This is a genomic window from Pseudomonas sp. NPDC088322 (genome assembly GCF_044740745.1).
Lineage (GTDB): Bacteria > Pseudomonadota > Gammaproteobacteria > Pseudomonadales > Pseudomonadaceae > Aquipseudomonas > Aquipseudomonas shirazensis.
This window is the reverse complement of record NZ_JBIURK010000003.1, coordinates 1-111,962: the sequence shown is the minus strand read 5'-3', so window position 1 is coordinate 111,962 and position 111,962 is coordinate 1. Positions and strand designations below refer to the sequence as shown.

The 111,962-nt window shown below is 63.8% G+C and carries 102 protein-coding genes and 1 pseudogene (1 of these 103 running past the window's edge); 41 read left to right on the top strand and 62 right to left on the bottom strand.

All coding sequences use genetic code 11. The features are described 5' to 3' along the window. The 5 genes from ACIOAU_RS08155 to ACIOAU_RS08135 all read left to right on the top strand — a co-directional run. On the top strand, window positions 1-766 hold the 3' portion of the coding sequence (locus tag ACIOAU_RS08155) for an ABC transporter permease subunit (protein WP_101315985.1). Its footprint begins 149 nt before the window's first position; 766 of the gene's 915 nt are visible here — the last part of the coding sequence; its start codon lies beyond the left edge, outside the window; the stop codon is at window positions 764-766. 2 nt (window positions 767-768) lie between these two features. Next, window positions 769-2,058, top strand: coding sequence for a high-affinity branched-chain amino acid ABC transporter permease LivM (gene livM / locus ACIOAU_RS08150; protein WP_101315987.1), 1,290 nt, complete (start codon window positions 769-771; stop codon window positions 2,056-2,058). Then, on the top strand, window positions 2,055-2,930 hold the full coding sequence (locus ACIOAU_RS08145; protein WP_101315989.1) for an ATP-binding cassette domain-containing protein: 876 nt from the start codon (window positions 2,055-2,057) through the stop codon (window positions 2,928-2,930). Before livM ends, ACIOAU_RS08145 begins: the two co-directional genes overlap by 4 nt. Further along, window positions 2,927-3,643, top strand: a complete 717-nt coding sequence (locus ACIOAU_RS08140; RefSeq protein ID WP_103435867.1) for an ABC transporter ATP-binding protein — start codon at window positions 2,927-2,929, stop codon at window positions 3,641-3,643. Before ACIOAU_RS08145 ends, ACIOAU_RS08140 begins: the two co-directional genes overlap by 4 nt. A 710-nt stretch (window positions 3,644-4,353) precedes the next feature. Next, the gene (locus ACIOAU_RS08135; protein WP_103435868.1) at window positions 4,354-5,121 is read left to right on the top strand and encodes an SDR family oxidoreductase; all 768 of its coding nucleotides are present in this window, start codon (window positions 4,354-4,356) and stop codon (window positions 5,119-5,121) included. Between the two features lie 48 nt (window positions 5,122-5,169). Here the strand turns inward: ACIOAU_RS08135 and ACIOAU_RS08130 are convergent, their stop codons facing one another. The 3 genes from ACIOAU_RS08130 to ACIOAU_RS08120 all read right to left on the bottom strand — a co-directional run bounded on the left by ACIOAU_RS08130 (window position 5,170) and on the right by ACIOAU_RS08120 (window position 7,459). Beyond that, window positions 5,170-6,279, bottom strand: a complete 1,110-nt coding sequence (locus ACIOAU_RS08130) for an AGE family epimerase/isomerase (protein WP_401181258.1) — start codon at window positions 6,277-6,279, stop codon at window positions 5,170-5,172. 58 nt (window positions 6,280-6,337) lie between these two features. Beyond that, window positions 6,338-6,970: an HTH-type transcriptional repressor FabR gene (fabR, locus tag ACIOAU_RS08125; protein WP_101315997.1), complete on the bottom strand. Its 633-nt coding sequence runs from the start codon at window positions 6,968-6,970 to the stop codon at window positions 6,338-6,340. A 123-nt stretch (window positions 6,971-7,093) separates the two neighbouring features. Continuing rightward, window positions 7,094-7,459, bottom strand: a complete 366-nt coding sequence (locus ACIOAU_RS08120; RefSeq protein WP_220632997.1) for a hypothetical protein — start codon at window positions 7,457-7,459, stop codon at window positions 7,094-7,096. 328 nt (window positions 7,460-7,787) lie between these two features. On the opposite strand from ACIOAU_RS08120, the gene ACIOAU_RS08115 reads away from it, so the two are divergent. After that, on the top strand, window positions 7,788-9,851 hold the full coding sequence (locus ACIOAU_RS08115) for an AsmA family protein (protein ID WP_259074363.1): 2,064 nt from the start codon (window positions 7,788-7,790) through the stop codon (window positions 9,849-9,851). 60 nt (window positions 9,852-9,911) lie between these two features. Here the strand turns inward: ACIOAU_RS08115 and ACIOAU_RS08110 are convergent, their stop codons facing one another. Both ACIOAU_RS08110 and osmE read right to left on the bottom strand, forming a co-directional pair. Beyond that, window positions 9,912-10,442, bottom strand: a complete 531-nt coding sequence (locus ACIOAU_RS08110) for a bacterioferritin (RefSeq protein ID WP_101316002.1) — start codon at window positions 10,440-10,442, stop codon at window positions 9,912-9,914. Window positions 10,443-10,485: 43 nt separating this feature from the next. Further along, complete coding sequence (gene osmE / locus ACIOAU_RS08105) at window positions 10,486-10,827, bottom strand: osmotically-inducible lipoprotein OsmE (protein ID WP_150572865.1); 342 nt, start codon at window positions 10,825-10,827, stop codon at window positions 10,486-10,488. Window positions 10,828-10,950: 123 nt separating this feature from the next. Between osmE and ACIOAU_RS08100 the strand changes: the two genes are divergently transcribed. From ACIOAU_RS08100 to ACIOAU_RS08090, 3 genes are all read left to right on the top strand, one after another. After that, the gene (locus tag ACIOAU_RS08100; protein ID WP_101316006.1) at window positions 10,951-11,841 is read left to right on the top strand and encodes a triacylglycerol lipase; all 891 of its coding nucleotides are present in this window, start codon (window positions 10,951-10,953) and stop codon (window positions 11,839-11,841) included. Window positions 11,842-11,919: 78 nt separating this feature from the next. Further along, window positions 11,920-12,192, top strand: coding sequence for a PsiF family protein (locus tag ACIOAU_RS08095; RefSeq protein ID WP_101316008.1), 273 nt, complete (start codon window positions 11,920-11,922; stop codon window positions 12,190-12,192). Window positions 12,193-12,263: 71 nt separating this feature from the next. After that, a complete protein-coding gene (locus tag ACIOAU_RS08090; protein ID WP_101316010.1) occupies window positions 12,264-13,271 on the top strand; it encodes an AI-2E family transporter in 1,008 nt (335 codons plus the stop codon). Between the two features lie 51 nt (window positions 13,272-13,322). On the opposite strand, the gene ACIOAU_RS08085 is transcribed toward ACIOAU_RS08090, so the two are convergent. Beyond that, window positions 13,323-14,594, bottom strand: coding sequence for an Hsp70 family protein (locus tag ACIOAU_RS08085; protein ID WP_312388292.1), 1,272 nt, complete (start codon window positions 14,592-14,594; stop codon window positions 13,323-13,325). Between the two features lie 164 nt (window positions 14,595-14,758). Between ACIOAU_RS08085 and cbpA the strand changes: the two genes are divergently transcribed. Both cbpA and ACIOAU_RS08075 read left to right on the top strand, forming a co-directional pair. Continuing rightward, complete coding sequence (cbpA, locus tag ACIOAU_RS08080) at window positions 14,759-15,721, top strand: curved DNA-binding protein (protein ID WP_150571346.1); 963 nt, start codon at window positions 14,759-14,761, stop codon at window positions 15,719-15,721. 2 nt (window positions 15,722-15,723) lie between these two features. Then, complete coding sequence (locus tag ACIOAU_RS08075) at window positions 15,724-16,029, top strand: chaperone modulator CbpM (RefSeq protein WP_150571347.1); 306 nt, start codon at window positions 15,724-15,726, stop codon at window positions 16,027-16,029. A gap of 144 nt (window positions 16,030-16,173) precedes the next feature. Here ACIOAU_RS08075 and ACIOAU_RS08070 read toward each other — a convergent pair whose 3' ends face one another. The 17 genes from ACIOAU_RS08070 to cbiE form a co-directional block, all read right to left on the bottom strand. Then, entirely contained in the window at window positions 16,174-16,683 is a 510-nt protein-coding gene (locus ACIOAU_RS08070; RefSeq protein ID WP_150572861.1) for a GNAT family N-acetyltransferase, read from the bottom strand. Between the two features lie 31 nt (window positions 16,684-16,714). Then, the gene (gene urtE, locus ACIOAU_RS08065; protein WP_401181248.1) at window positions 16,715-17,413 is read right to left on the bottom strand and encodes an urea ABC transporter ATP-binding subunit UrtE; all 699 of its coding nucleotides are present in this window, start codon (window positions 17,411-17,413) and stop codon (window positions 16,715-16,717) included. A gap of 50 nt (window positions 17,414-17,463) precedes the next feature. After that, complete coding sequence (gene urtD, locus ACIOAU_RS08060) at window positions 17,464-18,321, bottom strand: urea ABC transporter ATP-binding protein UrtD (protein ID WP_150572859.1); 858 nt, start codon at window positions 18,319-18,321, stop codon at window positions 17,464-17,466. Continuing rightward, the gene (urtC, locus tag ACIOAU_RS08055; protein ID WP_312388293.1) at window positions 18,318-19,397 is read right to left on the bottom strand and encodes an urea ABC transporter permease subunit UrtC; all 1,080 of its coding nucleotides are present in this window, start codon (window positions 19,395-19,397) and stop codon (window positions 18,318-18,320) included. Before urtC ends, urtD begins: the two co-directional genes overlap by 4 nt. After that, window positions 19,397-20,884: an urea ABC transporter permease subunit UrtB gene (urtB, locus tag ACIOAU_RS08050; RefSeq protein WP_101316026.1), complete on the bottom strand. Its 1,488-nt coding sequence runs from the start codon at window positions 20,882-20,884 to the stop codon at window positions 19,397-19,399. Before urtB ends, urtC begins: the two co-directional genes overlap by 1 nt. 99 nt (window positions 20,885-20,983) lie before the next feature. Beyond that, window positions 20,984-22,249 carry an urea ABC transporter substrate-binding protein gene (gene urtA, locus ACIOAU_RS08045; RefSeq protein ID WP_181107323.1) on the bottom strand — a complete coding sequence of 422 codons (1,266 nt, stop codon included), beginning with the start codon at window positions 22,247-22,249 and terminating at the stop codon, window positions 20,984-20,986. 195 nt (window positions 22,250-22,444) lie between these two features. Beyond that, entirely contained in the window at window positions 22,445-23,848 is a 1,404-nt protein-coding gene (gene cycA / locus ACIOAU_RS08040) for a D-serine/D-alanine/glycine transporter (RefSeq protein WP_150571350.1), read from the bottom strand. A gap of 134 nt (window positions 23,849-23,982) precedes the next feature. After that, a complete protein-coding gene (locus ACIOAU_RS08035) occupies window positions 23,983-25,347 on the bottom strand; it encodes a PepSY-associated TM helix domain-containing protein (RefSeq protein WP_401181242.1) in 1,365 nt (454 codons plus the stop codon). Between the two features lie 49 nt (window positions 25,348-25,396). Next, window positions 25,397-27,460, bottom strand: coding sequence for a TonB-dependent copper receptor (locus tag ACIOAU_RS08030; RefSeq protein ID WP_401181240.1), 2,064 nt, complete (start codon window positions 27,458-27,460; stop codon window positions 25,397-25,399). A 66-nt stretch (window positions 27,461-27,526) separates the two neighbouring features. Then, complete coding sequence (locus ACIOAU_RS08025; protein ID WP_259075237.1) at window positions 27,527-27,979, bottom strand: DUF2946 domain-containing protein; 453 nt, start codon at window positions 27,977-27,979, stop codon at window positions 27,527-27,529. 25 nt (window positions 27,980-28,004) lie between these two features. Then, a complete protein-coding gene (locus tag ACIOAU_RS08020) occupies window positions 28,005-28,487 on the bottom strand; it encodes a copper chaperone PCu(A)C (protein ID WP_401181237.1) in 483 nt (160 codons plus the stop codon). Window positions 28,488-28,535: 48 nt separating this feature from the next. Beyond that, window positions 28,536-28,925 carry a DUF2946 domain-containing protein gene (locus tag ACIOAU_RS08015; RefSeq protein WP_181089637.1) on the bottom strand — a complete coding sequence of 130 codons (390 nt, stop codon included), beginning with the start codon at window positions 28,923-28,925 and terminating at the stop codon, window positions 28,536-28,538. 129 nt (window positions 28,926-29,054) lie between these two features. Then, on the bottom strand, window positions 29,055-29,906 hold the full coding sequence (locus ACIOAU_RS08010) for an SPFH domain-containing protein (protein ID WP_101316041.1): 852 nt from the start codon (window positions 29,904-29,906) through the stop codon (window positions 29,055-29,057). Window positions 29,907-29,931: 25 nt separating this feature from the next. Continuing rightward, window positions 29,932-30,369, bottom strand: a complete 438-nt coding sequence (locus ACIOAU_RS08005; RefSeq protein WP_150573858.1) for an NfeD family protein — start codon at window positions 30,367-30,369, stop codon at window positions 29,932-29,934. Between the two features lie 127 nt (window positions 30,370-30,496). After that, the gene (locus ACIOAU_RS08000) at window positions 30,497-31,216 is read right to left on the bottom strand and encodes a cobalt-precorrin-6A reductase (protein ID WP_101316045.1); all 720 of its coding nucleotides are present in this window, start codon (window positions 31,214-31,216) and stop codon (window positions 30,497-30,499) included. Further along, window positions 31,213-32,307 (bottom strand): cobalt-precorrin-5B (C(1))-methyltransferase, encoded by a 1,095-nt coding sequence (locus ACIOAU_RS07995; protein WP_150571355.1) that lies wholly within the window; start codon window positions 32,305-32,307, stop codon window positions 31,213-31,215. Before ACIOAU_RS07995 ends, ACIOAU_RS08000 begins: the two co-directional genes overlap by 4 nt. Beyond that, window positions 32,300-33,511: a precorrin-6y C5,15-methyltransferase (decarboxylating) subunit CbiE gene (gene cbiE, locus ACIOAU_RS07990; RefSeq protein ID WP_101316049.1), complete on the bottom strand. Its 1,212-nt coding sequence runs from the start codon at window positions 33,509-33,511 to the stop codon at window positions 32,300-32,302. Before cbiE ends, ACIOAU_RS07995 begins: the two co-directional genes overlap by 8 nt. 131 nt (window positions 33,512-33,642) lie before the next feature. Here cbiE and cobG point away from each other — a divergent pair, with 131 nt between their 5' ends. The 7 genes from cobG to ACIOAU_RS07955 all read left to right on the top strand — a co-directional run bounded on the left by cobG (window position 33,643) and on the right by ACIOAU_RS07955 (window position 40,169). Further along, window positions 33,643-34,974 (top strand): precorrin-3B synthase, encoded by a 1,332-nt coding sequence (gene cobG / locus ACIOAU_RS07985; protein ID WP_401181230.1) that lies wholly within the window; start codon window positions 33,643-33,645, stop codon window positions 34,972-34,974. Then, window positions 34,967-35,593 (top strand): precorrin-8X methylmutase, encoded by a 627-nt coding sequence (locus tag ACIOAU_RS07980; protein WP_401181227.1) that lies wholly within the window; start codon window positions 34,967-34,969, stop codon window positions 35,591-35,593. Before cobG ends, ACIOAU_RS07980 begins: the two co-directional genes overlap by 8 nt. Continuing rightward, window positions 35,590-36,324, top strand: coding sequence for a precorrin-2 C(20)-methyltransferase (locus ACIOAU_RS07975; protein WP_401181224.1), 735 nt, complete (start codon window positions 35,590-35,592; stop codon window positions 36,322-36,324). Before ACIOAU_RS07980 ends, ACIOAU_RS07975 begins: the two co-directional genes overlap by 4 nt. Beyond that, a complete protein-coding gene (gene cobJ / locus ACIOAU_RS07970) occupies window positions 36,312-38,018 on the top strand; it encodes a precorrin-3B C(17)-methyltransferase (protein ID WP_101316057.1) in 1,707 nt (568 codons plus the stop codon). Before ACIOAU_RS07975 ends, cobJ begins: the two co-directional genes overlap by 13 nt. Window positions 38,019-38,112: 94 nt before the next feature. Continuing rightward, complete coding sequence (locus ACIOAU_RS07965) at window positions 38,113-38,802, top strand: hypothetical protein (RefSeq protein ID WP_259074332.1); 690 nt, start codon at window positions 38,113-38,115, stop codon at window positions 38,800-38,802. A gap of 60 nt (window positions 38,803-38,862) precedes the next feature. After that, entirely contained in the window at window positions 38,863-39,546 is a 684-nt protein-coding gene (locus ACIOAU_RS07960) for a hypothetical protein (protein ID WP_401181220.1), read from the top strand. Then, window positions 39,546-40,169 (top strand): hypothetical protein, encoded by a 624-nt coding sequence (locus ACIOAU_RS07955; protein ID WP_401181217.1) that lies wholly within the window; start codon window positions 39,546-39,548, stop codon window positions 40,167-40,169. The genes ACIOAU_RS07960 and ACIOAU_RS07955 overlap by 1 nt, the downstream gene beginning before the upstream one ends. On the opposite strand, the gene ACIOAU_RS07950 is transcribed toward ACIOAU_RS07955, so the two are convergent. From ACIOAU_RS07950 to ACIOAU_RS07885, 14 genes are all read right to left on the bottom strand, one after another. Further along, window positions 40,166-40,762, bottom strand: coding sequence for a MarC family protein (locus tag ACIOAU_RS07950; RefSeq protein WP_101316065.1), 597 nt, complete (start codon window positions 40,760-40,762; stop codon window positions 40,166-40,168). The two genes, ACIOAU_RS07955 and ACIOAU_RS07950, sit on opposite strands and share 4 nt — an antisense overlap. Window positions 40,763-40,857: 95 nt before the next feature. Next, window positions 40,858-43,635, bottom strand: coding sequence for a hybrid sensor histidine kinase/response regulator (locus ACIOAU_RS07945; protein WP_188035254.1), 2,778 nt, complete (start codon window positions 43,633-43,635; stop codon window positions 40,858-40,860). A gap of 139 nt (window positions 43,636-43,774) precedes the next feature. Next, window positions 43,775-45,067 carry a phosphoribosylamine--glycine ligase gene (gene purD, locus ACIOAU_RS07940; protein ID WP_401181213.1) on the bottom strand — a complete coding sequence of 431 codons (1,293 nt, stop codon included), beginning with the start codon at window positions 45,065-45,067 and terminating at the stop codon, window positions 43,775-43,777. Between the two features lie 109 nt (window positions 45,068-45,176). Then, on the bottom strand, window positions 45,177-46,784 hold the full coding sequence (gene purH / locus ACIOAU_RS07935; RefSeq protein ID WP_150573670.1) for a bifunctional phosphoribosylaminoimidazolecarboxamide formyltransferase/IMP cyclohydrolase: 1,608 nt from the start codon (window positions 46,782-46,784) through the stop codon (window positions 45,177-45,179). 79 nt (window positions 46,785-46,863) lie between these two features. After that, window positions 46,864-47,184 carry a DNA-binding transcriptional regulator Fis gene (gene fis / locus ACIOAU_RS07930; RefSeq protein ID WP_101316071.1) on the bottom strand — a complete coding sequence of 107 codons (321 nt, stop codon included), beginning with the start codon at window positions 47,182-47,184 and terminating at the stop codon, window positions 46,864-46,866. After that, the gene (dusB, locus tag ACIOAU_RS07925; protein WP_101316073.1) at window positions 47,181-48,194 is read right to left on the bottom strand and encodes a tRNA dihydrouridine synthase DusB; all 1,014 of its coding nucleotides are present in this window, start codon (window positions 48,192-48,194) and stop codon (window positions 47,181-47,183) included. Before dusB ends, fis begins: the two co-directional genes overlap by 4 nt. 173 nt (window positions 48,195-48,367) lie before the next feature. Then, window positions 48,368-49,729 (bottom strand): DUF3426 domain-containing protein, encoded by a 1,362-nt coding sequence (locus ACIOAU_RS07920; protein ID WP_401181209.1) that lies wholly within the window; start codon window positions 49,727-49,729, stop codon window positions 48,368-48,370. A gap of 28 nt (window positions 49,730-49,757) precedes the next feature. Next, window positions 49,758-50,651 (bottom strand): 50S ribosomal protein L11 methyltransferase, encoded by an 894-nt coding sequence (gene prmA, locus ACIOAU_RS07915; RefSeq protein WP_103435904.1) that lies wholly within the window; start codon window positions 50,649-50,651, stop codon window positions 49,758-49,760. 165 nt (window positions 50,652-50,816) lie between these two features. Beyond that, on the bottom strand, window positions 50,817-52,172 hold the full coding sequence (accC, locus tag ACIOAU_RS07910) for an acetyl-CoA carboxylase biotin carboxylase subunit (protein ID WP_101316079.1): 1,356 nt from the start codon (window positions 52,170-52,172) through the stop codon (window positions 50,817-50,819). A 17-nt stretch (window positions 52,173-52,189) separates the two neighbouring features. Continuing rightward, entirely contained in the window at window positions 52,190-52,648 is a 459-nt protein-coding gene (gene accB / locus ACIOAU_RS07905; protein WP_103435906.1) for an acetyl-CoA carboxylase biotin carboxyl carrier protein, read from the bottom strand. Between the two features lie 100 nt (window positions 52,649-52,748). After that, complete coding sequence (aroQ, locus tag ACIOAU_RS07900) at window positions 52,749-53,201, bottom strand: type II 3-dehydroquinate dehydratase (RefSeq protein ID WP_101316084.1); 453 nt, start codon at window positions 53,199-53,201, stop codon at window positions 52,749-52,751. A gap of 178 nt (window positions 53,202-53,379) precedes the next feature. Then, the gene (locus tag ACIOAU_RS07895) at window positions 53,380-55,149 is read right to left on the bottom strand and encodes a protein-disulfide reductase DsbD (RefSeq protein WP_401181204.1); all 1,770 of its coding nucleotides are present in this window, start codon (window positions 55,147-55,149) and stop codon (window positions 53,380-53,382) included. A gap of 78 nt (window positions 55,150-55,227) precedes the next feature. After that, a complete protein-coding gene (locus tag ACIOAU_RS07890) occupies window positions 55,228-56,007 on the bottom strand; it encodes a methyl-accepting chemotaxis protein (protein WP_401181838.1) in 780 nt (259 codons plus the stop codon). 1,313 nt (window positions 56,008-57,320) lie between these two features. Further along, a complete protein-coding gene (locus ACIOAU_RS07885; RefSeq protein ID WP_101316090.1) occupies window positions 57,321-58,658 on the bottom strand; it encodes a diguanylate cyclase in 1,338 nt (445 codons plus the stop codon). A gap of 245 nt (window positions 58,659-58,903) precedes the next feature. Between ACIOAU_RS07885 and ACIOAU_RS07880 the strand changes: the two genes are divergently transcribed. From ACIOAU_RS07880 to speA, 4 genes are all read left to right on the top strand, one after another. Next, on the top strand, window positions 58,904-59,971 hold the full coding sequence (locus tag ACIOAU_RS07880; protein WP_101316092.1) for a DUF2333 family protein: 1,068 nt from the start codon (window positions 58,904-58,906) through the stop codon (window positions 59,969-59,971). Between the two features lie 2 nt (window positions 59,972-59,973). Continuing rightward, window positions 59,974-60,510: an NUDIX hydrolase gene (locus ACIOAU_RS07875; RefSeq protein ID WP_101316094.1), complete on the top strand. Its 537-nt coding sequence runs from the start codon at window positions 59,974-59,976 to the stop codon at window positions 60,508-60,510. Window positions 60,511-60,723: 213 nt separating this feature from the next. Beyond that, window positions 60,724-61,095, top strand: a complete 372-nt coding sequence (locus tag ACIOAU_RS07870; RefSeq protein WP_101316096.1) for a translation initiation factor Sui1 — start codon at window positions 60,724-60,726, stop codon at window positions 61,093-61,095. 151 nt (window positions 61,096-61,246) lie between these two features. After that, window positions 61,247-63,160: an arginine decarboxylase gene (gene speA / locus ACIOAU_RS07865; RefSeq protein WP_101316098.1), complete on the top strand. Its 1,914-nt coding sequence runs from the start codon at window positions 61,247-61,249 to the stop codon at window positions 63,158-63,160. A gap of 219 nt (window positions 63,161-63,379) precedes the next feature. Here speA and ACIOAU_RS07860 read toward each other — a convergent pair whose 3' ends face one another. Then, a complete protein-coding gene (locus ACIOAU_RS07860) occupies window positions 63,380-64,717 on the bottom strand; it encodes an MATE family efflux transporter (protein WP_401181198.1) in 1,338 nt (445 codons plus the stop codon). Window positions 64,718-64,895: 178 nt separating this feature from the next. Here ACIOAU_RS07860 and ACIOAU_RS07855 point away from each other — a divergent pair, with 178 nt between their 5' ends. Continuing rightward, entirely contained in the window at window positions 64,896-69,797 is a 4,902-nt protein-coding gene (locus ACIOAU_RS07855; protein ID WP_401181196.1) for an alpha-2-macroglobulin family protein, read from the top strand. 162 nt (window positions 69,798-69,959) lie between these two features. On the opposite strand, the gene ACIOAU_RS07850 is transcribed toward ACIOAU_RS07855, so the two are convergent. Continuing rightward, window positions 69,960-70,253, bottom strand: a complete 294-nt coding sequence (locus tag ACIOAU_RS07850) for a hypothetical protein (protein WP_101316104.1) — start codon at window positions 70,251-70,253, stop codon at window positions 69,960-69,962. A 59-nt stretch (window positions 70,254-70,312) separates the two neighbouring features. On the opposite strand from ACIOAU_RS07850, the gene pbpC reads away from it, so the two are divergent. Then, a complete protein-coding gene (gene pbpC / locus ACIOAU_RS07845) occupies window positions 70,313-72,673 on the top strand; it encodes a peptidoglycan glycosyltransferase PbpC (protein ID WP_401181193.1) in 2,361 nt (786 codons plus the stop codon). A gap of 50 nt (window positions 72,674-72,723) precedes the next feature. Here pbpC and ACIOAU_RS07840 read toward each other — a convergent pair whose 3' ends face one another. Both ACIOAU_RS07840 and ACIOAU_RS07835 read right to left on the bottom strand, forming a co-directional pair. Continuing rightward, window positions 72,724-73,131, bottom strand: coding sequence for a response regulator (locus ACIOAU_RS07840; protein WP_101316108.1), 408 nt, complete (start codon window positions 73,129-73,131; stop codon window positions 72,724-72,726). A 52-nt stretch (window positions 73,132-73,183) separates the two neighbouring features. Further along, on the bottom strand, window positions 73,184-73,366 hold the full coding sequence (locus tag ACIOAU_RS07835; RefSeq protein WP_101316110.1) for a Flp family type IVb pilin: 183 nt from the start codon (window positions 73,364-73,366) through the stop codon (window positions 73,184-73,186). A gap of 286 nt (window positions 73,367-73,652) precedes the next feature. Here ACIOAU_RS07835 and cpaB point away from each other — a divergent pair, with 286 nt between their 5' ends. From cpaB to ACIOAU_RS07795, 8 genes are read left to right on the top strand one after another with little or no spacing between them, the layout of a single operon-like run. Further along, entirely contained in the window at window positions 73,653-74,588 is a 936-nt protein-coding gene (gene cpaB, locus ACIOAU_RS07830) for a Flp pilus assembly protein CpaB (protein WP_188035262.1), read from the top strand. Window positions 74,589-74,606: 18 nt separating this feature from the next. Next, window positions 74,607-75,839 carry a type II and III secretion system protein family protein gene (locus ACIOAU_RS07825; protein WP_188035263.1) on the top strand — a complete coding sequence of 411 codons (1,233 nt, stop codon included), beginning with the start codon at window positions 74,607-74,609 and terminating at the stop codon, window positions 75,837-75,839. After that, window positions 75,836-77,026, top strand: a complete 1,191-nt coding sequence (locus tag ACIOAU_RS07820) for a pilus assembly protein (RefSeq protein ID WP_101316116.1) — start codon at window positions 75,836-75,838, stop codon at window positions 77,024-77,026. Before ACIOAU_RS07825 ends, ACIOAU_RS07820 begins: the two co-directional genes overlap by 4 nt. Then, window positions 77,023-78,279 carry a CpaF family protein gene (locus tag ACIOAU_RS07815; protein ID WP_401181188.1) on the top strand — a complete coding sequence of 419 codons (1,257 nt, stop codon included), beginning with the start codon at window positions 77,023-77,025 and terminating at the stop codon, window positions 78,277-78,279. The genes ACIOAU_RS07820 and ACIOAU_RS07815 overlap by 4 nt, the downstream gene beginning before the upstream one ends. Next, window positions 78,276-79,157 (top strand): type II secretion system F family protein, encoded by an 882-nt coding sequence (locus ACIOAU_RS07810; protein ID WP_401181186.1) that lies wholly within the window; start codon window positions 78,276-78,278, stop codon window positions 79,155-79,157. The genes ACIOAU_RS07815 and ACIOAU_RS07810 overlap by 4 nt, the downstream gene beginning before the upstream one ends. Further along, window positions 79,154-80,047, top strand: coding sequence for a type II secretion system F family protein (locus ACIOAU_RS07805; protein ID WP_188035266.1), 894 nt, complete (start codon window positions 79,154-79,156; stop codon window positions 80,045-80,047). Before ACIOAU_RS07810 ends, ACIOAU_RS07805 begins: the two co-directional genes overlap by 4 nt. A gap of 11 nt (window positions 80,048-80,058) precedes the next feature. Next, window positions 80,059-80,730 (top strand): tetratricopeptide repeat protein, encoded by a 672-nt coding sequence (locus tag ACIOAU_RS07800; RefSeq protein ID WP_401181182.1) that lies wholly within the window; start codon window positions 80,059-80,061, stop codon window positions 80,728-80,730. 49 nt (window positions 80,731-80,779) lie between these two features. Continuing rightward, window positions 80,780-81,040 carry a DUF3613 domain-containing protein gene (locus ACIOAU_RS07795; protein ID WP_401181179.1) on the top strand — a complete coding sequence of 87 codons (261 nt, stop codon included), beginning with the start codon at window positions 80,780-80,782 and terminating at the stop codon, window positions 81,038-81,040. On the opposite strand, the gene ACIOAU_RS07790 is transcribed toward ACIOAU_RS07795, so the two are convergent. Then, entirely contained in the window at window positions 81,037-81,834 is a 798-nt protein-coding gene (locus ACIOAU_RS07790) for a response regulator transcription factor (RefSeq protein WP_150573720.1), read from the bottom strand. The genes ACIOAU_RS07795 and ACIOAU_RS07790 overlap by 4 nt on opposite strands. A gap of 97 nt (window positions 81,835-81,931) precedes the next feature. Next, window positions 81,932-82,402 carry a prepilin peptidase gene (locus tag ACIOAU_RS07785; RefSeq protein ID WP_103435924.1) on the bottom strand — a complete coding sequence of 157 codons (471 nt, stop codon included), beginning with the start codon at window positions 82,400-82,402 and terminating at the stop codon, window positions 81,932-81,934. Between the two features lie 75 nt (window positions 82,403-82,477). Here ACIOAU_RS07785 and ACIOAU_RS07780 point away from each other — a divergent pair, with 75 nt between their 5' ends. Both ACIOAU_RS07780 and ACIOAU_RS07775 read left to right on the top strand, forming a co-directional pair. Further along, on the top strand, window positions 82,478-82,921 hold the full coding sequence (locus ACIOAU_RS07780) for a TadE/TadG family type IV pilus assembly protein (RefSeq protein ID WP_181089662.1): 444 nt from the start codon (window positions 82,478-82,480) through the stop codon (window positions 82,919-82,921). Then, window positions 82,918-85,554, top strand: a complete 2,637-nt coding sequence (locus ACIOAU_RS07775) for an ATP-binding protein (protein ID WP_401181175.1) — start codon at window positions 82,918-82,920, stop codon at window positions 85,552-85,554. The genes ACIOAU_RS07780 and ACIOAU_RS07775 overlap by 4 nt, the downstream gene beginning before the upstream one ends. Here the strand turns inward: ACIOAU_RS07775 and ACIOAU_RS07770 are convergent. The 7 genes from ACIOAU_RS07770 to ACIOAU_RS07740 all read right to left on the bottom strand — a co-directional run bounded on the left by ACIOAU_RS07770 (window position 85,539) and on the right by ACIOAU_RS07740 (window position 92,190). Then, a complete protein-coding gene (locus ACIOAU_RS07770) occupies window positions 85,539-87,488 on the bottom strand; it encodes a pilus assembly protein TadG-related protein (protein WP_401181172.1) in 1,950 nt (649 codons plus the stop codon). The two genes, ACIOAU_RS07775 and ACIOAU_RS07770, sit on opposite strands and share 16 nt — an antisense overlap. A 126-nt stretch (window positions 87,489-87,614) precedes the next feature. Next, window positions 87,615-88,184, bottom strand: a complete 570-nt coding sequence (locus ACIOAU_RS07765) for a DUF4136 domain-containing protein (protein ID WP_401181169.1) — start codon at window positions 88,182-88,184, stop codon at window positions 87,615-87,617. Between the two features lie 20 nt (window positions 88,185-88,204). Continuing rightward, entirely contained in the window at window positions 88,205-88,837 is a 633-nt protein-coding gene (locus ACIOAU_RS07760) for a DUF4136 domain-containing protein (RefSeq protein ID WP_401181166.1), read from the bottom strand. Window positions 88,838-88,859: 22 nt separating this feature from the next. Then, window positions 88,860-89,609: a methyltransferase domain-containing protein gene (locus ACIOAU_RS07755; protein WP_401181164.1), complete on the bottom strand. Its 750-nt coding sequence runs from the start codon at window positions 89,607-89,609 to the stop codon at window positions 88,860-88,862. Further along, window positions 89,606-89,911: a MazG-like family protein gene (locus tag ACIOAU_RS07750; protein WP_401181161.1), complete on the bottom strand. Its 306-nt coding sequence runs from the start codon at window positions 89,909-89,911 to the stop codon at window positions 89,606-89,608. The genes ACIOAU_RS07755 and ACIOAU_RS07750 overlap by 4 nt, the downstream gene beginning before the upstream one ends. Window positions 89,912-89,971: 60 nt before the next feature. After that, the gene (locus ACIOAU_RS07745) at window positions 89,972-90,835 is read right to left on the bottom strand and encodes a MaoC/PaaZ C-terminal domain-containing protein (protein ID WP_188035269.1); all 864 of its coding nucleotides are present in this window, start codon (window positions 90,833-90,835) and stop codon (window positions 89,972-89,974) included. A 2-nt stretch (window positions 90,836-90,837) separates the two neighbouring features. Continuing rightward, window positions 90,838-92,190, bottom strand: a complete 1,353-nt coding sequence (locus ACIOAU_RS07740; RefSeq protein ID WP_101316142.1) for a 3-oxoacyl-ACP reductase — start codon at window positions 92,188-92,190, stop codon at window positions 90,838-90,840. 117 nt (window positions 92,191-92,307) lie between these two features. Between ACIOAU_RS07740 and ACIOAU_RS07735 the strand changes: the two genes are divergently transcribed. Beyond that, a complete protein-coding gene (locus ACIOAU_RS07735; RefSeq protein ID WP_401181158.1) occupies window positions 92,308-93,585 on the top strand; it encodes an acetyl-CoA C-acetyltransferase in 1,278 nt (425 codons plus the stop codon). 64 nt (window positions 93,586-93,649) lie between these two features. Further along, the gene (locus ACIOAU_RS07730) at window positions 93,650-94,441 is read left to right on the top strand and encodes a helix-turn-helix transcriptional regulator (protein WP_259074269.1); all 792 of its coding nucleotides are present in this window, start codon (window positions 93,650-93,652) and stop codon (window positions 94,439-94,441) included. Between the two features lie 35 nt (window positions 94,442-94,476). Here ACIOAU_RS07730 and ACIOAU_RS07725 read toward each other — a convergent pair whose 3' ends face one another. The 5 genes and pseudogenes from ACIOAU_RS07725 to ACIOAU_RS07705 form a co-directional block, all read right to left on the bottom strand. Next, window positions 94,477-95,205, bottom strand: a complete 729-nt coding sequence (locus ACIOAU_RS07725; RefSeq protein ID WP_401181835.1) for a methyl-accepting chemotaxis protein — start codon at window positions 95,203-95,205, stop codon at window positions 94,477-94,479. A gap of 129 nt (window positions 95,206-95,334) precedes the next feature. Continuing rightward, window positions 95,335-96,222, bottom strand: a pseudogene (locus tag ACIOAU_RS07720) (cache domain-containing protein); the annotation flags it as partial. A gap of 376 nt (window positions 96,223-96,598) precedes the next feature. Further along, on the bottom strand, window positions 96,599-97,003 hold the full coding sequence (gene cueR, locus ACIOAU_RS07715) for a Cu(I)-responsive transcriptional regulator (RefSeq protein ID WP_101316150.1): 405 nt from the start codon (window positions 97,001-97,003) through the stop codon (window positions 96,599-96,601). Then, entirely contained in the window at window positions 97,000-99,198 is a 2,199-nt protein-coding gene (locus ACIOAU_RS07710) for a cation-translocating P-type ATPase (RefSeq protein WP_150571470.1), read from the bottom strand. The genes cueR and ACIOAU_RS07710 overlap by 4 nt, the downstream gene beginning before the upstream one ends. Before the next feature lie 52 nt (window positions 99,199-99,250). Beyond that, a complete protein-coding gene (locus tag ACIOAU_RS07705) occupies window positions 99,251-99,637 on the bottom strand; it encodes a hypothetical protein (RefSeq protein WP_101316154.1) in 387 nt (128 codons plus the stop codon). A gap of 145 nt (window positions 99,638-99,782) precedes the next feature. On the opposite strand from ACIOAU_RS07705, the gene ACIOAU_RS07700 reads away from it, so the two are divergent. Beyond that, a complete protein-coding gene (locus ACIOAU_RS07700) occupies window positions 99,783-99,980 on the top strand; it encodes a heavy-metal-associated domain-containing protein (protein ID WP_150573641.1) in 198 nt (65 codons plus the stop codon). Window positions 99,981-100,131: 151 nt separating this feature from the next. After that, window positions 100,132-101,313 carry a multidrug effflux MFS transporter gene (locus tag ACIOAU_RS07695; RefSeq protein WP_101316158.1) on the top strand — a complete coding sequence of 394 codons (1,182 nt, stop codon included), beginning with the start codon at window positions 100,132-100,134 and terminating at the stop codon, window positions 101,311-101,313. Here ACIOAU_RS07695 and ACIOAU_RS07690 read toward each other — a convergent pair. After that, on the bottom strand, window positions 101,264-101,461 hold the full coding sequence (locus ACIOAU_RS07690; RefSeq protein WP_101316160.1) for a hypothetical protein: 198 nt from the start codon (window positions 101,459-101,461) through the stop codon (window positions 101,264-101,266). The genes ACIOAU_RS07695 and ACIOAU_RS07690 overlap by 50 nt on opposite strands. Window positions 101,462-101,982: 521 nt before the next feature. On the opposite strand from ACIOAU_RS07690, the gene ACIOAU_RS07685 reads away from it, so the two are divergent. After that, window positions 101,983-102,699 (top strand): helix-turn-helix transcriptional regulator, encoded by a 717-nt coding sequence (locus ACIOAU_RS07685; RefSeq protein ID WP_101316162.1) that lies wholly within the window; start codon window positions 101,983-101,985, stop codon window positions 102,697-102,699. Between the two features lie 21 nt (window positions 102,700-102,720). On the opposite strand, the gene ACIOAU_RS07680 is transcribed toward ACIOAU_RS07685, so the two are convergent. The 6 genes from ACIOAU_RS07680 to ACIOAU_RS07655 form a co-directional block, all read right to left on the bottom strand. Then, on the bottom strand, window positions 102,721-103,668 hold the full coding sequence (locus tag ACIOAU_RS07680; protein ID WP_103435940.1) for an adenosine deaminase: 948 nt from the start codon (window positions 103,666-103,668) through the stop codon (window positions 102,721-102,723). An 80-nt stretch (window positions 103,669-103,748) separates the two neighbouring features. Continuing rightward, complete coding sequence (locus ACIOAU_RS07675) at window positions 103,749-105,104, bottom strand: 8-oxoguanine deaminase (RefSeq protein ID WP_401181149.1); 1,356 nt, start codon at window positions 105,102-105,104, stop codon at window positions 103,749-103,751. 120 nt (window positions 105,105-105,224) lie between these two features. Further along, on the bottom strand, window positions 105,225-105,911 hold the full coding sequence (locus ACIOAU_RS07670; RefSeq protein WP_103435941.1) for an SDR family oxidoreductase: 687 nt from the start codon (window positions 105,909-105,911) through the stop codon (window positions 105,225-105,227). A gap of 424 nt (window positions 105,912-106,335) precedes the next feature. Continuing rightward, a complete protein-coding gene (locus tag ACIOAU_RS07665) occupies window positions 106,336-106,917 on the bottom strand; it encodes a YigZ family protein (RefSeq protein ID WP_101316170.1) in 582 nt (193 codons plus the stop codon). 9 nt (window positions 106,918-106,926) lie between these two features. After that, complete coding sequence (locus ACIOAU_RS07660) at window positions 106,927-107,589, bottom strand: TetR/AcrR family transcriptional regulator (RefSeq protein ID WP_101316172.1); 663 nt, start codon at window positions 107,587-107,589, stop codon at window positions 106,927-106,929. Window positions 107,590-107,661: 72 nt separating this feature from the next. Continuing rightward, window positions 107,662-108,579: a LysR family transcriptional regulator gene (locus ACIOAU_RS07655; RefSeq protein WP_101316174.1), complete on the bottom strand. Its 918-nt coding sequence runs from the start codon at window positions 108,577-108,579 to the stop codon at window positions 107,662-107,664. Between the two features lie 119 nt (window positions 108,580-108,698). Between ACIOAU_RS07655 and ACIOAU_RS07650 the strand changes: the two genes are divergently transcribed. Both ACIOAU_RS07650 and ACIOAU_RS07645 read left to right on the top strand, forming a co-directional pair. Next, on the top strand, window positions 108,699-110,045 hold the full coding sequence (locus ACIOAU_RS07650) for an aspartate aminotransferase family protein (protein ID WP_103435945.1): 1,347 nt from the start codon (window positions 108,699-108,701) through the stop codon (window positions 110,043-110,045). Between the two features lie 69 nt (window positions 110,046-110,114). Next, window positions 110,115-111,608 (top strand): CoA-acylating methylmalonate-semialdehyde dehydrogenase, encoded by a 1,494-nt coding sequence (locus ACIOAU_RS07645; RefSeq protein ID WP_101316178.1) that lies wholly within the window; start codon window positions 110,115-110,117, stop codon window positions 111,606-111,608. Window positions 111,609-111,962: the final 354 nt, after the last annotated feature.

Sequence of the window (111,962 nt, the reverse complement as noted above, 5' to 3'; positions counted from 1 at the left end):
GGCGGCAATCAGCCTGGCATTGCTGGCTTATTTCGGTGTCGAATCCTTCCCGCTGCTGATGCTCGGCACGCTGCTGTTCACCGTGGTGGTGACCGGTGTGTACGGCTTCACCATCGAACGTATCGCGTACAAACCCCTGCGTAACTCCACCCGCCTGGCGCCGCTGATCAGCGCTATCGGCATCTCGCTGATCCTGCAGAACTATGCGCAGATCAGCCAGGGCGCTCGCCAGCAAGGCGTGCCGACCCTGCTCGAAGGCGCGCTGCGGGTCGAGGTTGGTAGCGGCTTCGTGCAACTGACCTACACCAAGATCTTCATTCTGATTGCTGCCTTTGCCGGCATGGCCCTGCTCACCTATGTGATCAAGTACACCAAACTTGGGCGGATGTGCCGCGCCACCCAGCAAGACCGCAAGATGGCCTCGATTCTGGGTATCAACACCGACCGAGTGATCTCCTACGTATTCGTCATCGGTGCGGTCATGGCCGCCCTGGCTGGCGTGTTGATCACCATGAACTACGGCACCTTCGACTTCTATGCCGGCTTCATCATCGGCATCAAGGCGTTCACCGCCGCGGTGCTCGGCGGCATCGGTTCGCTGCCTGGAGCCATGTTGGGCGGGATCATCCTGGGCATCTCCGAATCACTCTTCGCCGGCCTGATCAACTCCGACTACAAGGACGTGTTCAGTTTCTCGCTGCTGGTGTTGATCCTTATCTTCCGGCCACAAGGCCTGTTGGGCCGCCCGCTCGTGGCTAAGGTGTGAACATGTCTGCTGCCAATTCTGCTTCTTCCGGTTTTGATATCAAACGCAGCCTGATCGAGACCATCGTCGCCGGCCTGCTTGCCCTGATCGTGTTCGGCCCGGTGGTCGGCGTGGTGCTCGATGGCTATACCTTCAACGCCGAGCCCGCCCGTGTGGCCTGGCTGGTCGGCGCGGTGATGGTCGGGCGCTTCGTGCTCAGCCTGTTCTTCCAGAGCGGCACCGGCCAGCGCATGCTGCAGGGCTTCGACAGTGGTGGCTCGGGCGTGCATGTGCTGGCGCCGGACTACAAGTCGCGGCTGCGCTACATCATTCCGGCGCTGATCGTGATCGCCATCGTGTTCCCGATCTTCGCCAACAAGTACCTGCTGACGGTGGTGATTCTCGGCCTGATCTACGTGTTGCTGGGCCTTGGCCTGAACATCGTAGTCGGCCTGGCCGGCTTGCTCGACCTTGGCTACGTGGCGTTCTATGCCATCGGCGCCTACGGCCTGGCGCTTGGTTACCAGTACCTCGGCCTGGGCTTCTGGACGGTGTTGCCGCTGGCCGCCATTGCAGCGGCACTGGCCGGCTGCATATTGGGCTTTCCGGTATTGCGCATGCACGGCGACTACCTGGCGATCGTGACCCTGGGCTTTGGCGAGATCATCCGCCTGGTGCTGAACAACTGGCTGTCCTTCACCGGCGGGCCGAACGGTATGCCGGCGCCATCACCGACCTTCTTCGGCCTGGAGTTTGGCCGCCGGGCCAAGGACGGCGGGGTGCCGTTCCATGAGTTCTTTGGTCTGGACTACAACCCCAACGTGAAATTCCTGTTCATCTACATCGTGCTGTTCCTGGTCGTGCTGGCGGTGCTGTACATCAAACATCGGCTGACCCGGATGCCGGTTGGCCGCGCCTGGGAAGCGCTGCGCGAAGACGAGATCGCCTGCCGCTCGATGGGGCTTAACCACGTGCTGGTGAAACTCTCGGCATTCACCCTGGGCGCTTCTACCGCGGGCCTGGCGGGGGTGTTCTTTGCCACTTACCAAGGCTTCGTCAACCCGTCCTCGTTCACCTTCTTCGAGTCGGCGTTGATCCTCGCCATCGTGGTGCTGGGCGGCATGGGCTCGACCGTTGGCGTGGTGATTGCGGCGTTCGTGTTGACCGTGGCACCCGAGCTGCTGCGCAGCTTCTCGGAATACCGCGTGCTGCTGTTCGGGGTACTGATGGTGCTGATGATGATCTGGCGACCGCGTGGGCTGATCCGGATCAGCCGCACCGGGGTAGTCCCGCGTAAAGGAGTGGCGCCATGAGCGACGAAGTCATTCTCTCGGTCGAACACCTGATGATGCAGTTTGGCGGCATCAAGGCATTGAGCGACGTCAGCCTGCAGGTCAGGCGCAACCAGATCTTTGCCTTGATCGGCCCCAACGGCGCCGGCAAGACCACCGTGTTCAACTGCCTGACCGGCTTTTACAAGGCCAGCGGCGGGCGCATCCAGCTCAACCTGCGCGGAAACCAGACCGACGTGATCCAGTTGCTGGGCGAGCGCTTCCAGCCCAGCGACTTCGTGTCGCCGGCGCGTTTTGCCAGTCGCGTGTACTACAAGATGTTCGGCGGCACCCACCTGGTCAACCGCGCCGGGCTGGCGCGGACCTTCCAGAACATTCGCCTGTTCAAGGAAATGTCCGTGGTGGAGAACCTGCTGGTGGCGCAGCACATGTGGGTCAACCGCAATCTGCTCGCCGGCGTGCTCAACACCAAGAGCTACCGCAAAGCTGAAAGCGATGCGCTGGACCACGCTTTCTACTGGCTCGAAGTGGTCGACCTGGTCGACTGTGCCAACCGCCTGGCTGGCGAATTATCGTACGGCCAGCAGCGCCGCCTGGAGATCGCCCGGGCCATGTGTACCCGGCCCAAGATCATCTGTCTGGACGAACCGGCCGCCGGCCTCAACCCGCAGGAAACCGAAGCACTGAGCCGGATGATCCGCGTGCTGCGCGACGAGCACGACATCACCGTCGTGCTGATCGAGCATGACATGGGCATGGTCATGAGCATCTCCGACCATATCGTCGTGCTCGACCACGGTACGGTGATCGCGCAAGGCGCGCCGCAGGAAATTCGCCACAACCCGACGGTGATCGCCGCCTACCTGGGTGCAGATGAAGAGGAACTGGTATGAGTGCACCCATTCTCGAGCTGAAGGAGCTGGACGTGTTCTACGGGCCGATCCAGGCCCTGAAAAAGGTCTCGATGCACATCAACGAGGGCGAGACGGTCAGCCTGATCGGCGCCAACGGTGCCGGCAAGTCGACGTTGCTGATGTCGATCTTTGGCCAGCCACGGGCAGCATCCGGGCAAATCCTTTATCGCGGCACCGACATCACCCGCAAATCGCCGCACTTCATCGCTTCCAACGGCATTGCCCAATCGCCGGAAGGGCGCCGGGTGTTCCCCGACATGACCGTCGAGGAGAACCTGATGATGGGCACCATCCCCATCGGCGACAAGCACGCCAGCGAAGACATGCAGCGTATGTACGAGCTGTTTCCGCGGCTCAAGGAGCGCCGCAGCCAGCGGGCCATGACCATGTCTGGCGGCGAGCAGCAGATGCTGGCAATCGCCCGCGCGCTGATGAGCCGGCCCAAACTGCTGCTGCTCGATGAGCCATCGTTGGGCCTGGCGCCGATAGTGGTCAAGCAGATCTTTGCCACCCTGCGCGAGCTGGCCCAGAGCGGCATGACCATCTTTCTGGTGGAGCAGAACGCCAACCATGCCTTGAAGCTGTCGGACCGCGCCTATGTGATGGTCAACGGCGAGATCCGCATGACCGGCACCGGCCAGGAGCTGTTGGTCAACGAGGATGTGCGCAACGCCTATCTTGGCGGCCATTGATGGTCAGGGGCCGCCATGCGGCCCCTTCTTTCAGCAAATGTGGACAACTTGTCGCACACCATTGATTTCGCTTCTTCGAATCCCTCGCCAAGCCCTTGTTTGCATAGGTAGAAACTTGTCCACGGATCGTGTGGAACTGCCTGTGGACAACATGGTGGCACTCTGTTGCAGCCCTTTGTAATCAAGGCTTGTAGAGGTTTGATCATATTTTGATCAATGCCCTTTGGATACCTGTAACGGCGCCCTGATTAGCCCTGCAGCGGATGGGTTTCGCGCCTGATCAGTCTGTGGATAACTCTGTGCAAAAGCCTTGGACAGACTGCTGCAAGTGGCAGCTAGCATGGCTTTGCTCGACTTAACCTTTATAGGGTGCACGCTGACCCTGTAGGAGCGGCCTTGTGTCGCGAAAGGGCTGCGTAGCGGCCCCACGATTTAGGCAACGCCGCAGAACTGCTGGGGCCGCTACGCGACCCTTTCGCGACACAAGGCCGCTCCTACAGAGACCGCGTCTAAGCTGGTTGCAAGTTGCCCCCAATCGGTGGGGAAAGCCCTGTGGATAACATGCGCATAGCCTGCACCGGGCCTTATACGGCAAGGCTTTGCGCAATGTGTACGTTTTTTGACCAGTCGCTTAAACGGCTTGCTGGCTGGGCCGGCCACGGGCATGCTTCAAGGCCTGCCGACGACACCCCATTGCGAAGGAGAACAGCATGACGTCTACCGTATTCATCACGGGCGCCACTTCCGGTTTCGGCGAGGCCACCGCCCGCCTTTTTGCTGACGCAGGCTGGAAGCTGGTCCTGACCGGCCGACGTAAAGAACGCCTGGATGCGCTGTGCGCCGAGTTGTCGGCCAAGACCGACGTGCATGGCATCGTGGTCGACGTGCGCGACCGCGCGGCAATGGAGCAGGCCATCGCCAACCTGCCGCCGGCGTTCGACAAGCTGCGCGGGCTGGTCAACAACGCAGGCCTGGCACTGGGTGCAGACCCTGCGCAGAAGTGCGACCTGGACGACTGGGACACCATGGTCGATACCAACATCAAGGGCCTGATGTACACCACTCGCCTGCTCCTGCCGCGGCTGATCGCTCATGGTCGTGGCGCGTCGATCCTCAACGTGGGTTCGGTGGCGGGTAACTATCCATACCCTGGCAGCCACGTCTATGGCGGCACCAAGGCGTTTGTCGGTCAGTTCTCGCTGAGCTTGCGCTGCGACCTGCGTGGCACTGGCGTGCGGGTCAGCAACATCGAGCCAGGCCTGTGCGAAAGCGAGTTTTCGCTGGTGCGCTTCGGTGGCGATCAGTCCAAGTACGATGCAACCTACGCTGGCGCCGAAGCGATCCAGCCGCAGGACATCGCCGAGACCATCTTCTGGATTCTCAACCAGCCGGCGCACATCAACATCAACAGCCTTGAGTTGATGCCGGTGAGTCAGGATTGGGCTGGGTTCTCGATCGATCGCTCGCCCAAAGGCTGAGCGCAGCAACGGGGCCGGCCTGCGGCCCCTTGGTGCGACGCGTAACCGTCAGGCCAGCGCGTCCAGCCCTTGCAGGCAGGTCGCCAGGTGATAGGGCGTGGTCGACGGCATGTCGTGCCGGCTGACCGCGCCGGTGGCGTCCAGGCATTCGCGCCAGCCGCCTGCATGCAGGAACTTGTCCTCCAGCGAGCGTAGCTGTTGCAACAGCTGCTGCTCACTGCCCGGGCGCAATGCCAACGCGCGCAGGTATTCTGCCTTGGCCCAGATACGCTGGGTTGGGTCGAGCACCTTGCCATTGATATCCAGGCTGGCGAGTACCGCCGCATCGATCACGCCATGGCGCTCGGCGTAGTCAAAGCCACGGGCGATCGACCCATGCAGCGCGCTGCTGTTGAGCAGCGGCGATGTTTCGAGCAGGTAGAACCACTCGAACTGATGACCAGGTTCGAACCAGTTATCCACAGCGCCGCGCGGTTTTTCCAGCATCAGACCGTGCTCGGGCTCGATGAAGTGCGTTTGCAGCGCCTCACACAGTTGCAGCAACGCTTGCTGCACGTCCTGATCGTCGCGTACTGCGAGGGTTTGCAGGAAGGCCTCGGCCAGGTGCATCTGCGGGTTTTGCAGCGATCCGCTGCCCAGGTCGGCCCAGTCTTCGCCCAGGTTTGCTTCATACAGGCCATCGTCGCGCGCGAAGCGTTCGGCTACCACTTCCAGCGCTGCGTTCAGTGTGGCTTCGACCAGCCCCTCCTGCACCTTGCCCCAGTAATGCGCGCAGGCGAACACGATGAACGCATGGGTGTACAGGTCCTTGCGCCGGTCCAGCGGCTTGCCGGCGGCGTCTACGCTGTAGAACCAGCCGCCGTGCTCGGCATCGTGGAAGTGGCGCTGCAGCGAACGGAACAATGCTGCGGCGCGCTCGGCGGCGCCGGCTTGCTCGATACGGCTGCTGAACAGGTACAACTGACGCGCGACGGCCATCGCCCGGTAGCGCTGCACGGGCAGTGGCTGGTGCTGTTCATCGAGGGCTTCGAAGGGCAGGGCCAGTTCGTCGTTCCAGCCTGGGCCTTGCCACAGTGGCACGATGCGTTCAGCGAAGTGCTGACGGAAACGCGCCAGGCGGGTGCTCAGCTCGGGCAGGGTAGGGCGGGGGTCGGACATGGCAACGCTCGTCGCAATCGGGCAGGGCGCCATGATAGCAGCTAGCGGCCAGGCGCCGTCAGCCAGGGGTGCTCAAACCCTGCCAGTGGCGTGCACCGACAAAGATGAAACGCAGCTGCTGGGTGATCTTCTCCTGCGCGCTGAGCGGCTGGGCGGTGTGCGGGTCCGGGCTGTCGATCAGCTCGGGCAAGGTGGCGAACACGGTCTTGACCACCAGGTCGGCCATCACTTCCAAGGCTGCCGCATCAAGGTGCTTCCAGCGCGGCATCAGGCCGAGGTCAGTGGCAAGGTCGGAACTGATGTGCTGGCGCAGGCGAGCGATTGCCTGGCGCACCGGCTGCGAGCCGCCGTATTGCTCGCGGGCGAGAAACAGGAACTGAGTGCGGTGCGCGGCGACCATGTCGAGAAATATGCGTACCGAGGCATCGGTGATGCCACCCATTTCAAATTCGTTTTGCCGCACCAGGCGGATCGCGTGGCGGAAGGTCGCGTCGACTTCTTCGACCAGGGCCAGCCCGAGCGCGTCCATGTCGGGGAAGTGCCGATAGAAACCGGTGGGCACGATGCCGGCGGTCTTGGCCACTTCACGCAGGCTGATGCTGCCAAAGCCACGGCCGCTCTCCATCAACTGGCAGGCAGCGTCCAGCAAGGCTTGACGGGTCTGGAGCTTCTGTTCGGCGCGAGGCAGCATGGGGCAGGCTTCTGTGGCTGTACGACGGGGTTATTCTGGATAAAAAAACAAAGCCCGGTCAATGGACCGGGCTTGGAGGGTAGCAGGCGCAATATCGAGGATCGACCTTTTCTGCCATGGCAATCAGCTCACACGGCTGAGTTCAAGCAGACGATCCGAGCCACCTTCGGCTACTCGGCCACTGCGCTCGATCAGACGGTCCGAGCCACCTTCGGCAACACGGCCACTGCGCTCGATCAGGCGGTCCGAGCCACCTTCAGCGACGCGGCCACTGCGTTCGATCAGGCGATCAGAGCCACCTTCGGCGACACGGCCACTGCGTTCGATCAGACGATCCGAGCCACCTTCGGCAAGGGTGTTCAAAGGCTGCACGGCGGCCGCGTCGCTGGAGCGCGACTCGGCGGTCAGGTGCTGCTCCTGACCAGGCAAGGCGAAGGCACTGGTGGCTGCGATGGACAGGGCAAGGCTAAGCAGTAATTGGCGTTTCATGATCAGGGCGCTCCTCTGGAGGGCTGGAAAGTGGGTACGAAGCCAATGCTACCCGCCGCACCGCCAGAGAAAAGTTCATAAGGATAATGGTAACAATCGACAGGATTGATACTGTTGCAGCAGCGGCTCTAGCCCAGGCATTTCGGCTCCGCGCGCATGCCACTGAGCAGCTTGGTAACCAGTCAATCTCACGGCAAAGCTGATGAGGTCGTCAGAAAATTCTTGGCTAGAATGCGCCATGGATTAAACCCAGCGGCTTTTCATCAGTCCCACTTATTAAGTGTCACCGTCGTGGCGCCATGAGCCATGCAGTCAGGAGAATCACGCAATGACGCGCCCCGCCAGAATCATCACCTGGACCCTCGCCACACTGATCACCTTGCTGGCGATCCTGGTGGTGGTGATCGCCACCTTCGACTGGAACCGCGCCAAGCCGCTGCTCAACGAGAAAGTCTCAGCCGCCTTGCAGCGACCGTTCGCCATCAACGGCAACCTCGCCGTCAAATGGCGCACCGAGCCTGAAGAAGGCGGCTGGCGCGCCTGGGTGCCGTGGCCGCACTTCATTGCCGAGGACCTGACCCTGGGCAACCCGGAGTGGCTCAAACAGCCGCAGATGGTCGGCCTGGAGAAGGTCGAATTTCGTCTGTCACCGCTGCCGCTGATCTTTCAGCACATTGTCATCCCGCGCATCAACCTGACCAAACCCAATGCCAGCCTGACCCGCCTGGCCGATGGCCGCGCCAACTGGACGTTCGATTTCGGGCCAAAGGATGAAAACGCCGAACCGTCGAAATGGGTGCTGGATATCGGCGCCATCGGTTTTGATCAGGGCAATGTCAGCTACAACGACCAGATCCTCAAGGCTGACATGAAGGTGCAGATCGACCCGCTGGGCAAGCCAATCCCATTCAGCGAGATCGTCGGCAAGGCCCGTGCCGAGAAGAGCGCCGGCGCCCAGGACTACGCCTTTGGCCTCAAGGCCAGCGGCCGCTACAAGGATCAGCCGGTGTCCGGCACTGGCAAGATCGGTGGCCTGCTGGCGCTGCAGGACGCCAGCCAGCCGTTCCCGTTGCAGGCCGACGTGCGTATTGCCGACACCCATGTGGTGGTCGCCGGCACCCTGACCGACCCGCGTAACCTGGGCGCGCTGGACCTGCGCCTGAAGCTGTCCGGCGCTAGCCTGGGCAACCTCTACCCGCTGACTGGCGTGACCCTGCCGGACACACCTGCGTACTCCACCGACGGCCATCTGCTGGCCAACCTGCACGCTGCCGAGGGTGCGCGGTTCAGCTATGAAGGTTTCAACGGCAAGATCGGCGACAGCGACATTCATGGCGATCTGGCCTTTGTCGCGAGCAAGCCGCGGCCCAAACTGAGCGGCAAGCTGGTCTCCAATCAGCTGCTGTTCAAGGACCTTGCGCCGTTGATCGGCGCTGACTCCAACGCCGAGCAAAAGGCCCGTGGCGGTGCCAGCAAGCAGCCAGGCGACAAAGTGCTGCCGGTCGAAGAGTTTCGGACCGAGCGCTGGCGGGCAATGGATGCCGACGTCAGCTTCAGCGGCAAGCGCATCGTGCACAGCTCCAAGCTGCCGTTCAACGACCTGGCCGTGCACCTGATCCTCGATGACGGCCTGTTGCGCCTGCAGCCGCTGCGCTTTGGCGTAGCCGGGGGCAATCTCGCCGCCAACATCCGCCTGGATGGCCGTAACGTGCCGATGCAGGGCCGGGCCCGGCTGACCGCGCGTGGCTTCAAGCTCAAGGAACTGTTCCCAGGCTTTGCGCCGATGCAGACCAGCTTTGGCCAGCTCAACGGCGATGCCGATATCAGCGGCCGTGGCAATTCGGTTGCGGCGCTGCTCGGCACCGCCAACGGCGACATGCGCATGCTGATCAACGATGGCGCGATCAGCCGTGAGCTGATGGAACTGGCCGGCCTCAACGTCGGTAACTATGTGGTCGGCAAATTATTCGGCGACAAGGATGTGCAGATCAACTGCGCGGCCGCCGATGTCGGCATCAAGGACGGCCTGGCGAGCACGCGCGTGTTTGTCTTCGATACCGAGAACGCGATCATCTATGTCGATGGCACGGTCAACTTCGCCAGTGAACAGCTCGACCTGAAGGTCACCCCGGAGTCCAAGGGCCTGCGCCTGTTCTCGCTGCGCTCGCCGCTGTATGTGCGCGGCAAGTTCGTCAAACCCAGCGCCGGTGTGCAAGCGCTGCCGCTGGCCCTGCGCGGTGCCGGCATGGTTGCCCTGGGCGTTGCAATTGGCCCGGCAGCAGGGCTGCTGGCGCTGATTGCACCGGGTGACGGCGAGCAGAATCAATGCACGCCATTGCTTGAGCAAATGAAAGCCGGCAAGGCGCCGGCTGAGGTCAAGACGAAGAAGTAAGGCAGGTTCGTTATCGGCCTCTGCACCGCAGGTTGCGGGCAGAGGCCAGAGGCTAGCGAATCACAGACCCTTGAGCAGGTCGGCCATGTCGTCGGCGTGCTCTTCTTCCTGGGCCAGGATGTCTTCGAAGATGCGCCGGGTGGTCGGGTCGCTCTCGCCGATGTACTGGATGATCTCGCGGTAGCTGTCGACAGCGATGCGTTCAGCCACCAGGTCTTCCAGCACCATCTCCTTGAGCGAGTTGCCCGCGACGTACTGCGCGTGGGAGTTCTTGCTCAGGTTGTCCGGGTTGAAGTCCGGCTCGCCGCCCAGCTGGACAATACGCTCGGCCAATTTGTCGGCGTGTTCGGCTTCCTGGGTGGCGTGCTCAAGAAACTCGTCAGCTGCTGCTGCCGCCTTGATCCCGCTGGCCATGAAGTAGTGGCGCTTGTAGCGCAGTACGCAGACCAGCTCGGTTGCCAGCGACTCGTTGAGCAGCTGGATGATCTTCTCGCGGTCGGCGCTATAGCCTTCGGTCACGGCGCCGTCTTCAACGTGCTGGCGGGCGCGTTCGCGCAAGGTGTGTTTATCGGTCAGTTCAACGTTGCTCATGCTTATCTCCGAGATATCAGGGTTGTCAGGGCTTCAGGAAGACTCACGCGCCAGTTGCGGCTTTCGTGTCTTCTTCTCGTTGTTTGCAGGTCTTGAAGCCTTTGGCATCGACGTGGCCGGTGGCATCGAAGCGCACGTAGTAGGGCTGTTGATGGCCATCACGGTTGAGGATGTAGTCGTTGCAGGTGCCGCCGTTGGGCAGGTCAATGACCATCGACGGGCTGCCACCGATGGCGATTACCTTCTGCATGGTCATGCCGTTCTCGACCTGCTTGACCAGCGGCTCGTCACGGTAGGTAACGTAGTCCACCGGGTTTTCCGGACGGCTGCCGCAGGCGGCCAGGGTTGCGCTGGCCAGAAGGATTGCCAAAGTCTGTTTGTACATGGTCCCGCTCCTTGCTCAGGGTGTGTGCAGGATTGGAACCGCAGCGCGGCTCAGGAGTTCGATTGTGGCTGTCATCTACCCCGCGTTAGTGTTGGCGCACGGCCAAACCCGAGGAGAACGGCAATGAAACAGGATCTGGCGACGCGATACCCGGTGGTGCTGGTGCCGGGCATGCTCGGTTTTGTCCGGCTGCTGGTTTATCCCTACTGGTTCGGCATCGTGTCGGCGCTGCGCCGCGGCGGTGCCAAGGTCTATCCGGTGCAGGTGTCGCCGCTGCATTCCAGCGAGGTGCGTGGCGAGCAGCTGTTGGCGATCATCGAAGACATCTGCCAGCGCAGCGGCGCCGCCAAGGTCAACCTGATCGGCCACAGCCAGGGCGCACTCAGCGCGCGCTATGCCGCTGCCAAGCGGCCAGACCGGGTTGCCTCGGTGACGTCGGTGGCCGGGCCCAATCACGGCTCGGAGCTGGCCGACCACCTCGAACGCACGGCGCCCGGGCACTCGCTTAAAGGGCGTGTGCTGCGCGTCGTGTTGCACGGCCTGGCGCGGTTGATGGGCTGGCTGGAAACAGGCTGGCGCCGTGAGCGGCTGCCGATCGACGTGCACGCGTCGCATCAGTCGCTGACCTGCGCGGGTGTGGCGCTGTTCAACCAGGCTTATCCACAGGGCCTGCCGCAGGAATGGGGCGGCGAGGGCGCCTATGAGGTCAATGGCGTACGCTACTACTCGTGGTCGGGCACGCTGCAGCCAGGCTTGACCGACCAGGGCCGCAACCGCTTTGACGGCAGCAACCGCTTTTGTCGCCTGTTCGCCCGCAGCTTCGTCCGCGAGAAAGGCCAGTGCGACGGCATGGTCGGGCGCAACAGTTCGCACCTGGGCCAGGTGCTGGGCGATGACCACCCGCTGGATCATCTGGACATCGTCAACCAGTCACTTGGTGCGGTGGGCAAGGGGGCTGAGCCGGTGCGGCTGTTTACCGAGCACGCCGCGCGCTTGAAAGCCGCGGGGCTCTGATGGCGCTGGCACGCGGAAATAGTTGGCTACACTCAGGCTTGGATCCGTGCATTGGGCGCGGAACAAGGAGACCACTCCATGAAGCGACTGCAAGCGCCATTGCTGGTATTGGGCATGTTGATCTGCGCGCAGGGCTTTGCCGCCACCGCCCAGCAGGAAAAGATGAAGAGCTGCAACGCCGACGCCACTGCGCAGACCCTCAAGGGTGATGAGCGCAAGGCATTCATGAGCAAGTGCCTGAAGGTCACCCAGCAGGAGAAAATGACCCGCTGCAACGCCACCGCCACCGAGAAGACCCTCAAGGGTGACGAGCGCAAAGCATTCATGAGTACCTGCCTGAAGAAGAAATGAGCTGTATCTATGTTTGCGCGCCGAAGGCTGGCAGACTGCGATTCTTTTCCGCTGTCTGCCCCTGAGGCTGTATGACTTTCACCCCTCGCCAGGTCACCCTGGCCAGCTGGATCATCGTCTTTGCCGGCCTGTTGCTGGCCCTGCCACTGAAGTTGTTGCCAAGCCTGCTCGCCGGCCTGCTGGTGTTCGAACTGGTCAATATGCTTACCCCGCGGCTACAGCCGATCATTGCCGGGCAGCGCGCGCGCTGGCTGGCGGTGGCGTTGCTGGGCACGCTGGTGGTGATCAGCCTGACGTTGCTGATTGCGGGCGCGTTCAGCTTCTTGCTGCATGAAGCGGAGAACCCTGGCGCCTCGCTGGACAAGTTCATGCTGCTGGTGGAGCAGGCGCGTAGCCAGTTGCCACCGTTCATCGAAGGCTACCTGCCGGCCAGTGCGGCCGAGTTCAAGGTGGCGATTGGCGAATGGCTGAGGAGCCACCTCGGTGAATTGCAGCTGGTTGGCAAGGGCATGGCGCACATGTTCGTCACCCTGCTGATCGGGATGATCCTCGGTGCCATCGTTGCCTTGCAGCGCATCCCCGATATCTCCCGGCGCAAGCCACTGGCAGCGGCGATGTTCGAACGGCTGGCGCTGCTGGTGCAGGCGTTTCGCAATATCGTCTTCGCCCAGATCAAGATCTCGCTGCTCAACACCTTCTTCACCGGGATCTTCCTCGCAGTGGTGCTGCCGCTGTTCGGCGTACACCTGCCGCTGACCAAGACCCTGATCGTGCTGACCTTCCTGCTCGGCCTGCTGCCGGTGATCGGCAACCTGATGTCGAACACGCTGATCACCATTGTCGGCTTGTCGCTGTCGATCTGGGTGGCGTTGGCGGCGTTGGGCTATCTGATCGTGATCCACAAGGTCGAGTACTTCCTCAACGCGCGGATCGTCGGCGGCCAGATCAGGGCCAAGTCGTGGGAGTTGCTGCTGGCGATGCTGGTTTTCGAGGCAGCATTCGGCTTGCCGGGTGTGGTGGCCGGGCCGATCTATTATGCGTATCTGAAGAGTGAGCTGCGCCGCGCCGAGCTGGTGTGAGGGGCAGGCCTGACAGCACGCGCTAACGTGCTGCCAGGCTTGCGCTGAGGCTTACAGCGCGCCGTAACGCTTGCGCGCTTCGATCGCCAGGCCGCTGCCGATGCTGCCGAAGATATTGCCTTCGACGTGGCGGGCATTGGGCAGCATCGCCGCGACGCTGTTGCGCAGCGCCGGGATGCCGCTGGAGCCGCCGGTGAAGAACACCGTGTCGACCTGGCCCTCAGTGACGCCAGCCTTGTTCAGCAATTCGCTGACGCTGCCGCGGACCCGTTGCAGCAGGCCGCCAATGGCGTCTTCGAACAACGCGCGGGTCAGCTCGACGGTCAGTTCCGGTTCGACCCGGCGCATGTCGATCTGGCGGCTGGGCTGGTCGGTCAGCTCGATCTTGCTGGCCTCGATCTCCATCGCCAGCCAGTGCCCGGCACGCTGCTCGATCAGCTTGAACAGACGATCGATGCCCAGCGCGTCTTCGATGTCATAGCGCATGTTGCCCAGCGCCAGCTGTGATTTCTGCGAATACACGGCGTTGATGGTGTGCCAGGTGGCCAGGTTCAAGTGGTAGCTGGTCGGCATCAGCGCACCGCTCTTCATCTTGCTGCCGTAGCCGAACAGCGGCATCACGCCTTGCAGGCTCAACTGCTTGTCGAAGTCGGTACCGCCAATGTGCACACCGCCGGTGGCGAGAATGTCACTCTGGCGCTCGGCCAGATGGTGGCGATCGGGCGACAGGCGAATCAGGGTGAAGTCGGAGGTACCACCGCCGATATCGACGATCAGTACCAGCTCTTCGCGGCTGATGCCGGACTCGTAGTCGAACGCTGCCGCGATCGGCTCGTACTGGAACGACACGTCCTTGAAGCCGATCTTGCGCGCTACGTCGGCGAGGGTGTCTTCGGCTTCCTGGTCGGCCGCCGGGTCATCGTCGACGAAGAATACCGGGCGGCCCAGCACGACTTGCTCGAAGCTGCGGTCGGCGTCAGCTTCGGCGCGTTTTTTCAGCTCGCCGATGAACATCCCGAGCAGGTCCTTGAACGGCAGGGCAGTGCCGAGCACGCTGGTGTCATGCTTGATCAGCTTGGAACCGAGCAGGCTTTTGAGCGAGCGCATCAAGCGCCCTTCGTAGCCTTCGAGGTATTCGTGCAGGGCCAGGCGGCCGTACACCGGGCGACGCTCTTCGATATTGAAGAACACCACCGAGGGCAAGGTGATCTTGCCTTGCTCGAGGGCGATCAGCGACTCGGCACCAGGGCGGTGCCAGCCGACCGTGGAGTTGGAGGTGCCAAAATCGATGCCCAGGGCACGGGCCGGGGATACGTCGGACATGGACAATTTACTTCCGGAGGCAAAACGGCCGCGCAGTTTATGCCCTTTGCCAGCAGAATCAAGACCAGTCGTCTGCTCCACGGCAACCCCAAACCGCCCTTGAAAGGCTATGCTTGGTCCCTATCTTCAGATGCAACACGCAAATTCACACTGGTGATCCATAGATGGACTTCAAAGACTATTACAAGATACTCGGCGTAGAGCCCACCGCGGACGACAAGGCGATCAAGGCCGCGTACCGCAAGCTGGCCCGCAAGTATCACCCCGATGTCAGCAAGGAGCGCGATGCCGAGGACAAGTTCAAAGAGGCCAACGAGGCCTACGAAGTGCTTGGTGACGCGCAGAAACGCGCTGAATTCGACGAGATCCGCAAGTATGGCGGCCAGCACGGCCGGCCGTTCCAGGCCCCGCCCGGCTGGCAGGGTCGCGGCGCTGGCGCGGACAATGGTTTCGAAGGCGGCGACTTCTCCGACTTCTTCAGCTCGATCTTTGGCGCACGTGGCGGCAGCCCGTTCGGACGCGGACAGCAGCAACAGCAACGCAGTGCGGGCAGACGAGGGCAGGACGTGGAACTGGAGCTGGCGGTTTTCCTTGAGGAGACCCTGAACAAAGAGTCCAAGCAGATCAGCTTCCAGATCCCGCAGACCAACGCCGCCGGGCAGCGCACCGGGTTCACCACCAAGACCCTCAACGTCAAGATCCCGGCCGGGGTCACCGACGGCGAGCGCATCCGCCTCAAGGGCCAGGGTGCGCCAGGGGTTGGCGGTGGTGCCAATGGCGACCTGTTCCTGACCATTCGCATGGCGCCGCATCCGCTGTTCGATGTCGAAGGCCATGACCTGATCATCACCGTGCCGCTGGCGCCGTGGGAAGCCGCGCTGGGCACCAAGGTCGCGGTACCGACCCTGACCGGCAAGATCAACCTGACCATCCGCCCCGACAGCCAGAGCGGCCAGCGCCTGCGCGTCAAAGGCATGGGCTTGAGCAACAAGCAGGGCGAGCGCGGTGATCTGTACGCGCAATTGAAGGTGGTCATGCCGACCCAGTCGGACGACACCACCCGTGAACTGTGGGCCAAGCTTGCCGAGAAGGCCGCGTTCAACCCGAGGACTCAATGGAGTAGTTGATCATGAGCAGCACCCTGATCGTTCAACTGGACATGCGCACCCTCTGCCAGGAAGCCAATATCACGGCTGACTGGGTGATCGAAATCGTCGAGCACGGCATTGTTCAACCATCGGGGCGAACGCCGGAAGACTGGCTGTTCGACGACCGCGCGCCGGTAACGCTCAAGCGCGCGGTCAAGCTGCATCAGGAGCTGGAACTGGAGTGGGAAGGCGTGGCGCTGGCGCTGGAGTTGCTGGAAGAAGTGCAGCACCTGCGCAGCGAGAACACCATGCTGCGCCAGCGTTTGGGGCGGTTTACCCAGATGTGATCCGCCGCAGAACTATCGGCTGGCGCGTGGCCTGTAGGAGCGGCCTTGTGTCGCGAAAGGCCCGCAAAGCGGGCCCGGCGATGTCAGCGGCGGAGCTGAAATTTTGGCGCCGCTGCGCGACCCTTTCGCGACACAAGGCCGCTCCTACAGGTGCGCGGGGTTCAGGATCAGCTGCATGAAGGTCAGATCCAGCCAGCGACCAAACTTGATGCCGACCTGCGGCATCTGCCCGGTCACAACGAACCCCAGCCGCTCATGCAACCGCACCGACGCTGCATTGCCGCTCTCGATCGCAGCAACCATCACATGCTTGCCGCAGCCGCGCGCACGCTCGATCAGTGCCGCCATCAGCAACGGCCCCAGGCCCTTGCCGCGTTGATCATCGCGCACATACACCGAATGCTCGACGGTGTGCCGAAAACCCTCGAACGGGCGCCAGTCGCCAAACGATGCATAGCCCAGCACGCCGCTGTCATCGGCTACCACCAGAATCGGATAGCCCTGCTCAGCCCGCGCCGCAAACCAGGCCTGGCGGTTGGCCAGGTCCACCGGGGTCTCGTTCCAGATCGCCGTGGTATTGCGCACGGCATCGTTGTAGATGGCGAGAATGCCCGGCACATCGGCAGCCTGGGCATCGCGAATCGGGTAGCTCATGACAACGTCTCGCAGAAGGATTGCCTGCAGATTAAATGGTTACCAACCCGCGCACACCTTCGGCCTGCATGTTTTCGCCACGGCCTTGCTGGATGATCTCGCCGCGGGCCATCACCAGGTACTGATCGGCCAGCTCCTCGGCAAAATCATAGAACTGCTCGACCAGCAAAATGGCCATGTCGCCGCGGTCGGCCAGCTTGCGGATCACCGCGCCGATTTCCTTGATCACCGACGGCTGGATGCCTTCGGTAGGCTCGTCGAGGATCAGCAAGCGTGGCCGGCTGGCCAGGGCACGACCGATGGCCAGCTGCTGTTGCTGGCCGCCGGACAAGTCACCGCCACGGCGCTGCTTCATCTGCTCGAGCACCGGGAACAGTTCGTAGATAAACGCCGGCACCTCCCGCGCCCCGCGGGCCGGGAAACGTGACAGGCCCATCAGCAGGTTTTCTTCAACGGTCAGCCGGGCAAAGATCTCCCGCCCTTGTGGCACATAAGCGATGCCGGCATGCACCCGCTGCTGCGGCTTGAGCGTGGTGATCGGCTGGTCTTCCCAGTGCACGCTGCCTTCCCGCGCCGGCACCAGCCCCATCAAACAGCGCAGCAAGGTAGTCTTGCCGACCCCATTGCGCCCGAGCAGACAGGTCACTTCACCGATCTTGGCCTCGAATGACAGGCCACGCAGGATATGGCTGCCGCCGTAGTACTGATGCAGGGTATCGATTTTCAGCATGTGCAAATCCTTGAGCGCAACGGTTGGCGCGGTCTGTTGGCAAACAACGATCAGCGGCCCAGGTAAACCTCGATCACCCGCTCATCCGCCTGCACCTGCTCCAGCGAGCCTTCGGCCAGCACGCTGCCTTGGTGCAGCACGGTGACGTGGTCGGCGATGCTGCCGACAAAACCCATGTCGTGCTCCACCACCATCAGCGAATGGCTGCGCGCGAGGCCCTTGAACAGCTCGGCAGTGAATTCGGTTTCGGCGTCGGTCATGCCTGCCACCGGCTCATCGAGCAGCAACAGTTGCGGCTCCTGGACCAACAGCATGCCGATTTCCAGAAACTGTTTTTGCCCGTGCGACAGCAGCCCGGCCTGGCGCTGGGCCAAGGGCAGCAGGCGCAACTGGGTCAACACTGAGTCGATGCGCTCGCGCTGCTCGGATGACAGCCGCGAGGCCAGGCTAGCCCATACCGACTTGTCGGTCTTGAGCGCCAGTTCGAGGTTTTCACAGACGGTCAGCGCCTCGAACACCGTCGGCTTCTGGAACTTGCGACCTATGCCGGCCTGGGCGATCTGGTATTCGCTCATGCGGGTCAGGTCGAGGGTGTCGCCGAAAAACGCCGTGCCGGTGTCCGGGCGGGTCTTGCCGGTGATCACGTCCATCATGGTGGTCTTGCCGGCACCATTGGGGCCGATGATGCAGCGCAGCTCGCCAACCCCGATGTACAGGTTCAGCGCATTGAGCGCCTTGAAACCATCGAAGCTGACGCTGATGTCTTCCAGGCTCAGCACCGTGCCGTGGCGCACATCCAGGCCTATGCCGCGGCGCTGGCCGAGGCCGATCGCATCGCGCCCGGCGCCGATCTGGTCGAATACCGGTTCGAGCATGAATTCCGGGTGTACCGGTGGGATGCCTCTCATGGCTGGTTCCTTTTCTTCAACAGGCCGACCACGCCTTTGGGCAGGTACAGGGTGACGATGATGAACAGCGCGCCGAGGAAGAACAGCCAGAACTCCGGGAAGGCCACGGTGAACCAGCTCTTCATGCCATTGACCAGGCCCGCTCCGAGCAGTGGCCCGATCAACGTGCCGCGTCCGCCCAGTGCTACCCATACGGCAGCCTCGATGGAGTTGGTCGGCGACATTTCACTGGGGTTGATGATGCCCACCTGCGGTACGTACAACGCCCCGGCCAGGCCGCACAGCACGGCGCTGAGCACCCACACCAGCAGCTTGAAACCGCGCGGGTCATAGCCGCAGAACATCAGCCGGTTTTCCGCATCACGCAGTGCCGTCAGCAGGCGGCCGAACTTGCTCTGGGTCAGCCGCCAGCACAGGTACAGGCTGGCCAGCAGCAGGCCGACGGTGAGCAGGAACAACACCGCCCGGGTGCCTTGCGCGGCGACGTCGAAGCCGGCAATGGTGCGGAAGTTGGTGAAGCCGTTGTTGCCGCCAAAGCCGGTTTCGTTCCGGAAGAACAGCAGCATGCCGGCAAAGGTCAGTGCCTGGGTCATGATCGAGAAGTACACGCCCTTGATCCGTGAGCGGAAGGCGAACCAACCGAACACCAGCGCGAGCAGGCCCGGCGCCAACACTACCAGGCACAGCGCCCAGGCCAAGTGCTGGGTGCCGGTCCAGAACCAGGGCAGCTCGGTCCACGACAGAAAGGTCATGAACGCCGGCAGGCCGTCACCCGCCGCCTGGCGCATCAGGTACATGCCCATGGCGTAGCCGCCGAGGGCGAAGAACAATCCATGCCCCAGCGAAAGCATGCCGGCATAGCCCCACACCAGGTCCAGCGCCAGCGCGACAATGGCGTAACAAAGGATCTTGCCGACCAGCGTCAGGGTGTAGGCCGAGACCTGCAACGAGTGCTCTGCGGGTAGCAGCGACAACAGCGGCAAGGCCAGCAAAAGCAGGACAACAACGATGCCGATGGCCAGCGACAGGCGCGGCCCGGCCTTTTGTGCGGCGGTTACAAGCAGTGGCTGGTTCATCAGTCGATTACCCGTCCCTTGAGAGCGAACAAGCCTTGCGGGCGCTTCTGAATGAACAGGATGATCAGCGCAAGGATAAGGATCTTGCCCAGCACCGCACCGATCTGCGGCTCGAGCAGTTTGTTGGCGATGCCCAGGCCGAACGCGGCCCACAGCGTGCCGGCAAGCTGGCCGACGCCACCGAGTACCACCACCAGGAACGAGTCGATGATGTAGCTCTGGCCAAGGTCCGGGCCGACGTTGCCGACCTGGCTCAGGGCCACCCCGCCAAGGCCGGCGATGCCCGAGCCAAGGCCGAAGGCGAGCATGTCGACGCGGCCGGTGGAAACCCCGCAGCAGGCAGCCATGTTGCGGTTCTGGGTGACCGCGCGCACGTTCAGCCCCAGCCGAGTGCGGTTGAGCAGCAGCCAGGTGAGCAGCACCACCGCCAGGGCAAAGCCGATGATCACCATGCGGTTGTAGGGCAGTACCAGATTCGGCAGCACTTGAATCCCGCCGGACAGCCACGCCGGGTTGGCTACCTCGACGTTCTGCGCGCCGAACAGCAGGCGGATCGCCTGGATCAGGATCAGGCTGATGCCCCAGGTCGCCAGCAGGGTTTCCAGTGGGCGACCGTACAGATGACGGATCACTGTGCGCTCCAGCGCCATACCGACCCCGGCACTGACGGCGAACGCCACCGGCAGGGCGATCAGCGGGTAGAACTCGATGGCGCCTGGCGCGTAGCGCTGCAGCAGTACCTGGACCATGTAGGTGCTGTAGGCGCCGAGCATGAGCATCTCGCCGTGGGCCATGTTGATCACCCCAAGCAAGCCGAAGGTGATCGCCAGGCCCAGTGCTGCCAGCAGCAGGATCGAGCCCAGCGACAGGCCGCTGAAGGCCTGCCCGAGCAGTTCACCGATCAGCAGCTTGCGCTTGACCTGGGCCAGGCTGGTTTCGGCGGCGGTGCGCACGGCGGCGTCGGTCTCGACACCGGGCTGCAACAGCGCTTCAAGACGGGTGCGGGCCAAAGGGTCGCCGGTTTCGCCGAGCAGACGCACGGCGGCCAGGCGTACCGAGGGCTCGCTGGCGACCAGTTGCAGGTTGGCCAGGGCCAGGCCCAGAGCGGCATGCACCGCTGGGTCTGACTCATTGGCGAAGCGCCGGTCGAGAAACGCCACCTGTGCCGGCTGGGCGCTGCGTTGCAGTTCGCCAGCCGCGGCCAGCCGCACGCGGGCGTCATCGCTGAGCAACTGATGGCTGGCCAGGGCATTGTCGATCAGGCCGCGCAGACGGTTGTTCAGGCGCAGCTTGCGCGTGTCGCCGTCGGCGATCCGGCCTTGTTTCAGCGCGGTCAGCAGCGCCAGCCGCGCAGGCTCTGGCTGGGCTGCCCAGTCCTGCAGCAGGCGGGCCTGGTCTGCGGGCTTGGCAGCGTAGAAGAGGTCGCCCTCGCTGGCCTGGGTTGCCAGCGGCAGCAGCAGGAGCAGGGCGAGCAGGAATCTGAGCATTGGTTGATCCTGTTGTGTCAGGGGGAGGCGAGGGCTGCGCGCTCGATCGCGACACAAGGCCGCTCCTACAGGAAAGGGCCGCAGAGCGGCCCCCGTCACTTAGTTACCCTTCACCGCATAATCCGGACGCTTGTCGTTGCCAGGAATGAACGGGCTCCACGGTTGCGCACGCAGGGGCTGCTCGGTCTCCCAGACCACACTGAACTGACCGTCATCCTGGATCTCGCCGATCATTACCGGCTTGTGCAGGTGGTGGTTGGTCTTGTCCATGGTCAGGGTGTAGCCCGACGGCGCGGCAAAGGTCTGTCCGGCCAGCGCTTCGCGGACCTTGTCGACATCGGTGGACTTGGCCTTATCAACCGCCTGCGCCCACATATTGATACCGACATAGGTGGCTTCCATCGGGTCGTTGGTCACCGCCTTGTCGGCGCCCGGCAGATTTTTTGCCTTGGCGTAGGCCTTCCAGTCCGCGACGAACTTCTGGTTGACCGGGTTATCCACCGACTCGAAGTAGTTCCACGCCGCCAGGTGGCCGACCAGCGGCTTGGTGTCGATACCGCGCAGCTCCTCTTCGCCCACCGAGAACGCCACTACCGGTACGTCGGTGGCCTTCAGGCCCTGGTTGGCCAGTTCTTTGTAGAACGGCACGTTGGAGTCGCCGTTGACGGTGGAGATCACCGCAGTCTTGCCGCCGGCAGAGAACTTCTTGATGTTGGCGACAATGGTCTGATAATCAGCGTGGCCGAACGGCGTGTACACCTCTTCTATGTCCTTGTCGGCCACACCTTTGCTGTGCAGGAAGGCCCGCAGAATCTTGTTGGTGGTGCGCGGGTAGACATAGTCGGTGCCGAGCAGGAAGAAGCGCTTGGCGCTGCCGCCGTCTTCGCTCATCACGTATTCCACCGCCGGGATCGCTTGCTGGTTAGGCGCCGCGCCGGTGTAGAAGACGTTTGGCGACATCTCTTCACCTTCGTACTGCACCGGGTAGAACAGCAGCCCATTGAGCTCCTCGAACACCGGCAGCACCGACTTGCGCGACACCGACGTCCAGCAGCCGAACACCACCGCGACCTTGTCCTGGGTCAGCAACTGGCGGCTTTTCTCTGCGAACAGCGGCCAGTTGGAAGCCGGGTCGACCACCACCGCTTCGAGCATCTTGCCATTGACCCCGCCCTTGGCGTTGATCTGGTCGATGGTCATCAACGCCATGTCCTTGAGCGAGGTCTCGGAAATGGCCATGGTCCCCGACAGCGAATGCAGGATGCCGACCTTGATGGTCTCGGCGGCCTGGATACTCCAGCTCAGGCCCATCGCCGCAATCGATGCGCTAAGGGTAAAGGCCTTGATCAGACTGCGACGCTTCATGTGCTCTCTCCGCTGAGTTTTTTATGCTGTTGGCGACTCTGCAGGAGACATTGCAAGCGCTGTGCCCGCTTTTCGGACACGGCCAAAGCCCCGGTTTTCGGGGCTTTGCGGGGGAAGGGTGGGGTTGCTGGGTCCAGCTTGGTGCTGGCGCCCGAGGCGTGCACGGTATTGGGGCCGCTGGGCGGCCCCAAGCAGTCAGCGGTCCATTGCGGCCCGCGGCTGGCGCTTGCTGCGCACGAACTGGTAGGTCACTGCCAGCAGCAGGAACCAGATCGGCGTCACTACCAGCGCCGAGCGGGTGTCGGCCTCAAGGCTGAGCAGCACCAGAATCGCGGCGAAGAACACCAGGCACACGTAGCACATGAAGCGCCCGCCGGGCATCTTGTAGATCGAGCTTTGATGCAGCGCCGGGCGCTGGCTGCGGTACTTCAGGTACGACAGCAGGATCAGCGTCCAGACGAACATGAACAGCACCGCCGACACCGTGGTCACCAGGGTGAAGGCTTCGATCACGTTCGGCACCAGGTAGATCAACACCGCGCCCAGCAGCAGGCAGGCGCAGGAGAAGAACAGGCCGTTGGCCGGGACCGCGCGGCGCGAGAGCTTCTCGAAGGCCTTCGGTGCATCGCCTTCCTGGGCCAGGCCGAACAGCATGCGGCTGGTGGAGAACACGCCGCTGTTGGCCGACGAGGCGGCCGAGGTCAGCACCACGAAGTTGATGATGCTGGCCGCAGCAGGCAGGCCGGCGAGGACGAACAGCTCGACGAACGGGCTCTTGCCCGGCACCACGTCGCGCCACGGCGTCACTGCCATGATCGCGATCAGGGCCAGCACGTAGAAGACGATGATGCGGATCGGGATCGAGTTGATTGCCCGCGGCAGGGTGCGCTCCGGGTCTTTCGCTTCGGCGGCGGTGGTGCCGACCAGCTCGATACCGACAAAGGCGAACACGGCGATCTGGAAACCGGCGAAGAAGCCCATCAGGCCATGGGGGAACATGCCGTCATCGTTCCACAGGTTGGCCAGCTGCGCAGTGCTGCCAGTGGGCGACTGGAAGCCGGTGATGACCATATACAGGCCGGTGGCGACCAGGCCGAGGATGGCGACGATCTTGATCAGGGCGAACCAGAATTCCATCTCGCCGAACATCTTCACCGTCACCAGGTTCAGTGACAGCAGCAGCGCCACGCAGCTCAGCGCCGGGATCCACTGCGGCAGGTCAGGGAACCAGAACTGGGTGTAGGCGGCGATCGCGACCACGTCGGCGATACCGGTGACGACCCAGCAGAACCAGTAGGTCCAGCCGGTGAAGTAACCGGCCCAGGGCCCGAGCAGGTCGGCCGAGAAGTCGATGAAGGACTTGTAGTTGAGGTTCGACAGCAGCAGCTCGCCCATCGCCCGCATGACGAAGAACAGCATGAAGCCGATGATCATGTAGACGAAGATGATCGACGGGCCAGCAAGGCTGATGGTCTTGCCCGAACCCATGAACAGGCCGGTGCCGATGGCGCCACCGATGGCGATAAGCTGAATGTGGCGGTTGCTCAGGTTGCGTTGCAGATGCTGATCATCTGGCTCGGGGGTGGAGGTCACGGTCATTGGCTGCATTCCATTATTGGTTCAGTCTTTTTTTGCTAGCCGAGTAGGCTAACACGCCCGTTCCAGATCGGGGCGTGACAGATCGACACGAGTTTTGCGTGGCAGCCTGGGGCCGCAAAGCGGCCCCGGCTCTCTCAAGCCCGAACCACCATCCGCCGCCTCACCACGCAACGATCAACCACCCACATCACCAGCATTGACACCCCCACCAACGGAAACGCGACGCCCAAGACCAGCATCACCACTGTCGCCGTCTTCCAGCGCGGCAAATCATGGCGCAGCGGCGGCACCCCCAGGCCACCCTCAGGCCGGCGCTTCCACCACATCACCAGACCGCTCACCGAACCGAGCAGAATCATCAGGCACACCAGCAAGATCACGATCTGGTTGAACGCGCCAAACATCTTGCCCTCATGCAGCATCACGCCCAGCTCAGTCGCGCGGGCGACCGGGCTGTAGTCCTGCCAGCGCACATCGGCCAGCACCTGGCCGGTGTACTGGTCGACATGCAGGGTCGCGTCGTTGCGGGGATCATCAGCAAACACCGCAATGGTATACACGCCGTCGGCGGTGGTCGGCAGGGTGATGCTGTAGCCGGGCTCGACCTGGCGGCTGCTGGCAATGTCCTCGACCTGCTGCAAGCTGACCTGCGGCGCCGCTGGCTTGCTCGACATCATGTGGTGCCCGGCGTGTTCGGCATGGGCGCCGGACTGCGGCATCGGCGTGTTCTCCATCGCCCAGGGCACGGTCTGCCGATGCGCCTGGTTGAGCACCCGCGCCTGCTGGTCCGACTTGGGCACGTCATTCCACATCGCCGCCGGGAAGCGGTTCCACAGATCGGCATACTGCTTGCCCCACATGCCAGTCCAGGTCATGCCGCTGAGCAGCATCAGCAGCAACAGCGCCGATCCCCAGAAGCCGCTGACCGCATGCAGGTCGCGCCACAGCAGCCTGCCGCGCGAGGCAAAGCGCGGCCAGAGCACGCCGGCACTGCTGCGCCCGCGCGGCCACCACAGGTACAGCCCCGACACCACCAGCACAATGCCCCAGCCAGCGGCCAGTTCCACCAGCCGGTCGCCGACGGTGCCGACCATCAGCTCGCCATGCAGGGCACGGGCGATGGCCTGCAAGTTCTGCTTGGCGTCCTGCTCGCCGAGCACCTTGGCGTTGTACGGATCGACGAACACGTTCAGCTCACGGCCGCCGTCATGCACCACGAATTGCGTGCTGCGCTCGCTGTTCAGCGGCGGCAGGTACTGGCCGACGTGGCCCTGTGGATAAGCCTGCTGAACCTGCGCCAGCAGCGCGTCGGCGTTTTGGCGATGGTGGCCGCCTTCGACCACCATCAGCTCGCGGTACATCAGCGGGTCGAGCTGTGGCTTGAACAGGTAGATGATCCCGGTGAGTGCCAGCAGAATCATGAATGGCGCAACGAACAGCCCGGCATAGAAGTGCCAGCGCCAGGCCAGGTTATAGAAGGAAATACGCGGTCCGCCCATGGAACCTCCCATCAGAGGGGCGCGGTCATGGCCGCGCCCGTTGTAATTGTCAGAAGCTGAGATCGACTTTGGTCCAGAAGGTCCGGCCAGGTTCAGGCACCGGCTGCGGATCGTTCGCCGGGTAACCAAAACCGGCGTTGCCGGCCAGGTTCAGGTGCTCGGCGTAAGCCTTGTCGAACAGGTTGTCGACGCCGGCGCTGAGCTTGAGATTGCGCGTGACCTTGTAGGCGCCGTTGAGCGAGAACACGCCAAAGCCTGCGCTTTTTTCATAGTCCTTGCCGACCACATTGCCCTGATTTTCAGCGACGCGGTTCTGCGCCGAGACCAGCCGCCACAATGCCCCGGTGCTCCAGTTATCCTGGCTGTAGGTCAGGCCCAGGCGGCTTTCCAGTGGCGGCATCTGCGGCAGTGCCTTGCCGTCGCTGCTGTTTTTGCCCCAAGCGTATGCCAGGGTCGCATCGGCCTTCCAGTTTTCCGACAGCTTGTACGCCGCGCCCAGCTCGCCGCCCATGATCCGCGCATCGATGTTCTGCGCCTGGGTGGTGCTCATGCCCATCATGCCGGTCTGGTAGTCGAACAAAATGTAGTCGCTGATCTGCCCGACATAGCCCGAGGCCCAGGCTTGCAGGCGCTCGTCACGGTACTGGATGCCGAAGTCGAGCTGGGTGGTTTTCTCCGGTTTGATCGCGTCGAAGGCGTTGCGCGCACCGGCCGGGCCGTCGGCCGAGAACAGCTCCCAGTAATCCGGGAAGCGTTGCGCATGGCCAAGGCCGATGTAGGTGGTGGCCGACAGCGCGCTGAGGTCATGCTCATAGCGGACAAAGCCGCTGGGCAGGGTATCGGCGCGAGTGTTGCCGGCGGTGGCCTGGTCGCTGCGCAGATCGCGCGCCGAAGCGCGGTCAAGGCGGGCACCGCTGATCAATCGGTCTTCGCCGCTCGCGTACCAGGTCAGCTCGGCGAACACACCGTAGTTGTGGAACTCGGCATCCTTGCTCCACGGCTGGCCACGGTGCGCGTCGACGCCCATGCCGCTGCGCTGGCGGTGCTCGCTGCTTTGCGCATCGATACCGTTGATCAATTGCACATCGGCCCAACGCCAGGTGGCCTTGATCCGCGCGCCGAGGGTGCGCCGGTCGACGTTGGCGACCATCGGCATGCCCATCATGCCGCTGCCGGATGGGGTGCGCAGGCTGTAGTTGTCCATCACGTGGTCGGCGTAGTTGTAGTAGACCTGCGCCTCGATCTTGTCGAGCACCTCGCCGAGGTTGGATTTTTCGAAGCGCAGGCCCAGGCTTTCGCGCTTGAACTGCGAGCCGTCCATGCCGCGCCCGGCGTACCGGGCTTCGCCGTCACCTTTGCCGGCGGTGAGCTCGAGCAGGGTGTCGGCATCCGGCGTCCAGCCGAGGCTGACGTCGCCGTTCCACTTGTCCCAGCGCGACGGCACGCTGTCGCCGTTGCCGTCGCGGTAGTCATCCGAGCGTGACTGGTTGCCGACGAAGCGCGCATACGCCTCGCTGTTGCCGGCGGCGACGTCGAGCAGCTTGTCGAAGCGGCCATTGGAGCCGGCCAGCAGGCTGGCGTTGACTCGGCTGCCAAGCTCGCCGAACTGCTCTGGCTCGCGTTCGAAGAGGATCGTCCCGGCCGAGCCGCCGGGGCCCCAGATCACAGTTTGCGGGCCTTTGATCACGGTAAGGCGGTCGTAGGTTTCCGGCGAGATGTACGAGGTTGGCGCGTCCATCCGGTTGGGGCAGGCGCCGAGCATCTGGCCGCCATTGGTGAGGATGTTCAGGCGCGAGCCGAACATGCCGCGCAACACCGGATCGCCGTTGGTGCCGCCAGCGCGGATCGCCGAGAAGCCGGGGATGGTCTTCAGGTAGTCGGCACCATCACTGGCCGGCACTGGTTGGCGCGGGTCCTTGGGGTTGGTGACGATGGTCAGCGGCGAGCTGGGGGCGACGGCGGTGATTACCGTCGGGCTCAGCTCGGCGGCGTCGTGGTCGTGGCCAACATGGCCGCTGTCGGCGGCGATAGCCAAGGGGCTCAGCAGCGAGCCGCAGAGCACGGCGATAGTGCCGCGCAGGGAAAGAGTGAAAACGGGGATGCAGCCGGACATAGTGATTCCAGTCGATCAGTCGAATATGAGCGCACAGCCTCCTGGCTGCGTGCGGTCAATGGATGTTCAGACGTAGATCGACTGGGCAGGTGGCGCCCGGCTGCGGGCGCCGGGGAAAATCGCCTGGCGCGCGTGGCCGTGGCGGGTGGCGCTTGGCGGGGGCGGGGCAGGTGGAACGCGGCTGGCGTTGAGCGGGCTGAAGCTCTGCGGCAGCGCCGGGCAGTTGAACAGCAGGGTGCAATAGCCGCACTTGGCCCACAGCGCGTGCAGCTCGGCGTCATCGCTGTGGTTGTGGTGGTGCTTGCTGTCGGCGTGGGCATGGCTGGCGGGCATGGGCATGTTCATGGCCATGTCGCTGGACATGCTCATGCTCATGCCCGTGTGGTGCTCCATCGGCATCGACTGAGAAATCAGCGGCCCGATGAAGATCATCCACATGGCAAACAGGCTCAGCCAGCCGCCACCGGCGCGCCTGCGAGCAGGGCGGGTGGTACGGCGGTAGCTGTGTTTGCCCAGCACGTTCACGGCTGGCGCCTGTCAGCGGTCAGTGCGCGTGTTGCTGTTGCGGCTGGTCGGCCGGCGGCTGCTTCTGGACAGCCACTTGCACGGTGATATCGCCGGCTTTCTCGAAGTGCAGGGTCAGCGGGAAGCGCTTGCCGTCGGTGAGCAGGCTGCGGTCCTTGGGCTGCATCAGCATCACGTGGTAGGCGCTGGGGGCGAACAGCAGGTCCTTGCCGGCGGGGATGGTCACGCCGTCGACCTGCTGCATTTTCATCAGGCCTGCTGCGTTCATGGCGTGCTCATGCAGCTGCGCGTCATCACTGATCGGGCTGTCGACGCTGAGCAGGCGGTCGTCGCTGCTGCCACTGTTGTGCACGGTGAAATACGCCGCCACGTTGGGCGCATTGGGCGGCAGCTGCAGTGACCACGGGTGGGCGATGTGCAGGTTACCCTGAGTGTATTCATGGGCATTGGCGAATGCGCCAGGCAGCAACAGGGCGGCCACGACGAGGGCTTGCTTGAGCATGGGGAAATCTCCGATCTGGACAGGTTCAGGGCGCGGGGCGGCTGTAACTCAGGTCAGAGGAGAGGCGCGCGGATTGAGCGCAGGCCATAACTGGCGCGGCGTCGGTTGGTAGCTGGCAAGAATGCTCGCAGTGCCGTTGTCCATGGCGACAGGGATGTGCAACTGCGGCGGATGCCCAGGCAAGGCCAGCAGCGTCAGGCCGCCTGAGCAGCACCAGCAATGTTGCATGCTCGCGTGCTCGTCGCCTTGCGGGCCGAGGTCGATCTTGGCCAGCGCCTGCACTGCCGGCGTGGGCTTGACGCCCATGCTGGAGCAGAACGCCCCCCACAGCAGCTGCTCGGCCGCGCTTTTCGGCGCAGCGGAAGACAGCGGCATGGCCAGCAGATTGAACAGCACTGCAAGGCAGGCGATCCAGGCGATGGGCCGACGTGGGGGCATGGAGAGATCCGGTCAGGAATCGTGGTGGCTATTGTAAGGCGCAGTATAGGTAAAAATACCCCGGTGCGGTGAAGTGCCGCAGCTGCGCCTGTGCAATGGCCGCCCTGACCTGAGCGGGGCGGCGGTGTATCAGGCCTTGCGCCCGAGCAGCCCGCGCACTGTTTCTTGCAGGTCGGCCGGCAACACCACGATCTTGGAATTGTTGCTCGCAGCGAGGGTTTCCATCGCACCGATGTAACGCTCGCCAAGCAGGTACATGGCCGGAGTGGTCTCGCTGCCGACCGCCTCGCGCACCAGGGTAATCGCTCGGGCCGAGGCTTCGGCCAGGTTGATCTGCGCTTCTGCGTCGAGCCGAGCCGACTGCAGGCGCGCTTCGGCTTCCAGTACGGCCGCTTGCTTGGCACCCTCGGCGCGGGTCACGTCGGCTTTACGCTCACGCTCTGCGGCGGCCTGACGTTCCATCGCCAACTGCATGTTCGGCGACGGCTTGATGTCCTGGATTTCTACCGAGCGCACGGTCACGCCCCAGTCTTCGGTCTGCTCGGACATCGCTTCGCGCAGGCGCGCCTTGATCTGCTCGCGGCTGGACAGCGCTTCGTCGAGGTCCATGGCACCGACGATCGCCCGCAGCGAGGTCATGGTCAGGCTGGTCACGGCAAACGAGAAGTTCTGCACGCCGTAGGAGGCCTTCTGCGGGTCGATTACCTTGGCGAAGCACAGTGCGTTGGCGACGATGACGGCGTTGTCCTTGGTGATGATTTCCTGTTGCTGGACATCGAGGATGATGTCCTTAGTCGGCAGGCGATAGGCAACCACGTCCATGTACGGGATGAGGATGTTCAGGCCGGGCTTGAGCGTGCTGTGGTAGCGGCCCAGGCGCTCGACGATCCACTCTTCGCCCTGGGGCACGATGCGCACCCCTTTGAATACGGTGATCAGAACAAACAGTGCCAGGCAGGCGACGACGATTAGGCTGGTCATGGTGCAGCGTCCTTTAAGTACGGATTCAGGCCCGGGTGATCCGGGCGGTGTTGCCTTCGATGGCGGTCAGGCGCACGCGCTCGCCGGCGGCGATGTCACTGTCGGCGATGCACACCCATTCCTCGTTGCCGAGGATCGGCTTCTGGAAGCGCACCCGGCCCTTCTGGAACTCCGAGACGGCCACGGTAAGCAGGCCGACCTCGCCGATCACGCTGTCGGCAGTCCAGCGCACGTCGGGTTTTTTCCGGCGAAACAGCTTGAACCAGAGCAGGGTAGTGGCCGACGAGAACAGCACCCACAGCAGCACCTGGCTGTCCAGTTGCAGGCTGGGTGCGATCAGGGCGATCAGCGCCACCAGCACGGCGCCGATGCCGAACCAGAGAATGAAGAACGTGGGCAGGACCAGTTCAAGCAGGATCAGGGCAACGCCGAAGACGAGCCAGATCCACCATTGCATTTCCATATGGGTGGCCTTCCAGGAGGGGAATGCGCAGTTTACGGCAGATGGCCGGATGGTGGCCATTGAGACGGTTCCTAAAGCTGTGCAGGAAATCTCTCTACCAGCCTGCCCGCTGGCGCCAGCAGCGCGATCAAAGCCCCAGCGCGGCCAGCAAGGTGTCTACCTGAGCAAACTCACGATCCACTGTCGGCAGTAGTGGGCGCTTGAGCACCAGCACCGGTATGCCCAGCTCGCGGGCGACCTCAAGCTTGGGCTCGGTGGCGACGCTGCCGCTGTTCTTGCTGACCAGCACGTCGATCTGGCGGCGGGCGAACAATGCGCGCTCATCCGCCAGCGCGAACGGCCCGCGGGCGGCGATGACTTCGCAGCGGTCATTGCCCGGGTAGCTGTCGAGGGCACGCAAGGTCCAGAACTGCTGCTCGGGTATTTCGTGCAGATGAGCCAGGGGCTCGCGGCCCAGCGTGAACAGTGGCCGGGCAAACGGCGAGAGGGCCGTGACCAGCTCGGCCCAGTCCGCCACCTCGCGCCAGTCATCTCCCGGCTGGGGCTGCCAGGCCGGGCGGCGCAGTGCCCAGCAGGCCACACCGGCACTGCGCGCAGCCTGCGCGGCATTGGCGCTGATCTGCGCCGCATAGGGATGGGTCGCGTCGATCAGCAAGCTGATGCCGGCTTCGCGCAGGTACTGCGCCAGGCCCTCGGCGCCACCATAGCCGCCGACCCGTAGCTGGCAGGGCAGATCCTGCGGCACGCGGCCGACGCCGGCCAGACTGTAGACATGCTGCGGGCCCAGCCGCCGGGCAATGGCCAAGGCTTCGGTAACACCGCCAAGCAGCAGAATCCGCTCGCTCATTGCACACCCGCCCGGCCGACGATGCCGCCCTGGCGGTCGATGGCAAACACCTCGACCTGCACCTGCGCCGGCACCACGCTGCAGGCAAAGGCGCGGGCATGGGCACACACTGCGTCGCCCAGCGCGATGCCTGCGGCATGCGCCAGGGCCAGCGCCTGCTGGCTGGTATTGGCGGTGATGATCGCCTGCTGCAGCGACTGATCGGCACCCAGCGCTTGAGCCCAACCGGCCAACTGCGGCAGGTCGATACTGGAATGACGGCTGTGCAGGTCCATGTTGCCCGCAGCCAGCTTGCTGATCTTGCCGAAACCGCCGCACAGGCTCAGGCGCGCCATCGGCACCTTGCGCAGGTGCTTGAGCACCGCACCGACAAAGTCGCCCATCTCGATCAGGGCGATTTCCGGCAGGTTGTAGACCCGGCGCATGGTGTCTTCGCTGGCATTGCCGGTGCAGGCAGCGACGTGCGTGTAGCCGTTGCTGTGGGCGACATCGATGCCTTGCTGGATCGAGGCGATGTAGGCCGCGCAGGAGAACGGCCGGACGATACCACTGGTGCCGAGAATCGACAGCCCGCCGAGAATGCCCAGCCGTGGGTTCATGGTTTTCAGGGCCAACTGATCACCGTCACGCACGTTCACCGTGACCTCGAAACCGCCGCTGTAGCCACAGTCGTTGGCCAGTTGCTGCAGGTGCTCGCTGATCATCCGTCGCGGTACCGGGTTGATGGCCGGCTCGCCGACCGCCAGTACCAGTCCGGGCCGGGTTACGGTGCCGACACCGACACCCGCGACAAAACGCACGCCGGGCGTGGCGAGCAGGCGCACCTGGCTGTAGAGCAGGGCGCCGTGGGTCACGTCGGGGTCGTCGCCGGCGTCCTTCAAGGTGCCGGCCTCGGCGCAGTCGCCGTTACGCCTGCAGAACTCCAGGCGCATCTGCACGACCTTGCCCTTGGGCAGGGTGATGTGCACCGCGTCGGCGTCGACACCGCTCAGCAGCAGGCGCGCGGCGGCGAGGCTGGTTGCCGTGGCGCAGCTGCCGGTGGTCAGGCCGCTGCGCAGGGGCGCGGGTTGTTCGCGGGTTTCTTCACGCATCCAGGGCTTTCACTACGTCGAGCAAGGTGATCGGCAAGGCCTGGCGCCAAGTGTCGAAGTTGCCCAGCGGTTGCGTGTGGGCAATGTGGATGCGGGTCAGCTCGCCGCCGTGCGCTTCGCGAAACTGGGCAAGGGCCATTTCGCTTTGCAGGGTGACGGCATTGGCTACCAGCCGGCCACCGGGGCGCAGGCGCTCCCAGCACAGGCCGAGCATGCCTTCGCCGGTGACGCCGCCACCAATGAAGATCGCGTCGGGCCGCTCCAGTTCGGCCAGCGCCTGCGGGGCCTTGCCGCGGATCAGGCGCAGCCCCGGCACGCCAAGCGCGTCGCGGTTGTGCTCGATCAACGCTTGCCGGCCTGCATCGGCTTCGATCGCCAGGGTACGGCAGCTGGGGTGGGCGCGCATCCACTCGATGCCGATCGAACCACAGCCGGCGCCGACATCCCACAACAGCGCGCCGGGTTGCGGTGCCAGGCGGGCGAGGGTGATCGCGCGAACATCGCGCTTGGTCAGCTGGCCGTCGTGTTCGAAGGCCGAGTCCGGTAAACCGGCAGCAGGTGACAAGCGCGGTGTGTCCGCTGCAGCCTGGCATTCGATGGCGACCACATTCAACGCAGCCAGCTGACTGTGTGGCCAGTCTTCGGCCGTGCCTTGCACATGACGTTCCTGCGGCCCGCCAAGGTGTTCGAACACCTGCAAGCGGCTCGGGCCGAAGCCTTTGTCGCGCAGCAGCGCAGCGATCTGTGCCGGGCTGTCGCCATCGTTGCTCAGCACCAGCAGGCGCAAGCCGGTGTAGCAGTAGGCGTTGAGTGCGGCCAGCGGGCGGGCGACCAGCGACACGACCTGCACCTCCTGCAGTGGCCAGCCCAGGCGCGCAGCGGCCAGGGCGCAGGACGATGGCGCCGACAGAACCCGCAACTGCTCGGCTGGCACCTGCCGCGCCAGGCTGGCGCCGACGCCGAAGAACATCGGGTCGCCGCTGGCCAGTACGCATACCGGCTCGCCGCGCAGCGCCAGCACCGGTTCCAGGCTGAACGGGCTCGACCAGGGTAGTTGCTCGGCGCTGACACAGTGCGGCAACAGCGCTAGCTGCCGCGGGCTGCCGAAGATCCGCGAAGCCGCCAGCAGGGCACGCCGGGCAGGTTTGCCCAGGCCGCTGAAACCGTCTTCACCGATACCTACAACTGTCAGCCAGGGGGCCATCTGCTTCCTCATCAAGCTTGAGTGGGCCACAACGGCCGCAAATTCACACGATCTTCGACCGCCGGTTTTTCATGCCGTCGAGCAAAGCAGGCATAATACCGCGCCTTCTACACTCAAGCGCACTTTGACGATTGCCGGATGCCTTCTTGAACCCGCCCCTTGACCCTGCCGTTTCGCCCCGCCCCTCGGCCTGCCCGGGGTTGTGGCGCATCGTCGCCGCCCGCGATGGCGGCATCTGCCGGATCAAGCTGGCGGGTGGCCTGCTGCTGGCCGATCAGGCCGACGCTGTGGCCGAGGCTGCCGAGCGCTTTGCCGGCGGTGTGATCGAGGCTACCAACCGAGGCAATCTGCAGATTCGCGGGGTCGGCGCGCAGCACGCCGCGCTGATCGAGCATTTGCTGGCGGCTGGCCTTGGCCCGCGCCAGGCGGCTGGCGACGATGTCCGCAACCTGATGCTGAGCCCGCTGGCCGGGCGCGATCCGGCCATGCTGCTGGATACCCGGCCGCTGGCCGGGCAGATCCTCGAGATGCTCGAAAGCACGCCGCATCTGCATCAACTTTCGGCCAAGTTTGCCGTGCAGTTGGATGGCGGTGAGCACCTGGCCATGCTCGAACACCCGCATGACCTGTGGCTGTCGCCGCTGCAACTGGAGCAGCAAACCTGGCTGGCCTTCGGTCTGGCCGGTTGCCCAAGCACCGATCAGCCGCTGGGCGCGGTGCCGTTGGGCGCTGGGCTGGCGCTGACCCGGGCGGTGCTGGAGCGCTTTCTCGAGCTGGCCAGTGCCGAGCAGTCGCGCATGCGCCAGTTGCTGCAGACCTGCCCGGTCGAGCATTTCATCGAAGGCCTCGGCATCGAGCTGCGGCGCGACCCGCCAGTGCTCCAGTGGCGACGGGCCAAGGCCTGCGCCAACTGGCTCGGGCCGCTGGCGCAAGCCCAGGGCACTGCGCTTGGCGTTGCCCCACCGCTGGGCCGCTTGACCCCGGCGATGCTGCGTGGCGCCGCCCAGGTAGCGCGCGTCAGTGGTGACGGTGAATTGCACCTGAGTCCCTGGCAGAGCCTGGTGTTGAGCAGCATCGCACCAAGTCAATTGCAGGCCGCCCAGGCCCAGTTGCAGGCGTTCGGCCTGGTCTGCTCCAGCCGCGAGCCACTGGCACGAGTGACCGCCTGCAGCGGCGCCAGCGGTTGTGCCAAGGCACTGGCCGAGACCAAGGCCGATGCCGTCCAGCTCGCCGCGCTGATTGCGCCCGGCGCACCGGCCAGCGTGCACCTCAGCGGCTGCCCGCGCTCCTGCGCTGTGGCCCATGTCGCCCCGGCGACCTTGCTGGCCCGTTCGCCGGGCCGCTACGACCTTTATTTGCGTGACGCGCAGCAGCCCGGCTTTGGTGCCCTGCGCGCGACCGACCTTACCTTGAAAGCAGCAGGCGCCATGCTCGACCTGCCCACGGAGCACCTTGATGATTGACTACATTCGCGATGGTCAGGAGATCTATCGCAATTCCTTCCGGATCATCCGCGATGAGGCCCGCCTGGAGCGGATTCCTGCCGATCTGGAAAAGCTCGCGGTGCGGGTGATTCACGCCTGCGGCATGGTCGAGGCAATCGATGGTCTGCAGTTCTCCGCAGGTGCCGGCGCTGCCGGGCGCGCAGCGCTGGCCAAAGGCGCGCCGATCCTGTGTGACGCGCACATGGTTGCCGAAGGCATCACCCGTGCGCGGCTGCCAGCCAACAACCAAGTGATCTGCACCCTGCGCGATCCAAGTGTGCCGGCACTGGCCAAGGAGCAGGGCAATACCCGTTCGGCAGTGGCCCTGGAGCTGTGGCGCGAACACCTGGAAGGCAGCGTGGTGGTGATCGGCAATGCACCGACGGCGCTGTTCTACCTGCTTGAGATGATCGACGCGGGCGCGCCGAAACCGGCGCTGATTCTCGGCTTCCCGGTGGGCTTCGTCGGCGCGGCCGAGTCCAAGGCGATGCTCGCCGCCGACAGCCGTGGCGTGCCGTTCGTGATCATGCAGGGCCGTCTGGGCGGTAGCGCGATGGCCGCCGCCGCCGTCAACGCGCTGGCCACGGAGGTCGAATGATGACGCCACGCGGACGACTGCTTGGCCTCGGCGTTGGCCCTGGCGACCCGGAACTGATCACCGTCAAGGCCTTGCGCCTGCTGCGCGAGGCGCCGGTGGTGGCTTACTTTGTGGCCAAGGGTAAGCGCGGCAACGCCTTCGGCATCATCGAAGCGCATTTGCAGCCGCAGCAGACCTTGCTGCCACTGGTGTATCCGGTCACTACCGAAGCGCTGCCTGCGCCGCTGTCCTACGAACAGGTCATCAGTGATTTCTACGATGAGGCCGGCGAGCAAGTGGCCGCGCATCTGGACGCCGGGCGTGATGTAGCGGTGATCTGCGAAGGTGATCCGTTCTTCTACGGATCGTACATGTACCTGCACGACCGCCTGGCGCAGCGCTATGACGCCGAGGTGATTCCTGGTGTCTGTTCGATGCTCGGTGGCGCCTCGGTGCTCGGCGCGCCGCTGGTCTACCGCAACCAGACCCTGACCGTATTGTCCGGTGTGTTGCCTGCCGAAGAGCTCAAGCGGCGGCTGGCCGACGCCGATGCGGCGGTGATCATGAAACTGGGGCGCAACTTCCCCAAGGTGCGCCAGGTGCTGGCCGAGTTGGGCCTGGACCAGCGCGCGCTGTACGTTGAGCGTGCGACCATGGCCAATCAGAAAATCGTTGCGCTGGACGCGGTCGATCCGCAGTCTTCGCCCTACTTTTCGCTGATCATCGTGCCGGGTGAAAAATGGCAGGGCTGAACCTACGCAAAGCGCCGGCCATCATCATCCTCGGCCAGGCCAGCCTGGCTACTGCGCAGCGCCTCCAGCAACTGTATCCCGAGGCCAGCATCCATGGCCTGAATGGCCGGGTCGCGGGCGCCGACAGTGGCTATGAGTCATTTGGCAGCACCTTGCGCGAGCTGTATCTGCAAGACACGCCGATCATTGCCCTGTGCGCCGCTGGCATCGTCATTCGCAGCCTGGCCAGTGTGCTCAGCGACAAGGATGTCGAGCCACCGGTACTGGTGGTCGCCGAAGATGGCAGTGCCGTGGTGCCGTTGCTCGGCGGTCTCGGCGGGGTCAACGTGATGGCGCGCGAGATCGGCGCGGCGTTGTCGGTCGCTGCCGCGATCACCACGAGTGGTGAACTGCGTTTCGGCACCTGCCTGCTCAATCCGCCGGTTGGCTATGCCTTGGCAGATCTGGAGCAGGGCAAGCGCTTTGTCTCCGACCTGCTGGCCGGTCAGAGTGTCCGTATCGAGGGTGATGCGCCGTGGCTTGCGCAGGCGCAACTGCCCGCCGATGCGGCAGCGCAACGAACCATTCACGTGGGCTGCGAAGCGCGCCCCGCCAGCCGTGACGAACTGCTGATCCATCCACGTTCGGTGCTGGTCGCCGTCAGTGCCGAGTCTGCCGAGCTTGCCGAACACGTGCGCGCGGCCCTGCGCGCGGCCAATATTGCCGAGCCAGCGCTGGCGTGCCTGCTTGCCAGTGACCAGCACATGGCCCTGCCGGGTCTGCACCAGGCGGCGCAGCAACTCGGTGTCGCACTGCGCTTTGCCGCGCCGGCAGTGAGCCTGGCCGAGATGGTCGAACAGAGCGTGCCTGGCGCCCGCTTGAGTGAACACTCGGGGTTGTTGGTGGCAGTTGCCAGCGCGCCCATCGACCCTGCCCAGGTCGGTCGCGGTCGTGGCCGGCTGGCAGTGATCGGCCTCGGCCCCGGCGCCGCCGAATTGATGGTGCCTGCAGTCAAGCGTGAACTGAGCCTGGCCGAGGATGTGCTCGGTTACGAAACCTACGTGCGTATGGCTGGCCCGTTCCGCCCGGATCAGGTGCTGCACAACACCGACAACCGCGAGGAGATGCAGCGCGCCCGGCATGCCTTTGAGCTGGCCGCACAGGGCCGTTCGGTCGTGGTGGTGTCGTCGGGTGATCCCGGCGTGTTCGCCATGGCCGCCGCCGTGCTCGAGGCCTTGCACGAGTCGACTGACCCGGCCTGGCATCAGGTTGATCTGCAGATCCTCCCAGGCGTCTCGGCGTCGCTGGCGACTGCTGCGCAGGCAGGTGCACCGTTGGGCCATGACTTCTGCGTAATGTCGCTGTCGGACAACCTCAAACCCTGGTCGATTATCGAGACACGCCTGGACCTTGCCGCCCAGGCTGATCTGGTGCTGGCGTTCTATAACCCGATTTCGAAAGCCAGACCCTGGCAATTGGGTGTAGCGCTGGACGTCGTGCGCCGTCATCGCTCAGGCGCTACGCCGGTAGTCCTTGGTCGCGATATTGGCAGGCCAGGGCAGACGCTGCGCGTAGTCACACTGGCCGAACTGCTGCCAGAAATGGTCGACATGCGCACCATGGTGCTGGTCGGGTCTTCGACAACCTGCACATTGCCGCGTGCCGACGGTGGCACCTGGGTCTACACCCCGCGGTGGTACCCAGCGGCCAACTGAGGTGTTGAGGAAATCCTTCAGCGCTCCTTCCCCGAAGGCCTGCGCATAGGGTGGTAATCCCTGAATCACAGGGGCTACCACCAAGGATTTATTCATGTCTGACAGCAACGATATTGCGAGCACCAACACCGCCGTCCTGGTCCAGGATTCACTGCTCGCCTGCGGTGCCGGGATGACCCAGCAAAGCCGTAACGACGTCAAGAATGCCTTCCACTTCGCCACATTGGTGGCCGATAAACTGTATGACCCACAAATTCAAAGTAAGGCCTGGTACGACCAGTTTCTGAAGGCCATGCAGGATTGCGGGTTTGTCGCCGCGCGCCGCAGTTTCGAACTCGAAACGGCATCTTCGGTAACGGTTACCGTCGGCGCAGTGGTGTTTCGCGTGATGTCCGCTGCCGGTGCTGCTGCGCTGGGCGGGCCTGTTGGTGAGGCGTTTAGCAAGCTGGCCCAGAAAGCGATCGACAAGCTCGGTTCGATCGATAGCGAAAAGCGGATCTTCATCAGCGATCGAAAGAATAAGCGCAGCGGCATGGTCGGGCTGGGTGCGTGCATGGAAACGCCCGAAGGTGAGGTGGTGCTGGTGATGAGCTGCGTCAACGCCGCAGCGCCCGAGTCCAACACTGACCTGCTCGGCGTGGAATGGAACATTACTTCCTCGGAGTACTACGCCGGCAGCGCGGTGTTGTCGTTCAACCGAATGATCTACGACCGCGTACGTGAGCACATCGAGACCAAGCTCGGCGTGCGCAGTGTTGAAGACATTCTCGAGTACGAGATCTGAGCAGGCTGACGGCGACATGCTTCGCCGTCATTCCAACGACTTGCAGGCAGCAGGCATCCCATGCAAATACAGAATCACGCCCTGGTGCTGGTCGCCGGGACAGTGTTGTTGATTGATCCACAGATCAGCCCATCGCAGCGTCAGGCAGCCATTGATAGCACGCTCTACGCGCAGCTGGTCGCGAACAAGCGTGCGGGCAATCGCTTTACCGAGCCGGCCACCTGGGACCGCGCTTATCGAGCAGTGTATGCAGAGCTGGGCTGGCTCGTGACCAGTCAGGCGCACGATGAGCAGAGTGTTCCGGGCGTCGCCGGGCTGGCCATCTCTCCAGCGCTTCAAGCGTGGTTCGGGCAGGCAGGCATCGATGGCGGTCAGGTCTTGCGCAGCGTCTTCGAAAGCTTGCGCGAGCACCCAGATGGGCTGCGGCAGCTGCAAGGTTTCATCCGCTCGGACACTGCAGACGGGCATTTGGCAAAGCTGGAAATCGGCCTGATGGACGCGGACATGCGTCTGCATCTGTGCAGCCTGAGCTGGCAGTCCACGGCCGCTGTCGAGGCAGCCGAGCAGCCCAGCCTGAGCGAAATCGCGACGTTGCCGGCGGAGGTCCAACTGCGCTGCCTCTCACTGCTGTGCGACGCGCAGTCCTTTGAAACAAAACGCAGCCAGTTACGCATGTTGATGGACAAGAAACAGCATGAACACGCCTATGTGCTCGAACTGCCCACGCAGAACAGGAGGATGTGATGGCAAATACCCAAGCAGCGGTAATCGGCTCGTCGATTGTGAGCTTCCTGCCCGGTCTTGATGGACAGCAGTGCGACGCGGTAAAGACGGCGGTTGCCTTGGCCGAGCGCGCCACCCTGAGCGTGTTCAATGAGGGTCTGGTCGAGGACTGGTTGGGCTACTTTCGTAACCAGCTAAAGTTCATGGGGTGGGATGCGGTTGCGCCAGAGGACATACATTGGCCGACGGATCAACGGTCAAAGCTGGTGGACAAAGCGCTTCAGACCATTGCCGCCACGGCAGGTGAGCACTTTGCCGAGTCCACCGATCTTGCCCTGCGCCGGTTGATGGCCAGCCCGGCCACCCTGGGTACCTTCGAGCGACAGGCCGCCGAGCGACAGTGCCTGCAATTTCTTCCTTGTTCGCCGGCCGGTAACGGTCGAGTCGACATGGTGCTGTACTTCGAGACTGACAAGAAGACTCGCTTCGCGACCGGCTTCATGGAGCGCAAGCGTAGCTACCATAAAGTCTCTGCCGAGCTGGTGCGGTTCAATGTCCGAGCATTCATGGACACGCACCTGCCCAAGGTTCTTGCCAGCACGGTAGAGCAGGCGCGACTGAGTATCCACGAGTACCAGATCTAGTTAAGCAAGTAGCCCTTGATCCCGGTAAAGATGATCTGCGCAGCCAGGGCACAGACGAACAGCCCCATCAAGCGGCTGACGATCTGCAAGCCCTGGTCACCCAGGATTCGTTCGATACCGTGCGAGAGGTACAGCACCAGGCCGACAGTGAAACTGGCCAGAGCAATACTGACGATTGCCAGTAGCTTGTCATCCCAGTGCGGCTGGCTGACGCCCATCACCAGCAGCGCACCGATGGTGCCGGGGCCGACGGTCAGCGGGATGGTCAGCGGTACGATGGTTACGTCCTGCTGTACGTTGTCGCTCTGCACCGCCGGCTTGCCCTGGGCCATGCTCAGCGCAGAAATGAACAACACACTGCCGGCACCGATACGAAAGGCGTCGGCAGTGATGCCGAACACGCCGAAGATCACCCGGCCAAACAGGTACAACAGCACGCTGGCAATGAGCACGGCAATCGCCACGCGCCAGGCCAGCTGCTTGCGCTCCTTGCTGGAGTGGCCGCGGGTCAGGCTGATGAAGCAGGACAGCACGAAGAACGGGCTGTAGAGCACGAGCATCTTCAGGTAAACGCTGAACAACTCATGAAGCATGGCCAGGATCCATGGCGATGGGATGGGTGCGGCAAGTGTATCAGCCGCTCAGGCGGTGGGTTTGAGCTTTGCCCGGCTGCACTCAGCGCTGCCGGTCATGATGCATCCACCTCAGCGGCTCTCGCCTCGCGCTGCCCGGCCCAGTACTGGACCAGTTCGCGCAGTTGCGACAGCTCGACCGGCTTGGCCATGTGGCCGTCCATACCGGCCAGGCGTGCACGTTCCTTGTGCTCGCTGAGGATGTGGGCGGTCAGCGCGACAACCGGCGTGCGCTGGCGCTGGTTGGCCGCCTCCCACTCGCGCAGGCGAATGGTCGCTGAGAATCCATCCAGCACGGGCATCTCGCAATCCATCAAGACCAGATCGTAGCGACGAGCCTGCATGGCCTGCAGGGCCTCCTCGCCATTGCTGGCGGTATCAGGTTCGAGGTTGAGCTTGCCGAGCATGCCGCGGATGACCTTGGTCGAAATGCTGTTGTCTTCGGCAACCAGCACGTGGAAGTCGGCTGGAACTTCCAGTGTCGCCGGCGGCACGCCGAGCGCTGTCGGCGGGCTGGCCTGCTCACGCCCGCGCTGGGCCAGCTCTTCAGCGAGGGTGGTTTTCAAGGTGTAGCCGGCCACCGGCTTGGCGAGGATGCGCTTGACCCCGGCGTTGCGCGCGATGACCTTGCTCGGGGCGTTGCTGATGCCGGTCAGCATCACCACCAGGATGTCGTGGTTGAGGCTTGGGTCTTCCTTGATCTTGGCTGCCAGTTGCATGCCGGTCATGCCGGGCATGTTCTGGTCGAGCAGGACCGCGTCGAAGTAGTCGCGCAGGTGCGCCTTGGTGCGCAGCAGGGCGAGCGCTTCCTTGCCCGACGGCACGGCGCTGACATTCATCCCCCAGGCACTGCATTGCTGTACCAGGACCTTGCGACAGGTATCGTTATCGTCGACCACCAATACTCGTGCGTCGCGCAGCGGGCCGTCCAGGTCGGCCGGTGGCTGCTCCAGACGCGACGGGTCGAGCGGCAGGGTCAACCACAGCGTGTTACCCATGTTGCTGCTGCTCTTGATGCCGAATTCGCCCTGCATCAGGCCAATCAATTGTTTGGCGATCACCAGCCCGAGATGGCCACCGAGCTTGTTGCTGGAAAGAAACTGATGGCTGTGTAGCTCGGCCTGCAGCAAGGCTTCGCGCTCGGCCGGTGGCATGGCACTGCCGCTGTCTTGGACGGCAATGCGCAAACGCGGCAGCTCGCCGCGTTGATCCAGTGCCACCACCAGCAGGATTTCCCCCTGCTCGGTATTTTTCAGCGCGTTTTCCAGCAGGCTGGAAAGGGCCTGACGCAAGCGCGTTGGGTCGCCGCTGATGACCCGCGGGACTTGCGGTTGGGTAAAGCTGATCAGCTCGATGTTGCGTTGTTCGGCCTTGGCCCGAAAGATATTCAGGCAATCTTCGATCAAGGCGTTGAGGTCGAACTGCACATCGTCCAGCTCGATCTGCCGCGACTCCAGCTTGGAGATGTCGAGGATCTCGTTGATCAAGGTCAGCAGCTCGTTGCCGGCGCTGTGGATGGTCTGCACGTAGTCGCGCTGCTTGACCGACAGCGGCGTGCCCAGCAACAGCTCGGTCATGCCCAGCACGCCGTTCATCGGTGTGCGGATTTCATGGCTGATCTTGGCCAGGAACTCGGCCTTGGCGTTGAGCTCGGCGTCGCTGGCTGCCAGCGCGCGGCTGGCACGGAAGCGGTCCTCATTGATGCGTCGCAAGCGTTCACTCACTGCCAGGTTGAGCAGCAGGCCGCTGCTTACCGTCAGTGCCAGCAGAATGCACAGCAACCATGGCGTCGGCGTGCGGGTCAGGCCGAGCAACGCTGGCAGCAACACCAGCCCGCCGAGGTTGTACACCAGCATTGCCAAGGCGAACAAACGTGCCGGGCTGTAGCCCTTGTACCAGTGATAGCTGCTGACCAGCAGCATGCTTGCGCTGCCAATCGCGAGCAGGGCGTAGGTCATCAGGTTGAGCGGCAGGGTGTCGACGAACAGCAGGATCAGGCTACTGACGCCAACCAACAGCATCTCGCCCTGCAACAGCCGATTCAGCCGCGGCGAATTGCCGGTACTGAAAAAGTGCTGGGTGAAGTACAGACCGGCCAGCCCGGCCATGACCAGGGTCAGGTAGGCGGCAGGCGTTTGCGCACTGTGCCAGACGTGCCACCAGGGCCCGCTGAGGTTGAGCAGGATCAGCGCGCTGAGCAGCATCAGGCCGTGGTAAAGGGCAAGAATCAGGGTGGTGCTCGAGCGCACGTAGAGGAAGCGGATCACGTTGTGCAGGATCAGCATGACCAGACCGCCGAACAACAGGCCGAACAACAGCAGCAAGTGTTGGTCGCCCGCAGCCTCGGCAGCAGACAGCAGGCTGATGGCTGGGCGCAGTTGGTGTTCCGAGACCAGGTGCAGGTAGACGTCCAGTGGCTGGCTGCTGTTGGGTAAAGTCAGCAAGTGGTCACTGCCGAGCAGGGTCGGCTCGCTGCCGGTGTTGGCCTGCGGACCATGGTGGCGCTGGCGCAGCAGTTTGTCACCGTTGAGCACGTACAGATCGAGGCGGGACAGGTCGGGAGCGAAGATGCGCAGCAGGCGTTGCTGGTCATCCGGTTCCAGCCGGTAGTGCAGCCAGAGCGCTTGATCAGGCTCGGCAGCCTCCAGCTCGTTGAGTTGGAGGGGACTGAATTGGTTGCGGTAGCGTTCGGAGCGTACGTCGCTCAGTTGCAGGTTGGCCTGTTCATCGAGCAGCAGCGACCAGCCACCACCTTGCTCGGCCGAGGCCGGCGGCAGGCAGAGCAGGGTCAGTAAGCTGACGAACAGGGCAAGGGCAATCCGAAGCCGACGCAAGACGAGATCCTTTCTTAGCGGGTGTGGCGAAGCACAACTATGCGCGGCGGGTGAAGGCGAACGCAAGGCCCATCGGCATCCTGTCGACGAGCCGAAGGCCGTGCACCAAAGGGCGTCACGGCCATTCGCCAAAGCGCTGTTACTGCGCTTCACCACGCTCGCGGGCAATGGCCCGGTAGCCGATGTCGGTGCGGTAGAAGCTACCGTCCCAGCTGACTTCCTTGGCCAGGCGGTAAGCCTGTTCCTGGGCCTGGGCGACGGTCTGGCCGAGGGCAGTGGCGCACAGCACGCGGCCGCCGTTGGTCACGACCTGGCCGTCCTGCAGCGCAGTGCCGGCATGGAAGACCTTGCCTTCCAGCTTGGCCGCAGCGCCGAGACCGTGAATGGTAGCGCCCTTGGCGTAGTCGGCCGGGTAACCGCCGGCAGCCAGCACGACACCCAGGCTTGGCCGCGGGTCCCATTGTGCTTCGACCTTGTTCAAGGCCTTGGCGAAGGCGGCTTCGATCAACAGCACCAGGCTCGACTCCAGGCGCAGCATGACTGGCTGGGTTTCCGGGTCGCCGAAGCGGCAGTTGAACTCGATCACCTTGGGGTTGCCGGCCTTGTCGATCATCAGCCCGGCGTACAGGAAGCCGGTGTAGACGTTGCCTTCGGCGGCCATGCCGCGCACGGTCGGCCAGATCACCTGGTCCATCACCCGCTGGTGCACTTCGGCGGTAACCACCGGGGCTGGCGAGTAGGCGCCCATGCCGCCGGTGTTCGGCCCGCTGTCGCCGTCGCCGACGCGCTTGTGGTCCTGGCTGGTCGCCATCGGCAGCACGTTTTCACCGTCGACCATGACGATGAAGCTGGCTTCTTCGCCGTCGAGGAACTCTTCTATGACGACCCGCGAACCTGCATCACCAAAGGCGTTACCGGCGAGCATGTCGCGCACGGCGTCTTCGGCTTCCTGCAAGGTCATGGCAACGATCACGCCTTTGCCCGCAGCAAGGCCGTCGGCCTTGATCACGATCGGCGCACCGACCTTTTGCAGGTAGGCCAGGGCTGGCTCGACTTCGGTGAAGTTCTGGTAATCCGCGGTAGGGATCTGGTGACGGGCCAGGAAGTCCTTGGTGAATGCCTTGGAGCCTTCAAGCTGGGCAGCGCCCTTGGTTGGGCCAAAGCAGTCGAGCTTGCGGCTGCGGAACAGGTCGACGACGCCGGCAACCAGTGGCGCTTCCGGGCCGACGATGGTCAGGTCGACGTTCTGCTCGGCGAAATCGGCCAACTGCTCCAGAGCGGTCACCTGGATGTCGACGTTCTCGCATTTGGCTTCGGTGGCGGTGCCAGCGTTGCCTGGGGCGACGAAGACTTTTTCGACGCGTGGGTCCTGGGCAACTTTCCAGGCCATGGCGTGTTCACGGCCGCCGTTGCCGATGATCAAAACTTTCATGTCTAAAACCTCGGAAATCTCTTGGGCGGTAGGCCGAACCTACCGCGCTGTATTCGCGGTACGAGGTCGCAACGCAGCAGATGCCTGCTTCAGTGCGGCCGATTGCCGATCAGTGGCGGAAGTGGCGCATGCCGGTGAACACCATGGCGATGCCGGCTTCGTCGGCAGCAGCGATCACTTCAGCATCGCGCATCGAACCACCTGGCTGGATCACTGCAGTGATGCCGGCCTTGGCAGCGTTGTCGATACCGTCGCGGAACGGGAAGAACGCGTCCGAGGCCATGACCGCACCTTGTACCTGCAGGCCAGCATGCTCGGCTTTGATTGCAGCAATGCGTGCCGAGTTGACGCGGCTCATCTGGCCAGCACCGACACCGATGGTCTGGCGCTGCTTGGCGTAGACGATAGCGTTGGACTTGACGAACTTGGCTACTTTCCAGGCGAAGATCAGGTCGTGAATTTCCTGCTCGCTCGGCGCGCGCTGGGTAACGATCTTCAGATCGTCGGCGCTGATCATGCCGATATCGCGGCTCTGCACCAGCAGGCCACCGTTGACCCGCTTGAAGTCCCAGCCAGCGCTGCGCTCGGCTGGCCACTCGCCGCACTCGAGCAGACGCACGTTCTGCTTGGCGGCTACTACGTCACGGGCAGCCTGGGAGATTTTCGGCGCAATGATCACTTCAACGAACTGGCGCTCGACGATGGCCTTGGCAGTCTCGCCGTCCAGTTCGCGGTTGAAGGCGATGATGCCGCCAAAGGCCGACTCGGTGTCGGTGGCGTAGGCCAGTTCGTAGGCCTGACGAATGCCGCCTTCGTTGTCCGGAACCACGGCAACGCCGCACGGGTTGGCGTGCTTGACGATCACGCAGGCCGGCTTGACGAAGCTCTTGACGCACTCGAGGGCGGCATCGGTGTCGGCCACGTTGTTGAACGACAGCTCTTTGCCCTGCAGCTGGGTGGCGGTAGAGATGCTCGCTTCGCCCTTGTTCGCTTCAACGTAGAACGCCGCGTTCTGGTGCGGGTTCTCGCCGTAGCGCATTTCCTGGGCTTTGACGAACTGGCTGTTGAAGGTGCGCGGGAACAGGCTGCGGTCGGAAGTCGACAGGGTCTCGGCAGCCTGGTTCACGGTGCCCATGTAGTTGGCGATCATACCGTCGTAGGCGGCGGTGTGCTCGAACGCCTTGAGCATCAGGTCGAAGCGCTGAGCGTAGGTCAGGCCACCGGCCTTGAGGCTTTCGAGGACCTGGCCGTAGTCACCGGCGTTGACCACGATAGCCACGTCCTTGTGGTTCTTGGCTGCCGAGCGAACCATGGTCGGGCCGCCGATATCGATGTTCTCGATTGCGGTCGGCAGGTCGCAGCCAGGCTTGGCGATGGTGGCTTCGAACGGGTACAGGTTGACTGCCACCAGGTCGATTGGCTTGATGCCGTGCTCGTTCATGATCGCGTCGTCGGTGCCGCGACGACCGAGGATGCCACCATGGATTTTTGGATGCAGGGTCTTCACCCGGCCGTCCATCATTTCAGCGAAGCCGGTGTAGTCGGCCACTTCCACCGCGTCGACGCCATTGTCCTTGAGCAGCTTGTAGGTACCACCGGTGGACAGGATCTCGACGCCGAGCTGTTGCAGCTCGCGAGCGAATTCGAGGATCCCGGTCTTGTCGGAGACGCTGATCAGGGCGCGGCGGATCGGCAGGCGGGTAGTCTGGTCGGTCATTTCGGATTCCATAACGCGGTGGAGTCAGCAAAAAAGGCGCCTCCTGCGGGAGCCGCCTTTTCTGATTGGGATTCTGGCCTTAGAGCAAATCGTACTGCTTGAGCTTCTTGCGCAGGGTGCCACGGTTGAGTCCGAGCATCTCGCTGGCTTTGGTCTGGTTGCCCTTGACGTAATTCATCACACTTTCGAGCAGCGGCGCCTCGACCTCCGAGAGCACCAGGTTGTACACGTCCGTGACGGAGGCGCCTTCGAGGTGGGCGAAGTAGTTGTGCAGCGCCTTCTCGACGCTGTCTCGCAGGGTCTGGCCCTCCTCGCTCGGCGTATTCAGGTGCTGCTTGAGGTTGGCGTTGTCGCTCACGGGCGTTGTTCCACTCACTAAAGTCTCGGTCATCATCGTCATGCGGCCACCCCTTGTTCGTCCTTTGTTTCAAGGCTCTGTCGGCATTCGGAGAAAAACTCGCGAACGTTGGCGCATTGCGCGTGTGTCTCATCCAAAGCGTTGAACCGGGAGCGGAACTCCTTGCCGCCGGGTCGGGTTGCCAGGTACCAGCCAACGTGCTTTCGGGCGATACGTACGCCCATTACATCGCCGTAGAAGGCATGCAGCGCGGCCAGGTGCTCCAGCAAAATGCGTTCAACTTCGTCCAGCCCTGGCGCCGGCAGGTATTCACCGGTCTGCAGGTAATGCTCGATCTCGCGGAAGATCCACGGCCGGCCTTGGGCCGCACGGCCAATCAGCAGGCCGTCGGCACCGGTGGCATGCAGCACCGCCCGGGCTTTTTCTGGCGAGGTGATATCGCCATTGGCAAAGACCGGGATCGACACTGCCTGCTTGATCGCAGCAATGGTGTCGTACTCGGCTTCACCGGTGTACAGGTCGGCGCGTGTGCGGCCATGCACCGCAAGCGCCTGGATGCCGGCCTGTTCGGCAATTTTTGCCACGTTCAGGCCGTTCTTGCTCGAACGGTCCCAGCCGGTACGTATCTTCAGGGTCACCGGGACATCCACTGCGCCAATGACGGCGTCGAGGATCTCGCTGACCAGCACTTCATCTCTCAATAAAGCAGAGCCTGCGGCTTTGTTGCAGACTTTTTTTGCCGGGCAACCCATGTTGATGTCGATGATCTGCGCGCCGGCCTCGACATTGGCCCGGGCCGCCGCCGCCATCATCTGTGCGTCACCCCCGGCGATCTGTACCGAGCGCGGCTCGGGATCACCTTCATGGATGCGGCGCAGACGTGACTTGCGGCTGTCCCACAGGCTCATGTCGCTGCTGACCATCTCCGACACCACCATGCCTGCGCCCAAGCGCTGACAAAGCGTGCGGAAAGGCTGGTCCGTAACCCCGGCCATAGGCGCAAGGATAAGGTTGTTGCGAAGCGTATATGGGCCGATGCGTACCGCCGACATAGGTGTTCCCTGTTGTGGGGCCGAATCATTGAGGTCAAAAAGGGTGGGCATAATACCCGCTCTGGATGACTGGATAAAGGTCAATTTGGATAAAATCTGAACAGCTGCGGCCTTATGCCTCGCAGTTCTGGACAAGCTGCAGGCGCCGGTAAACCGGCGTCTGCGGGCAATTGTCACTCCGGCGAGCGGAAGCTCAGGCTGTAGTTGACGGCCTTGGGGCCCGGGTCGAGGATATCCAGGGCGATATGGATAGGCGTCTGGCTGGGCATTTCGCCGCGCCCGGCCAATTCACCGGAGAGGTACTCGCTGGGTTTGAAGCGACGACTGGCAATCGACTGGCCGTTGAGGTCGGCAAAGCGCAGTTCCAGCAATGGGAACGGTTGGGCAAACGGCGCGCGGTTATAGATGATCGCGTCGACGATCAGGGCGCCCTTGAAGTCCGGATGGCTGCGCACCACCAGGTTGCTGCTCTTGATCCGGGCAATGTCGACCCGGGTCGGCACCTTGCAGCCCAGCGTCGGGCACAGTTGCTGGAACCACGGCCGGTACTGGTCCTGGCGGGCCATTTCGTCGAAGTGGAACCACACGTACTGAAAGGCCAGCAAGCCGGCGGCAAGCAGGGTCAGCGTGCCCCACAGCAAGCGCTTGCCCCAGTTGACCTGGGGTTTTTGCCAGTCCAGCTGGAGCGGGTCGTCGACCACATCGATCAGCGGCTCCTTGCGCCGGTTGGCGCGGCTGTTCAGGCCCGGTTCGATACGCTCATCGAGCGGCTGCTCGAGTTCATCGTCGTGGGCGTCCAGCGCTGACAGGTTTTCCTTGCGGCGGCCATCATCGAACGCCGACAGGCCGCTTACAACCGTGTCATGGTCGTCGTCGGCGGCCAGAGACTCGCGGCTCAGCGCTTCGGCTGCGGTCAACGGCGCGCCCAGCGTGGGCTGCTGGCGGCTGGGTTGATCGTCCGGGTTAAGCACCAGGCCAATGCTTGGCTCGGTGCGCTCGCGGGGCGATGGCTCGTGCTCAGAGGCCTCCTGCTCAAACGGCTCTTGCTCCAGCGCTTCGGGCTCGATCAGCGGCGGCTCGAGGACCAGCGGAGAAGGCTCGCTCAGAGGCTCATCGGTGGCGTTACCGAACGGGCGGCCGACGTCTTCGTCGGGGTCGTGCACCTCGCGCACTGCCTGCAGGGCATCGCTGCGCGCTTCGCTCTGGCCTTCGCTGGCCCGATCGCGCCGCTCCAGATTGGCTAATGCCTGGTCCAGGTCGATTTCGTCAAAGGCCTGAGCGCTGGCCTGCCATTCGTCCTGGCTCGGTGCCGGCCCAGCAGGCGCTGGTGCTTCGACCGGTGTAGCCAGCTCCGGCGGCGCAGGCGCCGTCTCGGCAATGGCTGCGCGGTTTTGCTCGAGCAGTTGCTTGGCGGCGTTGAACACTTGCAGGCACTGGCCGCAGCGAACCACCCCGCGGGCCACGCTCAATTGATGATGCGTGACGCGAAAGCTGGTCTGGCAATGCGGGCACTGGGTGACGAAACTGTCGGTCATGCGGCGATCCGGGGGGCTGTGCAGGTGATTATTTCAGGCCTGCCGAGCGACGGCGGCCACTGATGCGAACCCAGCCGTCGCGGACGACGATCGGGTCCAGGTCAAAGTCTGCAGCATAGGCGGCGGCGACTTCTTCACCCTGTTCGGCGAGGATCCCCGATAACGCCAGCAGGCCGCCCGGTCGTACCAGGCCCGACAACTGCGGCGCCAGCGAGACCAGCGGGCCAGCCAGAATGTTGGCCACCAGCACGTCGGCCTGCATCGCCGGCATGTCTTCAGGCAGGTACAGCGGGAAGCGCTCGGCTTCGATACCGTTGCGCCCGGCGTTGTCGCGCGAAGCTTCCAGCGCCTGCACATCGATATCGGTACCGACCGCTTCGCGCGCGCCCAGCAGCAGCGCAGCGATGGCCAGAATGCCCGAGCCACAGCCGAAGTCCAGTACCTGCACGTCAGCCAGTTGCTGGCCGTCGAGCCACTCCAGGCACAGCGCGGTAGTCGGGTGGGTGCCGGTGCCGAACGCCAGGCCCGGGTCGAGCAGCAGGTTGACTGCTTCCGGCTCAGGGGCTGCGTGCCAGCTTGGCACGATCCACAGACGCTGACCAAAACGCATGGGCTGGAAGTTGTCCATCCAGCTGCGCTCCCAGTCCTGGTCTTCGATGACTTCAGCCTGATGCTCGGGCAGCTCGGCGTTGGTCAGCAGGCGCAGGTGAGCGAATACCTGCTCAGGCTCAGCGTCGGCTTCGAACAGGGCCAGCAGGTGGGTGTGCGACCACAGTGGCGTGGTGTTGAGGTCCGGCTCGAAGATCGGCTGGTCTTCGGCGTCCATGAAGGTTACCGAGACAGCGCCTACTTCGAGCAGGGCATCTTCGTAGGTTTCGGCTTGTTCCGGGCTGATGGCCAGACGTACTTGCAGCCAGGGCATGGCGGGTACCTTAAAAAATCTGTGGGGGCAGCGACTGGGCTGCGCGAAGTAGGGCAGTTTACTTCAGTGTGTGCGGTTTGTGCGCGTGGCGAGGCATGCGAGGCACGAGCGGCAATAAAAAACCCCGGCACAGGGCCGGGGTTTGTTCAGCGCATCACTTCAAGATCAATCCTGGTTGGCCAGTTTGTGCTCGAGGTAATGGATGTTGACGCCACCTTTGCAGAAACCTTCATCACGCACCAGGTCGCGGTGCAGCGGGATGTTGGTCTTGATACCGTCGACCACGATTTCGTCGAGGGCATTGCGCATGCGCGCCATGGCTTCGTCGCGATCCTTGCCGTAGGTGATCAGCTTGCCGATCAGCGAGTCATAGTTCGGCGGAACCGAATAGCCGCTGTACAGGTGCGAATCGACCCGCACGCCATTGCCGCCTGGAGCATGGAAGTGCTTGACGGTGCCTGGGCTCGGGATGAACTTGCGCGGGTCTTCAGCGTTGATCCGGCATTCCAGCGAGTGGCCGCGGATCACCACGTCATCCTGAGTGAACGACAGCTTGTTGCCAGCGGCGATGCTGAGCATCTCCTTGACGATGTCGATACCAGTGACCATTTCCGAAACCGGGTGCTCGACCTGAACACGGGTGTTCATTTCGATGAAGTAGAAGCGGCCGTTCTCGTAGAGGAACTCGAACGTGCCGGCACCACGGTAACCGATGTCGATGCACGCCTTGACACAGCGGGCGAAGACTTCCTGACGCGCTTGCTCGTCGATGCCCGGGGCCGGCGCTTCTTCGAGAACCTTCTGGTGACGGCGCTGCAGCGAGCAGTCACGGTCGCCGAGATGGATTGCCTGGCCCTGGCCGTCGGACAGCACCTGGACTTCCACGTGACGTGGGTTGGTCAGGAACTTCTCGAGGTAGACCATCGGGTTGCCGAACGCAGCACCGGCTTCGGTACGGGTCAGCTTGGCCGACGCGATCAGGTCTTCTTCATTGTGCACCACGCGCATGCCGCGACCACCGCCGCCGCCAGCGGCTTTGATGATCACCGGGTAGCCGACTTCACGGCCGATGCGCAGGGCTTCTTCTTCGTCTTCCGGCAGTGGGCCGTCGGAGCCTGGTACGGTCGGTACACCAGCTTCGATCATGGCTGCCTTGGCCGAAACCTTGTCGCCCATCAGGCGAATGGTGTCGGCTTTCGGGCCGATGAAGGCAAAGCCGGACTTCTCGACCTGCTCGGCGAAGTCAGCGTTCTCGGCGAGGAAGCCGTAGCCTGGGTGGATGGCGGTAGCGCCAGTCACTTCGGCGGCAGCGATGATCGCCGGGATGTGCAGGTAGGAATCCTTGGACGACGCAGGGCCGATGCAGACCGATTCGTCCGCCAGACCCAGGTGCATCAGCTCACGGTCAGCCGTGGAGTGCACAGCGACGGTCTTGATGCCGAGCTCTTTGCAGGCCCGCAGGATACGCAGGGCGATTTCGCCACGGTTGGCGATCAGGACTTTTTCCAGCTTCGCAGACATCGTTGGCTCTCCGAGGATCAAACGACGGTGAACAGCGGCTGGTCGAATTCAACCGGCTGACCGTCTTCCACCAGGATGGCGTCGATGACACCGCCGATTTCGGCTTCGATGTGGTTCATCATCTTCATCGCTTCGACGATGCACAGGGTGTCGCCTTTCTTGATGCTCTGCCCGACTTCAGCGAAGTTCGGCGAGGTCGGCGATGGCTTGCGGTAGAAGGTACCGACCATTGGCGAACGGACCACGGTGCCTTTGAGCACTGGCGCGGCGTCGGCAGCAGGGGCGGCAGCGGCAACCGGAGCAGGCGCAGCTACTGGAGCGGCGGCCATCGGTTGTGGCGCGAAGTACTGCTGAGCAGCTGGGGTCTTGCTGTGACGGCTGATGCGAACGGACTCTTCGCCTTCCTTGATCTCCAGTTCGTCGATGCCGGACTCTTCCAGCAGTTCGATCAGCTTTTTGACTTTACGGATATCCATTAATCAGCAACTCCCAAGGTTTGGTCGGGGACGTAAATTGAAAACGTGTCGAAAACGTTTCTCTATGACCTCGGCCCGCAGGGGCCAAGGCCTTGTTTCATCAGGGCTGTGCGCTTGCAGCCAGCTGTTCCAGAGCTGCCTCCAGGGCCAGTCGATAACCGCTGGCGCCGAGACCGCAGATCACCCCTACCGCAACATCGGAGAAGTAGGAGTGATGCCGGAACGGTTCACGCTTGTGCACGTTGGACAGGTGCACTTCGATGAATGGGATGCTCACCGCCAGCAATGCGTCACGTAATGCGACGCTGGTGTGGGTGAAAGCAGCCGGATTGATCAGGATGAAATCGACGCCTTCGTCGCGCGCGGCGTGAATCCGATCGATCAGCTCATACTCGGCATTGCTCTGCAGGTACTGCAGATGGTGGCCTGCGGCACGGGCACGCTGCTCCAGATCCTGGTTGATCTGGGCGAGGGTGGCGGCACCGTAATGACCCGGCTCGCGGGTACCGAGCAGGTTGAGGTTGGGGCCGTGCAGCACCAGTAGGGTAGCCATCTGCGGGTTCCTTGGTCTTGTAGGGCAATACGACATGCGCGGCGACTATGCCGCAAAGCGAGTAGGTGTGTCCAGTTCCCGGCAATAGCCAGCACGTTGCCCGAGATTCGCGCAAAGTATGTGACCAGATGTTTAAATTTGGTCACCTCAGGCTGCGAACAGCGCAGTCAGCAGGAAGTTATAGCCCGAGTTGGCCGCGTACGCGCGTGAGGATCTGTGCAAAATCGCCGGCGTTTATTTCACCAACCACACGATCGCTGCTCATTTCGCTGCCGTTTGCGGCAAAGAACAGCAGTGCCGGCGGGCCGAACAAGCGATAGCGGTCGAGCAGGCTGCGCTGCTCGACATTGCTTTCGGTGATGTCGAAACGCAGCAGCTTGAAGGCGCCCAACTGCGCCTGCACCTGCGGTGCGCTGAGCACCTCATGTTCTATCACCTTGCAGCTGATGCACCAGTCGGCGTACCAGTCGAGCAGCACCGGTTGGCCGGCGGCCGAGGCCGCCGCCAAGGCTGCGTCGAGCGCCGCCGGAGTGGTGATGGTCTGCCAGGCGTCGGCGCTGACTGCGCCTGCAGCAGCGGCTGGAGCCGCGCTGGGCAGTGGCCGCAGTGGGTCACCCTGGCCGCTGAGGGCGCCGTACCAGCACGCCAAGGCGTACACCAGCAAGGCCAGGCCGGCCAATTGCGCGAGGCGCTCGCGTGGCGTTTTCACCACCAGCTCAAGGGCGCCGAGGAACAGCGCTACGCCCGCCGCGAGCAGGCCGATCAAGAGCAAAGTCAGCGGCCCGGGCAAAACCCGGCTGAGCAGGCCGATAGCCAGACCCAGCAACAGCACGCCGATGGCATTCTTGACGGTGTTCAGCCACGGCCCGCTCTTCGGCAGCCAGGCCGCGCCGCCGGTGCCGATCAGCAGCAATGGCGCGCCCATGCCCAGGCCTAGGGCGAACAGTTTCAGCGCGCCGCCCAAAGCGTCACCACTGGCGCTGATGTACAGCAGGGCGCCGGCCAGTGGCGCCGACACACAGGGTGAAACCAGCAGGCTGGAGAGCACGCCGAGCACCGCGGCACCGAGCAGCGAGCCGCCCTGGGTGCGATTGGCCACGCGGTCCAGGCGATTGCTCAGGGCTTGCGGTAGCTTCAGCTCGAACAGGCCGAACATGGCCAGGGCAAACAGCACGAAGAACAGCGCAAACGGCACCAGCACCCAGGCCGATTGCAGCCGCGCCTGCAGGTTCAGCCCCGCGCCAAACACGCCCATCAGCGCGCCGAGGGTGGCGAAGCACACCGCCATCGGCAGTACATAGGCCAGCGACAGGCTGAAACCACGCCAGCCGCCGACCTGACCGCGCAAGACCACACCCGACAGGATCGGCAGCATCGGCAGTACGCAGGGGGTGAAGGTCAGGCCGACACCGGCGAGGAAGAACAGCAGCAACGCTTGCCAGTCCCAGCCGGGCGCGCTGCTTGGCGAGCTGGCCGCACCAGCCGCATCGATGGCAATCCTTGCGGTTTCCGGCGGATAGCACAGGCCTTTGTCGGCGCAGCCCTGGTAGCCCACCAGCAGGGTAAAGCCGCGGTTGTCAGCGGCAGGTCGCGGCACGACGATATCGAGCACGCCGTGATACACCTCGACATCACCAAAAAACTCGTCGTGCTTGGCCTCACCGGGCGGAATCTGCGCCGTGCCCAGAGCTACATCGGCAGGCTCGCTGCGGAACTGGAAGCGGTGGCGATAGAGGTAGTAACCGTCGCTGGCGACGAAACGCAGGGTGATGTTCTGCGCATCACTGCTGACCAGGCTCAACTTGAACGCTTCATGCACCGGCAGGAAGTCGCTGTTGTTACTCAGGGCAGAGGCACCGAGCGTGGCACTGGGGCGGTTGTCGAGCAGGCCAGCGGCGAAAGCCGGGCTGGCCAGCAGCAGAAACAGCAGGAAAAACAGGCGGCGCATGGCGGACTCGCGAGGTCGAACGTGGGCGCATGATAGCGGACTTGGCGGGCATTGGGGGCGCCCGCCCGGCGCCCTTGTTTAAACGCGGAATGCAGCCACTGCAGTGTTCAGCTCGCCGCCCAGCTTGAGCAATTGCTCGCCTTGTTCACGGCCTTCGCCGATGCGCTGCAGGTTGTCTTCGCCCAGTTGGTGAATGCGCTCGCTGTGGTCGCGGATGTCGCTCACGGCGCCGGTTTGTTGCGCCGTCACATCGGCGATACGCCCAGCGGTGTCGGCGATGGTGCGGATTGCCGTGACGATTTCATCCAGAGCGCCATCTGCCGTCTGCGCCTGGCTGGCAGTGGCCTCGGCATGCTCGAGCTGGGTGCGCATGCCATTCACCGAGTCGCGCGCGGCCAGTTGCAGGCGGTCGATCAATGCCTGGATTTCGCCGGTAGCGCCAGTTGTGCGCTGCGCCAGCGAGCGCACCTCATCGGCGACCACGGCAAAGCCGCGGCCCATCTCGCCGGCGCGAGCCGCTTCGATTGCGGCGTTGAGCGCCAGCAGGTTGGTCTGTTCGGCAATCGAGCGAATCACCGTGAGCACACCGCCGATGGTCGCCGACTCCTGTGCCAGTTGTTCGATCATCTGCGCGTTGCCCTGGACTTCATCAACCAAGGTACGCAGCCCGGAAAGGCTCTGGCCGATCACCCGCTGACCGTGCTCGACGGCACTGCCGGCCTCGCGACTGGCCTGGGCCGCAGCGCTGGCATCGCCTGCCACTTGCTGAATGGTCGCTTCCAGCTCGCCCAGGGCATCGCGGATCTGCGCGGTGTCACCGGCCTGGCGTTCGGCGCCTTGGTGCAGGCCGCTGCTCATGCCGGCCAGGGCATGACTGCTGCCAGCAACCTGCTCGGCGTTGGCGCGCAAGGTCGCCACCAGTTGCACCAGATACTGGCGCAGGTGGTTGAGCGAATCTTCGATGTCGTGCAGTTCGCGGTTGGTCTTGCCCAAGGAAATGGGCTGGGCAAAATCGCCCTCGGCCCAGCGTGACAGTGCTGGTGCAAGGCTGCCGAGGGTTCCCGCCAGGCGCCGCTGGAGGCTGTCGATGAGCAGCGCGATGAACAGAATCAAGACGATCATCACGCCCTGAATGATGCGCACCTCGGCGGCGATGCTGGCGTGTTGCGCGCGTACCTGCGGCTCCAGCCCGGCAATCGCTTGCTGCACCGCCTCGAGCCGCTCGCGGGTGCTGTTGGCCAGGGTTGCGCGCTGATCGATCTGTTCGCGGGTGCGCTGCAGTTCGGCGCGATAGCGGCTGAGCAGGCTCTGCAGATCGCGCTTGAGGGCCACGGCGACGTCTTCGCGCTGCTCGCTAGCCTGGCTTTGCAGGCCCATCAGCGCGGCGAAGTCGTCAGCGCCGGACTCGGCCGCGCGGGTCACGCCCAGTAGCGGCAATGCTGCAATCTGCTCGGCCTGAACACGTACCTGCTGCAATTCGCGTTCGACTTCTTCAGCCAGCTCGGCGCGCCCACTGCTGACCAGCTTGTCGCGGGCCAGCGATAAACGGCCCAAATGCACCGCTGCGTCCAGCAAGGGCGCCAGGTAGCGCTGGGCCTGCTCGCTGGTGCTACCTTGGGCGTAGCCAGCCAGCTGTTCGAGAGTGCCGCCCAGTTCGCGTTCGGCCTGCAGCAGCAAGGCTTGCGGATCACCCGCCAGCTTGCCGGCGGCCAGTAGCTGATTGCCGGTGAATGCCTGCAACTCGCCGAGGCTGGGGCGCAGTTGCTCGGCCAGAGCTTCGGGCCAGTCAGCAAGCGCTGCCTGCAACTGCTGGTTGCCCTGCACAGCGGCGGCGTGGCGTACGGCGTCGCCGCTGGCCAGGTAGGCCTGGGTATCGCGCTCGATATGGTTCTGAAACTGCTGCGACAAGCCCAGATAGCGTTCCATCAGCAGATAGGGGCGCTCCAGCGCTCGTTGTGACCACCACAGGGTTGCGCCCAGGGCAATGCACACGGCAACGAGCAACAGGGTATTGAAATTGGTCAACCACTTCAGGCGCATGGCGCAGGCTTCCGGCAGCGTGGAGAGAGGTAGGTGCCTGAAGTTATTGCGATTTCATGACGGGGTGATGACGGAGGAGGGTGCTGCGCTGGAGAATTGTGGCCTTTTGCCTTGATCGGGCCTGGCGCCTTTTACGCGGGGTCTACCCGCACCACGCAGTTGCGCCCGGCATGCTTGGCCCGGTACAGCGCTTCGTCAGCGGCACTGGCCATGCTCAGGGCGTCGTGCGCTTGATCCAACTGCACCACGCCGGCGCTGAACGTGCAGTGCAGGTCATGGGGTTGGGCCGGATAGATGATCTCGGCAAAGCGCCGGCGGATCTCGTCGAGCACCTTGTAGGCCGCGCTCAGCGGCGTATTGGGCAGCACAATGGCGAATTCCTCACCGCCGTAACGGCCGATGTAATCGGTCTTGCGCAGGCGTTGCTTGAGGAACAATGCCAGGCTCTTGATCACCCGATCGCCCATGGGGTGGCCGTGGCGGTCGTTGATCTTCTTGAAGTGGTCGATGTCGAGCATGGCAAAGCTCAGCGGCTGCTGTTCGCGGCGGGCGCGGAAGCTGCAGTCTTCCAGCAATTGCAGGATATGCGTGTGGTTGTACAGACCGGTCAGGCTGTCGCGGACCATCCTCGCCTTGAGATGACGCGCGCGCACGGCGCGGTTGCGTACCGTGGTCAGCAGCTGGCGTGAACGCACCGGCTTGGTCAGAAAATCATCACCGCCTTCGCTCATGGCATCGAGCTGCTTGTTGAGATCGTCCTCGGCCGACAGGTAGATGATCGGCACGCTGACATAGCGGTCATTGTGGCGGATCACCTTGGCCAGCTCCGGCCCGGTACAGTCGGGCATATAGAGGTCGAGGATGATCAGGTCGGGCTGAAAGTCAGCCAGCTCGGCCATGGCGCGGATCGGCTCGGTCAGGCTGCGGGTGATCATCCCGGCGCTGTTGAGCACGCGCTCGGTATGCAGTGCCTGGGTACGCGAGTCGTCGATGATCAGTACTCGAAACGGGTCGTACTGAGTGGCGTTGGTCAGCATCTCGACCTTTTCCAGCAGGCTCGATGCTTCCAGCGTACCGGTCATGAACGCCTGGCCACCGGCGCGCACGGCGGCCAGGCGCGTCGGCGTGTCGGTTTCGTGCAGGCTGAAGAACAGCAGCGGCACAGCCTGATCCAGCCCCAGCTGGGCCTGCGCCGCCAGCAGCAGGCCACAGCCCGGGCCGCTGAAGTCGACGTCCATGACTATCGCCGCCGGCAAGCGCTCGCGCATCGCCGCGCAGAACGCCTCGGCAGTGGCCAGTGCGTGCACCCCCAGGCCAAAGAATTCCAGCTGCTGCGCCAGGCGTTCGGCGCGGTCATGATCCTGCAGCAGGATATACACCGGTTTGCGCAACGGCGGCAGCGGCACCTCGTCGACGTGATCGCTGCTGCGCTTGGCGCGCTCGTGGCTGGGCTGTGGTGACTGGATCATGGCTGACTACTTATTATGGGGGAATGCAGCTTCGATGATGGCTGTATGCTAGCACCACTTCTGCAAGCTGCGCGTGTGCCAGGTCAACATTGCGTCTGGTCCTGTTATTCAGTTGCTGACCGCCCGGTCGCTTATGCGCAAGCCGGTGTCTGCTTTATAGTGGGTCGATGTGGGCTTGCCGTGGCACCCTGGCCGTAGCCTGAGGTCCAAGCTCTGAACCGTCGTGACTGATTAAGGACAATGCCATGCTGGACTGGAAAAACCGTGAGGCCACTGCCGAGCCTCGTGAGCGGCCCGACTCCCGTCGCGCCGCCGCCCGTAGCTACTTTGGCGGCCTCTGGAGCCGCGCTCTTGGGGTCGTGATCGGGCTGTACCTGCTGGTCTGTATCGGCCTTGGCTGGTACTGGAGCCAGGAGCCTGACCTGTTCCCGGTGCAGCAGAATGCCCAGGCCAGCGCCGAGCGCAGCGGGCAGAAGATGGTCATTGGCTACACCACCGTCGAGACGCTGAAAACCGTTGCCGCCACCCTGCTCGACAAGCCGGGCGGTTACATTTCCAACGACCGCTTCCCACCTGGGCTGTGGATGGACAACATGCCGAGCTGGGAATATGGCGTGCTGGTGCAGGTGCGCGACTTGTCGCGGGCACTGCGCAAGGACTTCGCCCGTTCGCAGTCGCAGTCGACCGAAGACGCCGACCTGGCCAAGGCCGAGCCGCGCTTCAACTTCGACAACAAGAGCTGGATCCTGCCATCGAGCGAGTCTGAGTTCTCTGAAGGCATCAAGTCGCTCGAGCGTTATCAGGCGCGTCTGGCCGCAGGCGACAAAGGCGCGATCTTCTATACCCGTGCCGATAACCTGAACAACTGGCTGGGTGACGTAGCCACCCGTCTGGGTTCGCTGTCGCAGCGGCTGTCGGCCAGTGTCGGCCGGGTCAAGCTGAACAGCACCCTGAAGACTGAAACCGTGGTGGCTGGCCAGGTGCCGCAGCTTGACGAAGAGCTGGTGGAAACACCATGGATGCAGATCGACAACGTCTTCTATGAAGCACGCGGCCAGGCCTGGGCGCTGTCGCACCTGCTGCGCGCCATTGAAGTGGACTTCGCCGACGTCCTGGCCAAAAAGAACGCCACGGTTAGCGTGCGCCAGATCATTCGTGAGCTGGAAGCCTCGCAGGAAGCCCTGTGGAGCCCAATGGTGCTCAACGGTAGCGGTTTCGGCATGTGGGCCAACCACTCGCTGGTGATGGCCAACTACATCTCGCGCGCCAACGCTGCAGTGATCGACCTGCGTCAGCTGCTGTCGCAAGGCTGAGCATGACCATCACCCCAGCCGAGGCTGCCCACCGGGCGGCCTCGGACCTCGAACTGATCGCCTGGGTCGACGAGCATGATCAACTGCTCGGCGCCATGCCGCGTGCACAGCTGCGTGAGGCAGGGCTGATCGGCCGCTGCACGTTCATTCTGCTGTTCAACAGCGCCGGCTTGCTCTGCATCAACCGCCGCTCCCTGAGCAAGGCGGTCTACCCGGGGTACTGGGACGTGGCCGCTGGCGGCATGGTGGCGACCGATGAGAGCTATGCCGAATCGGCGGCCCGCGAGCTGGCCGAGGAACTCGGGGTGACCGGCGTCGAACTGCGCTTTCATGAGCGGTTCTATTTTGACCAGCCGGGCAATCGGCTCTGGTGCGGCGTGTTTTCGGCGGTCTGGGACGGGCCGTTACGCTTGCAGCCGGAGGAGGTCAGCGAGGCGCGCTTCGTCAGCCTGGCGCAGGTCGACGACGAGCGTCAGCGCTTGCCTTATTGCCCGGATTCACTGGTTGCGCTGCAGCGCTATCAGGCAGGCTTGAGCTAGTCTGCGGCCAGGAGTCTGCGTCAGGTCGTAAAACCTGCGCAAAATGGCGCAATCCAGTACTTAGCAAGCGGCGCAATTATCGTTACACTGCGCGCCCTTTTCGGGCTGTCGCAGCTTTTGCGTCAGTAGCGCCGCCCCTGCCAGAGTGGGGCTTCGCGGTCGGCTCCAGGCAACGGAATCGACCAGTTTTTGTCCTCAGCAAGAGGAACAAAAGTGGCCAAGAAAGCTTCTTCCTTTTCCGCCTTGAGCGGTCTCGTTTATTCCACCGATGCCGGTCGGCACTGCCCCGACTGTGGCCAGCCGGCGGACGCCTGTATCTGCAAGCAGCAAGCCATCCCCGAAGGTGACGGTATTGCCCGTGTGCGCCGCGAAAGCAAAGGCCGCGGCGGCAAGACGGTGACCACCATCAGCGGTGTGCCGTTGGCGCTCGAACCCTTGAAAGAGCTGGCTGCCAGCCTCAAGCGGCGTTGTGGCACCGGTGGCGCCTTGAAAGACGGCGTTATCGAGATCCAGGGCGACCACGTCGAGCTGTTGCTGGCAGAGCTGACCAAGCAAGGCTTCAAGGCGAAAAAGTCCGGTGGTTGAATCACCAGGCGATTTTTTCCCCCGAGCTTTCTAAACTCGATTCCGTAACCAGGGTCTACCCCTGGCATGGACGAATCGTCATTTTTCGCTTTTACACTGCCGTCGCCTTGTCGCCAAGGCAGTGTCTTCGACTTATCTACAGGGGACTTGAATGTCCGTACGACGCACACGCAAAGACGATGGTAGCCAGTGGACCGTGGCCGACAGCCGCAGTGTTTATGGCATCCGCCATTGGGGCGCTGGTTATTTCGCCATCAATGAAGCCGGGCGCGTCGAAGTGCGCCCCAACGGCCCCGACAGTGCCCCCATCGACCTCTTCGAACAGGTTGACGAGCTGCGCCAGAGTGGCCTTTCGCTGCCACTGCTGGTGCGTTTTCCGGACATCCTGCAGGACCGCGTCCGCCAGTTGACCGGCGCTTTCGACGCCAATATCGCGCGCCTGGAATACCAGAGCGAGTACACCGCGCTGTACCCGATCAAAGTCAACCAGCAGGAAGCGGTGGTCGAGAACATCATCGCCACCCAGAACGTATCGATCGGCCTTGAAGCCGGCTCCAAGCCAGAGTTGCTGGCGGTGCTGGCGCTGGCGCCGAAGGGCGGCACCATCGTCTGCAACGGCTACAAGGACCGTGAGTTCATCCGCCTCGCGCTGATGGGCCAGAAGCTTGGTCATAACGTATTCATCGTTATCGAAAAAGAATCCGAGGTCGCCCTGGTGATCGAAGAGGCTGCCGAGCTCAAGGTCAAGCCACAGGTCGGCTTGCGCGTACGCCTGTCGTCGCTTGCTTCGAGCAAGTGGGCCGACACCGGCGGTGAGAAGTCCAAGTTCGGTCTGTCGGCGGCGCAGCTGCTGTCGGTGGTCGAGCGCTTCCGCGCTGCCGGGCTGGACCAGGGCATCCGCCTGCTGCACTTCCATATGGGTTCGCAGATCGCCAACCTGGCCGACTACCAGCATGGCTTCAAGGAAGCGATCCGTTATTACGGCGAGCTGCGCTCACTGGGCTTGCCGGTCGACCATATCGACGTTGGCGGCGGCCTTGGGGTCGACTACGACGGCACCCACTCGCGCAATGCCAGCTCGATCAACTATGACATCGACGACTACGCCGCCGTCGTGGTGGGTATGCTCAAGGAGTTCTGCGATGCGCAGGGCCTGCCGCATCCGCACATCTTCTCCGAAAGCGGCCGTGCCCTGACCGCGCACCACGCGATGCTGGTGGTGCAGGTGACCGACGTCGAGAAGCACAACGACGAAGTGCCGACCATCGACAACAAGGAAGCCCTGCCCGAGACCGTGCAATGGCTGGTCGACTTGCTCGGCCCAACCGATATTGAGATGGTCACCGAGACCTACTGGCGTGCCACCCATTACATGGGCGACGTCGCGGCGCAGTATGCCGACGGCAAACTCACCCTGTCGGAAAAGGCCCTCGCCGAGCAGTGCTACTTCGCCGTGTGCCGCCGCTTGCACAACTCGCTCAAGGCCCGTCAGCGCTCGCACCGCCAGGTGCTCGACGAACTCAACGACAAGCTTGCCGACAAGTACATCTGCAACTTCTCGGTGTTCCAGAGCCTGCCGGATACCTGGGCGATTGGCCAGGTACTGCCGATCCTGCCGCTGCACCGCCTGGACGAAGAGCCGCTGCGCCGCGCCGTGCTGCAGGACCTGACCTGCGACTCGGACGGCAAGATCAACCAGTACGTCGACGAGCAGAGCATCGAAACCAGCCTGCCGGTGCATGGTATCAACGAGGGTGAAGACTACCTGCTGGGGATCTTCCTGGTCGGTGCCTATCAGGAAATCCTCGGTGACATGCACAACCTGTTCGGTGACACCGACTCGGTGAACATCTACCAGAACGCCGACGGCAGCGCCTACCACGCCGGGATCGAGACCCACGACACCATCGAGGACATGCTGCGCTACGTGCACCTGTCTCCGGAGGAGTTGATGACTCACTACCGCGACAAGGTCGCCAGCGCCAAGATCACCGCCCGCGAACGCACCCAGTATCTGGATGCGCTGCGGTTGGGCCTGACCCGGTCTTCGTACCTGTCGTCGTAATGTACAAAAGGGGGGGCCGCTAGCGGCCTTTGCTGCGCCTGAGACTTTGGGGCCGCTCTGCGACCCTTCGCGGGCAAGCCCGCTCCCACAGGGCTGTATGTGACCCCTGTGGGAGCGGGTTCACCCGCGAAGGGCCGCAGAGCGGCCCCAGCTTTACTCGGCCAGCGCCCTGGTGGATATGGTCATCCTCGAATTGGCCGTTGAAAAGATCGCCCTAAATCACCCCAACCACCGCCCCTCTCGCTGCATCCGCCAGCCAACCCACCCCAGCGTCACCCCGCGCAACGCCATGAACCCAAGAAACGCCAGCCACAATCCATGATTGCCATACCCGCTGGCCATCCACGCCAATGGCGCCGCCAGCAGCAAGCTCAGCAGCATCGCATTGCGCATCTCACGCGCGCGGGTCGCGCCGATGAACAGGCCGTCGAGCAAGTAGCTCCACACGGCAATCAGCGGCAGCACTGCCAGGTACGACAGGTACGGATAGGCCGCCTCGCGCACGCTGGCGATGTCGGTTTGCAGGTTGATGAACAAATGCCCGCCGAGCAGAAACAGCCCGGCAAAACCAATACTGACAATCAGCGACCAGCCGCCGGCGACTACCAGCGAGCGGCGCAGGGTCTGCCGGTCGCGGGCGCCGATGGCGTGACCACACAGCGCTTCAACCGCATGGGCGAGCCCGTCGAGGGCATAGGCAGTCAGCAACAGGCCATTGAGCAGCAGGGCATTGGCCGCCACCGTCGCTTCACCGAGGCGTGCGCCTTGCACCGTCAGCAGCAGGAACACCAGCTGCAACGCCAGGCTGCGCAGGAAGATATCGCGGTTGACCGAAAGCAGCGGCCGCCAGGCCTGCCAGCGGCGCAGTGCCGCCCAGGCGAGCTGCCCAGGATAGCGGCGTAACGCCGGTCGGGTCAGAGCCAGGCCGAGCAGGGCGGCGCTCCATTCGGAAATCACCGAAGCCCGCGCCGAGCCAATCACGCCCCAGTCCAGGCCCAGCACGAACCACAGATTGAGCGCGATGTTGAGCAGGTTGGTGGTCAGCAGGATCGCCAACGGCGCGCGCGCGTTCTGCGTGCCAAGAAACCAGCCGACCAGGGCGTAACTGGCCAAGGCTGCCGGCAAACCGAGCAACCGAGTGTGGAAGAAATCTTCGGTGGACTGATGCAGCGCCGCACTTGGGTTGATTACCTGCAACGCCAGTTGGCTGAAGGGTAGTGCCAACACCCCGATCAGCGCGGCAAAACCCAGCGCCAGCAGCAATCCCTGCACCAGCACTTGGCGTAGCGCCGCGCCATCGTTGCGCCCGGCGGCCTGGGCGGCGAAGCCCGTGGAGCCCATGCGCAGGAAGCCCATCAAACCCACCATGAAGGTGAACAAGGTCGCGCCCACGGCCACCGCGCCGAGCTGATGCGCATGCGGCAGGTGGCCAATCACCGTGCTGTCGACCAATGCAACCAACGGCACCGAGATGTTCGAGAGGATCATCGGTGCGGCCAGCGCCCAGACCTTGCGGTGGGTCAGGTGGTGGCGCCAGTCGGCGGACAGCGGGGGCATACGGACTCCTGTTGCGATCAAGGCTGAGATTGGCGGGGCGCCGTCGAGGCTATTCTAGCGAGCTGCCCGGCCGCCCGTGCGAACAAGCTCGCAGTTACCACGCGACAGCAGGTAAGCCGCTGGCCGTTGCGCTATAGTTGCAGGCCTCAAGAACACGCTGCCCAAGAGTCTTCTCTCCATGTTCAACAAAGGATTGTTGCTGGCCTGCGCGCTGGCATTGCTCAGTGCCTGTGATTCCTCGTCGAAGGACACCACTGCCGCTGTCGAAAAGCCTGCGGCAACTGCGCCGGCCGAAGCCAAGGCCGCCAAACGGGAAGACCCGGCAGTGCTCGCCAAGCGCTACGCAGGCCGCGAGCTGACCGTGCTCGATGTCTCGGAAACCCAGCTCGACGGCGCCAGCGCGCTGTCGATCAGTTTCTCGGCGCCGCTCGATGCCAAGCAGGACTTCGCCAGCAAGGTGCACCTGGTCGACACCGTCAAAGGCAAGGTGGACGGCGGCTGGGAGCTTTCCGACAACCAGATGGAATTGCGCCTGCGCCACCTTGAACCGCAGCGCAAGCTGGTGCTGACCCTGGACAAGGGCCTGCTCGCGGTGAATGGCAACAGCCTCGCGGCCGAGTCGGTCAGCCGCCTGGAAACCCGCGACATGCAGGCCACCATCGGCTTTGCCAGCCGAGGCTCGTTGCTGCCGACGCGCCTGGCCGAAGGCCTGCCGGTGATTGCCCTGAACGTCGACAAGGTCGATGTCGAGTTCTTCCGCATCAAGCCGGAGATGCTCTCGACCTTTTTGGCCAACTGGGGCCGCAACAGCAGCCTGTACTACTACCAGTCCAAAGAAACCCTGGACATGGCCGAGTTGGTCTACGGCGGGCGCTTCGACCTCAACCCTGCCCGCAACACCCGCGAGACTGTGTTGCTGCCGATTGCCGGGATCAAGCCACTGCAGGAGCCAGGCGTATACCTGGCGGTGATGCGTGCATCTGGCACCTATGACTATTCCCAGCCAGCAACCCTGTTCACCCTGAGTGATATCGGCGTCTCGGCGCACCGTTACCGTGACCGCCTGGATGTGTTCGCCCAGGCACTGGAAGGCGGCAAGGCGCTCAGTGGCGTCAACCTCGAACTGCACGACGACAAGGGCAAGCTGCTGGCTCAGGCCAAGACCGACAGTGACGGCCATGCCCAGCTGCCGATCACCGACAAGGCCGATACCCTGATCGCCACCCAGGGCGTGCACACCACTCTATTGCGGCTCAATACCGCCGCCCTCGACCTGGCCGAGTTCGACATCACCGGGCCGCAGGCCAACCCGCTGCAGTTCTTCGTGTTCGGCCCGCGTGACCTCTATCGCCCGGGCGAGACCGTGCTGCTCAATGGCCTGTTGCGTGATCAGGATGGCAAGCCGGTCAAGGCGCAGCCAGTCAGCGTCGAGGTGCGCCGGCCAGATGAGCAGGTCAGCCGCAAGTTCGTCTGGGAGGCCGATGCCAATGGCCTCTATCAATATCAGCTGCAACTGGCGAGCGAGGCACCGACCGGTCGCTGGCAGTTGCTGCTCGATCTCGGCGGTGGCCGTAAGCAGGTTTTCGAGATCCTCGTCGAAGACTTCCTGCCCGAGCGTCTGGCGCTTGAACTCAAGGGCAGCGCCACGCCGCTGAGCCCCGAGCAGACCGCGCAGATCAAAGTCAATGGCCGCTACCTGTATGGCGCCCCGGCAGCGGGCAACCGCCTCAGTGGCCAGGCCTACGTGCGGCCGCTGCGTGAAGCAGTGCCGGCGTTGCCCGGCTACCAGTTCGGGTCGATCACCGAAACCGAGCTGAGTCAGGATCTGGAGCTGGACGAAGTCACCCTCGACCAGGCCGGCAAGGCCACCATCGACATCGAAAGCCGCTGGAGCGAGGCCCGTTCGCCGCTGCAGTTGAGTGTGCAGGCCAGCCTGCAGGAGTCCGGCGGCCGACCGATTACCCGCCGCCTTGAGCAACCGATCTGGCCGGCCGAGCGCCTGCCTGGCCTGCGCGGTTTGTTCGACGGTGAAGAAACCGATGGCGATGGCCCGGTCGAATTCGAAGTGCTGGTAGCCGACCGCAACGGTGCCAAGCTGGCCGCCGACGACCTCAAGGTGCGGCTGATCCGTGAGCGCCGCGACTACTACTGGAACTACTCGCAGAGCGACGGCTGGAGCTACAACTACAACGAGAAGTACCTGACTCAGAGCGAAGAGACCGTCAGCGTCAAAGCCGGCTCCACCGCCAAGCTGAACTTCCAGGTCGAGTGGGGCCCGTACCGGGTCGAGGTTGAAGACCCGCAGACCGGGCTGGTGTCCAGTGCACGCTTCTGGGCCGGTTACCGCGCTCAGGACAATGCCGAAGGCGGCGCGGTGCGCCCGGATCAGGTCAAGCTGGCCCTGGACAAACCGTCCTATGCCGACGGCGCCACGGCCAAGGTCACGGTCACGCCGCCTGCAGCCGGCAGCGGCTACCTGATGATCGAATCCAGCGATGGCCCGCTGTGGTGGCAGGAAATCGACGTGCCCGCCGAAGGCAAGACCTTCGACGTGCAGTTGGACAAGAAGTGGGCGCGGCACGACCTGTACATCAGTGCGCTGGTGATTCGGCCAGGTGAGCGCAAGGCCAACGCCACGCCAAAACGGGCGGTCGGCGTGCTCCATATGCCACTGGATCGGACCGAGCGCAAGCTGGCCCTGACCCTGCAGACGCCCGAGAAGATGCGCCCCAAGCAGCCTTTGACGGTCAAGTTCAAGGCTACCGCTGCCGACGGCAGCGTGCCTAAACAGGTGCATGTGCTGCTCAGCGCAGTGGATGTCGGCATCCTCAATATCACCGACTTCAAGACCCCTGATCCTTTCGCCAGCCTGTTCGGGCGCAAGGCCTATGGTGCTGACCAACTGGATATCTATGGCCAGTTGATCGAAGCCGGGCAGGGCCGTCTGGCCAGCCTGGCCTTTGGTGGTGACGCCGCGCTGGCCAAGGGCGGCAAGCGGCCCAATACCACGGTGACCATCGTTGCCCAGCAGAGCCTGCCGGTGACCCTCAACGACAAGGGCGAGGGCGAAGCATCGGTCGATATCCCCGACTTCAACGGTGAACTGCGGATCATGGCCCAGGCCTGGAACGACGAGCAGTTCGGCATGGCCGAAGGCAAGACCGTGGTCGCCGCGCCGCTGATCGCCGAGCTGTCGGCACCGCGCTTCCTCGCCGGTGGTGACCGCACCAGCCTGGCGCTGGATCTGGCCAACCTGTCCGGGCGCGCTCAGCAGCTGACGGTCGAACTCAGCGGCGAAGGCCAGTTGAGCCTGGCGGCCGGCAGTCAGCAGAATGTTGCCCTGGCCGAGGGCCAGCGCAAGACGCTGATGATCCCGGTGCAGGCCTTGGGCGGTCTCGGCCAGGGCACCCTGCGCGTGCGTGTCAACGGCCTGCAACTACCGGCTGAAGCCGCCAGCAGCTTTGAGCGTGAGTGGAAACTGGGCGTGCGCCCGGCTTATCCGGCGATGCTCAAACACTACCGCGTGGCACTCAAGGATCAGCCGTGGAGCCTGCCGGAGAGCGATCTGGCTGAGTTCGAGCCGGCCGGTCTTGAGGCCAGCCTGGCCCTGTCGAGCCGGCCGCCGCTGAACCTGGCCGAGCAGATCCGTGCGCTCGAGGCCTATCCCTATGGTTGCCTGGAACAGACCACCAGCGGCCTGTACCCGTCGCTCTATGCCGATGCCGAAAGTCTCAAACGCCTCGGCATCAAGGGCGAGCCTGCCGATGTGCGTAAGCGCAAGATCGAGATGGGCATCGAGCATCTGTTGGGCATGCAGCGCTACAACGGTGGCTTTGGCCTGTGGAGCTCCGACAGTGAAGAAGAATACTGGCTGACCGCCTATGTCACCGACTTCCTCCTGCGTGCTCGCGAGCAGGGCTATGGCGTGCCGGCCGAAGCGCTGAAAAAGGCCAACGAGCGGCTGCTGCGGTACTTGCAGGAGCGCAATATGATCGAGGTCAACTACAGCGACAACGCCGAGCACACCCGCTTTGCCGTGCAAGCCTACGCCGCCTTGGTACTGGCGCGCAGTCAGCAGGCGCCGCTGGGTGCCCTGCGCGCAGTGTTCGAGCGCCGTAGCGATTCCCGTTCCGGTCTGCCGCTGGTGCAGTTGGCGGTGGCACTGGACAAGATGGGCGACAAGCCACGTGCTCAGCAAGCGCTGCAAGCGGGCCTGGCGATCAGCCGCGGCAAGGGCTGGATGGCCGATTACGGCAGTGCAGTGCGTGACCAGGCGTTGATCCTCGCCTTGCTCCAGGAAAACAACCTGGCCACCAATCAGGTCGATCAGCGCCTGTTTGCCTTGTCTGACGAACTGGCCGCCAACCGCTGGTTGTCGACCCAGGAGCGCAATGCGCTGTTCCTCGCGGGCCGCGGCCTGCTGGGTAAACCTGAAGGCAAGTGGCAGGCGCGGCTGGACAGCGCCGGCGAGGTGCGCGAGTTCAACAACGTCGAATCGGGGATGAAGCTCGAAGGGCCGTTACTGGCATCGCCGCTGACCTTGCAGAACCAGGGCAGCGACACCCTTTATCAGCAACTGACCCTGTCCGGTTACCCGCGCCAGGCGCCGCCGGCCAGCAGTAACGGTATGGAAATCCGCCGCGAGTACCTGGGCATGAACGGTCAGCCGCTGGATCTGCGCAATCTGCGTAGCGGTGAGCTGGTGCTGGTGCACCTGGCCTTGCGTGCTTCGACCCAGGTGCCGGACGCATTGGTGGTTGACCTGCTGCCGGCGGGCCTTGAGCTGGAAAACCAGAACCTGGCGCAGAGCGCAGCCAGCCTGGACAACGCCAGCAGTGCGGTGAAGGAATGGCGCGAGTCTATGCAGAACGCCAGCGTGGTGCATCAGGAGTACCGTGATGACCGCTATGTCGCTGCCCTGAAACTGGACAGCTACGGCACCACCCATCTGTTGTATCTGGCACGTGCCGTGACCCCGGGTACCTACCGGGTGCCGCCGCCGCAGGTTGAGTCGATGTATCGACCTAATCTGCAGGCGGTGGGTGAGAGTCAGGGGGATATGACCGTCAAGGGCCGCTGAGGCGGGCTTTGTGCCTGGCTCGAGATCGCTGGGGCTGCTTTGCAGCCCTTTCGCGACACAAGGCCGCTCCTACAAGGACCGCGCCGCCCGGGCGTCACGCGGTCTGTGTAGGAGCGGCCTTGTGTCGCGAAAGGAGGGCGCAGCCCTCCCGGCAATCTCCAGTCAATGAATGATCCAGCTCATGACCCACAAGCCGAGCACCAGCCAGATGATCCCGGCGATGATCGAGGCGCGCATGAACGCGCGGATTGCCGAGTACAACAGTAGCAAACCGACGATCAAGGCGAGGATGCTGACCAGCGAGGTATCCATGCCCAGCGTGCGCGCCAGCCCGTCGATGAAATTGCCGCCGGCATTGGCCAGCAGATTGAACAGCCCGCTCAAGCCATCGACAATGAAGCGGATCACCGCCCCCAGTGCCTGCCCCAGCCATTCAAAAAAACCTTCTACATGCATAGTCGCGTCCTGATGATCATTCCAAGGCTTTGGCCATTACCTGGCCAGGTCGGTTCCCCATGCCAAGCTTAATACGCCCGCGCCATCGTGCGCTGCGTGTATTGCAAACCAGTATTGCCGGTGCACTGCTGCTGGTCGGCCTGCTCTGGCTGGCCGATCGCATCTGGCCGTTGCCGATGCCGGCCGACGACCTTGCCCGGGTGGTCCTGGCCGAGGACGGTACGCCGCTCTGGCGCTTTGCCGATGCCGATGGCGTATGGCGTTATCCCGTCAGCCCCGATGAAGTGTCGCCGCTGTACCTGCAAGCGCTGCTGACCTACGAAGACCGCTGGTTCTATCGCCATCCCGGGGTCAACCCGCTGGCCCTGGCGCGGGCTGCCTGGCTCAACCTCAGCGGCGGCCGCGTGGTGTCCGGCGGCAGCACCCTGTCGATGCAGGTAGCGCGCCTGCTCGATCCGCATGAGCGGACCCTGGCTGGCAAGTCGCGACAACTGTGGCGCACGTTGCAGCTGGAATGGCACCTGTCGAAGCAGCAGATCCTGCAGATCTACCTGAACCGCGCTCCTTTCGGCGGCACCCTGCAAGGGGTGGCGGCGGCCAGCTGGGCTTATCTCGGCAAGTCACCGAAACAGCTCACCCCAGCCGAAGCCGCCTTGCTCGCGGTGCTGCCCCAGGCCCCCAGCCGGCTGCGCCCGGACCGTCATCCGCAGCGTGCGCAGCAGGCCCGCGACAAGGTCTTGCAGCGCCTCGGCGAGTATCAGGTATGGTCGGCTCAGCAAGTCGCCGAAGCCCGAGAAGAGCCGTTGCTGCTCGCCCCGCGGCAGGAGCCGGCACTGGCGCCGCTGCTGGCCCGCAGGCTGAACACGGCGAACAGCCCGCCGCTGATCCGCACCACCCTGGATGCCTCGCTACAGCGCCGGCTCGAAGACTTGCTGCTGGGCTGGCGCGCACGCCTGCCGGAGCGCACCTCGGCGGCGATTCTGGTGGTCGAGACACAAACCATGGCCACCCGTGCCTACATCGGCTCGATCGACATCGGCGATGCCCGCCGCTTTGGTCATGTCGATATGGTGCACGCCCTGCGCTCGCCCGGCTCGACCCTGAAACCGTTCCTGTATGGCATGGCCCTGGACGACGGCCTGATCCATTCCGAATCCCTTCTGCAGGATGTGCCGCGGCGCTATGGCGACTACAGGCCCGGCAACTTCTCGATGGGTTTCAGCGGCCCGGTGTCAGCCAGCTCGGCGCTGGCGTTGTCGCTCAACCTGCCCGCCGTGCAACTGCTCGAAGCCTACGGCCCCAAACGCTTTGCCGCGCAGATGCGCATGGGGGGTATGCCGTTGATACTGCCGCCACTGGCCGAGCCCAACCTGTCGCTTATCCTCGGTGGCGCCGGCAGTCGGCTGGAAGATCTGGTCGGCGGTTATGCAGCCTTGGCCCGGGCCGGGCAGAGTGCCCAGGTACGCCTGCAACCGCAGGATCCGCTGCTCGAACGGCGGCTGTTGTCGCCCGGTGCGGCGTGGATCATCCGGCGGATTCTCAGCGGCCAGGCACGGCCCGACCGCGATCCGCACGCCGAACTGGTGCAGCGCCCGCAACTGGCCTGGAAGACCGGCACCAGCTATGGCTTTCGAGATGCCTGGTCGGTCGGGGTCGGCCCGCGCTACCTGATCGGGGTATGGATCGGCCGCCCGGATGGCACCCCGGTGCCTGGCCAGTTCGGCCTGGCCTCGGCGGCGCCGCTGATGCTGCAAGTGCACGACCTGCTGAGCAACCGCGACAGCCAGCGCGGTATTCGCCCACCGGTGGAGCAGGTGCCGGCGTCGGTCGGGGTGGCCGCGATCTGCTGGCCGCTCGGCCAGCCCATGCCGCGCCAGGACGCTAACTGCCGGCGCCAGCGCTTCGCCTGGACCCTTGACGGCACCACGCCGCCGACCTTGCAGGCGGCAGACCAGCCGCTCGGCCTGGGCCTGCGCGACACGGTCTGGGTCAACCCGCAGGGGTTGCGCGTGGATGCCAGTTGCCCAGGTGCCACGGCGCAACAGATCGCGCTCTGGCCTGCGCCACTGGAACCTTGGCTGGCGCGGGTCGAACGGCGCGCGGCCCGGCTGCCGGCAATTGACCCGAGCTGCCCGCCGCAGGTGCCCGCCAGCGCGCCTCCGCTGTCGATCGTCGGCGTGCGCAACGGCGACAACCTGCGCCGCCCAAGGACCAGCAGCGAGCCGTTGCAACTCTATGTCTCGGCACTGGGCGGTGGTGGCCAACGCTGGTGGTTCCGCAACGGCCAGCCGCTGGGCGAAACGTCCGGTCAGGACAGCCTGCTGGTGCGCTTTGAGCAGGTCGGGCGGGTCGAACTGAGTGTTCTCGATGAAAGCGGCGAGACGGCGCGGGTGGAATTTCAGGTGGATGCCGGTGGCTGAGGGCTGATCAGCGTGCCGTACGGGTCATCGAAGGTATATCGGTCGCGGCGCTAGCCGACCGACTGCATGCGTGGCTTGGGGAACAGGTTATCCAGGGTTTCCAGCAGGCGGGCGTGATAGATCGGCTTGCGGAACAGGTCCAGCACATGCAGGCGCAGCAGGTCGCTGACATCGTCCATATCGGCATGCCCGGACATCACGATCACCGGCAGGTGCTGGCGGGCCGTGTGATCGCGCAGGCGTTTGATCAAGGCGATGCCGTTCTCCTCGGGCATGCGCAGGTCGGTGATCACCAGGGCCATGTCCGGGTGTTGGGTGAGCAGCACCAGCGCGGCCTTGACCGAGTTGGCGGTATGGCAGGTGAACCCCTCGTTCTCGAGCAACTCGGCCAGCTCCAGCAGGGCCTCTTCCTCATCGTCGACCAGAAGAATCTGTTGACGCAAGGAAGAAGTCAGCATGGAACGCTCCTGGTCGCTTGAGAGTGCGCAGCAGAATTGAGGGTTGGGCCACTCAACGGGTAATTGCAGTCTGGATGGTCGTCATCAAGGCCGTTACCTGGGTCGATATCGGCGTGACGAACGCCGCCAGCGCTACGGCCACCATCGCCGCGATCACTGCGTACTCGATACCCGAGGCGCCGTCCTTGCTTTCGATAAAGGTTTTGCAGCGGGTATAGATCTTCAACAGCAACATGGCACATCTCCTTGCGCGGTTGGCGCCGGTGGCGGGGCGGCGTGCAGTGATACCCCTTTGCCATCAGAGCATCGTCAAACTGTGCAGACCTGCAAATGTAAGAAGGCGTTAACTACAAAGTATTAGGTTTGAACAGCTGCGCTAAGCCCCTGTTTTTGTTCAGCGTCAATTTGTCGGCTGCAAATCTCCCCCCGTATTCATGGCGAAATAGCCGCTCTGCGCTACCGTGCAATAGCGAAATAGTTACTTTTGGCCATCATGGTTTTCCAGGGACAGGAGAGCGTTAATGAGCAGTCGCTTGACCATGATCCTCGCCGGTCTGTTCCTGCTGGCGGCACTGCTTGCCGGCTATTGGGGGCTGATGCTGAGCCGCCCGGCCGAGCCTGTCGCCGCACCGCCGGTGGTCGAGGCCAGTGCGCCGCCAGTAGCTGCTCCGGCGCCCGTAACCGTTCCGGAGCCTACGCGTTTCCCCATCGTGATCATGGCTCGGCAGGTCCCGGCCAACACCCCACTCACCGCTGAAGATGTGCTGATCGAGCGATTGCAGGTAGTCCCTGCTGGCGCCTTCAGCCAGCTCGACCAAGTGCTCGGGCGCAGCAGCGCGCGCCCCTTGCCGCAGGGTTTGTGGCTGGATGAACAAAGCTTTCAGAGTGGTGGCCCGCTGGCGCGGATGATCCGTCGACATGAGCGCGCCGTCGCGTTGGCGGTAGACGATGTGATCGGTGCGGCAGGGCAGTTGCGCCCGGGGGATTACGTCGATGTGCTGCTGTTTCTGCGCGAAGAAAACAACAACCCACAGGCGTCGGCTCAAGTCGTGCTGCCCGCGCTGCGGGTGCTCAGCGTCGGTGACCAGACCGGCCTGGCCAATGACGGCCGACCTGCGCAAAGCGCCGATGAGCAGCAGGCGCGGCGCGATGCGCTGGGCACGGGTGGCACGCGCACCGTGGCCCTGGCCGTGCCCGAGGCGCTGGCCAGCCGGCTGATGCTCGCCGCCCAGGCCGGCACCTTGCGCCTGGCAGTGCGCAGCGCCGATGAGCAGCTGCTGGCCGGCTATTGGGCCGAGCGCCAGGCCGAGTCGCAGTTGCAAAGCGCCAACCGCGAGCTGTTCCGGTTCAGTCAGTTGTCGCAGGTGCCGCCAGCCAAGGCCGCGCCCAGCGGCGCTGTGGCCGGCATGCAGATTATTCGTGGCGCCCACAACCAAGCGCCAGCAGACACCCCCTGACCCAGCAAGGATGCAGCCATGCGTAGTTCCTCGCGGTTATTCACTCCGTTGTGCCTGGCGTTGACGCTGCTCGGCGCCGCGCCTTGTGCGCAAGCGGCTGACAAAGGCTGTGCCGCGGTGGCCGAGTTGCCCTCGGTGATCGAGATGGACCAAGGCCTGCAGCAGGAGCTGCGTCTGCCGCTGGCCATCAGCCGGGTGGCCGTCGGCGAACCCAAGGTGGCCGACGTGCAGGCCAGCGGCCCGCGCGCGGTATTGCTGACGGCGCTGGCGCCTGGCAGCACCAGCCTGATGCTGTGGACTGCCTGCGCGGCGACGCCGCACCGGGCGATGTTGTTCGTCAAAGGCAGTGCCTCGGTGGACATGGCGCTGCCCTCGCAGGATGAGCAACTGCCGATCCAGGTACAGGCCGACATCCGCTTTGTCGAAGTGCATCGCAGCAAATACAAGGAAGCCGGCGCGCGGTTGTTCTTCAGTGGATCGAACAACAGCCTGATCGGCTCGCCAGGCAGTGTGCCGGGCGTCAATGTCTCGCCGGGCAACGTGCCGGTGGCGCGGCCGCTGATCCCGCTCAACGACAATGTCTTCAACATCGTCTGGGGTGGCGGCAGCAGCCGCTTTCTGGCAGCCATCAGCGCGCTGGAAAACAGCGGGTTCGCCTACACCCTGGCCCGTCCCAGCCTGACCGTGCTCAGCGGCCTGACCGCAAGTTTTCTCGCCGGTGGCGAAATCCCAATCCCGGTGCCGAGCGCCGGCAGCGACAACGTGTCGATCGAGTACAAGGAGTTCGGCGTGCGTCTGGCGCTGACGCCGACGGTGGTCAGCCGCGATCGCATCACCCTCAAGGTGGCACCCGAGGTCAGCGAGCTGGACTACAACAATGCCGTGAATATTGCCGGTACCTTGGTGCCCGGGCTGAGTGTGCGGCGTACCGACACCAGCATTTCGCTGGCCGATGGCGAGAGCTTCATCATCAGCGGGCTGGTCAGCAGCAATACCCGCTCCTCTGTAGACAAGCTGCCAGGACTCGGCAATCTGCCTGTGCTTGGTGCGTTCTTTCGTCAGTCGGCACTGGTGCGTGAAGAGACCGAACTGCTGATGATCGTCACCCCCCATCTGGTCCAGCCCCTGGCCGCCAACGCCCGACTGCCGGAGCTGCCCGGCGAAAGTCTGCGCAGTTACGACCCCAGCTGGGGCCGCTTGTTTTTCATGGAAAACGGCAACTTCGACGGCCGTAGCGGGTTATCACGATGACTGACAGCCTCAACCAGACCTATCTGGCGATCACCCGCAATGAAGAAGACCTGCACTGGTTGCAGGGCGCCTTGGCACCGCTCGGCCAGGTCATCGGCGCCAGCGGCGGCAGCCTCGATGAACTGCTGGCGCTGGTCGACGTGACCTTCAGCAACCTGGTGTTCATCGGCCTGGACCGTGAGCAGTTGGTCAACCAGTGCGCGCTGATCGAAGGCGTACTCGAGGCCAAGCCGATGCTGGCCATCGTTGCCCTTGGCGACGGCATGGACAACCAGCTGGTGTTGCACGCGATGCGCGCCGGAGCGCGTGACTTCGTTGCCTACGGCTCGCGCTCGAGTGAAGTTGCCGGGCTGGTGCGGCGCCTCGGCAAACGTCTGCCGGCGGTGTCCAGCAACCCCAGCCTGGGCGGCCTCACTGTGCTCTATGGTGCTCAGCGCGGCGCTGATGGGGCCTTGCTCACCACCCATCTGGCGCGGGTAGTCCAAGACAGCGGCCAGCAGACCCTGCTGCTCGACCTGGGCCTGCCGCGTGGCGACAGCCTGGCGCTGCTCGGGCTGGAAGCCTCGTTCTTTTTTGGCGACGCCTTGCGCCACCTGCGGCGCCTCGACACCTCATTGATCGACAGCGCCTTCAGCCGTGACAACAGCGGTCTGCGCATTCTGGCCTACGCCGACACCGACGAGCCCTTGCGTAATACCAGCGCCGCCGAGCTGTACATGCTGCTCAGCGCTCTGCGCCAGCACTTTCAGCATATCGTCGTCAACCTGACCGGGCAGGCCGACAGCGAAGCCCTGCGCACCATCATCAGCCACTGCGACAAGCTGATCGTGTATACCGACCAGAACATCCTCGACTGCCGGCGCAACCTGGACGTGCTCGATCAATGGCGCGACCGCGGCATCAAGCTGGAGCACGCCAGCCTGCTGGTCGACTGCTACCTGCGTAACCTGGCGCCGGATGCCGATGCCCTGGCCAAGCGCTATGGCTTACCGCTGCTCAAGGCACTGCCGTACAGCCCGGAGCTGCGCCTGAATGCCAAGAATCAGGGCTTGAGCCTGTTCGAGCTGGCCCCGCGCGAGGCCCTCACGCAAGCCTTGCACAGCCTTGGCGAGCGCCTGGCGCATCGCTCCGAGAGCCTTGAGCGACCGACCCTGACCTGGCTGCGCCGCCTGTGGTGGAGCAAATGAGCGGCGACGAACTGTTCGGCGGGCCACGCCATGCTGCAGCTGAACCGCAGGCGCTCAAGCGCGCCCTGCACCGGCATGTGATCGACAGCATCGAAGACAGCGGCCGTAGCCTGCTCGAAGGCGCCCGGCCGGCGCTGACCCAGTTCGTCTACGAGCAGGTCGGCGACTATGTCGCGCGCCTGCGCCTGGCCCTTTCGCGTTATGAAATGGAGCGCATGGCCGAGGAACTGGTCGATGAGCTGACCGGATATGGCCCGCTGGAGGTGCTGCTGCGCGACCCCAGCGTGACCGAAATTCTGGTCAACGGGCCGCACCGGGTATTTGTCGAACGCGCCGGTTTGCTGCAATTGACCGACCTGCGCTTCATCGATGCGCAGCATGTCGAGCGGGTCATGCAGCGCATTCTTGCGCCACTCGGGCGGCGCCTGGATGAATCATCGCCAATGGTTGATGCGCGCCTGCCGGATGGCAGCCGGGTCAACGCGATCATCCCGCCGGTGGCGCTGGATGGGCCGTGCCTGTCGATTCGCAAGTTTCGCAGCGACATGCTCAAGGGCGCCGACCTGCTCGCCACTCGGGCCATCGACCAGGCCATCTTCGACTTCCTCGAACGGGCGGTGCGCCGGCGCTGCAATATCCTCGTCAGCGGCGGTACCGGTACCGGCAAGACCACCCTGCTGAATATCCTCAGCCAGATGATCGCCCCGCAGGAGCGTCTGGTGACCATCGAGGATGTGGCCGAACTGCAATTGCATCACCCCCATGTGGTGCGCCTGGAGACGCGCCCGCCGAATGTCGAAGGGCATGGCGAGATCAAGTCCAGCGAGCTGATCCGCAACGCCCTGCGCATGCGCCCGGACCGCATCCTGCTTGGCGAGATCAGGGGCGGCGAAGTGCTCGACGTGCTGACCGCGATGAACACCGGGCATGACGGCTCGATGAGCACGGTGCACGCCAACACCGCCCAGGACGCCTTGCTGCGGCTGGAGACGCTGGTCGGCCTGAGTGGTCGGCAGATTGCCGAGAAGACCCTGCGCCAGATGATCTGCGCCGCGCTCGACGTGGTCATCCAGCTGACCCGCCTGGCCGATGGCCGGCGCTGTGTCAGCGAGGTGCTGGAAGTGGTCGGGGTGCGCGACGACGTCTACGTCACCAACACCCTGTTCCGCCTCGACCGGCGCGGCGGCGATGTGTTCTTGCGCGATGCGCCGAACCCCGCCGGGGCCAAGCTGCGCAACGACGGTGTGCTGTGAGCGGGGCGCTGCTGCTGGCCCTGTCGCCCCTGCTGCTGGGGGTGGCACTACTGCTGTTGCGCCAGGGCCTGTACAAGCGCGGCGAAGAGCGCACCTTGCTGCGCCTGGGCCGCGCCTTTCGCGCCGTGCACAGCAGCAAGGCCCGCCGTGACTGGTTTGATCCACTGCTGCAACGCGCAGGTTTCGACACCGCGCAGTTCAACCCCAAACCGTGGCTGCTGGGCTGGCTGGCCGGGGTGATCGTTGCGCAACTGGCAGCGGGCTGGACGGCGGCACTGATGCTTGCGCTGAGTGTGCCTGTGCTGGGTCGGCTGTACCTGAGCTGGCGTTATCGGCGCCGGGTGCGTTTGATCATCGAGCAACTGCCCGGCCTGCTCGACTACAGCGTGCGCAGCCTCAAGGCCGGCCGCACGCTCAATGACGCTGTGCTCGGCGGTATCGATGGTACGCGCGAGCCGTTGCAGTCGGCCATGCAGCGGGTGCGCCGCAATGTGCGCCTGGGGGTGGGCCTGGACGTTGCCGTAAGCGAGCTGGCCGAGCTGTATGACCAGGCCGAGTTGCGCCTGTTTGCCATGGGCCTGCGCATCAATCAGCAGTACGGCGGCAATGCCAGCGAGCTGATGGAAAACCTGATCAAGTTGATTCGCGAGCGTGAGCAGGGCGCACGCCAGCTCAAGGCAATGACCGGCGAAACCCGCGTGACGGCATGCATCCTCGGCGCGCTGCCGCTGACCATGGTCGGCTATTTCTTGCTCGGTAATCCCAGTTACCTGCTGGGCATGTGGCGCGACAGTCAGGGCCAGCTGCTGTTGTTGCTGGCATTTGCCCTGCAGCTGCTCGGCTGCCTGGTGTTGTGGCGCATGATGAGGAGCCTGTGAGCGCGGCCTGGCTGCTGTGCGCGCTGTGCCTGTTGGCCGGCTGCGGGCTGCTGGCTGCGCAGTTGCTGCGCCGGCTGCGCACGCGCTTGCTGATTGCCCGGCGCTTGCAGGGCCAGTTGGCGCGGCAGGAACGTTTTGGTGACTGGCTGCAATGGCTGGGTAGCAGTGGCCTGGGCCGGCGCCTGCAAAAGCTCGATGGCGAAACCCAGACCTTGCTCGATCGCCTGGGCTGGCGCCGCAGCCGCCAGCGCGCACTGTTTGCGGCGGTGCAACTGGGTCTGCCGCTGCTGGCGGTGGTGCTGGCGCTGCTGCTGCAGCATGGCGTGGACGGGGTTTGGGCTGGTCATTGGCTGGTGCTGCCGCTGTGCGCGTTGGGCCTGGGTTATCTGCTGCCCAAGCGATTTCTGGCGGTGGCCGCCGCGCGTCGTCAGCAGCGGATCGCCCACGAAATCAGCTTGCTGATCCCGTTGCTACGCATCCTCTTCGAGACCGGGCTGACCGTCGAGCAGGCGCTACGGGTGTTGAGCCAGGAAGGCCGCACGCTGGTGCCGCAGATCAGCGAAGAGTTGCGCCTGATTCTGCAGCGGGTCGACTCCGGCCTGACCCTGGCTGGCGAGCTGGAGAAAACCGCTAACCTGCTGGCCGTCGACGAGTTCAGCGACACCTGCGTGATTCTGCGCCAGCTGCTGGTACAGGGCAGCGGTGCGTTGAAGTCACTACTGGCACTGAAAACCCTGCTCGATGACCGGCGCCTGACACGCCTGCAAGAGCGTGTATCGAAGATGTCGGCAAAGATGTCGGCAGTGATGATGGTGTTTCTGTTCCCGGCCTTGCTGATCGTGCTGGCGGGGCCGGGTTTGACTGCGTTGGCACGGGCATTGGGCTCGTGAGGGGAGGGCTGATGAAGCGATTGATGGTACTGCTGGGCGTGTTCGCCCTGAGTGGTTGCGCCGGACAGGCGCCTGGCGGCCTGGCACAGATGCTCGGCAGCGGCGGTTGCGCCAAGCCGGACGCTGACCAGCAACTGGCGCTCAATCTTGCCGATGAAATGCTCAATGAAGGCCGCCCGCACGCGAGCCTGGCGCACCTGCAGGAGCTGCCTGACAGCCTTGCCCAGGTGCGCCTGCGCAAGGCCAAGGTGTCGCGCCTGCTTGGTCGCAGCGAAGCCGAGCCGTTGTACCGCAGCCTGCTCGGCGGCTGCCTGGCGGCCGAGGGCGAGCATGGTCTGGGCCAGTTGGCCTCTGCCCGCGGCGATGATGTGCAGGCGCTGCAGAACCTGCAGCGTGCCGTGCGCCTGGCACCGACCGATGAAAAGGTGCGCAATGACCTGGGCGTGGTGCTGATGAGTCTGGGCCGGCATGAACAGGCCCGCTTCGAGTTTCTCACGGCGCTGGAGCTCAAGGACGACAACCAGTTGCCGGCAGTCAACCTGGTGACCTTGTCGCTCCTGCAGGACAACTGGCAGCAGGCGGCTGATCTGGTCGCTCGATTGCGCCTCAAGCCGCAGCAGTTCGCCGAGGCCCAGGCGCGGGCCAAGCAATTGCAGGCCATTGCGCGGGCGCCACTCAGCTGATCGCCAACGCCAGCGGCGCTGGCAACCGGCCTATATGGAGACAGTCGTCATGCTCAAATCGTTGATCCTGCTTGCCTGCATCGCCTTCCCAATTGACGCGTTGGCGGCTGAAACCACCTATCCGCCGCAAGCCGAGACTGCCACCGAAGCACTGCTGCGGGTGCAGTCGAGCAATCAGCAGGCGTCGAGCAGGCCCCAGCAGCAGACTGCTCGCGAACGCGACCAGTCCATGCAGCGCTGGCTGGACAGCTACAAGTATCAGATCCCGGACTTCTTCCGCTGGGAGAAGGTCAGCTCCGAGAAAAACTAGTGGGTCGTGAAGCGCTGGTGCAGTGGTGACATACGCGGCGTCAGGGCCAGGGCCAGCTGGGTGCGGTTGTGCATGTGGGTCAGGCGCAGCACCTGCGAGACGTACAGCTTTACCGTGTTCTCGGTGATGCCCAGCTCGCAGGCAATCTGGTAGTTGGTCTTACCCTTGCTCACAAGCTTGGCCACTTCCATCTGCCGTGGCGACAGCTTATCGAACACTGCCGGCAGCTCGCCCTCGCTTTCCGGCGCATCGCCAGCGCGGCGGTGCACACCCTGGCCACGGGCCTTTTCCAGGTCCTGATAGAGGTCATCGATCGAGTCGGCCAGATACTGCAGACGCTCATTCAACGTGCCCAGCTCGCGGAAGTTGCGCCGCCGCTCCAGCAGGGTCTGCTCCAGCCGGCGTACCCCCGTCAGCAACTCGTTCAGATCCATGGGTTTCTGGTAGTAGTCAGCAAAGCCTTCGCGCAGGGCACGGATGACGTCCTGCTTGTCGGCGCGGCCGGTCAGCATGATCGCCTCGAACATGCGCTGGCGCCCGGCCTGCTCCTTCAGGGCGCGCATCAGCTCGATACCATCGCGCTCCGGCATGTGCAGGTCGCTGAGGACCAGGCCAATGCCATCGTCGGCCTGAAAGTGCTCCAGCGCCTCCGCCATCGAGTGGGCGGCAAAACAGATGTAGCCTTGATTCTCGAGAAACTCACACAGCTCTTCGACGATTACCGGCTGGTCGTCGACTACCAGCACCTTCACCTCGCTTACCGATTTGCTCACGATCAACTCCCTGTTCAACATTTGCCGCTCCAATGCCAGACCTGCTCACGCTATGGACAGTAGTCCGACCTCGTGACTATGTACAAAGCTTGTACAACTTATGCGACAGCAGGTCGCGCTATTGGATCCATACGGATGCCAGAAGGAAGCCGACCAGCACGTACGGAGCAAATGGCTGCTTGTCGCCAACCTGTTCGGCGAGGGTCTGCAGGCGTTTTTTCACTTTGGGATTGAGCAGGCTCCATAATCGCCGACGCGTCAGCAGCCAGAGCAACACAGCCACGCCGGCGCCGATGAAGGTGCCGAGTACGTAGTAATGACTGGTGGCCAGAGCCAGGGCGCCCATCAGCTTGACGTCCCCCGCGCCGAAGCGCCCGAGCATATAGCCGGGCAAGGTCAACAGCATGACGATGGCCAGGGCCCAGCCGGCTTCACTGGCATCGGCGCCGATCCAGCTCTGGCCGGTGGCGAACAGCCAGGCCAGGGCGCAGGCAGCCACGCCCAGGGTGAGCGTGTTGGAAATCTGCCGTTCACGGACATCCTGTTCAGTACACAAGGCCAGCCACATCAAGACAACTATGCTGTGCATTGGCAAATCGCCATCCCTATTCGTTGAACACTTCTATGCTCAGAGGCAGGTTTCATAGTCAGGGTAGACGCGAACATGCAAGCAGGCCCGGCGGGACGGCAAAAAGGCGCAGCAGCCATCGAATTTGTCGCTGTATTCATGGTGTTTTTTGCAGTGTTCTACGGGCTGGTCAGCTATGCGCTACCGATGCTCATGCTGCAATCGTTCAATCAGGCCAGCAGCGAGGCGGTACGCCGCTGTGTGGCCCTCGACCCCACCAGTGCCTCGTATGCCACTGATGTGCAAAACGTTGCCCGTCAGGCCATCGACCAGCAACTGGCGTGGATGCCGGCGGCGCTGGGCTTTCGCTCGGCCACCGATGCCCAGGTCAGCCTAGCGGCGAACAAGCTGCTGACGGTGACCATCGACTATCCCCGTGAGCGCCTCACCGCGTTGGTGCCGGTGCTGCGCTTGCCCTTGATCGGCGAGGTGCCACGCCTGCCGGCGCGGCTCAAGGCCGAAGCGAGTCTGCAGCTATGAGCGGCCTGTTCGATCGTTGGCGCACGGCGGCCGAGCCGGCCGCAGACTATCACCCACCGCTGCCGATCGGCCTGCAGGTCTGGCTGGACGATCAAGCGCGGGTATTGCGCCTGGCCGGCCCGCTGCGCAGCGTGCTCGCTTTGCCCAAGCCGGGCGCCGGGCGACTGCACGATTACCTGCAGCGGCGCAGCTGGCTGGTGATCGAAGGGGCGCCGGCCGATTGGCAAGGGCAGCCACTGGACCTGGATTTTCATGGCGTGCTTGGCCAGCCATTGCACACCCGCGGCTGGCTGCTGCGCCAGAGCGAGGGCTGGATGCTGCAGCTGTTCGATATCGGTGACCTGCTGCACGAACACGCCAGCACGCAGCAGCAACAGGTCGAGCAGCAGCTTGCAGCCGATATCAGCCGTGCCCTGCGCGACTGCAGTGAAGCGCATCTGCAGCAAACCGTCAGCGAACAACTGCAGCGCCTGGCCGAGCACTGGCAAGCGGCCTCGCTGCAGTTGTTACTCTGCGACGATCAACCGTGGCGCAGCTATGCCCGCAGTGACGCAACCTGGCCCTGGCCTGCCCCCAGCCGTTTGCAGCCGTGGTTGGCGCAGTTGCCCTCGCAGGGCTTGCTCGATGGCCCTGCGTCTGCCGAGTTGCAGGCGCTGTGTGCCGACCCCAGCCTATGCCTGCTGCCTTATCGGCAAGGGCCGCAGGTGCAAGCCTGGCTGCTGTGCGCCGGTGTCGCCACGCCGCTGCACGGCGAGCCAGCACAGGCCCTGATGCAGGCGCTGCTGCAACCGCTGCTGGGCCACCTGCACCACGCCCGCAGCGTGCATCAGGCGCGGCATCTGCAGCAACTGCAGCAGCAGTTGGGCGCGGGTTGGTGGGAGTGGTCGCTGAATGGCCCGCTGCAGCTCGACCCATGCCTTGCCGCCAGCCTTGAGCTGCCTGCGCAAGTGAGCCTGGAGCAATGGTTGGCGCGGCTGCATCCGGCCGACCGCGAACCGCTGCAGTTGGCGCTTGAGCAAGCCTGGGCGGGCCGCGAGCTGAGTGTGAGCCTGCGCCTGCCGGGCACTGACGCACCGCGTTGGTTGCATTGGGCAGGGCAACTGCAGGGCCGCCAGTTGCGCGGCTTCATCCTCGACGTCAGTGCGCTCAAGGCCCAGGAGCTGCAAACCAGCGCCGCGCGGGCCCGGCTGGAAAACCTGATCGCCAGCTCGCCGGCAGTGATCTATGTGCAGCGCTGCAGCGACGGCGCGCTGCACAGCGAATTCTTCAGCGCCAGCTTGCAGCCCATGCTTGGCTGGGCGGCCGACAGCGAGCAGGCGCGCCAGCCTGGCCTGGCCGTGCACCCGGATGATCATGCGCTGTGGCTGCAACGCACCCGCGACCTGCTGCGCGAGGGTCAGGCCCGCTGCCGCGTGCGCCTGCGCGACAGCCGCGGCGGTTATCACTGGATTCTTGATGAAGCGCGCTTGCTGCGTGATGACCTCGGCCAGCCGCTGGAAGTGGTTGGCCTGTGGCTGGATGTCAGCGAGGCCACCGAAGCGGCTGAGCGCGTGCGCCAGAGCGAAGAGCGCTATCGGGTGCTGGTAGAAGACTCGCCTGCGATGATCTGCCGCTACCGGCCTGACCTGAGCCTGATGTTCGGCAACCGGCCATTGGCCGACTACCTGCAATGCACGCCGGAGCAACTGGTAGGGATGGATCTGGGGCAGTGGTTGTCGCCGGCGCAGCGCGCAGCGTTTGTCGAGCGGCTGCGGCAGCTGACCCCGGAGCAGCCGCTGAGCAGCAGCGAAATCTGTCTGCAGCTGCCCGGCCGCGAGCACGCCTGGTGGATCTGGGCCGACCGCGGCCTGTTCGACGAGCACGGCCAACTGCTGGAAATCCAGGCCGTCGGGCGCGACAACACCGAAGTGCGGCGCAGCCAGCAGCAACTGCTGCAAGGGGCCAAGATGGCGACCTTGGGTGAACTGGCGACCGGCCTGCTGCACGAGATCAATCAGCCGCTCAATGTCATCCGGATGGCCACCGTCAACACCATCAAGCGAGTGGAAAGCGGCCTGGCCGAAACCGACTACCTGTTGGAGAAGCTGCGCCGAATCGAGGCGCAGACCGATCGCGTGGCGCGGCTGGTTGACCATATGCGCGTGTTCGGCCGGCGCTCGGAGGTAGAGCGCGAGTGGTTCCCGGCCTGGACCGCAGTGACTGCTGCGGTGGCGTTGCTCGATGAAGGCCTGCGCGGCAAAGGCGTGAGCGTGCAGGTCAGCGTGCCAGATGAGCAGCCACAAGTGCTTGGCCATCAGGATCAGCTCGAACAGGTGGTGATCAACCTGCTGGTCAACGCCCGCGATGCATTGCTCGGGCTGGGGCGGCGCGACGCGGCGATCAGCCTGCACCAGAGCCTTGAGCCGGGCAGCGTAGTGCTGTGGGTGCAGGATAACGGCGGCGGCATCGATCCCCAGCTGCATGAGCGCATCTTCGAACCGTTCTTCACCACCAAGCCTGCCGGCGTCGGTACCGGCCTTGGCCTATCGGTCAGTCATGGCATCGTCAGCGCCATGGGCGGCAGACTGCAGGTGAGAAACCAGGGCGACGGTGCCTGTTTCTGTATTCGCCTGCCATGTCACAGCATCAGCTGAGCGCGGCCCCCGGAGCAGGTCAGGTTGGCGCCCACGGCCGCGTTGTTGAGGTCGATCCCGAGTACCTTCAGCAGGGCGTTGACCAACGGATCGAGGAGGGGGCTGAGCAGGCTTTTGATCACTGGCTCCAGCAGCAGCTTGACGCCGTCGAGCAGGCCGGCGGTCAGCACCAGAATGTCGCCCAGGGCGCTGTTGCTGGTGGGCTTGTAGGCCTCCAGATGAATCCCCATGAGGGTGTCGCTGAGGCTGGCGACCACCAGGGTGTCCGCCAACGGCAGATACGCCGGCGCCAGGCCGATGTTCGGAGGTTCGCTGCTGGCTTTGAACAACAACGGCAGGTCCAGCGGGCCGCTGCCGAGGACCTTGCTGTTGACCCGCACACCGATGCCGCCACCGGCATACGGCACCCGGGTGCCGCACGAGGGCGGCAGGATCAGCAGGCGGCTGCAATAGTTGGTACCGATGTCGATCAGCGGCAGCGCCTTGACTGCTGTGGTGCCTTGGGTGAAGAAGGTCTCAGGGGTATCGAATTTGCCGACCGCGATTTTTACCGCTGATTTGCGCGACGCTGTTTTCAGGCTCTTGGGTGAGCAACTGAACGCATCCGCCGCAGTGGGCGTGAGCATCGCGCTGGCCTCGGCCACTTCCAGGCCGATGTCGATGTGCAGCTTGTCTTCGAGCAGTTTGATGTCGCTGACCTTGCACGGTATCCCGAGCGCGCAGCCTACCGATTGCAGCGTGCCGGACAGATTGAGGCTGAGCAGGTTGTTGAGGATATTGGTCAACGGCGCGGCCAGGTCGAGCACTGCATTGAGCAGCCCGGCGATGCCACCCAGTAGCGGCAGGTCAAGGGAGATCAGGGCCCGGATCTGCGCAGTGTGAACAGCCAGTTGATCCTTGCTCGGGTCGCCGATTGCCGAGATCTGCTGCGGCTCGATCACCTTGATGCGCACGCGGCCGTTGAGCAGCCCCAGCACGCTGAGCGGCAGATCGGCGGTTACCGCGCTGTCCCTGGCGGCCAGCTGGATCACCCCCTGCACCAGTTGCAGCAACTGGACGTTCGCATCCAGGCCGGCTTGGGCGGTGCCGTTCTTAATGTTCAGCAGTTCGCCCAGATTGAGCAGGGTACCGTTGGCGCTGCCGGCCGCCAGATTGCCCAGATTGGTCACTACATCCGCTGCAGCGCCGCCCTGCTGCAAGACCTTGGCGGCGGCGTTGAGTAACTGGCTCAGGGTAGCGTCGGCGTTGAGCAGTTGCTGGTAGTCGCCGGCATTGACCTTGAGGTCGATGGCCAACTGATCGAGGTATTTGAGCAGGTTGATGTTGGTGTCGGCGACACCCTGCCAACCGGCGAGGCTGAGCTGCGCACTACTGCCAAGCGCACTCAACAGGCCGTTGAGCAAGCTCGACTGACGCGAATCCAGGTTAACCAGGGTAGTGCGAATGCGCAGCATGGCCTGGGCGGGGAGGGGCTTGGCCGCCACGGCGCTGGCGCGCAAGGTCGAGGTGGCTGGCAGCTGGCCGTTGCGCACCAGCGCGAACACGCCGCCGGCAATGCTGGTAGTGACCGTATGGCTGACATCAACCTTGATCACTTCGGCACGGGCATTGTTGCTGGTAAAGGCGCGCACGCTGTTGGCGCCGGTCTGCAGGTAGCCACAAAGCGCCTGCAGCGGATCCTCCGGCAAGTGGCCGTTGCGGGTCGCCGCAGCGCGGGCAATGGCGCTGGCTTGTGGGCCGCTGCCCGTGCACACGGCGGATTGGCCGGCGGCTTCCAGCGCCGCCATGTCGGCAATCCGCTGCAACTTGCGTTGCTCAAGATAGAGTCTGCCGCTGTCGACTACCAACAACAGAAACAGCAACGCCAGGCCGAGCGTCATCGCCGCCATCAGGCCGATTGCGCCGCGTTGGCGCAGGGCAGAACGCGTACCCACAGGCACTCCTTTGCCGACCTTCAGCCATGCAGCGTGGCGGCGGTGTCAGGAGTGTAGTCAAGGTGATGGCGAGTTGCCTTGATGGCAGCGCGTGATGCGCCACAGGCGAACCTGTGGCGCTCAGGGCTATTTGGCGCGGCCTGGTGGATACTGGCTGAGGACCTGGTCGACGGTCTTCTGAATCGCCTGGTTACGCTCTTCCGGGCTTGGCGGGTAGCGGTTCATGATCTGCTCGGCGCTGCCGCGCCAGACCAGCTTGTCATCGCGGCCGTCGAACATGTCGACCTGAATGGTCGCGACCTTGTAGTCGACATTGCGCGTTTCGTTGTACATCGGCCCGCCCCAATAGCCACCCCAGTAACCGCCCCAGCCGCCGCCATAGTTGGTGGTGATCTGCTGCTGGCGCTGCTCGACGATCAGGTAGGCGCGCAGCTTGAGGTCTGCGCGAACGTTCCCCTGGGCCAGGCGCAAGCCGCGTTGATCGAGCTGCTGCTCGACCGCCTGGCGAATCCGCTGTTCAGTGAGGTCGCTCTTGATCCGTGGATCGTCCGGACGGTATTGCAAGGCCGGCTCCTGCCAGGCCCAGGTGCGATAGCCGGCAAAATCGCGACTGGCGTCGAAATCCTGCTGGACGTTATTGCTCGAACAGGCGCCGAGCAGCAACGCCAGGGACAACACAACGAGACTGCGCAGCATGGTGGTTTCTCCGTTAAGCGTTAACTGGGAGGATAGCCGTTGAGTGCCTTGTGCACGGATTCGCGCAGGGCGCTCTCGCGGTCGCGTGGTGAGTCGTTGTCGGCGCCGCTTTCGGCGCTGGCGCTCCACACCGGCTGACCATCACGGGCATCGAAAAAGGCGATGTGCACCACCATCACCTCAACCTGGTAGGTGCGCACGATCGGCACGCTGCCGTACGCGCCGTAGCCGTTGCGGTAGCCGCCATAACCGATGCCGCCATACGGTGCGCCACCGTAGTAAGGATCGTAGTCGTAATCGCGGACCTGGCGCAGGCGTCGCTCCAGGCGCAGGTCGGCGCTGACCAACAGATCCGCCTGGCCATTGTGCGCCGGGCGCAGCCCGTGTTGATCGAGCGCGCCGCTGACGGCATCGGCCAGTTGCGCGGGGTCGGCGTTGGCTGTGCCGCTGGGCAACTGACCATTGCGCCAGCCCCAGCTGCGATAGCGGCCGTAGTCGCGTGGCGCGCTTGGGTAGGCGCTGCGATCAAAGGTGGTTGCGGCACTGGCCGGGGCGGGCGGGATCGGCTTGCCGCTGGCCACATACGGGTTACTGCCCTGGCACGCGCCCAGGGCGAAGGGCAGCAGGGCCAGGCAGACAAGACGGTTGAGCATGGTTCCTCCTGGCGCGGTGCAGTCATAGCGGGCGGCAGACCCAATGCAGGTAGCGGCCCAGGCCGGCGAAGCTTGGGTGGCGGCGGTGAGCCAGCTCCATCTCGAGCAGGTCGAGCAGCTCGGCCTTGTCCTGGAAGTCCTTGGGCATGTAGTCGTGGAACACGCGAACACCACTTTCAGTTTCGACCGCCCACAGGCCTTCAAGTTGCGCGCGCAGTTCGCGCGGATCAAGTGGTTTCTGCGGGGTCAGGCTCTGCTTCTCGCCGGCCAGGTGATTGCTGCGCAGCTTGCGGAAATGGCCCTTGAGCAGGTTGCGGTAAACCAGTCCATCGCGGTTGTAGAATGCCAGCGACAGCCAGCCACCCGGCGCCGTCAGTTGATGCAGCACCGGCAGAATGGTCTCGGGTTCGGCCAGCCACTCGAGCACGGCATGGCACAGCACCAGGTCATAAGGCTCGGTTAACTGGCCAAGCAGATCTTGCCAGGGGGCCTGGATGAAAGTCGCGGTCTGGCCGGCTTCGGCAAAGCGGGCCCTGGCGCCATCGAGCATCGGTGCCGCCGGCTCGGCGAGGGTCACCTGATGCCCGCGCTCGGCCAGCCACAGCGCCATGTGGCCAAGGCCGGCGCCGATGTCGAGAATACGCAGCGGGCGATCGGGCAAGACTTCGGCGAGGTCGGCTTGTAGCACAGCCAAGCGGATGGCACCTTTGGCACCGCCGTAGATTTTTTCTGCGAAGCGCGTGGCCAGGTGATCGAAATGACGGTCGTTCATCGAGCGAAGCGCCTTTCGCTATCGGCCAGCTTGGCCCGCACCACTTGCTCCATGTTCAGCCCCAGCTCGCTGCACAGCAACAGCAGATAGAGGACCACGTCGCCGACCTCCTGGCCAGCATGGGCGAGTTGCTCGGGGGCGAGCTGGCGCGACTGGTCTTCGGTCAGCCACTGGAAGATTTCTACCAGCTCGGCCATTTCCACGCTGGCGGCCATGGCCAGGTTTTTCGGGCTGTGAAAGCCGCGCCAGTCGTTGTTGTCGCGGATCTGGTGCAGGCGTGTGGTCAGTTCTTGCAAGTTCATCGGGGCTCTCCTAATGGCGCATAGCTTCCGGCCAGCCCCGACGTAAAGCAAGTTTGCCGATCAGTTCGGCGCAATCGGCTGCCAGCGGCCCAGCATGTGCAGCAGGTCAGCGTGGCCATCCAGGCGCAGCTCGCCTTGCGCGCCGGCAGCACTGGCGCTGAGCACTACCTCCGACGGCAAGCGCACCGGTTTGAGAAAATCCACTTCGAACACATAGCCGGCCGCCGGCAGGTGCCCGGCCAGCGCAGCCATGGCCATGGCCTTGCTCCACATGCCATGGGCGATCGCCTTGGGGAACCCGAACAGCTTGGCGGTTGGCGCACTCAGGTGGATCGGGTTGTAGTCGCCACAGACCTTGGCGTAGCGCCGGCCGATATCGCTGTCGGCGTACCAGCGGGTGACCTCGGCCAGCTCACTGGCGAGCTCGGCCTCGACCGGCTCACTGGCCGCTGCTTCAAGCTTGAGGCCGCGCACCAGCATGCGACTGGTTTCGCGCCAGAGCAGGCCGAGGCCGTCTTCGGCTTCGGTGATCAGTTCGAAGGTGCCGCCCTTGGGGTGGGGCTGCAGGTTGTCGGCATACACCGCGAAGTGCAGCCCGTCGATGGCGCCGAGCGGGCGCAGCACCTGAATGCTGTTGTGCAGGTGAACCAGCCCCAGCAGCGGGAAGGGGAAATCTGCCGCAGTCAGCAGTTGCAGTTGCAGGGTGAAGGCCATTACATGCGGATAGGTGGCCGGCAAGCGGCCGTTGTCGGTGAAGTGACACAGCCGGCGATAGGCCGCGAGATTGTCAGGCTGCACCCGCAACTGGCAGCGCAAGCCGCTGGTGGGTAACTGGTCGCCGCTGATCTTGCGTTTGCTCAAGGCCCGCAAGTACAGGCTGGCGCTGGAATCGGGGCTGTGCAGGTCTTGCCATTGGCGCGTCATGCTCATGCTCCCATCAATGCCTGGCCACATACCCGCAGGGCCTGGCCGGTGACTGCGCCGGAGCCGGGCTGGCTAAGCCAGGCAACCGCTTCGGCAACGTCTTCCGGGCGCCCGCCCTGGCCCAGCGAACTCAGACGCCGGCCAGCCTCGCGCAGGCCCATCGGCATCGATGCGGTCATGTGCGTTTCAATAAACCCAGGTGCTACGGCATTGATGCTGGCGCCGCGGCTGGCCAGGATAGGCGCCCAGGCCTGGGCCAGACCGATCAAGCCGGCCTTGCTGGCGGCGTAGTTGGACTGGCCGCGGTTGCCGGCGATGCCGCTGACCGACGCGAGCAGGATGATCCGCGCGTTGTCGCCGAGCGCGCCGGCGTCCAGCAGCGCCTGGGTCAGCACCTGCGGCGCCTTGAGGTTGACTGCCATGACTGCGTCCCAGTAATCCGGAGTCATGTTGGCCAGGGTCTTGTCGCGGGTGATGCCAGCGTTGTGCACGACGATGTCGATACCTTCGGGCAAGCCTGCCAGCAGCTGCTCGGCGGCATCACTGGCGCAGATATCCAGCGCCAGGGCGCGGCCACCCAGGCGTGCCGCGAGTGCTTCGAGGTCCTGGCGGGCCTGCGGCACGTCGAGCAGGGTCACCTCGGCGCCATCTCGAGCGAGGGTTTGCGCAATGGCCGCGCCGATGCCACGGGCAGCGCCGGTGACCAAGGCGCGGCGCCCGGCCAGCGGGCGGGTCCAGTCCTGTACCTGGCTGGCGCAGCCTTGCAGGCGCAACACCTGGCCAGAAATAAAGGCGCTCTTGGGCGACAGGAAGAAGCGCAATGCGCCTTCCAGCTGCTCGTCGGCCTCTTCGCTGACATACAGCAACTGCGCGGTGGCGCCGTTGCGCAGCTCTTTGCCCAGCGAGCGGCTGAAGCCTTCCAGCGCGCGTTGGGCGACGCTGGCCAGCGGATCGCCGAGGCTCTCCGGAGCGCGCCCAAGGATGACGACATGGGCACTTGGCGCCAAGCTGCGTAGCAGCGGCTGGAAAAACTCGCGCAACTGGCAGAGCTGATCGCTGTCGGACAAATGGCTGGCGTCGAACACCACAGCCTTGAGCTTGGGCCCTAGGCCCGCTACCCAAGGCTGCGCTTGCAGCCCATCGCCGGCAAAGCTGTAGAGTTCGTCGGTGAGCCGAGCGGCAATGGCTTCGACCCGATTGGCCAGCGGCCCGCCACCCAACACCAGCGCGCCCTCGACCGGGCGCAGGCGGCCAGCCTGCCAGCGCTCCAGCGGTGCTGGTTGCGGCAGGCCGAGGGCGTCGACCAGGCGACGGCCCAGGTTGGAGTTGGCGAAGCCGAGGTAGCGGTCAGTCATTGCGGGTCTCCCGTAAGGCAAGCATGCAAGTGTGGACCAAGTTTATGTAACGGTCGTTCGACCGGGTTAAAAACACCTAGTCTGTACGGATCAAATTGTTTCAGGAGGAATAACCGCATGCGTTCATCTCGCCGGGTCGCAATTCTGGGCGGCAATCGAATCCCGTTCGCCCGCTCCAATGGCGCCTACGCCAAGGCCAGCAACCAGGCGATGCTAACCGCTGCCCTCGAAGGCCTGCTTGAGCGCTACCGTTTGCACGGGCTGCGCATGGGTGAAGTGGTCGCCGGGGCGGTGCTCAAGCATTCACGCGACATGAACCTGACCCGCGAATGTGTGCTCGGCTCACGCTTGTCGGCGCAAACCCCGGCCTACGATATTCAGCAGGCCTGTGGTACCGGCCTCGAGGCTGCTTTGCTGGTGGCCAACAAGATTGCCCTTGGGCAGATCGACAGTGGCATTGCCGGTGGCGTCGACACCACCTCGGATGCGCCGATCGCGGTCAGTGAAGGCTTGCGGAGGATTCTCCTGCAGGCCGGTCGTGGCAAAAATCTGGCCGAGCGCCTGAAACCGTTTCTGCAATTGCGCCCGGCCGACCTCAAACCGGCCTTGCCGAGCATCGGCGAGCCGCGTACCGGGTTGTCGATGGGTGAGCATTGCGAGCGCATGGCGCAGACCTGGCAGATCAGCCGCGAGGCACAGGACGAATTGGCCCTGCACAGCCACCAGAAGCTGGCTGCAGCTTACGCCGAGGGTTGGCACGATGACTTGCTCACGCCTTACCTGGGCTTGAGCCGCGACAACAACCTGCGCCCGGAGCTGAGCCAGCAGCAGTTGGCCAAATTGAAGCCAGCGTTTGATCGCAGCGGCCTCGGCACCCTCACTGCCGGCAACTCGACGCCGTTGACCGACGGTGCCTCGCTGGTGCTGCTGGGCAGCGAGCAATGGGCAGCCGAGCAAGGCCTGTCGGTGCTGGCCTATGTGGTCGATGGCGAGAGCGCGGCGGTGGACTTCGTCAAAGGTCAGGAAGGCCTGCTGATGGCGCCGGTGTATGCCGTGCCGCGTCTGCTGGCGCGCAATGGCCTGAGCTTGCAGGACTTTGACTACTACGAAATCCACGAGGCGTTTGCCGCCCAGGTGCTGTGCACGCTCAAAGCCTGGGAAGATGACGAGTATTGCCGCACGCGGTTGGGGCTGGACGCGGCGCTGGGGCCAATCGACCGCAGCAAGTTGAACGTCAAAGGCAGTTCGCTGGCAGCGGGACATCCGTTTGCCGCAACCGGCGGTCGGGTGCTGGCGAACATGGCCAAGCTTCTGGCAACGGCCGGCAAGGGTCGCGGTTTGATTTCGATCTGCGCGGCGGGCGGCCAGGGCGTGACCATGATCGTCGAGCGTTGAGCCTGGGCTGGCTGCTCGGGCAAACCTGTTAGGCTTGTCTGATCAGAACAACTAGATTGACACCATGCCGAGCAACGGACAACTGACCGCCCCGCGCCCCATCCCTACGCTGGAGCGCCTGCCACGCCCCGTCTATGCCCGCGCCGAGAGCCTCGGCGCCGGCTCATGGACCACTCGCCATCGGCATGACTGGGTGCAGTTTTCCTACGCCATCAGTGGAGTCTTGAGCGTCTACACCAGCGACGGCAGCTACTTCGCCCCGCCGCAGTGGGGCGTGTGGATCCCGGCTGACCTCGAGCACGATGTCGCCACCTCGATGCAAGCCGAGATGCGCAGCCTGTATGTGCGCCGCGATGCCTGCCCGTGGGCCAGCGCGCAATGCCGGGTACTTGAAGTCACGCCACTGGCACGCGAGCTGATAAAGCAGTTCTGCCTGCTGCCTGCGCATTATCCAGAGGAAGATAGCGCAGAGGCGCGCTTGGTCGCGGTGCTGCTCGATCAGTTACGCGGGCTGCCGGAGGTCGGCTTCAGTTTGCCGCTGCCGCGTCATCCTGGCCTGCTGCGCTTGTGCAACCAGCTGATTGCCGCGCCGGATCAGACGCAGACCCTGCAAGACTGGGCGCTGCAGTTGGGCTGTTCGGAGAAGACTGTGATGCGCCTGTTGCAGCGCGAGACCGGCCTGAGCTTTCGGGTCTGGCGTCAGCGCATGCGGCTGCTGTCATCCCTGGCGTTGCTGGAAGTCGGGGAGAGTGTCACCGAAGCGGCGCTGGGCTGTGGCTATGACTCAACCTCAGCTTACATCGCCGCGTTCAAGCAGATGTTCGGCGTGACCCCAGGCGAGCTGCGCCTGCTCTGACGGCGGTTGGCCAAGAGCAGGCGCGGGCCGGCTGATCAGGTACGGAAGCGGCGGACCAGGCTGTCCAGCTCGTTCGAAAGGCCAGCCAGGCTCTCCGAGTCCTGCCGCGCGGCCTGGGCCAGTTCTGCCACCAACTGCGCATCACCGTGGATCTGGCTGATGTGCCGGTTGATGTCTTCCGCGACCTGATGCTGCTCTTCGGCGGCGGTGGCGATCTGCGTGTTCATGTCGCGGATCACGTCGACCGACTCACGGATCTGGCCAAAGCTGTCGCGGGCCAGGCCAATCCGGCTGACCGACTGCTGCGAGACATCCAGGCTGGCGTGCATCTGCTGGGCAACTTCAGCGGTGCGACTGGCGAGGTTGCCGAGCAGGCCGTCGATTTCGGCGGTGGAATCTGCCGTGCGCTTGGCCAGCGCGCGGACTTCGTCGGCTACCACAGCAAAGCCGCGGCCTTGCTCGCCGGCCCGGGCGGCTTCGATGGCGGCGTTGAGGGCGAGCAGGTTGGTCTGCTCGGCAATCGAGCGGATGGTGCCCAGAATCGACTGGATCGCGTTGCTGTCACGCTCCAGTTGCTGGATCGACTGCGCTGATTGCTCGATCTCCTGGCTCAGGCGATCAACGCTCTGCACCGCGGCATCGATCTGCTGCTGACCTTCACGCGCCTGCTGCTGGCCGCTGTCGGCCGACTGCGCCGCCTGGCTGCAGGAACGGGCGACTTCGTTGGCGGTGGCGACCATTTCGTGGAAGGCGGTAGACACCATGTCCACTGCTTCGCGCTGACGCCCGGCCGCTTCGGCCATGTCGTTGGAGACGCGCGTCGAGCTGCTGGAGGTGCTGAGAATCTTGCCGGCGGCAGCGCCGATATGCTGGATCAGGCTGCGAATCGCGCCGAGGAACTGGTTGAACCAGCCGGCCAGTTGCGCGGTTTCATCGCGGCCGCGGACTTCCAGGCTGCGGGTCAGGTCGCCTTCGCCTTGGGCGATGTCTTCCAGGCCGCTGCTGACGCTGTTGATCGGGCGCACGATGAGCTTGGCGAACGCGGCACCGACGATTGCGAACAACGCGGCCAGGACCAGCGCAATGGTGCCGATCAGCCAGGTCAGGCGGGTGGTGGTCTGCATCACCTCGCCTTCCTGGATCAGGCCAATGAAGGTCCAACCGAGGGTTTCATCCGGGTAGATGTTGGCCATGTAGCGCTCGCCATTGATCTCGACTTGCACCAGGCCCTTGCCGGCCTTGGCCAGATCGGCGTAACCGCCGCCAAAGCTGCTCAGTTGCTTGAAGTTGTGGCTGGCGTCGCGTGGGTCGACCATCACGTTGCCGTTGTTTTCCATGAGGATCAGGTAGCCGCTGTCGCCCAGCTTGATCTTCTTGACGATTTCGGTGAGGCCGTTCAGCGAGACGTCGATGTTGACCACGCCGCCGGGGCTGCCCAGCTGGTTGGTTACCGTGCGCACGGTGCTGACCAGCACGGCATCATCGGCGGCCCAGTAGTAGGCGCCGGTGCGGATGGTCTTGCCGGGGTTGGCCATCGCCAGTTGGTACCAAGGGCGCTGGCGCGGATCGTAATTGACGAACTTCTGCCCGGCCGGCCAGCCGACGTAGCCGCCGTCGGCGACCCCGTAGGACAGGTAGGCGTAAGCCGGGTGGGCGTCGGCCAGGCGGGTGAAGAAGTCGAGCACCTTGGCGTCTTGCTCGCCCAGGGTGTAGGACGGGTTGGCGCTGGTGTACTTGTTCAGCTCGCTGCCGGTGGCGGCAACCATTGGCTGCGCGGCCATGTAGTTGACGTTCTGGTCGATGCCCTGGAAGAAGATGTTCATCGCATTGCTGACCTGGCGAATCTCTCGGCTGCTGTTGTCGAGAAAATCATCGCGGGCCTCGCCGCGCAGGTTGACCACTACCAGGGTAGCCACGAGGACGATGGGCAAGCCGGCAATCACGGCAAACGCCCAAGTCAGTTTTTGTTTGATGTTCATCCACGCTCCCGGAGTATTTTTTTTATCGACGCATGAAACAGGCACTTCAGGGCATCGGCAGCGTGGGCGATTTATAGAGGTCAAATCCCTGTATTTATTGGCCGACGTCGCGTTTGGCGACGATTCGGTCGTGATTGGGCTAATACGGCATACCAAAACTGGGCAGGGCAGTGTGGTCTTAGCTACAGCAGGCTTTGCCGCTGGCCAGATCCTTGAGGATCGGGCAGTCGGGGCGGTCATCGCCGTGGCAATCGGCAACCAGTTGGCTGAGAGTGTCACGCAGGCTGACCAGCTCTTCGATGCGCGTGTTCAGCGCAGCGATGTGCTCGTTGGCCAGGGCTTTGACATCGGCGCTGGCGCGTTCACGGTCTTGCCACAGAGTCAGCAGCCTGGCGACTTCCTCCAGAGAAAAGCCGAGATCGCGTGAGCGCTTGATGAAGGCCAGGCTGTGCAGGTCCTGCTGTTGGTAGAGGCGATAGCCGCTGTCGCTGCGTTGCGCCGGTTTAAGCAGGCCGATCGACTCGTAATAACGGATCATCTTGCTGCTCAGCCCGCTGAGGCGGGCAGCCTGGCCGATATTCATGGTGCCTCCTGCTGGTCGTTGTCGGGTTTCCAGGTTTTCAGCCACAGCGCATTGCTCACCACGCTGACGCTCGACAGGGCCATGGCGGCGCCCGCCAACACCGGGTTGAGCAGGCCAAACGCGGCCAACGGGATGCCGACCAGGTTGTAGATGAAGGCCCAGAACAGGTTCTGGCGGATCTTGGCGTAGGTCTTGCGGCTGATTTCCAGGGCTGCCGGCACCAGCCGCGGGTCACCGCGCATCAGGGTAATGCCGGCGGCCTGCATGGCGACATCGGTGCCACCGCCCATGGCGATACCGATGTCGGCGGCGGCCAGGGCCGGGGCGTCATTGATACCGTCACCGACCATAGCCACCACGCCGTCGCGTTTGAGCACGGTCACGGTAGCGGCTTTGTCGGCCGGCAGTACTTCGGCGTAGACATCCTCGATGCCCAGCGCGTCGGCGACCACCTTGGCACTGCCGCGGTTGTCGCCGGTCAGCAGGTGGCTGCTGACGCCTCGCGCGCGCAGACTGCGCACGGCCTCTGCGGCACCGGGCTTGAGGCTGTCACCAAAGGCCAGCAGGCCGAGCACCTGCGGCTGCGGTGCCTGTTCGATCAGCCACGACAGGGTGCGGCCTTCGGCTTCCCAGGTCTGTGCTTTGCCTGCAAGCTCGCCGGGTTGCAGTTGGCTGTCTTCGAGCAAACGCCGGTTGCCGAGGGCCAACTGGCGTTGCTCGACCACGCCGGCGATGCCGCGCCCGGTCAGTGACTGGCTGTCGCTGACGGGCGGCACGTCCAGGCCATGTTCGCTGCAGGCGCCGAGCACCGCTTTGGCCAGCGGGTGCTCACTACCCTGTTGCAGTGCCCCGGCCAGACGCAACAAGTGCGCTTCATCGGCAACGGCGGCCAGGCTGTGGACAATGCGCGGGCTGCCTGAGGTCAGCGTACCGGTCTTGTCGAACACCACGCGGTTGACGGCGTGGGCGCGCTCCAGCGCTTCGGCATCCTTGATCAGAATGCCGTGGCGGGCGGCCACGCCAGTGCCGGCCATGATCGCTGCAGGCGTCGCCAGGCCAAGCGCACATGGGCAGGCTATTACCAGTACGGCGACGGCGTTGATCAAGGCGGTTTCCAGCGGTGCGCCATACCACCACCAGCCGAGCAGGGTAATCAGAGCGATCACCAGCACCGCCGGGACGAACACCTGGCTGACCCGGTCGACCAGTTTCTGAATCGGCGCCTTGGCCGCCTGGGCATCCTCGACCAGGCGAATGATCCTCGCGAGTACCGTTTCGGTGCCGAGTGCCAGGGTGCGTACCAGCAATTGGCCTTCGCCATTGATGGCGCCGCCGGTGACCGGGTCGCCGGGGTGCTTGGGTACCGGCAGGCTCTCGCCGCTGATCAGCGCCTCGTCGGCGTGGCTGCTGCCTTCGATGACTTCGCCGTCGACCGGGAAGCGCTCGCCGGGTTTGACCCGGACCAGATCGTGCAGGCGCAGTTGGCTGATCGGCACATCCTCCTCACGCCCATCGAGCACGCGCAGGGCGCGCTCCGGGCGCAGCGCCTCGAGGGCGCGGATGGCGCTGGCGGTCTGGCGTTTGGCGCGGCTTTCGAGGTATTTGCCGAGCAGCACCAGGGCGATGACCACTGCCGAGGCCTCGAAGTACAGGTGCGGCTCTACCCCTAGCGGAGCATTGGCCCATTGATACAGGCTCAGGCCGTAACCGGCACTGGTGCCGAGCGCAACCAGCAGGTCCATGTTGCCGGCGGCTGCGCGCACGGCTTTCCAGGCCGCTCTGTAAAAACGTGCGCCGAGGATGAACTGCACCGGCGTAGCCAAGGCAAACTGCGCCCACGCCGGCAGCATCCAGTGCACGCCGAACGGCTGCAGGAGCATCGGCAACACCAGTGGCAGCGCCAGCAGCACCGCAGCGGCCACGGCCAGGCGCTCATTGCGCAAATGGCGCTGGGCATCATCAGGGTCGGGCGCAGCGGCATCCGGCATGGATGCTTCGTAGCCGGCCTGACGTACAGCCTCGACCAACGCAGGCAGGGTTTGCGCTGGAGCTTCGACACGGGCGGTCTCGGTCGCCAGGTTGACGCTAACCTGCGCCGCGCCGGGCACCTTGCGCAGGGCGCGCTCGACACGCCCGGCGCAGCTGGCGCAGGTCATGCCGCTGATGGGCAGGTCAAAAACAGTGGATGCAGACATGGCTGGCCTCCTTGGACAGGCCTGCAGCATCAACCCTGCCACAGGGGCAAGGTCAATAGTCCAGGCTGGCTCGGGTCAGGTGCAGGCCGCTGTGGTCCATGGCGATGCGATACTTGTTGATCTGTCCGGCCTGCAGGGTCAGGCGCTGATTGTGCTGGTTCTCCAGGCCAGGGTTGCAACCGGGGGCTTGCCCCGGCAACAGGCGCAAGCGGATATCCACCGGGCCGGGCGGCAGGTTGAACGAGGTCGATTGTTCCTGGAACAGGCGACCGGACAGTTGGTCATTGAGGTACACGCCGATCTCGCAGGTGGTCGCCACCTCAAGCCGCTCGCGCGAAATAATCAGCACGCTGTAGTCCGAGTTGCCAGCGGCGCTGGCCGCAGGCACCACGGTCAAAGCGGCGAGCAAGCCGACAAGGCTCAGTGCTGGCCTGATCATGAACAATCTCCTGCTTCATAAACTGTCAAAGGCGCAGCTTGGCTGAGCCAGGCGCGGATTGCCAGTCCGGCCGAGGACGGCATAACTTGACCTTGACCCGATGGCAAGCTTGAAACTGTGGCAAACCCACGAAGGAGACTGACCAATGCAAGTTTTCAATGTACAAGGCATGACCTGTGGCCACTGTGTAAAAGCAGTGACTGCGGCGGTACAGGGGCAGGATGCTGCGGCCAAGGTAGAAGTGGATCTGGCTGCCAAGCAAGTGACCGTCGACAGCCAGTTGGCCAGCGAACAGATTCTTGCCGCCATTCGTGAGGAAGGCTACGAGGCGCAATCGGCCTGACGACGCTGGAGTGTAGCGGTGCCGGTGATCGACCATGCTGCTGAATGTCATCGGTGCCGCTTCTGGGCAGGGAATTGTCACAAAGGTTTTCGCCAGAATCCGCCTTTGCAGTTAGACTTGGCAGCTTGCTTAGCCTGCTAATGGATTCCTGATGAACCTGCGTTACGTGCTGATTCTCGGCGCCTTGAGTGCGTTCGGGCCGCTGGCGATCGACTTTTACCTGCCAGCATTCCCGGCCATGGCTCAGGCCTTTCTGACCGACGAGAAACACATCCAGACTACCCTGGCCGCGTACTTCCTTGGCCTGTCGCTGGGCCAGTTGGCCTACGGCCCGGTAGCCGATCGCTTTGGTCGGCGTATCCCGCTGCTGTTCGGAGTGACCTTGTTCACCCTGGCCTCATTGGCCTGCGCTTATGCGCCCAATCTGGATACGTTGATTGTCGCGCGCTTCGTCCAGGCCTTGGGTGGCTGCGCGGGGATGGTGCTGTCACGGGCGATTGTCAGCGACAAGTGCGACCCGGTTGCCTCGGCCAAGGTCTTCTCGCAATTGATGCTGGTGATGGGCCTGGCGCCGATTCTTGCGCCAATGCTTGGCGGCGTATTGGTCAACCTGGCTGGCTGGCAGTCGATCTTCCTGGCCTTGAGCCTGTTCAGCGCAGGCTGCCTGCTGGCGATCAGCTTCGGCTTGCCCGAGAGCATGCCGGCGGATATGCCGCGCCAGCCGCTGTCAGGGGCGTTTCGCCAATACCTGCGGCTGTTTGCTGACCGAGTGTTTATCGGCCACGCGTTGACCGGTGGCACCGCCATTGCCGGCATGTTTGCCTACATCGCCGGCTCGCCGTTCGTGTTCATCAAGCTATATGGGGTACCGGCCGAGCATTATGGTTGGCTGTTCGGTGCCAACGCAGCGGGTTTCATTCTGATTGCACAGGTCAATGCACGGTTGTTGGCCAAGCGCGGCCCGGCAGTATTGCTGGGGCGAGCAGTGTGGTTGTACCTGGCGGCGGCGCTGACCCTGCTCGGCGTGGCGGCGTTGCGGCCGACGCAATTGTGGCCCCTGTTGTTGCCGTTGTTCGTGTGCATCGCCAGCCTGGGCTGCATCATCCCCAACGCCTCGGCGTTGGCCATGAGCGGTCAGGGCAACCGCGCAGGCAGCGCGTCGGCATTGATGGGCTGCCTGCAGTTCAGCGTTGCCGCTGGCTCGGCGGCGCTGGTCAGCTTGCTGCATGATGGCAGTGCGGTACCAATGGCCATGGTGATCAGCCTGTGCGGGGCTCTGGTGGTCAGTGTCGCGACGCTGACTCGGCGCTTGCAGGCCAGGCGTCAAGGCTGAACGAGTGAGGGGCCTGCAGGCGCTTCTGCAATGTTGCGACAAAGGCCCGCGCTTCACGCTCACTGCGAAAGCTCACCACGTGCTGGTCGAGCCGAACCTGCCAGGGGCAGTTGGGGTGACGTTCAGATGTACTGACGACGATCTTCATCGCATACCTCCACAGAACAGGTGCCGATTCAGTCTAGCGCTGCTGCCCCCAAGTGCCACCAATCCTTGAGTCGCTTCGGACTGACGGTCGCCTGTGGACCTTTCCCACAAGCCCTGTCTAGTTGTGCTGAGGCGCAACCACAGTGGATCCTTCGCTTTTGTTTGCCATATTTGCGGAAAGGCGCTGTCGGCAGCGTCTGAGGATATTTCTCTTTTCAGCTCGCGTTAAGGGCGCTTGTGGCTTTGGCTAGACAGGCTTGCGCCTGCTGGGTGGTTCTGGCCGGCCAGGTCTGCCCTGCTGGTGAATGCGTCGAGGGTCGCCCCACCCACCGCTTTGTCCGGTCTGTAGAGGAACCGGGAAGCGCTATCGCGGGACTTTGCCCGGCTTATACTGGCCCCAGCAGCCAGCGCCAGCGAGAGGGACTTCCCTGCCAGGGAATGCTATGCCAAGACCGTAAGCAGGTCAGCGCGCTGGCGTGTTTGGCCAATGGACCCAGACATGATTCAGCAGGGAGTTACCTTATGAAAGCAGTCAGCAGTATCAGCCAGATCGCCAGCCTGATGGCCGACCCCAAGCGCAGCGCCATGTTGTGGGCGTTGATCGATGGCACGCCCCGCCCCGCCGACGAGCTGGCGGTGATGACCGGCGTGAGTTCGTCTTCAGCGTGTGCGCATTTGTCCCTGCTCTCCTCGGCAGGCTTGCTGCGGCTGGAAGCCCGTGGCCGCAAACGCTATTTCCGTCTGGCGACGCCTGCTGTGGGGGCGGCGGTCGAGGCGTTGGCCAGCCTGCATCTGAATGACTTGCGCCCGCGGGTAACCCAGGTCAAACCGCTGCAGGTGCCACTGTCGATGCGCCGTGCGCGCCTGTGCAATGGGCATATGGGCGGTGAGCTGGCGGCTGAATTGCTGCAACGAATGGTCACTGCCGGCTGGCTGGAGGGGTACGACGGTGAGCTGCGGGTGAGTTTTGCAGGTCGCACGCAGTTGGCCAATGTCGGCGTGTACATCGAGGCCTTGGCACAGCGGCCACTGAGCAACTGTGTGATCTGTCACTGCAATGAGTGGAGCGATCAGGGGCCGCATCTGGGCGGAAGCCTGGGGCAGGCCTTGCTGACGTTGTTCCTGCAGTCGGGCTGGCTGCAGGAACAGGACGGTGCGCGCGGGCTGCAGATATCACCGCTGGGTATCCAGCAGATCAATCGTATCGCTCGCGCAGAGCCGTCCTTGCTGGTGGGTTGAGCTGCCGGCAACCGTTGCCGGTCAGGCCAGGCGAGCGTCCAGGCTGTTCTGCGCCAGGCGCCGAGCTTGATCCTCGGTCATGCCCAAATGGGTGTGTAGCGCGTGGAAGTTCTCGGTGACATAGCCGCCGAAGTAGGCCGGGTCGTCGGAGTTGACCGTGACTTTGACGCCACGCTCAAGCATCTCGAGGATGTTGTGCTGGCCCATGTGTTCGAATACGCAGAGTTTGGTATTGGATAGCGGGCACACCGTCAGCGGGATCTGCTCATCGATGATGCGCTGCATCAGCCGCTCATCTTCGATGGCGCGTACGCCGTGGTCGATGCGCTTGATCTTGAGCAGGTCGAGGGCTTCCCATATGTACTCGGGCGGGCCTTCTTCGCCGGCGTGGGCTACTGCGTCAAAGCCTTCGCTGCGGGCGCGCTCGAATACGCGCTGGAACTTGCTCGGCGGATGGCCTTTCTCCGAGCTGTCCAGACCGACGGCAATGAACGCATCGCGGAACGGCAGCGCCTGGTCGAGGGTTTTTTGCGCTTCTTCTTCGCTGAGGTGGCGCAGGAAGCTGAGGATCAGCCCGCTGCTGATGCCCAGTTGCTCACGGCCATCCTTTAGTGCTTTGCTCAGGCCGGCCATGACCACTTCGAAGGGGATGCCCCGGTCAGTGTGGGTCTGCGGGTCGAAGAACGGTTCGGTGTGAATAACGTTCTGCGCCTTGCAGCGTTGCAGGTAGGCCCAGGTCAGGTCGTAGAAGTCCTGCTCGGTACGCAGGACATCGGCGCCCTGGTAATAGAGGTCGAGAAACTCCTGCAGGTTGTTGAAGGCATAGGCGCCGCGCAGGGTTTCTACATCCGCCCAGGGCAGGGCGATCTTGTTGCGTTCGGCCAGGGCGAACAGCAGCTCGGGCTCGAGCGAGCCTTCCAGGTGCATGTGCAGTTCCGCCTTGGGCAAGGCGTTCAGCCAGTCGTACATGTGTGTGATCTCGATCAGGAACGGTTGTCGCCATTCTACAGGGCCAGGCCGGGCAATGCGCCCGGCCTGGCCTGCGCATATCAACCGGCGATCAGTTGCGCTGCGGCCTGGCGGTGGTCGGCGATCAGGCCTTTGACGTCAAGGCCTTCGATCTGGCCGTCAATCACGCGCCATTTGCCGCCGATCATGACCCGGTCGGCACGGTCGGCGCCGCACAGCAGCAGTGCCGACAGCGGATCATGGCTGCCCGAGAAGCGCAGCTCATCGAGCTTGAACAGGGCCAGGTCAGCCTGTTTGCCAACCGCCAGCTGGCCAATATCGCTGCGCCCCAGCAAGTGCGCCGAGCCACGGGTGGCCCAGCCCAGGGCGCGTTCCGGGGTGATCTGTTCGGCGCCATAGCGCAGCCGTTGCAGATACAGCGCCTGACGCGCTTCGAGGATCATGTTCGAGGCATCGTTGGAGGCCGAGCCATCGACGCCGAGGCCAACCGTGGCGCCGGCAGCTTCCAGATCCACCGTGGGTGCAATCCCCGAAGCAAGACGCATGTTCGAGCTTGGGCAATGGCAGATGCCGGTACCGGCAGCGCCGAGGCGGGCGATTTCGTCGGGGTTGAAGTGGATGCCGTGGGCCAGCCAGGTGCGCGGGCCCAGCCAGCCGACGCTGTCCAGGTAATCCACTGTACGCAGGCCAAAGCGCTGCAGGCAGAACTCCTCTTCATCAAGGGTTTCGGCCAGGTGGGTGTGCAGGCGCACGTCCAGCTCTGCGGCCAATTCGGCACTGGCGCGCATGATTTCCGGGGTTACCGAGAAGGGTGAGCAGGGCGCCAGGGCGATCTGGATCTGCGCGCCTTCGCCACGCTCGTGGTAGCTGTGGATAAGTCGCTGGCTGTCGGCCAGGATCACCTCGCCCTGTTGCACGGTCTGCTGCGGCGGCAGGCCGCCGTCGTCTTCGCCCAGGCTCATCGAGCCGCGGGTCAGCATGGCGCGCATGCCCAGCCCACGGACTGCTTCGACCTGTACATCAATGGCGTTGTCCAGGCCCTGCGGGAACAGGTAGTGGTGGTCGGCGGCGGTGGTGCAGCCCGACAGCAACAGCTCGGCCAAGGCCACTTTACTGGCCAGCTCGAGCTTGGCCGGAGTCAGGCGTGCCCAGACCGGATATAAAGTCTTCAGCCAGGGGAACAGCGGCTGATTGACCACCGGCGCCCAGGCGCGGGTCAGGGTTTGATAGAAGTGATGATGGGTGTTGATCAGACCAGGCAGTATCACGTGCTCGCGGGCGTCGAACACCTGTGAGCAGGGGATGCTAGGGCTTTCGCCCAGGGCCAGCAATTGCACGATTTTGCCGTCTTCGATAACCAGCCCGCCGCGCGCGTCGCTGTCGTTGGCGGTGAAGATGGCAAGGGGGGATTTCAACCAGATACGGGTCGCAGGCATGGTGCCGGCTCCTCTGAAAGTGGGTTCAGGTAAGCCAGCTCAGTTTTGCCCTGTCTGCTGATCCAGGTTCGCCGCGGGGGCGAGGCGTCGAGTCTACTGCCTCGCCCTGCAGCTTTCAATTCACCAGACCAATGGTTCGCCCTTGTAATTGATGAAGCGCAGGCCGCCATTGCCGCTGTGCGCCTTGATCTGCTTGAGCATGCCGCTGGTACTGGTGAACACGTCGATTTCAGCGTTTTCTCCGCCCATTGCAGTTTTCACCCAGCCCGGGTGCATGGCCAGCACGGCCAGGTCGGGGCGCTGCAGTTCGCCGACGTAGCTGTTGATCATCGAGTTCAAGGCGGCCTTGCTGGCCTTGTACAACGGAATCTCGCCGCCATCAGGGATGCTCACGCTGCCCAGTACCGAACTCATGAAAGCCAGCACGCCGCTGCCTTCGCGCAGTTGCCCGGCCAGGCGGCGGGCGATGCGGATCGGCGCCACGGCATTGGTCATGAACAAGGCGCCGATCTGCTCTTCGCTGACCGCTTCCAGATCCTGCGGCAGCGGCCCCATGACGCCAGCGTTGACGAACAGCAGATCCAGCGTCTCGCCGTGCAGGCGCTGCTTGAGGCTGTCGAGTTGAGCGGTGTTGTTGATCTCGAGGGTTTCGATGTGCACGCCGACAATGCTGCCCAGGTCGCCCGGGTTGGCCTTGTCGCGAACGGTGGCGATTACCTTCCAGCCATCTTCGTGCAGGCGCTGCACCAGGCCAAGGCCCAGGCCTCGTGAGGCGCCAATGATCAGGGCGGTCTTGGTTGCGGTCATTTCTGTACTCCTTCAGAGGTAGCGCATGCCGGGCAGCCATCACCAGAGCTGCCAGCGTAGTCGCTGCAGTTTGCCAGCGTGTGGTAACCGATGCACGGTTGTGCAAAAAATGATCAGCAGGCTACGGGCCTTGCGCCGTCAGGGCCGGAGCCAGTGGCTAACGGTTTATCCACAGGCTGCTCCACAGTATTTGTGCGCAAGCGGGCGGGCCAGGTTTTGACTGCCGGCGGCCGAATTGTCATTGCAGGCTGGGGATAACTTACTGTAATGCGGAGCTTTTCAGTGCTGTCAGGAAACTGTGATCAAAATATGATCAATGCTCTGCGCGCCTTGTAATTCGGGGCCTGGGTCGGACTGCCCCAAGCTTATCCACAGGCAGGCGCACAGTAGTTGTGAGTAATGTTTCAGCGGTTTTATCCATGACTTACGCGCTGAGGACAATTCTGCCGCGGCTCAGGTCGGCAAGTTGCTGCTGCAGTGCCGGCAGATGGCTGGGCCCGATAGCCAGCCGCAGATCTACACCATTGGCAGTGAACTGTTCATCCAGAACCAGCCCGTCAACGTCAGCCAGACGCAGTTTGACCAAGGCCAATTCGCTGAAACTGCAGCTGCAGGTGTATTCGCTGCGCTGCACCAACAGCCGCTTGGGCGCCTGTTGCAGGCATTTGTTGGCGCCGCCGCCATAGGCCCGGGCTAGGCCGCCGGTGCCTAACTGGATACCGCCGTACCAGCGGATCACCAGTACCACCACCTGATCGCAGTCCTGCGCCTCGATCGCGGCGAGGATCGGCCGGCCGGCGGTGCCGCCGGGTTCGCCGTCATCATTGCTGCGGTATTGCCCGCCGATTTTCCAGGCCCAGCAGTTGTGGGTGGCGGCGAGGTCGCTGTGGCGCTCGATGAAACTCTGCGCTTCGGCAGGGCTGTTGATCGGGCCGGCGAGGGTGATGAAGCGGCTCTTGCGGATTTCTTCGCGAAACTCGCAGAGGTCGAGCAGGGTAGATGGCATAAGTCCGGGTCAGGCGGGCAGTTGGATGCCGCAACCTTTGAGAATGATGTGGATAAGATTGTTGCTGGCGTCTTCCATGTCCTGCTTGGTCAGGCGGCTGCGGCCGGTAACCTGGCAGATCTGAGTGGAAAAGTCGGCGTAGTGCTGGGTGCTGCCCCAGAGCAGGAAGATCAAGTGCACCGGGTCGACCGGGTCCATCTTGCCGGCGTCGATCCAGGCCTGGAACACAGCGGCACGGCCGCGGAACCACTCACGGTAATCGGCGCTGAAGTATTCGGTCAGACACTGACCACCGCTGATCACTTCCATGGCGAAGATCCGTGAGGCCTGCGGGTTGCGCCGCGAGAACTCCATCTTGGTGCGCAGGTACTGGCTCAGCGCCTGGCCTGGGTCATCATCAACGCTCAGGGCGTTGAAGGTGCTGTCCCACAGCTCGATGATGTTGCTCAGCACGGCGATATACAGGCCGAGCTTGTTGGTGAAGTAGTAGTGCAGGTTGGCCTTGGGCAAGCCGGCCTTGAGGGCGATGGTATTCATGCTGGTGCCCTTGAAACCGTGGCGGGCAAACTCGTCTTCGGCGGCCTGGATGATCGCCTGCTCGTTCTTTTGGCGAATGCGGCCGGCGGGCTTGCCCGAGGCGGAGAGGCGATGCGCTGGGACTTCTAGGGTCATGGACGGTTCCGAACGGGCTGAGGCAACGGGATTGTCCGACAGATTACCTGCCTGTGCCGAAGTGACAAGCCTTTAGCGTGTGGCAGCAAGGCTTTCAAGGAAGCTTTCCAGTACCAGGTTTGGCCGCCGGCCTTTGCGTGTCACCCAGTTCAGGCTCAGGTCGTAATGGCGCTGCGCAGGTTTCAGGGCCCGCAGGCGGCCTTGTTGCACCCAGGTGCTGGCGTAATGATCGGGCAGGTAGCCGATGTAACGCCCGGTCAGGATCAAGAACGCCATGCCCTCGCGGTCGGACGCGCTCGCCGTGCAGTGCAGCGCCTGATAGTGCGCCTGGATTTCACCGGGCAGGCGGAAGGTCGGCGCGATCGCATCCTGGCTGTTGAGCCGCTCGTCGTCGATCTTGTGGTCGTCGGCATAGAACAGCGGGTGGCCAACGGCGCAGTAGAGCAGCGACCGCTCGCTGTACAGCGGCTGGTACTCCAGGCCCGACAGCGGGCTGGCCTGCGGCACCACGCCAACATGCAGGCTGCCATCGAGCACGCCTTGCTCGACTTGACTGGGGGCGATCATGCGGATCTGGATGTGCACGTCCGGGCCGCGGTCCTTGAGCTCGGCCAGGGCATGGGTGATGCGCATGTGCGGCAGTGTCACCAGGTTGTCGGTCAGGCCGATATTAAGCTCGCCGCGCAGGTGTTGGTGCAAGCCGTTGACCTCGGTGCGAAAGGTCTCGATGGCGCTCAGCAGTTGCAGCGCCGAGTGGTACACGTCGCGGCCTTCTTCGGTCAGCGAAAAACCGGCGCGGCCGCGTTGGCACAGGCGCAGGCCGAGGCGCTGCTCAAGGTCGCTCATTTGCTGGCTGATCGCCGAGCGGCCGATGCCCAACACGTTCTCCGCTGCCGAAAAACCGCCGCACTCGACCACACTGCGGTAAATCTTGAGCAGGCGGATGTCGAAGTCGCTGACTTGCGCAAGTGGATCGGGGCGTCGGCTCATTAGTTTAGTCCACTGCTAACTGAAGATTTGAAAAGTAGGCTTTTCCAGACTTTATCGCCGTGCCAATTTAGCTGCAACAACATCCATCGTTGCCTATTCGTTTGCCGAGGAACCGCCCGATGAACATGCCCGAAACCGCGCCTTCCGGTATCGCCAGCCAGCTCAAGCTGGACGCGCACTGGATGCCGTACACCGCCAACCGTAATTTCCAGCGCGATCCGCGCCTGATCGTTGCCGCCGATGGCAACTATCTGGTCGACGACAAGGGCCGGCGCATCTTCGATGCCCTGTCTGGGCTGTGGACTTGCGGTGCCGGGCATACCCGCAAGGAAATCAGCGAAGCAGTCGCGCGCCAGGTTGGCGTGCTCGACTATTCGCCGGCATTCCAGTACGGCCATCCGCTGTCGTTCCAGCTGGCTGAAAAGATTACCCAGTTGACTCCGGGTGATCTGAATCACGTGTTCTTCACCAACTCCGGTTCCGAGTGCGCCGATACTGCGCTGAAAATGGTACGTGCCTACTGGCGCCTGAAAGGCCAGGCGACCAAGACCAAGATGATCGGTCGCGCCCGTGGCTATCATGGGGTGAACATCGCCGGTACCAGCCTGGGCGGCGTCAACGGCAACCGCAAGATGTTCGGCCAGCTGCTCGATGTCGACCACTTGCCGCACACCGTGCTGCCGGTCAACGCCTTCACCAAGGGCTTGCCGGAAGAGGGCGGGATCGCCCTGGCCGACGAGATGCTCAAGTTGATCGAGCTGCACGATGCCTCCAATATCGCTGCGGTGATCGTCGAGCCGCTGGCTGGCTCGGCGGGTGTATTGCCGCCGCCGAAGGGTTACCTCAAGCGCCTGCGTGAAATCTGCACCCAGCACAATATTCTGCTGATCTTCGACGAAGTGATCACCGGTTTCGGCCGCATGGGCGCCATGACCGGTGCCGAAGCGTTCGGCGTCACCCCGGACTTGATGTGCATCGCCAAGCAGGTCACCAACGGCGCCATCCCTCTCGGCGCAGTGGTTGCCAGCAGCGAGATCTACCACACCTTCATGAATCAGCCGACGCCTGAGTACGCTGTGGAATTCCCTCACGGCTACACCTACTCGGCGCACCCGGTGGCGTGCGCTGCCGGCATCGCGGCGCTGGACCTGCTGCAGAAAGAGAACCTGGTGCAGTCAGCCGCCGAGCTGGCGCCGCACTTCGAGAACCTGCTGCATGGCGTCAAAGGCACCAAGAACATCGTCGACATCCGTAACTACGGCCTGGCCGGCGCGATCCAGATCGCGGCACGTGACGGCGATGCCATCGTGCGTCCTTACGAAGTGGCGATGAAGCTGTGGCAAAAAGGCTTCTACGTGCGCTACGGCGGCGACACCCTGCAGTTCGGCCCGACCTTCAACACCCAGCCGCAGGAGCTCGACCGCCTGTTCGACGCGGTGGGCGAGACCCTCAACCAGATCGATTGATCTGTCTGATTTTGACGGCAGGCGTGCACCGGCGCGCCTGATCCTTCCTTCCTGTTTCTGGAGTTATGCATGAGCATTGTTCAGCACCTGATCAACGGCGAACTGGTTTCCAAGGGCGAACGCACCGCCGATGTCTTCAACCCGTCTACCGGTCAGGCCGTACGCAAGGTCGAACTGGCCAGCCGTGCCACCGTGCAAGAGGCGATCGATTCGGCCAAGGCGGCCTTCCCGGCCTGGCGCAACACCCCGCCGGCCAAGCGCGCCCAGGTGATGTTCCGCTTCAAGCAGTTGCTTGAGCAGAACGAAGCGAAGATCTCGCAGATGATCAGCGAAGAGCATGGCAAGACCCTGGAAGACGCTGCCGGCGAACTCAAGCGTGGTATCGAGAACGTCGAGTTCGCCTGTGCCGCCCCGGAAGTGCTCAAAGGCGAGTACAGCCGCAACGTCGGCCCGAACATCGATGCCTGGTCGGACTTCCAGCCATTGGGCGTGGTTGCCGGTATCACTCCGTTCAACTTCCCGGCTATGGTCCCGCTGTGGATGTACCCGCTGGCGATCGCCTGTGGCAACGCGTTCATCCTCAAGCCGTCCGAGCGTGATCCAAGCTCGACGCTGTATATCGCCCAGCTGCTGCTCGAAGCTGGCCTGCCCAAGGGCATCCTCAACGTGGTGCATGGTGACAAGGAAGCGGTCGATGCGCTGATCGAAGCGCCAGAGGTGAAAGCCCTGAGTTTTGTTGGCTCGACGCCGATTGCCGAATACATCTATGCCGAAGGCACCAAGCGCGGCAAACGTGTACAGGCTCTGGGCGGCGCCAAGAACCACGCGGTGGTGATGCCGGATGCCGACCTGGATAACGCGGTCAGCGCGCTGATGGGTGCGGCGTATGGTTCTTGCGGCGAGCGCTGCATGGCCATTTCCGTCGCAGTATGCGTGGGTGACCAGGCAGCCGATGCGCTGATCGCCAAGCTTGAACCGCAGATCCGCGCGCTGAAGATCGGCGCTGGCACTTCCTGTGGTCTGGACATGGGGCCGCTGGTAACTGCTGCGGCGCGCGACAAGGTACTTGGCTATATAGATGACGGCGTTGCCTCGGGTGCCAAACTGGTGGTCGATGGTCGTGACCTGCGTGTTGCAGGCTGCGAGGATGGCTACTTTGTCGGCGGCACGCTGTTCGACAATGTCTCGCCAGAAATGCGCATCTATAAAGAAGAGATCTTCGGCCCGGTGCTGTGTGTGGTGCGCGTCGACAGCCTGGAGCAGGCCATGCAGTTGATCAACGATCACGAGTATGGCAACGGTACCTGCATCTTTACCCGTGACGGCGAAGCGGCTCGGCTGTTCTGCGACGAGATCGAAGTGGGCATGGTCGGTGTCAACGTGCCGCTGCCGGTACCTGTTGCATATCACAGCTTCGGCGGCTGGAAGCGTTCGCTGTTTGGCGACCTGCATGCCTATGGCCCCGACGGCGTGCGCTTCTATACCCGTCGTAAAGCCATTACTCAGCGCTGGCCGCAGCGCAAGAGCCATGAAGCATCGCAGTTTGCCTTCCCTAGCTTGTAACTGGGGCAGGGTATGAGCGGGGAGGCCTTTGGGCCTCCCCGTTTTGTTTGTGCTTTGTGAGTCCGAAGGGCCGCTTTTGCTTAATGTTATGCAATTATGAAATAACGGTTGACGGGTTTCTGTAAGCGCTTATAATGCGCCCCACTTCCAGCGTAGTTGGAGCGGAAAACTCCTTGAGATTCAATGAGTTAGAGGTTTCATGGTGCTGCAAGGGCTTCGATCGAAAGATCGTCAGCGGTGAAAAAGGCAGTTGACAGCGGGTTGTAACGCTGTAGAATTCGCCTCCCGCTACGAGAGATCGCAAGCGAGTCAAGTGTTTGAAGTTGAACGAGTTTCTCGCAAAATACTTCGAAA

What these genes read in the sequence shown, in the direction of transcription:
- livM (WP_101315987.1), top strand. Translation starts at nt 769, where the DNA reads ATGTCTGCTGCCAATTCTGCTTCTTCCGGTTTTGATATCAAACGCAGC.
- ACIOAU_RS08145 (WP_101315989.1), top strand. Translation starts at nt 2,055, where the DNA reads ATGAGCGACGAAGTCATTCTCTCGGTCGAACACCTGATGATGCAGTTT.
- ACIOAU_RS08140 (WP_103435867.1), top strand. Translation starts at nt 2,927, where the DNA reads ATGAGTGCACCCATTCTCGAGCTGAAGGAGCTGGACGTGTTCTACGGG.
- ACIOAU_RS08135 (WP_103435868.1), top strand. Translation starts at nt 4,354, where the DNA reads ATGACGTCTACCGTATTCATCACGGGCGCCACTTCCGGTTTCGGCGAG.
- ACIOAU_RS08130 (WP_401181258.1), bottom strand. Translation starts at nt 6,279, where the DNA reads ATGTCCGACCCCCGCCCTACCCTGCCCGAGCTGAGCACCCGCCTGGCG.
- fabR (WP_101315997.1), bottom strand. Translation starts at nt 6,970, where the DNA reads ATGCTGCCTCGCGCCGAACAGAAGCTCCAGACCCGTCAAGCCTTGCTG.
- ACIOAU_RS08120 (WP_220632997.1), bottom strand. Translation starts at nt 7,459, where the DNA reads ATGAAACGCCAATTACTGCTTAGCCTTGCCCTGTCCATCGCAGCCACC.
- ACIOAU_RS08115 (WP_259074363.1), top strand. Translation starts at nt 7,788, where the DNA reads ATGACGCGCCCCGCCAGAATCATCACCTGGACCCTCGCCACACTGATC.
- ACIOAU_RS08110 (WP_101316002.1), bottom strand. Translation starts at nt 10,442, where the DNA reads ATGAGCAACGTTGAACTGACCGATAAACACACCTTGCGCGAACGCGCC.
- osmE (WP_150572865.1), bottom strand. Translation starts at nt 10,827, where the DNA reads ATGTACAAACAGACTTTGGCAATCCTTCTGGCCAGCGCAACCCTGGCC.
- ACIOAU_RS08100 (WP_101316006.1), top strand. Translation starts at nt 10,951, where the DNA reads ATGAAACAGGATCTGGCGACGCGATACCCGGTGGTGCTGGTGCCGGGC.
- ACIOAU_RS08095 (WP_101316008.1), top strand. Translation starts at nt 11,920, where the DNA reads ATGAAGCGACTGCAAGCGCCATTGCTGGTATTGGGCATGTTGATCTGC.
- ACIOAU_RS08090 (WP_101316010.1), top strand. Translation starts at nt 12,264, where the DNA reads ATGACTTTCACCCCTCGCCAGGTCACCCTGGCCAGCTGGATCATCGTC.
- ACIOAU_RS08085 (WP_312388292.1), bottom strand. Translation starts at nt 14,594, where the DNA reads ATGTCCGACGTATCCCCGGCCCGTGCCCTGGGCATCGATTTTGGCACC.
- cbpA (WP_150571346.1), top strand. Translation starts at nt 14,759, where the DNA reads ATGGACTTCAAAGACTATTACAAGATACTCGGCGTAGAGCCCACCGCG.
- ACIOAU_RS08075 (WP_150571347.1), top strand. Translation starts at nt 15,724, where the DNA reads ATGAGCAGCACCCTGATCGTTCAACTGGACATGCGCACCCTCTGCCAG.
- ACIOAU_RS08070 (WP_150572861.1), bottom strand. Translation starts at nt 16,683, where the DNA reads ATGAGCTACCCGATTCGCGATGCCCAGGCTGCCGATGTGCCGGGCATT.
- urtE (WP_401181248.1), bottom strand. Translation starts at nt 17,413, where the DNA reads ATGCTGAAAATCGATACCCTGCATCAGTACTACGGCGGCAGCCATATC.
- urtD (WP_150572859.1), bottom strand. Translation starts at nt 18,321, where the DNA reads ATGAGAGGCATCCCACCGGTACACCCGGAATTCATGCTCGAACCGGTA.
- urtC (WP_312388293.1), bottom strand. Translation starts at nt 19,397, where the DNA reads ATGAACCAGCCACTGCTTGTAACCGCCGCACAAAAGGCCGGGCCGCGC.
- urtB (WP_101316026.1), bottom strand. Translation starts at nt 20,884, where the DNA reads ATGCTCAGATTCCTGCTCGCCCTGCTCCTGCTGCTGCCGCTGGCAACC.
- urtA (WP_181107323.1), bottom strand. Translation starts at nt 22,249, where the DNA reads ATGAAGCGTCGCAGTCTGATCAAGGCCTTTACCCTTAGCGCATCGATT.
- cycA (WP_150571350.1), bottom strand. Translation starts at nt 23,848, where the DNA reads ATGACCGTGACCTCCACCCCCGAGCCAGATGATCAGCATCTGCAACGC.
- ACIOAU_RS08035 (WP_401181242.1), bottom strand. Translation starts at nt 25,347, where the DNA reads ATGGGCGGACCGCGTATTTCCTTCTATAACCTGGCCTGGCGCTGGCAC.
- ACIOAU_RS08030 (WP_401181240.1), bottom strand. Translation starts at nt 27,460, where the DNA reads ATGTCCGGCTGCATCCCCGTTTTCACTCTTTCCCTGCGCGGCACTATC.
- ACIOAU_RS08020 (WP_401181237.1), bottom strand. Translation starts at nt 28,487, where the DNA reads ATGCTCAAGCAAGCCCTCGTCGTGGCCGCCCTGTTGCTGCCTGGCGCA.
- ACIOAU_RS08015 (WP_181089637.1), bottom strand. Translation starts at nt 28,925, where the DNA reads ATGCCCCCACGTCGGCCCATCGCCTGGATCGCCTGCCTTGCAGTGCTG.
- ACIOAU_RS08010 (WP_101316041.1), bottom strand. Translation starts at nt 29,906, where the DNA reads ATGACCAGCCTAATCGTCGTCGCCTGCCTGGCACTGTTTGTTCTGATC.
- ACIOAU_RS08005 (WP_150573858.1), bottom strand. Translation starts at nt 30,369, where the DNA reads ATGGAAATGCAATGGTGGATCTGGCTCGTCTTCGGCGTTGCCCTGATC.
- ACIOAU_RS08000 (WP_101316045.1), bottom strand. Translation starts at nt 31,216, where the DNA reads ATGAGCGAGCGGATTCTGCTGCTTGGCGGTGTTACCGAAGCCTTGGCC.
- ACIOAU_RS07995 (WP_150571355.1), bottom strand. Translation starts at nt 32,307, where the DNA reads ATGCGTGAAGAAACCCGCGAACAACCCGCGCCCCTGCGCAGCGGCCTG.
- cbiE (WP_101316049.1), bottom strand. Translation starts at nt 33,511, where the DNA reads ATGGCCCCCTGGCTGACAGTTGTAGGTATCGGTGAAGACGGTTTCAGC.
- ACIOAU_RS07980 (WP_401181227.1), top strand. Translation starts at nt 34,967, where the DNA reads ATGATTGACTACATTCGCGATGGTCAGGAGATCTATCGCAATTCCTTC.
- ACIOAU_RS07975 (WP_401181224.1), top strand. Translation starts at nt 35,590, where the DNA reads ATGATGACGCCACGCGGACGACTGCTTGGCCTCGGCGTTGGCCCTGGC.
- cobJ (WP_101316057.1), top strand. Translation starts at nt 36,312, where the DNA reads ATGGCAGGGCTGAACCTACGCAAAGCGCCGGCCATCATCATCCTCGGC.
- ACIOAU_RS07965 (WP_259074332.1), top strand. Translation starts at nt 38,113, where the DNA reads ATGTCTGACAGCAACGATATTGCGAGCACCAACACCGCCGTCCTGGTC.
- ACIOAU_RS07960 (WP_401181220.1), top strand. Translation starts at nt 38,863, where the DNA reads ATGCAAATACAGAATCACGCCCTGGTGCTGGTCGCCGGGACAGTGTTG.
- ACIOAU_RS07955 (WP_401181217.1), top strand. Translation starts at nt 39,546, where the DNA reads ATGGCAAATACCCAAGCAGCGGTAATCGGCTCGTCGATTGTGAGCTTC.
- ACIOAU_RS07950 (WP_101316065.1), bottom strand. Translation starts at nt 40,762, where the DNA reads ATGCTTCATGAGTTGTTCAGCGTTTACCTGAAGATGCTCGTGCTCTAC.
- purD (WP_401181213.1), bottom strand. Translation starts at nt 45,067, where the DNA reads ATGAAAGTTTTGATCATCGGCAACGGCGGCCGTGAACACGCCATGGCC.
- purH (WP_150573670.1), bottom strand. Translation starts at nt 46,784, where the DNA reads ATGACCGACCAGACTACCCGCCTGCCGATCCGCCGCGCCCTGATCAGC.
- fis (WP_101316071.1), bottom strand. Translation starts at nt 47,184, where the DNA reads ATGACGATGATGACCGAGACTTTAGTGAGTGGAACAACGCCCGTGAGC.
- dusB (WP_101316073.1), bottom strand. Translation starts at nt 48,194, where the DNA reads ATGTCGGCGGTACGCATCGGCCCATATACGCTTCGCAACAACCTTATC.
- ACIOAU_RS07920 (WP_401181209.1), bottom strand. Translation starts at nt 49,729, where the DNA reads ATGACCGACAGTTTCGTCACCCAGTGCCCGCATTGCCAGACCAGCTTT.
- prmA (WP_103435904.1), bottom strand. Translation starts at nt 50,651, where the DNA reads ATGCCCTGGCTGCAAGTACGTCTGGCCATCAGCCCGGAACAAGCCGAA.
- accC (WP_101316079.1), bottom strand. Translation starts at nt 52,172, where the DNA reads ATGTCTGCGAAGCTGGAAAAAGTCCTGATCGCCAACCGTGGCGAAATC.
- accB (WP_103435906.1), bottom strand. Translation starts at nt 52,648, where the DNA reads ATGGATATCCGTAAAGTCAAAAAGCTGATCGAACTGCTGGAAGAGTCC.
- aroQ (WP_101316084.1), bottom strand. Translation starts at nt 53,201, where the DNA reads ATGGCTACCCTACTGGTGCTGCACGGCCCCAACCTCAACCTGCTCGGT.
- ACIOAU_RS07895 (WP_401181204.1), bottom strand. Translation starts at nt 55,149, where the DNA reads ATGCGCCGCCTGTTTTTCCTGCTGTTTCTGCTGCTGGCCAGCCCGGCT.
- ACIOAU_RS07890 (WP_401181838.1), bottom strand. Translation starts at nt 56,007, where the DNA reads ATGAGCAGCGGCCTGCACCAAGGCGCCGAACGCCAGGCCGGTGACACC.
- ACIOAU_RS07885 (WP_101316090.1), bottom strand. Translation starts at nt 58,658, where the DNA reads ATGATCCAGTCACCACAGCCCAGCCACGAGCGCGCCAAGCGCAGCAGC.
- ACIOAU_RS07880 (WP_101316092.1), top strand. Translation starts at nt 58,904, where the DNA reads ATGCTGGACTGGAAAAACCGTGAGGCCACTGCCGAGCCTCGTGAGCGG.
- ACIOAU_RS07875 (WP_101316094.1), top strand. Translation starts at nt 59,974, where the DNA reads ATGACCATCACCCCAGCCGAGGCTGCCCACCGGGCGGCCTCGGACCTC.
- speA (WP_101316098.1), top strand. Translation starts at nt 61,247, where the DNA reads ATGTCCGTACGACGCACACGCAAAGACGATGGTAGCCAGTGGACCGTG.
- ACIOAU_RS07860 (WP_401181198.1), bottom strand. Translation starts at nt 64,717, where the DNA reads ATGCCCCCGCTGTCCGCCGACTGGCGCCACCACCTGACCCACCGCAAG.
- ACIOAU_RS07855 (WP_401181196.1), top strand. Translation starts at nt 64,896, where the DNA reads ATGTTCAACAAAGGATTGTTGCTGGCCTGCGCGCTGGCATTGCTCAGT.
- ACIOAU_RS07850 (WP_101316104.1), bottom strand. Translation starts at nt 70,253, where the DNA reads ATGCATGTAGAAGGTTTTTTTGAATGGCTGGGGCAGGCACTGGGGGCG.
- pbpC (WP_401181193.1), top strand. Translation starts at nt 70,313, where the DNA reads ATGCCAAGCTTAATACGCCCGCGCCATCGTGCGCTGCGTGTATTGCAA.
- ACIOAU_RS07840 (WP_101316108.1), bottom strand. Translation starts at nt 73,131, where the DNA reads ATGCTGACTTCTTCCTTGCGTCAACAGATTCTTCTGGTCGACGATGAG.
- ACIOAU_RS07835 (WP_101316110.1), bottom strand. Translation starts at nt 73,366, where the DNA reads ATGTTGCTGTTGAAGATCTATACCCGCTGCAAAACCTTTATCGAAAGC.
- cpaB (WP_188035262.1), top strand. Translation starts at nt 73,653, where the DNA reads ATGAGCAGTCGCTTGACCATGATCCTCGCCGGTCTGTTCCTGCTGGCG.
- ACIOAU_RS07825 (WP_188035263.1), top strand. Translation starts at nt 74,607, where the DNA reads ATGCGTAGTTCCTCGCGGTTATTCACTCCGTTGTGCCTGGCGTTGACG.
- ACIOAU_RS07820 (WP_101316116.1), top strand. Translation starts at nt 75,836, where the DNA reads ATGACTGACAGCCTCAACCAGACCTATCTGGCGATCACCCGCAATGAA.
- ACIOAU_RS07815 (WP_401181188.1), top strand. Translation starts at nt 77,023, where the DNA reads ATGAGCGGCGACGAACTGTTCGGCGGGCCACGCCATGCTGCAGCTGAA.
- ACIOAU_RS07800 (WP_401181182.1), top strand. Translation starts at nt 80,059, where the DNA reads ATGAAGCGATTGATGGTACTGCTGGGCGTGTTCGCCCTGAGTGGTTGC.
- ACIOAU_RS07795 (WP_401181179.1), top strand. Translation starts at nt 80,780, where the DNA reads ATGCTCAAATCGTTGATCCTGCTTGCCTGCATCGCCTTCCCAATTGAC.
- ACIOAU_RS07790 (WP_150573720.1), bottom strand. Translation starts at nt 81,834, where the DNA reads ATGTTGAACAGGGAGTTGATCGTGAGCAAATCGGTAAGCGAGGTGAAG.
- ACIOAU_RS07785 (WP_103435924.1), bottom strand. Translation starts at nt 82,402, where the DNA reads ATGCACAGCATAGTTGTCTTGATGTGGCTGGCCTTGTGTACTGAACAG.
- ACIOAU_RS07780 (WP_181089662.1), top strand. Translation starts at nt 82,478, where the DNA reads ATGCAAGCAGGCCCGGCGGGACGGCAAAAAGGCGCAGCAGCCATCGAA.
- ACIOAU_RS07775 (WP_401181175.1), top strand. Translation starts at nt 82,918, where the DNA reads ATGAGCGGCCTGTTCGATCGTTGGCGCACGGCGGCCGAGCCGGCCGCA.
- ACIOAU_RS07765 (WP_401181169.1), bottom strand. Translation starts at nt 88,184, where the DNA reads ATGCTGCGCAGTCTCGTTGTGTTGTCCCTGGCGTTGCTGCTCGGCGCC.
- ACIOAU_RS07760 (WP_401181166.1), bottom strand. Translation starts at nt 88,837, where the DNA reads ATGCTCAACCGTCTTGTCTGCCTGGCCCTGCTGCCCTTCGCCCTGGGC.
- ACIOAU_RS07755 (WP_401181164.1), bottom strand. Translation starts at nt 89,609, where the DNA reads ATGAACGACCGTCATTTCGATCACCTGGCCACGCGCTTCGCAGAAAAA.
- ACIOAU_RS07750 (WP_401181161.1), bottom strand. Translation starts at nt 89,911, where the DNA reads ATGAACTTGCAAGAACTGACCACACGCCTGCACCAGATCCGCGACAAC.
- ACIOAU_RS07745 (WP_188035269.1), bottom strand. Translation starts at nt 90,835, where the DNA reads ATGACGCGCCAATGGCAAGACCTGCACAGCCCCGATTCCAGCGCCAGC.
- ACIOAU_RS07740 (WP_101316142.1), bottom strand. Translation starts at nt 92,190, where the DNA reads ATGACTGACCGCTACCTCGGCTTCGCCAACTCCAACCTGGGCCGTCGC.
- ACIOAU_RS07735 (WP_401181158.1), top strand. Translation starts at nt 92,308, where the DNA reads ATGCGTTCATCTCGCCGGGTCGCAATTCTGGGCGGCAATCGAATCCCG.
- ACIOAU_RS07730 (WP_259074269.1), top strand. Translation starts at nt 93,650, where the DNA reads ATGCCGAGCAACGGACAACTGACCGCCCCGCGCCCCATCCCTACGCTG.
- ACIOAU_RS07725 (WP_401181835.1), bottom strand. Translation starts at nt 95,205, where the DNA reads ATGGTGTCTACCGCCTTCCACGAAATGGTCGCCACCGCCAACGAAGTC.
- cueR (WP_101316150.1), bottom strand. Translation starts at nt 97,003, where the DNA reads ATGAATATCGGCCAGGCTGCCCGCCTCAGCGGGCTGAGCAGCAAGATG.
- ACIOAU_RS07710 (WP_150571470.1), bottom strand. Translation starts at nt 99,198, where the DNA reads ATGTCTGCATCCACTGTTTTTGACCTGCCCATCAGCGGCATGACCTGC.
- ACIOAU_RS07705 (WP_101316154.1), bottom strand. Translation starts at nt 99,637, where the DNA reads ATGATCAGGCCAGCACTGAGCCTTGTCGGCTTGCTCGCCGCTTTGACC.
- ACIOAU_RS07700 (WP_150573641.1), top strand. Translation starts at nt 99,783, where the DNA reads ATGCAAGTTTTCAATGTACAAGGCATGACCTGTGGCCACTGTGTAAAA.
- ACIOAU_RS07695 (WP_101316158.1), top strand. Translation starts at nt 100,132, where the DNA reads ATGAACCTGCGTTACGTGCTGATTCTCGGCGCCTTGAGTGCGTTCGGG.
- ACIOAU_RS07690 (WP_101316160.1), bottom strand. Translation starts at nt 101,461, where the DNA reads ATGAAGATCGTCGTCAGTACATCTGAACGTCACCCCAACTGCCCCTGG.
- ACIOAU_RS07685 (WP_101316162.1), top strand. Translation starts at nt 101,983, where the DNA reads ATGAAAGCAGTCAGCAGTATCAGCCAGATCGCCAGCCTGATGGCCGAC.
- ACIOAU_RS07680 (WP_103435940.1), bottom strand. Translation starts at nt 103,668, where the DNA reads ATGTACGACTGGCTGAACGCCTTGCCCAAGGCGGAACTGCACATGCAC.
- ACIOAU_RS07675 (WP_401181149.1), bottom strand. Translation starts at nt 105,104, where the DNA reads ATGCCTGCGACCCGTATCTGGTTGAAATCCCCCCTTGCCATCTTCACC.
- ACIOAU_RS07670 (WP_103435941.1), bottom strand. Translation starts at nt 105,911, where the DNA reads ATGACCGCAACCAAGACCGCCCTGATCATTGGCGCCTCACGAGGCCTG.
- ACIOAU_RS07665 (WP_101316170.1), bottom strand. Translation starts at nt 106,917, where the DNA reads ATGCCATCTACCCTGCTCGACCTCTGCGAGTTTCGCGAAGAAATCCGC.
- ACIOAU_RS07660 (WP_101316172.1), bottom strand. Translation starts at nt 107,589, where the DNA reads ATGACCCTAGAAGTCCCAGCGCATCGCCTCTCCGCCTCGGGCAAGCCC.
- ACIOAU_RS07655 (WP_101316174.1), bottom strand. Translation starts at nt 108,579, where the DNA reads ATGAGCCGACGCCCCGATCCACTTGCGCAAGTCAGCGACTTCGACATC.
- ACIOAU_RS07650 (WP_103435945.1), top strand. Translation starts at nt 108,699, where the DNA reads ATGAACATGCCCGAAACCGCGCCTTCCGGTATCGCCAGCCAGCTCAAG.
- ACIOAU_RS07645 (WP_101316178.1), top strand. Translation starts at nt 110,115, where the DNA reads ATGAGCATTGTTCAGCACCTGATCAACGGCGAACTGGTTTCCAAGGGC.